Below are 106,661 nucleotides of genomic sequence, written 5' to 3'. Positions count from 1 at the left end.
CGCCTTCTGGGTCTTCAGATTCCGGGACAGTTCGGTGGTGAAGGCGCAGGGCTCACGCAGATCGCCGAGCTCTGCAGCACGCTCGGCCAAGCCTGCAGCGCGGCCGCGATGGTCTTCGCCATGCACCACATCAAGGTGTCGAGCCTCGTCACCCACGGGCTCGACAGCGCCTGGCATTGCCGCCTGATGGAGCGGATCGCGCGCGAGCAGCTGCTCGTCGCCTCCTCGACCACCGAGGCCGGCATCGGCGGTGACCTGCGCAACAGCCTCTGTGCGGTCGAGACGACCGGCGAGGTGTTCGCGCTCGGCAAGGATGCCTCGGTCATCTCCTACGGGGCCCAGGCCGACCTGATCCTCGCCACGGCCCGGCGCAGCCCGGACGCGGCGACGTCGGATCAGGTGCTCGTGGCGCTTTTCGCCGACCAGATCGCGCTGACGCGCACCGGGGGGTGGGACACGCTCGGCATGCGCGGGACCTGCAGCGAGGGCTTCCGCCTGGAGGCCCGGGACATTCCCGTCGAGCAGATCCTGCCGAAGCCGTTCGCGGAGATCGCCGCCCAGTCGATGCTGGCCTCGTCGCACCTGCTCTGGAGCAGCGTCTGGTACGGGATCGCGACCTACGCCCTCGACCGGGCACGCGTGTCCGTGCAGGCGGAGGCGCGGCGCCGGCCCGGCCAGGTCCCGCCGGCGGCCCTGCGCCTCGCGGAAGTGTCCAACGCCCATCAGGCGATGCGCGGCACCATCGTCTCGGCCCTGCGCCAATTCGAGGACGCGCACGGGGATGCCGACACGATCGGCTCTCTCGGCTTCTGCGTCATGCTCAACAATCTGAAGGTCACCGTCTCCGACATGGCCGTCGACATCGTGCGCTGCGCGCTCGCGATCGTCGGGCTCGCCGGGTACCGGAACGATACGCCCTTCAGTCTCGGCCGCCCGTTGCGGGACGTCCTGTCCGCTCCGCTGATGATCGGCAACGACCGCATCCTCGCCAACACCGCCAAGCTCCTGCTCGTGCAGAAGGGCAGCGGCCAGCTCATGAGCGCGTGATGGAATCGTTCTCCTCTCCCCACAGCGAAGTCCTGCTCGAGGACGCGCCGGCCGGCGGCCCGACCTTCCTCGACCGCCTGTTCGATCACGGCCTGCTGATCCGCACCGGGGTCGACGGGCTCTACGGCCGCAGCGGCGCCTTCGAGAGCGTCGTCGAGGCGCTGGACCGGCTGATCACCCGGATCGGCGCCGCGGACGGCGCCGAGGTGATGCGCTTTCCGCCGGGCATGAGCCGGCCAGCCTTCGAGCGGAGCGGCTATCTCAAAGGTTTCCCGAACCTCGCGGGCACCGTCCACAGCTTCTGCGGCGACTCCGCGGGCCATGCCGAGATCCTCGCCTGCGTCGAGGCCGGTCAGGACTGGACGGGCCAGCAGGAGGCCACCGACGTCGTGCTGACGCCGGCCGCCTGCTACCCCCTGTACCCCGTCGCCGCCGCCCGGGGACCGCTCCCGGCTGAGGGGCGCCTGTTCGACCTGCAATCCTACTGCTTCCGGCGCGAGCCCTCGCTGGAGCCGACCCGGATGCAGCTGTTCCGGATGCGCGAATACGTGCGCATGGGCAGCCCCGAGCAGGTTCTGGCCTTCCGCGAATCCTGGCTGGAGCGCGGCACCGCGATGATGCGCGACCTCGGTCTGCCGCTGGCCATCGACGCCGCCAACGATCCGTTCTTCGGCCGGGCCGGCCGGATGCTCGCCAACAACCAGCGGGCGCAAGGTCTGAAGTTCGAGCTGAACGTCCCGGTCAACAGCGTCGAGAAGCCGACCGCCTGCCTCAGCTTCAACTACCACCAGGACCATTTCGGCAGCACCTGGGAGCTGCGCCAGGCCGATGGCGGCGTCGCCCACACGGCCTGCGTCGGCTTCGGCCTGGAGCGGATCACCCTGGCGCTGCTGCGTCACCACGGCCTCGACCTCGCCGCCTGGCCCGAGCCGGTGCGCACCGCGCTGTGGGGCTGACGGCGTGACCGCCGCCCTTCGCCTGCCGTCAGGGCTCGCGCCGGCGGCGCCCTACGTGCCGCACCCGCTGCACGATTCCGGCCGGGACTGGCCCGAGACGAACTGTTACGTCGACCTCTGGATCGAGCTGCTGCACGGCCGCGGACTCGCGCCGGAGGCGATGCTGGGCTTCACCCTGCGGCAGGATTTCGAGGGCGACCAGTTCACTTTCTTCAAGCCGCCGCCCGGCGACATCGAGCGCCTGTACGGGCTCGAGGTCTTGGAACTCGCGGTCTACCGGGACCTCGAGGCCCACGCGCTGATGCAGGTGGGCGCGGGCCGGCCGGTCCTGGTCGAGGTCGACGCGATCTACTTGCCCGATACGCACGGGACGACCTACGGTCGGGACCACGGCAAGACGACGATCGGCATCCTGGCGCTCGATCCGGCCGCCGGAAAGCTGGATTACCTCCACAATGCCGGCCGTTTCCGGCTCTCGGGCGCGGATTACGCCGGGATCTTCGGCCCCGCCACGCTGCCGCCCTACGCCGAGTTCGTGAAGGTGGTCGCCGAACCCCTCAGGGCCGCCGAGCTGCCGGCCGCGGCCCTCGACCTTCTCGTCCGGCACCGCGCCCGCGCACCCCGGCAGAACCCGGTCCTGGCATTCCGCGACGCCCTCGCCGCCACGGCCGAAGGGCTGGTCTGCCGGCCGCTCAGCGTGTTCCACGCCTACGCGTTCAACACGACCCGCCAGCTCGGCGCGAATTTCGAGATGCTCGCGAGCCACCTCGCGTGGCTCGGCGAAAGCGGCGCCGGCGACTTTGCACCCGCCGCGGAGGCCGCCGCCGACCTGAGCCGCGAGGCCAAGGCGTTCCAGTTCCAGCTTGCGCGGGCCTTCCACCGCCGCAGCGCCGCAGGGCTGGCGCCGCGCCTCGATCGCCCCGCCGAGACCTACGCCCGCGTGTTCGCGCTGCTCGACCGGGCGCTCGGCCGCTAGGGACGCCGATGGCCCGCATCCGCAGCGTCGACGGCCGCGTGCCCCAGGTTCCGAACGGACCCTGGCAGCTCGCCGTGACGCCGCCCGGCGCCTACACGGACACCCGCGACCTTGGCGGCCTCACTGACTGGATCGCGGCCGAAATCCCCGGCACCGCGGCATCGGCTCTGCGCGCGGCCGGGCGCTGGACCGAGACGGCGCCGGAGCCGATCCACGACCGCGACCTCTGGTACCGGACCCGCCTTCAGGGTGTCGGCCGGTTCCGCCTCGCCTTCGAGGGTCTGGCGACGCTGGCCGAAATCTGGCTCGACGGCGTGCCGATCCTGTGCAGCCGCTCGATGTTCGAGGCGCATTCCGTCGCGATCGACCTCGACGGCGCGGCCGAGCTCGCGATCTGCTTCCGGTCGCTCCGCGCGGAGCTCGACCGCCCGGCCAAGCGCGGACGCTGGCGACCGCGGATGATCACGCCCGGATCGCTCCGCCACGTGCGCACCAGCGCGCTCGGGTTCATGCCGGGCTGGTGCCCGGAGATCGACCTCGTCGGACCCTATCGGCCGATCACCCTGGAGCCTGTCCGCCCCGGTCTCGCGGAGGCCGATCTCCGTGCCGACCTCCAGGACGGGACCGGCCGCCTCGTCGCGCGCCTGCGGATCGACGGTGGCGGCGCCTCCGCAAGCCTCCTGTGCGACGGTCGCGAAGTGACGCTCGTCGAGACCGAGCCGGGCTTGTTCACCGGCGAGCTGGAGCTGCCCGGCGTCGCGCCGTGGTGGCCGCACACGCATGGCACGCCGCATCTGCATCCGGTCGCGGCGCGCGTCGACGACGCGCTGTTCGATCTCGGGCGGGTCGGGTTCCGATCGCTGTCGCTGACCCGGCCTTTCGAGCAGGGCCTGTCGCTCGCGGTAAACGGCGTACCGGTATTCTGCCGCGGCGCCACCTGGACGCCGCCGGACCTCGTCGGTCTCGGCACGGACGGAACCCGGACGCTGCTCGGGCTGGCCCGCGAGGCCGGCATGAACATGCTGCGTGTCCCCGGCACGACGCTCTATCCGTCGACCGACTTCTACGATCTCTGCGACGAGGCCGGCATCCTGGTCTGGCAGGATCTGATGCTGGCCAATTTCGACTATCCGCACGATGATCCGGACTTCGCCGCCCGTCTGACCCGGGAGGTAACGGGCTTCCTCGACCGGACCCAGACTGCGCCGTCGCTCTGCGTGCTCTGCGGCGGCAGCGAGGTCTGGCAGCAGGCCGCGATGCTCGGCGCGCCGCGTGCCGTCTGGGCCGACGCGTTCTGCGAGACCACCCTGCCGGCGCTGGCGGCGGCGACACGGCCAGACCTCGTGATCGTGCCCAATTCGCCGTCCGGCGGTGCGTTGCCGTTCCTGCCGCGCGCGGGCTGCACTCACTATTTCGGCGTCGGCGCCTATCGCCGGCCCCTGGAGGATGCCCGTCGCGCGGAGGTGGGCTTCGCCAGCGAGTGCTTGGCCTTCTCGAACCCCTCCGATCCCGAGACCCCGGGTCCGGTCGGGCCGGCCGATCCGCGATGGGCGGCCGGCATCCCCCGCGACCGCGGCGCCGACTGGGATTTCGAGACCGTGCGCGACCACTACGTCGACCGCCTCTTCGGCGTCGATCCGGCCGGGCTGCGCACGGGCGATCCGGACCGCTACCTCGAGCTCGGCCAAGCGGCCGTCGCCGAGGTGATGGAGGCGACCTTCGCGGAGTGGCGCCGGCCACGCGCGCCGACGGCGGGCGGCCTCGTCCTGTCCTTGAGCGATCTCGGACCGGGCGCGGGCTGGGGCGTCATCGATTGGGCGCGGCGCCCGAAATCGGTGTGGTACGCCCTGAAGCGCGCCTTCCGGCCCGTGCAGGTCTCCCTCACCGACGAGGGGCTGGACGGCCTCCACCTCCACGTCGTCAACGAGACGCCCACGGCGCGTGCGCTGACCCTGGTGCTGACCTTCTGCGACGTCGGCGGCCGCGTCGCGGCCCGGGCCGAGCGCGACCTTGCGCTGGACGGCCATGCGGCGCTGACGCTGTCGTCCGCGGACCTTCTCGGCCGCTTCTTCGACGCGACGGACAGTTATCGATTTGGACAGCGGATCCACGACCTGGCCCACGCACGGCTCAGCGAGCCTGACGGGACAATCGTGGCGGAAGGCTTCCACTTCCTCGGCCCGCGCCCGAGTACCCGCGAGGATATCGGTCTCACGGCCGAGCCCGCGATCACAGCGGACGGTCCGGCGCTGCGCATCGCGACGGCGCGTCTGGCCTTCGCGGTGCAGATCCGCGCACCCGGCGCGCGCGCCGCCGACAACGGCTTTCATCTCGCGCCGGGCACGACGCGGACCATCGCGTTCCCCGGCGTCGACCGGCTGCCGCGCGGCAGCGTCCGGGCTCTCAACAGCAACGAGATCGTGGAATTCGGCCATGACGCCTGAGATCACGACCCCTGAGTTTCGAGACGTGACCGCGCCATCCGGCCCGCGCGCGCCGCAGCCGGTGACATTCGACGGCCTCTTCGGCTGGCTTCATCCGGCGGCCGGTCGGCGCGGCGTCGTGCTCTGCGGCGCCTACGGGTTCGAGCAGATGGCTGCCCACCGGCCCTGGCGGGTGCTTGCCGACGCGCTCGCGAGCGCGGGCTGCCCGACGCTGCGGTTCGACTACCCCGGCGAGGGCAACTCGGCCGATCAAGACGAGGCGCGTGTCGCCTCCTGCGTCGCGGCGATCCGCCAGGGCATCCGGTTTCTGCGCCATACGACCGGGGTCACGGAGGTCGCGCTGGTCGGCCTTCGCTTCGGCGCGACCCTCGCGGCACTGGCGGCAGAAACGGAATCGGTTGAGCGGCTCGTTCTGCTGGCGCCCGTGACGACCGGGCGCGCTTACCTGCGGGAGATGCGTCTGCGCGCCCAGACGATCGGCCGCCTGCCGGACGGATCGAACCCGCCCGTGGAAGCCGACACGCTGACGATCGGCGGCTTCCGCATGGAGGCCGCGTTCCTGGCCGACCTCGCCGACCTGAATCTCGCCCGGATCGACCATCCGCCGGCGCCGCGAGTGCTCCTGCTCGCTGCCGAGACGAAGGCGCTTGCCACCCGCCTCGGCGCCCTAGGTTGCGACGTCGTGACGGGTCCGTTTCCGGGGCTGGCCCAATTGGTCGGCGATCCGATCTTCGCCACCGTCCCGGCTACCGATTTCGCGCGCGTTACAAGCTTCGCGACCGACGGGATGGCCATGGCGGCGGCCGCCGCGCCATCCCCTCCCCCGGCGCGCCTCGCGGGCTCCGCCTGGGACGAGGAGCCCATCCGGTTCGGACCGGGCCTGTTCGGCATCCGGTGCAGGCCGCGCGTGCGCGAGACGGGTGCGCCGGCGGTCCTGTTCGTCTCGACCGGCATGAGCGTCCATTCCGGTTGGGGGCGCCAGACCACGACGCTCGCCCGGAGCCTGGCCGCCGAGGGCGTCGCCTCGCTCCGCTTCGATTTGAGTGGGATCGGCGACAGCGCGGATCGTCCGGATGGACGCAATCCGCTTTTCGCCCCGGACGGGTTCGCCGACATCGCCGCGGCCGTCGACCAGATCGCCGATACCGGCGCCCCCATCGCGCTCATGGGCGGGTGCAGCGGTGCCTACGCGGTGTTCCAGGCCCTCTGCAGGGACCCGCGGATCGACGGCGCCCTCCTCATCAACCTCTACTGCTTCGACTGGGACCCGGAGCAGGATCTCGACCGCGTGATCCGCCAGACGTTCGGAAGCGCCTCCACCTATGCGGGGCTTCTGACCCAGGGCTCGACCTGGCGGCGCCTGCTCCGGGGCGAGATCCATGTCCGGCCGATCGCCGAGGCTCTGGCGCGGCGCGGGTTCGACGCGGCGCTCCGGCGGGTTCGCCGCGCCTGGCACCCGATCAATCCGGGCGGCTCCGTCGCCCGGCGCGTCGCCGCGATCCGGCGCCGGGGCGCCGAAATCCGCCTGCTCTACAGCGCGGGCGATCCCGGTCTGATCGCCGCGCGCCGCCACCTGGGACGCTTTCCCGGTCGGGCCGACCGGCGTCTCGGCGCGCCGGTGACGGTCGTGGCGGGTGCGGACCACAATCTCGGCTCGCCCGAGGCGCAGGCCCTGCTTGCGGCGCAGCTGCGCGAGTTGCTGCATGCCGTGCGGCGTGTCCCGGCGGCACGGCCGGCCACCGCCGTCTCCGAAATTCGACTCGACGCGTTGGCCCGGACATGAGCCCCGTCCTGATCGGAAGCGGGAGATCCGGCTTTGCCGCGTGACGTGCAGCAGCGGATGATCGGCCGATGTTGAGCCTCGTGTCGGAGACGGCCGTCAGCCTGACGCTGCTGATTCTGAACCTGCTCGCGCCCCTCGAGGTGCAGGTGGACAAGGGGCGCGCCTACGCGGCGGGGGCGTCCCATCAGGCCGACATCTACCGGCCGAGCGGGCCTGGCCCGCACCCGGTCGTGGTGTTCCTCTACGGAGGCGGCTGGCGGAGCGGGTCCAAGGAGGATGTCGCCTATGTCGGCGCCGCCTTCGCGCGACGCGGTTTCGTCACGGTCATTCCGGAATACCGGCATGTCCCGGCGGCGAGCCTGCCGGATATCCTGAACGACAACGCCGCCGCCGTCGCCTGGACGCTCGCGCACGCGGCGGAGTTCGCGGGTGATCCCCACCGTGTCGTCATCGTCGGTCATTCCTCCGGCGCCTGGGCCGCCGCGATGCTGGGATTGGATGCGGCGTGGCTGGAGCGGGCCGGCACCAGCCCGGAGGCCCTCGCGGGCATCGTCGGGCTGTCCGGACCCTACGCGGTGGCCGCGCTGACCGACCCACAGGACAGGCAGGTCTTCGCGGGCAGCGATCAGGCCTTGCAGCCGGTCAACCACGCCGCCGGCCCGCACCCGGCCATGTTGCTGCTCACGGGAGCCGCCGATCGCGACGTGAAGCCCTCCGGAACGGTCGCGCTCGCGGAGAAGCTCCAGCGATCCGCGGGGACTCAGCAGGTGCGCATCTACCCGGGCCTCGGTCACGGCGACATGGTCGAGGCTCTCAGCCTCCCGTTCAGCCTGCACGCCTCGGTCGCGAAGGATATCTGCCGCTTCGTCGATGCCGCGCGGGCCGGGCATTAGGAGCGTCGGTCGATCCGAGCGGCCGCTTCACGCGACGGTAAGCGCATCCTGCCACTTTGCCGGGGCGTCCAGGATCCTCGCATGACCAGCCTCGTCGAAACTCTCTCGGTCCGCCGCGCGGAGGCGGGGCGCTCGCCGTTCGAGAGCCGGCTGCTGATCGGGATGCTCGTCCTCGTCGCGCTCTTCGGCCTGTACGATCCGCGCAATCTCATTCCCGTCTTCGACGGGCTGCGCCTGCCCGATACCGACGACATGATGCGCCTCGTCGGCGTGCGCGACCTTCTGGCCGGCCAGGGCTGGTTCGATCCCGTGCAGCACCGCATGCTGCCGCCGGCCGGCATCGCCTCGCACTGGTCCCGCCTGATCGATCTGCCGCTCGCCGCGCTCATCCTGGCGCTCACGCCCCTGCTCGGGCGCGAACTCGCCGAGCCGGCCGTCGCCGCACTCTGGCCGCTGATGCTCTTCGCGCTCTACGGCGCGCTGGCCTATCTCGGCATGCACCGGCTGTTCGGGTGGCGCCCGGCCCTGCTGACCCTGTTCATCGCGCCGCAGACCGGCGTCTTCCTGAACACCTTCCGCTTCGGGCGGATCGATCACCACAACGCGCAGCTCTGCGCCGTGCTGGCTGTCGCCCTCGCCCTGGCGCGTTCGGACCGGCCCGTCAGGCACGGCCTCGCCGCCGGTCTCGTGGCCGGCCTGTCGCTCGCGATCGGGCTCGAGACCCTGCCGGTCATCGCCGCTGCAGGGCTGTTCGTCGTCGCCGATTGGGTGCTCCACGGCGCCGGTGCGTCCGGCAGGCTTGCGGGCTTCGGGACCGGGCTCCTCGCGTCGAGCGTCCTGCTGTTCGGCGTGCAGACGGCGCCGGCATCATGGACCGTCCCGGCCTGCGATGCGCTCTCGCCACCCTGGCTCCTGCTGGCGGCCGGAGGCGCCTTCACCGGCGTCGCCGCCCTCGCGGCGGAAAGGCTCGGCCTGAACCGGAACGGGCGTCTGATCGTCGCGGCTGTCGTGGGGGCCGCCGTGGCGGCCGGTTTCGTTCTGGTCGCGCCGGCCTGCCTCGCCGGGCCGTTTGCCGGCATGGACGCGCTCGTGCGCACGTCCTGGCTGCAGCAAGTCGACGAGATGCGTTCGTTCCTGCAGGTCCTGCGCGGCGAGCCGGACGTGGCGTTGGCCAACATCGTGCCGCTGATCGCGGCCGCGCTCTACGCAACCGTCATGGCTATCCGCGTGCCGGAGCCCGAACGGCGCCGGTTCTTCCTCGCGGTCGCGACGGTGATGTGGCCGGGCACGCTGGTCGCGCTGATCCAGGTGCGCGGCATGTATGTCGCGGGTGCCTTCGTGCCGCTGATGGCCGCGCTCGCGCTCGACCGCGCCATGCGCATCGTCCGGGAACCCGCGACCGTTCTGCGGCGGCTGATGGTCCTGGCGCTTCCCTTGACCATGATGGGCAAGGTCTGGGCGATCGGTGTCGAACTGCCGACGCGCATCGCGGCGCCTGGCGCGCAACCGGCGATCACGGGAAGTTGGACGACCTGCACCGATCCGACCGCGCTCGCCGCCCTCGGCCGGCTGCCGTCGGGGCTGGTGCTGAGCCAGATCGACCTGGGGCCGGCCATCCTCCTCAGGACCGGGCATTCGATCGTCGCCGCGCCCTACCATCGCAACCTCGTCGGGCTGCGCGCTGCGATTGAGGCATCCGAGGGCTCGGAGGCGGTCTTGAGGACAGTCGCCCGGGACCGTGGCGCCGACTACCTCGTGTTGTGCACGCTCGCGCTCGAGTCGAGAGGTCCGGACAAGCCCGAACCTTTCGCCACGGGCCTCGCCCGCGGCAGCCAGGCAACCCCGAATTGGCTCGATCCAATCAACGATATGCCGGGCGGGTCGGCGCTGAAGGTCTGGCGCATCCGACGCGGGTGAGCGTGCGGCGGGCCACGCGCGCTCCGCTTCGCACCATCAAGGCGCGTCCAGCCTGCCGAGCGGGCGATCCGATCGTCCGGTGAGCCTCAGGCGACGTGCGGTCGGCTCCACCCGAGGGTTTGTAGCGCTGGGATCGCGCGATCAGCTGGCCTGCCTGGCCGTATTCACTTGCTCTTGCCGCCCTTCTTCCCGAGCTCGGCCTGCGCCGATGAAGATGTACGCGGGTTGGACTTGCCTTCCTTTTTGGCCTTCGCGTTTGCCTTCTTGGCCGTCGCGCTGCCGTGGCCCTTCTTCTCAGTCATCGTCGCCTCCGTGATCGGAGGTCGAATGCCAAGGAAGCATCCCACGTTCCGGCGAACGCGAAGTTCCCTGTGAACAGGTGGCGCCTTCCGTCGTCTTGGCCATCGGTGAGGACCTGATTGAGTCTCCCGCTGTCCTGAACCGCATCCTGACAGATCATCACATGTCAGTCGGGGTCACGCCGACGCTTCCAGGAGCCAAGCGGGATTCATCAGACGATGGAGCGCGCAGATCCGCTCTGCGGTGGCTGGTTGCCGCGTCGTGAGGCTGGGACGGCAGCGCTTCGCTGCAAGAGTTCCGGCGGCCGTTCGAGTGCCCAACGCGGGATCGACATCGGAGAAATTTGCGCCCCGGCCGAACCCCCGCCGCCAGACATGAGAAAGGCAGCCCGAGGGCTGCCCTGTCTAGCTCATTGCCGCTGCGGAAAAATGGTCGGAGTGGCGGGATTCGAACCCACGACCCCTAGTCCCCCAGAACAAGATCCGCCGAGAATAATGCTATTTAGATCAGAGGTTTACTCTACTTCCGCGCGCGCCGTGGGTGGGAAACGTGGTTGTTCTTTGCGATCTGGGCCTCTTCCATGGCCTCGACGCCGGCACGGATATCCTCGACCAGAACGTGGGCGTAACGCATCGTCGTCTCGATGCGGGAATGCCCGAGCTGCTTCTGGGCGAGCTTCAGGTTCCCGGTCGCCCGGACGAGCCGCGTGCCCATGGTGTGCCGGGTGTCGTGGCGGCGGAAGCCCTCGGCGATGCCAGCCTCCCGGACGTGGCGTCGCCAGTGCGACTTGAACCCGTTGTCGGTGATCGGGTGCCGCTTCGGTTCAAGCGGCTTTCCGTCAGGCCCCCTGCCCGGCCGCGCCTCGGTGTACGTGAACACGTGGGTGGGGTGGTGGCCGACGGCCTCGTCGACGATCGCCAGCTGCCGTGGGGTGAGCGGCATCGTGTAGAACCGGGCCTGCCCGTCCTTGCCCTTGTTCTTCACGCGCAGCAGCATGCTGAGCCGGTCGACCTGTGCCCAGGTCAGGAGCGCGCCCTGCGCCCGGCAGCCGGTGGCGATCATGAACCGGAACAGCCGGCCGTAATCGGGGCCGAGCGCCTCGATGATCCGCGCCTCCTCGTCGAGACCGGCCTCGCGCACGCGCTCCTCGGGCTCGCGGAGCCGGAAATCGCCCCACTTCGGAGACATGACCGGGTAGCCCCAGACGTCCCGGGCGCGCAGGAAGAGCTTGCGGAGCGGATCGACCGCGTACCGGTTCACCGTCGCGTTCTGGACCGTGTCGGACGGGATCTCGCGCAGGCGCCGAGTGTCCTTGTCCCGCACCACGCGGATCCCGCGGCGGCGCGCGACCATCTGGGCGATCTTCTGGCCGGTGATCTCGGTGAGCAGCGTATCCTCGCCGAAGTGGTCCATGATCCACTCCAGGGACCGCCACGTCGTCGCCGGTACCGCGTGGTGCATGCCGACCTCTTCCCAGTAGAGCGCCACCACCACCGCCATGCTGGGCGGTTCCTTGCCACCCCATTCCTGGCGCTGCTTCTTGACCGCCGCCCGGTTTGCCTTGGCCTCGGCCTTCAGCTGCTTTTCAGTGAGCTGCGCGGCACGCCGCTCAGTCTGGCCCGTAGAGAGGCGATATCGGTCACCTTCGATCCAAAACTCGCACCAGTAGGCCGACGCGTCGGGACGCTTGTAGACGGACATTCCGATCGCCTCTGATCGTGAAGGTAATCGAGCAGGTCGCTGAGCAGAAATCGGCGGAGCTTCCGCTTCTCCCCGGACCCTCGCAAGACGTATTTGATCCGGCCGCGATCGACCTCGCGGCGGAGGGTCTTCTGGTCCATCTCTAGGGCGCGTGCGGTCTCCTGGAGGGTGAGGGTCGTGCGGCCGTCGAAGGCCGCGGCGAGGCGGCTCGGCACCGGCAGGCGTTCGGTCATGACTGGCCCCCTCCCTGCTCCTTCAGCCCTCGGGCGAGCTGCTCGGCGTTCCGGGGCGACAGACGCACGACGTCTCCACCCCGGTAGAAGATTTGGAACGACGAGATCGGCAGCGGTCCGGCATAGGCCGCCGGCTCATTGGGCTGGCGCAGGCCGAACCAGCCGTTGGGCATAGCCCGGTCGACTTCGATCCGAATGCCGGACCCTCCGCCAACCCAGCGAGGGCGCGGCTTGGACATCAGCTTCTTGCAAGCCTCAAGGATCTCGGCGCCCGTAGGCGGTGGCCTGCTGGGCGCCATGCTCGTGTTGAGGATCAACGGCCGATCCATCGCGACCGGCAGCGTCGTGCCGAGCAGCCGACGTCGATAGACCGCGCTCATGCCGCCCCCGCGATGTCGAGCGCGTCGGCCGGGGTGAGCGGCTGCCAGCGGATCAGGGCGCCCTCGAAGGTGAGGATGTTGCCGCCCTCGGGCGGATGCTCGGCCCACCAGAACCGGGCCATGGCCTCAAGGTCCGCGAACCCGTCCGCCTGGGCGAAAGCGTCCATCTGGCCGCTGGTGATGAGGTAGCGTTCGCCGACCTGCATCAGCTCGGCGGCGGCGCGCTTGGAGAACACCAATCGCACCGGCAGTACCTCGACGCACTGGCTCTCGCCGAGACGTCGGCACTGCCGCGTCCGCATGCCGGTGAAGAGCTGCACCATCTCGCCCGGCCGGGCGTGGCGCTTCCGGTCGGCCCGGATCGTCTGAGCCTTCGTGCCGGCCAGGATCGGCGGACCGAACTGCTTCTTGAAGCTGTAGGCGACCATGATCAGGCCTCCTTCCAGAGGCCGCGCGACCGCAGCTCGTCCTCGGTCAAGATGCTGGCGGAAACGATTGGCCAATCGCCCATCGAAAGCGTGTACCGCGCCTCTCCCCGGCCGTGCCCTTGCTCGCGGCGAAGCAGGAAGCGCTCCGTCCTCCTCTTGCTTCTGCGAGCTACCGTTGCTGAAACGATCTCCTCGGCGGAGAGACCGTATCTGCAGACAAGCCGTTGCAGCAGCCGGGCGACAGCCTTCTCGGTGAGGTGTCCGCACGAAACGACATCGTGGAAGACCAACTCCTGGCCGTCTTCGACCGTGATGAGCCAATAGGATCTCGCAGTCATCTCGCCACCTCCGGCATGCCGTTGTGCTCGACGCCGTCGAGGAGGCGTCCGGCGGCCTTCTTGCCGATGAGCTGCATCCACACAGGCTCGTTGCCGGCCCCGAACCGCGAGTCGTCCTCGCCGAGGTCGGTGAGCTTGATGCAGGGCGCCGCGTAAGCATCCGGGAAGACGATGCTCTTCGCGCCACGGGGTGCCCATTCACCGTTCTGCTTGTGGTGGTAGACGCGGCCGAATGCAGCGCTCTGGTCGCGCAAGCCTCGAAACCAGTTCGGGTGGCTCGGCCGGGCGCGATGCTGGCCCTGATGCGTCTCGCCGCCGGTGATGATCCAGTCGGGCGCGTGCTTGTCGAGGATCACCAAGCCGAGCAGCGGCTCGAAACTGCCGAAGGTGAAGAGCGGATTGCGGTCCTGCTTCACCGCCCACAGCTTCATCCGGTCTCGGTCGTATTCCTCCTGGTTCGCCATCGTGGCGCCGACCGCGGCATTGGCCGGAAGGACCGGATTGCCGCGCCCCGGATCGGTCATTCGCAGCACGTTGCCGATGCGCTTCGTCAGCAGCAGCCAGACGAGATGCGGCGTCGCCTCGATCAGAGCGAACAGGTCCCGGCGCCATGCCGGATCCACCTCATTGTCGAACACGTCGGCCAACGAGGCGCAGAAGACGAAGGGTCGGGTCCCGGTTTCGGCCGCCTGCCGATTCCAGCGCAGGGGCTGCCGCCAGTTCGCGGCCGACGTGCGCACGCGGTCCTCACCCGCGCCCCAGGACACCTTGCCGTAGCGGGTGTCCATCAGCGCCTCGGCGTAGCACCCCGCACAAGCGATCGAGACCTTCGTGCAGCCCATCCAGGGGTTGAAGGTGTGCGTCGTCCAGGAGATCGCGCTGTTCTCAGCCACGGGCGCCTCCCGCTGCGAGGGCAGGACGCCCTCCTGCCAGCGACGGAAATACTGTCGAAAACTGCACATGTCCGCTGAATATCTGTGCACGATCAGTACTCACATGTCGTTTCACACGAGAGTACGCAGTTTGAAATGTTGCGCGCAGGACGACACCTGCGACGCTGCGGAAGGCCAGGTAGATGCGGGTCAGGAAGAGATGGCAAACGATTTGCCGGACGACCCTTCTCCCGAGGATGGATTGTCTTCTGCCGCAGCACAGGAGGCAAACGGGATTGCTTTTCTCCTCGCAAGCGCGGCGTACCTGATGCTTGCAGATGCTTACCTGGGCTGTGAGGGGGCGAGAGGGCTTGCCGTGATGGATCAGATTGAGGTTCGGATTGCAGAAGCGACGCAGAGCTTCTTGGCCGAACACTCCGACGATGTCGCCCGACCGGACATCATCTTGCACGCGACACAGAAGATCCGCGAGTTGCTCGACGCAGGGCGCAAGCTGCTTCCAGGGACAAGCTTCCGGCACTGACAGGACCTCCATGTGAGGACGGCATGCTGCGCCGGCCTCGATCATCTCGCGCGTGATGGTGCTGGACTCGGCCATGGGGCTACTCCGCGGTCGTATTGTTGAGGTTGTGCCTTGCCGGCTGGCAGCTCCGCGCGCGATTAGGGCGCGGGGAGTGCACCTGATGACAAAGTCTTGGCCGCTGCTGGCGCTGGCAGTGCTCGGCGCAGTAGCCGTGGTTTTCTGCTTGGCAGCGTTCGACTGGATCACGTGGGCCTGCCGCTTGCCCGTTGGCGAAGAAGGAAAGGTGCTCACACCCGGGTTCGGTGGATGCATCGAATTTTGGCTCAATCGCTACCAAACATCGATCGGCGCCGTTGCTGCGCTCATTGCTGGATTTGCTGCTTGGCAAGGCGCTATGAAGCAGGTTGCGAGAGCCGACGCGCAGATAGTTTTGATCAATAAGCAGACAGCTATAGATAGAATTCAGTATATAAATGAGCGGCTTAAGCCGGTCGAAGATCTTATCTATAACATCAACGGTATCAAGACTTGGCTCAATTCGGCTATCGACGCGATGCCGGTTCTGCGGGAGGCCGCATTCGATATCAGCAAAGCTGCCGAGGCAGAGGATTGGAGCCACATTCAAATTCACGCGAACCAGTACGAGCCCATACTGAAAGACGCTGACGACAAAATTGCTGTCGCGAAAAGAATGATCGATGCAATGCACGCGATTGCACGGGACGCTACACTTCCTGAGAGCATCAGAGACGATCTGCGAAAAACAATATTTAATATTGTGGAAACATACAACATGACAGTGCGAGTTATTCCCGTTTTCAAATCCAATCTTGGTATAAATTCGTCTTTCGACTCCGTGCGGAGAGAATATAGCCGAATCCATGATCGCGCTATAACAAGCCCAAGGCGCATTGAACTGGAAGATTACCCGTTGCATATGGCGATAGTTGCAGAGCAAAAGAAATTGCTCACACTCAGAGTAGCAGCCGAAGCGATTGCGGATACTTGACCGAGATTGAACATTCATCCCGCCGCTCCCTCGCCGCTCGCCGGGGCGGAGGCGCGCCGCTTCCGACCGGCGCCTGGCTTCCGACCCTCGCCGTACTTCGCCCAGTCGCGGATATCGGGGTACGATACGCCCTTCAGCGCGGTCCAAGCCTCGCGGCACTGCTCCAGCGTAAACATCGCCGTGTGGCAGGTCTCGCGGGTCAGCCCCATGCGAGCGGCGAGGAAGCCGTAGACGCGGCCGCGGGCGGCGCGCTGCACGGTCTTGATGCCGTCCGTGTCGAGGTGGCCGTAGCCGCCCGACATAGGCGCGTTCTCCCAGAGCGGATCGATCTTGCGCTGGTGCAGGAGGATTCGGGCCTCGCGCAGCGCCGCGTCGGCCGGGAAGCCCAGCGGATCCTCGGTACCGGGATGGCAGCCGACATACGTGTCCTGGCAGAACGTGCAGGCCCAGATCGGCTTGTCCGCGAGATCGGGCCGGTGCGGGTAAATCTCGCGGCCGTCGGTGAGACGGGCGGCGGTCTCGCACGTGGGGCAGATGGGGGCCGCCATGGTCAGGCAGCCTCCTCGGCGGTCGGCGCGAAGCCAGGGAAGTCATCGTCGTCGGCGACGTCAGCGCCGGACGCGATCCGCTCCAGCTCGTCGGAGATCTCGTCGAGGGCGCGATCGGCACGCTCGGGAAGGCCCTGGCGGAAGGCGCGCAGCGCGTCGCTGCCCTTGGCAGCCTCGGCCCGAGCGTCGGCGTAGAGGCGATCGCGCCCGTTCGGCTGGCGCCGGCCTTCTGACCCGTCACCGTCTGACGGTGGAGCGAGCCTCTGCTGCTCCGGAGCCGGCCTGCGCTCCTCGGCCAGCGGCTTGACCGTGAATGCTCGGCGGACCGCCTTCGTGACCGTGAGCGGCATCGTCACGGCGCTCGTGATGCCGGACATGTGGCTGATCCGGATGCCGCCGACGGCCACGCCGCCGAACTGCACGGCGTCGTCCCGGTAGAGCGTCATGCGCCGGCCGACGTAGGCCACGCCATCGGCGCCCCAGATCCGCAGGAGCACGCGGCGCATCGACTTGCCCGGCTTGTACGGCTTGCCGTTGTCGCCCTCGAAGTAGACCGCGATCGGCTGGTCCGGCTCCTTCATGGCGGAGACGCGGGTGATCTTGATGGTGCGCGGGCCGCCGATCAGGTCGTCGGCGTTGAGCTGATCGCTTTTCGGAGCGACGGTCTGCGAGATGTCGATCACGCCGCGATCTCCCTGGGAATGCGCTTCGTGGGGACGGCGCGGGCGGAGGCGATCACCTCGCGGTAGCGGTCCATCGCCTCACGGATGCGGCGCTCGAAGTCGCCGGCGGCGTCGACGATCGCCTGCTGAACCTTCTCGTCTGGGTAGGCGCGGATCACGGCCAGCGGCAATCCGCCGGAATACGAGACGAGGTCACACCAGAGCCGCTCGGAAACGAGGAGGCCTGTCTGGACCTGGAGCAGGAAGTCGCTCGGGATCGCGCGATCGGGCACGTGCTCAAGGAAGGTCTGGACCTGGTACTTCTGCCGGCGCGACTTGCACTCCACGAGGCCGTCGCTGCCGACCAGCGCGTCCGGCGAGTAGCCGAGGGTGAAGCCCCAGCGGTCGTTGGTGATGAAACCGACGGTCTCGGTTTCGGCGTAGTGCTTCGCGTAGAGGGTGAGCGCCTCGATCTCGTCGTCACGACCGCGGAGCATGTCGTCGCTGACGTAGCGGGGCTCGACGAAGCCGGTGATCCGCTGGGCGAGCAGCTCGTACAGGTGCGAGCGCTCCTTCTCGTTCTTGGCCGTCTTGAGGGTCGGCGTCAGGATCAGCGACATCTCGCTGGCGGTGAGCATGCCGCAGCGGGCCGCGATCCACTCGTCCGTGCCTTGGTAGAGGTCGGCGTGGATGCGTACCGTGGACGGGCGCTCGATGGTGTCGGGGGCGAGCAGGGCCATGGTGGTCAGGCCTCCACCGGCGCGGGCTGCCCGGCGACGCCGAGCCCGGCGTTGATGGCGGCGGCGAGCATCTCGGCCCGCTCGCGGTCCAGGCTCGGGGAGCCGGCCGGGAGCAGCAGCGCGAACACGGTGCCGTCGGCATCCGCGAGGCCGCGCAGGGTGCTCTCGCAAGCCCGGACCGGCGGACGGATCCCTAGGAAGGTCGCGCGCTGGGCGGGCGTGACGGCGCGAGGCTCGCGCATCTCGAAGGGGAGAACGGAGCGGGTCATCACGGCCTCGGTTTGAGTGAAGGGCGGAAGGGTCACTGCGGCCTCCCCTGGTTGGGGTGGCGGAAGAGGTGAGCGCGACGCGCGACCATCTCCGGCAGTCCTTCGACGGCGAGTGCGGTGATCGTCGAAGAGGCGACAGGGTCGCCCCTCGTCAGGGCAGCGATCGTCGTCGCAAGGGCGGCCGTCATGACGTGCGTCAGCGTCGCGCTCTCGCTGACGCCGTGCGTGCGCTCGGCCTCGTCGATGCAGAGCGCGTAGAGCTTGGATTCGAAGTCGCTCACAGACGCCTCTCGGCAGCCCGGAGCCGCGTGCGCGCGTCGGCGAGCACGGTGACGTCGTCGCGCCCATCGAGGTCCACGCGGGTCTCGGCCGTGAACAGCGCGATGTCGGAGACCATCTTGGCCGCGGTGATCCGCTCCAGCGCGTCTGTGAGCAGGCGGTCGAGGGCCTCCGTCGGCTGCTCCAGCCCGGTGCGGGCGACGAGTAGCTGAGCCTCGCCGACGTGCTTGGAGACCTCGTGCAAGGCTCCGTAGAGCTCGGCCGCGCGGTGATCCTGATCATGGATTGCGCGGACGAGTTCGCTGTAGGTCGGCACGCCGAACGCGGCGGCGTACCGGTCGATCGTGGCGATGAACGCCTGCGTGTCAGGGGCGGAGCGGACGGCGCAGCTCATCGCGCACCTGCCAGCTTGTCGGAGACGCGAGAGCGGGCAGCCTCGGCGCGACGGGCGACTGCCTGCAGCTTCGCGGCGACGTCCTCCAGGCGGAGGTAATCGGCACGCTGTCCGGCGCCGGCGATCGTGGCCCGCTCGAGGTGATGAACCGCAGAGAGCCCTGCCTCGGCGATCGCGTCGAGGATCGCGAGGGAGGATTCGAGGCGTCCGAGAGCCTCAGAAGCGCTGGGCAGCGGCTCGGCCGGCGCCAATGCGTCGAGGCTCGGCGCGACGCCGACGAGATGCCCGTGCAGGGCGCGGATCGGGTGCGGCGCGTTCATGCTGCCTCGCGGAACTGGTCGGCCTGGAAGTCGGTGATGGCGGCCAGCTCGTCGGCGGCCTCCAGCGCGAGGGAATCGGCGTGGTCCTGGCAGGCGAAGATCGCCTCGGCCTCGCAGTCGCAGTCGTCGCGGATCAGTCCGTAGGGGCTGTGCGCGGCGTAGCCTGCGAAGGACCACTTCACCCGGTAGCCGGCGGGGATCTCGAGGAGCGCCATGGTCAGGCTGCCTCCGCGTTGGAGACTTCGTCGAAGAAGGCCGCGATCGGCGTGCCGGTCAGATCGGCGACGATGTTCAGCGCGATGGCGCTGATGCGGTTCGTGCCCTTCTCGTACTTCTGGAGCTGAGCGGCCGAGACGCCGATCGCGGCGCCTATGGCGCGCTGGGTCAGTCCCGCCCGTGTCCGGGCAGCCCAGATGCGTTCGCCGATGCGGACATCGACTTCGGTGGCGGGAAGGCCGGCCATCAGCGTGCGGCCCGGTAGGCGCGGACGTGGTCGACGACGAGGCCCGGCACGAAGGGGCCGAGGCCGAGAGCCATGAAGCTCAGGACGCAGGTGACGACCTGTGCGGCGGCGGAGGCATGCTGGAGATTGTCGAAGTAGGCGGTGAGCATCTGCGGCTCCATCGGCTCGTGAGGAGGCGATGGGCTGATACTACGCATCGTGCGTAACGCTTGTCAACGCATATTGCGTAGCGTCCGGTCGGCGCAGTGATCTAGCTGCGCAAAAAGCGTTGTCCACAGCCGCTCACAACCCAACTCACGGTAGAGTCACGCGATTTCAGATTGTACCGGACCAGCGTGGATTTGTTCTTGTTCCGTTCTAATTTCGGGATCAGGTTCTGATCGTCAGAATTGGAACAAGGTATAGTGATGGCTCACATGCAGTATCACGCTGTACAACCGTTCATTCGCAAAGGCAGAGGCGCGCTTTCAGCAGGTACTCCGAGGCAGTGCCCAAGCGCGGAGGCGGCAAAGCGCTTGGCTGAACGCCTCGTTAGCGAGCACCAAGCGGATGGTGCTCTGGCATACTCTCGCCCGGGACCAAGCAGTGCGGACGAGTTCTCGGAGCCTACATTTCTCGCGCGGATCGGCGACGTGCCGGAAACGGACGACTATTAGCGCGGCTTGATCCAGGCTACCTTGGCGGACCACTCGATTTCGTCGATTTCGATCGGCGGTAATCCGCCGGTCGAGACCAGAAGGTACGGCCCCCCGTCGCGACCTCGGAAGACCTTCTTCACGTAGACCTCGTCCTCCGAGATCCACACGACGCAGAGCTGGCCTATCCACTCATCGGGTAGGCCGCGCACGCGATCGTCGTAGTAGATGAGCCAGTCGTCCTCGGCGAGGCCGGGCATGGAATCGCCCCTCACGCGGGCGGCGACTGTATCTGGGCTTGAGCCTGGTGGTCGCGGCGCTCGATCATAGCCGCCTTGGGGCTCTCCGTTGAACACAATACGAGCGCCGGCACCCACGTCGCCGACGATCGGCACGGTGTCATCTTTCGGCGCGTCCAGCCGGGGGCCGCCTTCTAAGATCCACTCCCACCGGGTTTTGTAGGCGGTGGCATAGCGCTTTGCCGTCTCGCGGCTCGGGTTTCGATCGCCGTTCTCGTGGCCAAGATACGTGGGCACGGCCCATCCGAATGCACGTGCCGCCTCGGTGGCCGTACTGAAGCCGGCCTTCTTGCGGAGATACTGCAGGCGCTCGGCAATCGAATCCATGTTCGGCGCATCGCATAACGCTTTACGCATTGTGCGTTGACAGTAGCTACGCAACAGGCGTAGCGTGCCGGTCGCCATGGAATCCGTCCCTGACATCATCGCCGCACTCGGTGGTCCGACCGCCTTCGGTGCGATCTGCGGGTTCTCGAAGAACCAAGGTGCTCGCGGCAGCGACATGCGCCAGCGCGAGTCCATCCCGGTCGTCTATTGGCCTCGGATCGTCGAAGCGGCGCAGGCCAGGGGGCTTCCGATCGACAACGATGTGCTCGTGCGAGTGCATCAGCCACGAACGGCGGCCGCGTGATGGGCGCCGATCGCATCAGTGGTGCCCTCCGCCGCGTCCGAGCGGCGAAGGTGCACGGCGGTTTCACCCGAGAGCTTTGCGAACGGCTTGAACGAGCTGTTCCGCGTGACGAGGCGCAGCTGCAGCAACCGCTTCATGGAACGCCGTCGCCTGAGGTGTCGCCAGTGAGAGGTCTGGCGGCAAATCGCCCGTCGAGCGGACGATCTCTGCAAGCATCTCCTCGCGATCGGAAGGGGGGATCTTCTGCATGACCCCTACCGTCAACGCGATCACTGTCGTGCGCAGCACCTCGATCATCGCCGTCGTCTCGACAGCGAAGGCACGCGTCTGCTCTGCGTTCATTCTCAGCTCCATCGGGTCTCAGCCCCTCGATGGTAGGCCGCGCGGGTCGGTCATCCAAGCGATGCTCCGGCCCGCGCTGGTGGCCCTGCTGCCCTTGTCGCTCGCTGCCTGCGAGGCCGATGAGGTCGCCGCCCGCGCGACCCTGACCGAGCTCGGCTTTCACGCCATTGCGCTGCGCCAGGCGCCTGCGTTCGGCCGGCCGTGCGCCTGGGGCGAGCCCTTCGCCGTCCGGTTCCGCGCCGTGCGCGAGGACGGAACGGTCATTTCCGGCACGATGTGCTCGGCCGACGAGACCACCACCGATGCGCGTCTGCTCGCTGATGCGGAGGGCGCGCGCTGATGGTCGCCCCTCACCTTTCACCGCGTGCCCCTGCCGTCGCCAGTGTCGAGGCTGCGGCCTCGGTGGCGGTCTCCTGCCTGGAGCCCACCGTGACCGACGCCAAGCGCCTCATGCTTCTCGGCTGCGCGTGCCGCCGTGCCGCCGCTGCGTTCGCGATCCATGCGAGCCGCCTTGCGGCTGAGATCGTGCGCGGCGAGCGCCTCGACAGCAGCGAACCGGATGAAAGCGCCCACCGCGCGCTGGAACTTGAGGCCGCCGCGCAGGTCCTTCAGGACCTCTCCCAGGACGCCGAGCTGCTGGCTCTGCTTCCGCACCGTGCCCGGTTCACGGACCTTGCGAGGATGGCCGAGGCTATGGGGCGCGGCGCCGTCTTCGTGCCGACCTATCCTGCGGAAGTTGTCGTTGCTGTTGAGCAGGACGCCGCCCCGGGGTCGATGTCGCTGGTTCAGCGCCTCAGCCGTGCTGCACACCGCCTCCCCGTATTCCGGCGGGCGGCCTGACATGCTGACCAACGTGCACATTGCCGGTTCTGCCATCCTCGTTCGCGAGAACAGTAACGCGGGAACTGTGTCAGCGTTGTTAGCTGTAAAATCAAAGCTGTGCATTGCGTTTTCTCATCGCAGCGGTCGCAGGCTCACGCCTCCCGCCGGCGAGCGACCCGGCCGAGACCATCGCAATCTCGGACCCTCGGCCGGGTCGTCCTTCTCCCTGCGCGCTCGGCTGCAGCTCCCCAGCCCCGCCGTGCGCGCTCGTGTGTGTGCGTACCTCGTCAACCTCCCGCATCCGAACCGCTCCTTTGCAGTGATCTCAAGATCACGCGGAGGACTGGCGACGTGGGGACAAAGTTTGACCGGAAACGAGCAATGCTGACCGCATCTCAAGTTCGCGACGAAAGCTTGCCGAAACTCTCGGCGCTTGTCCGTCTCGCCCAATCGAGCATGGGCTCGAAGATGGCCGCCTACGACGCGGTCGGACGCCGGATTGGGACCTCGGGCTCCTGGGTCCGCAAGTTCATCGGGCGCCAGGACACCGGTCTCGACGGGCACGTCCTGCACAACATCCGGACCGCCTACGAGCGGCTCTGCTCAAGCATCGAGGCCGCGGCCGACGCCGCAGAAGCCAGCAACGCTCTGCTCCGGGAGGATCTTCATGCGGCTCTTCAGGGAGATCGGTCGGCTGCTGCGAGAACACCGGGAGGCGCGCCGGCTGCGGGCGCAGCTGCGCGCCGTCCAGGACGGTCGCCCGCACCCGCACTGGTCCGTGCGGATGCTCGCGCGCGTGTGCCGAGCCTGCCGGGTTCGGCGGATCTGACGGACCTGCCGCTGTGGCGGGCCGCGAGCGGAGAGGAGTGACCATGAAGCCCTTCAAGCCGACGCACGTCTCGCACAAGCAGGTCGAGGCGTATCCACTCGTCCGCCTGATGTTGGACGAGGAGAACGACCGCGGCTTGATCGCCATCGTCGACGATTGTGGCCAGCAGCGGGAGATCTCGGTGCCGGCGAGCATCACGGCACGCGGCTCGCCGGAGCCTGGCTCGATGCTGATGCGATACGAGCCGAACGAGCGCGAGCCGGACGGCTATCTCTCGTTCTCGCCGCGAGCTCCCTTCAACGCCGGGTACGCGCCGATCCGCGGGAAGGATGTGGTCTCGGATGCCGGGCCGCACTTCGTCACCGCCGCTGCCTGGGTCTGCCACGAGGTGAACCGCGCGATCTGCGCGACCTTCGGCCATGACGTGCAGCCCGACTGGATCGAGGCGCCAGACTGGCAGCGGGACAGCGCCATGAAGGGCGTCGAGTTCGCGTTGGCGAACCCCGACGCGCCCCCATCCGCGCAGCATGAAGCTTGGATGGCCGACAAGCTCGCGCAGGGCTGGCGCTACGGCGAGACGAAGGATGCCGACGCGCGCACCCACCCGTGCCTCGTCCCCTACGATGCTCTGCCGGCCGATCAGCGGGTGAAGGATCACACCTTCCACGCCGTCGTGACCGCGATGCGCACGCTCCAGGTCTCGCATCTCGCGCCCGGCGTCGAGCCGACTGCCTACGCCGACCCCGGCGCGGCCGACGCCGCCTGACTTCCACTCCCGCCGCACAGAAGGAGCCGACCATGTCGGACCAGAAGCACCAGGGTCTGCCCGTCGCCGGCTACCGCCCGCAGTCGCCCGAGAACGTCGCGCTGAGCAACGTGAACAAGGCGCTCGAGGAGCGCTGCATCCGCCAGGCCGAAGCCATCCGCGACATGCCCGGCATGGATGGACGGATGGCTGCGCTGGCGATCACGCAGATCCAGCAGGGCTTCATGTGGCTCAACCGGGCCGTGTTCCAGCCGGGGCGCGTCGCGCTCCCGGAGGACGAGCAGACGCCGGCCGCCTGACCATGTCCGACGGCGCCTTCGTCACCACTCTGCCGAAGCACTTCAGCGCCCTGAGCAAGGGCGTCGAGGCGCACGTGCCCGAGACGCCGGTGAACCGCCTGGCTCGGGGCGGCCTGCTGATCCTGCTCGGCTGGGCGGAGAGCATGGCGCTCACCCTGGTGGCGACGACGCCGGCCCCGCCTGCGCAGCAGCAGTTCCACGCGCCGCTCGGCGATCGCTCTGCCGTCGTCGAGGAGCCGTGCGTCCCGCGCCGCCTCGGCCACGACCCTCGTCTACCGGGCCGGCGTCCTCACCCCTGACCTTCAGCCCTCCGGAGCGACCATGTCCCTACTCACGCCCGCCCTGCACTTCCTCTCGTCTAACCGCGGTGTCTCACTCGCCCGGGCGAGTGCCGCGCTCAGCGCCATCGAGGCGCACGTCGACGTCGAGATCGAGGCCGCCGTCCAGCCGGTCCGCGAGGAGCTGGTGGAGTTGCGCGCCGAGCGCGACGCGATCCGGGCCGAGCTCGCCACCATCCGAACCGCGCTGAGGATCCCCGATCCAGCGCTCACCGGCACGGGGTCGTCCGACCCTTTGCAGTCCGGCTCTCCGGCGCCTTCCGCCGCCTGAGAGCCGACCTCGTCACCCTGCTGAAGGATCCGAGCATGACCCCGAACGACGTGACCCTGATCACCCGCATGGCGACCGACCTCGCCACCATCGCCGCGGCTACGAAGGCGCAGAACGGCGCGATCGCCGCCCTCGGCAACCGCGTAAAGGGGCTGGAGGACGCCCACGGCACGACCCAGGGCGACACGGCCCCCGTCGAGCAGATCCTCGCGACGCTGGAGGCCTCGTCCGCCGCGGTGGCGCAGGCGGCCGACAGCGCGGCGCAGACGGCCCAGGCCGTGGGCGTGGCCGCAGCGGAGGCCGGCACCTCCGATCAGGCGCCGGCGGAGCAGCAGAGCGCCGCCTGACCCCGAAACGAGAACCGCCCGGCCTGCTGTGGGAGCGGGTGCCGGGCGGTCTGAAGAGAATGGGCGCGGTGCCCATCCATGGAGAAAACAATGGAAGCCACAACAGACGCCGTTGCGCAAGCCGAAGCCGCAGTACAGCTCGGCATCGAGACCTTGCGCGGCGATATCCGCGACCGGATCCTCGACAATATCTGCCGTCAGATGCCGTGCTGGACCAAGATGTCCGAGCACGAGCAGCGCACCGTGATCGGTCGCGCTGACGAGGTTGCTGGGAAGACGGTGCGCGAGGCCATCAAGGTCGTGGCGCATCAGGGCTTCGACCACCTGGTGGTCTCGACCGGCAAGTGGACGGTGAAGGACGGCCTCAAGCTCGAGGTCGGCGCTTCTGGCTCGGTCGATGACATCACGAAGCTGGCCGAGCATGGCGCGAAGCCTGCGGTCCTCGTTCTGGCCGAGCCGAGCGTGTTCTTCGGCCAGCGTGCCGATGCGCTCGCGGACAAGGATCAACCCGAACTGCCGATCGACGAAGAGTCTGAGGCCGAGGAGGCTGCTGAAGACGAGGCTGATCGCTCGCCCCTGCCGGAGCCGCCGGTGCGCGAGACCCGGTCGCGCCGCACCCGCGAACCCGCAGACGCTTGAGCCTGGAGGCGCGCGGTGTCCGAGACCGTCATCATCCGCTTGCCCGGCGCCCCTCGCGGGAAGGGCCGACACCGCGCGCAACTCGTCCATCGGGGAGGAGTGGCGCGCATCCACTCCCATCCCGATCAGAAGACCGAAGCCTACGAGAGCGCCCTGCGCCTCGCGGCCGGCGCCGTCATGCGCGGACGCACCCTCCTGACCGGACCGCTTGAGGTCCGGATCTTCGCCACCATGCCGATTCCGGCGAGTTGGTCGAAGCGGAAGCGGCTGGACGCAATCGAGCGTCGCCTGCGGCCCACGACCAAGCCCGACTGGGACAACATCGCCAAGGTCATCGACGCCCTGAACCATGTCGTCTGGGCTGACGACGCATCGGTGGTCGATGGCCTCGTCCGCAAGTTCTACGGCGAGACGCCCGAGCTGGTGATCCAGGTCACGGCGCTGGAGCCGCAAGCCGCGAGGGCGGCGGCATGACATGGGTGCTCATTTTCTCGGGCCGCGAGCTGTTCCGCGGCACCTATGGCGGCGCACTCGACGCGGCCGAATCCATGCGCCTCTGCGAGCGGGCCTTTCACCCGGACGGGACCGAGTTGGCGCCCCGCCTGGACCGCGGAGTGATGCTGGTGCTCGCGCGGATGGTCCCGGCCTTTCGACGGAGGGCCGCAGCGTGAGCCACCGCGAGAACAAGGCGCACGCGCTCTCGGAGCGCGGGAACGACCTCTACGAGACGCCGGCGGCCGCCGTGCGGGCTCTGATAGGGACCGAATGGCTGCCGCAACGGATCTGGGAGCCAGCCTGCGGGCCCGGCGCCATCGTGCGCGAGCTTTATGCGGCCGGGCACGACGTACTGGCCACGGATCTCGTCGACTACGGCTGGAAGGGCCAGGTCTCGGGTGTCGACTTCCTGAAGGTCGAACTCGCGCCCGAGGGCATCGACTGCATCATCACGAATCCGCCCTACAAGGACGCCCGCGCCTTCGTAGAGCAGGCCGTGCGGATCTGCCCGCGCGTGATGATGCTGCTGCGGTTCTCGTTCTACGAGAGCATCTCGCGCGGCTCCATCCTCGACACCGGTACGCTGGCCCGAGTGCATTGCTTCCGCAAGCGCTTGCCGATGATGCACCGGGACGGCTGGGAGGGCCCGAAGGCGTCCTCGAACATGGCCTTCGCGTGGTTCGTCTGGGACGTCTCCCACCGCGGCCCGACGCAGCTCAGCCGCATGTCGTGGGAGGATTTCACCGAGGCCGACCACGCGCCCGGCCCCATGCCTATGGCGGCGGAGTAGGCCGATGAGTGATCCCAGCCTCATCGCTGATCTGGCCCGTGCCGGCCTAGACCCGGAGCTGCTCCAGCGCGTCGCGATGGAACTCGCCCGCGCGCAGGTCGCCGTCGAGGCGATCGAGAAGCGCCGGACCTCCGACCGGGTCCGCCAGGGGCGCACGCGTCACGTGAAGTCACGTGACACCGCAGATGGCACGTTACCCCCCGGCCCCTCCCCGGATGGTCCGCCCCCTCCTCCTGCACCTCCACCCCCACCCCTTAACCCCTCCCCAACCCCCGGTTCCGACCCTGACGGGTCGGCCGACGATGTCGGGCAGGCTGGCGGCGCAGGCGCGGCCGAGGGTGACGAGGGCCTGAGTGTCCGCCGGCAGCTGATGTCCAGAGGCATCGCGCTAATCTGCGCCAACACCGGCCGGTCCCAACACTCGGCCCGCGCCCTGATCGGCCACTGGCTGGCGATCGCCCACGACGAGGCGGTGGTGGTGCTCGGCCTGATCGAGGAGGCCGATGGGCGCGAGCTCGCCGACTTCTCGAGCTGGGTCGACCGGCGCCTTCAGGCCCGGCGCGAGTCGATCGGCCGGCGTCCTGACCGCGGGCGCCCTGCCCAGCCAGCGCCTACGGGCCTCGCCGCCCGCCTCATTCGCCAACACGCCGAATCCCTGACGGGGGCCCTTGATGTCGAACCGCCTGCCATCGACGCGAACGACCCAGACGCCGGCCCTCATCGAGGCAAGGATCTCGGAACTGCATGGCAGGCTGGAGGCGCATCCCGTCCTTCCGACGCGGTACTGCGTGCGGCGGGACAGGGCGGTCTCGATCTCCGAGCGGCAGCAGCTCTCCGCCGTCGCCGAGCGGCTTAGCGCCGAGTTGGCCGCGTCCTCGAACCCCGCCCACGTCGACACGGTGGTGACCCGAGTGCTGCTGGGATTTGAGCAGGGGCGCGGGCGGGGCGACGACGAGAACGAGGTGCTGATCGCGGAGTACGTGTCGGCGCTGAAGGCTCTGCCGCTGGCGGCAATTCACGCTGCGGCTGAGCGCTTCCGGTCCGGCGAGACGCTGCTGCCCTGGTCGAAGCGATGGCGCCCTTCACCGGCCGAGTTCTCGGCCGAGGTGCGCGAAGGACTGATCCCGCTCCGGATGCGGCTCCTGCAGATCCGGCGCGTGCTCGAGGCGGAAGTTTACGACGTGCCGACGGAGGCTCAGCGCGAGGAGGTCGCCAAAGCGGCCGAAGCGCATCTGCGGCGCATGCGGCAGGCCGAGCAGTCCAGGCACCGGCCCGAGACGCCGGCGGAGATTGCCCGAGCGCAGCGGGCGAAGCTGGACGAGGACCTCGCCCGGCTCCGGGAGACCGGTCACGGGCCGGACATCGGCCGGCTGATCGCACGCCTCGACCAGCGGCAGGGCTCGATGGGAGGCGCGTCGTGAGGCCGGACCTCTGGAAGGTTGAACTCCAGCGCCGCAAAGCCGCGACGCAGGCGGCCGAGGAAGAAGCGATCGAGAGGGCCAAGCGCCTGGCAGAGCGCAGTTGCGCATCCTGCGGGGTATTCGGTGCCTCGTTCGGCTTCGGCGTCTTCCGCAATCTCGGTGACGGCATGTGGTCGTGCGCCGATCCGGAGTGCCGCGCGATCGTCGAGGCTCGCGTCGCGGTGCCGCCTATGCCGGCCGAGCCCGCCCGGGCTGATCCGCCGACGGCTGACCTGTTCAGCCGCTCGGCAGCGTGAGGAGAGCGCATACCCGGTGCTGATGGCGAACCCGTTGAGGATTGAGGGCCCGGACCCGCCGGCCATGACGTGTCACGATATCGAGCGCTGGCTGGTGGCGGCGTTCATGGCCTTCACGGGCGCGGGCATCTTCAGCGTCCGCGCGAACCGGCTGCAACCCGTCGATCCGGGCGAGATGGCCGCCACCTTCGACTGGATCGTGTTCTCGGCCGAGATCCTGGGGCGCGACAGCCCGGAGCGCATGGCCCTGCTGACCTGGTCGCGGGCGAAGGCGCGGCGGAGGATCAAGCGCCACCGTCGGCTCCGGCTGCTGAAGGACGTGCCCGGCGGCACGATCACGGATTACTGTCGCGAGTTCGGGATCTGGCGGCGGACCTTTGACCGGCGCCGGAAGCGGGCTTGCGAGCGCCTCGCGGAGGCTTGGAACGAACGCAATATCCAATCTTTAGATCAGACTGTGTCCTAAGCTGTCCGGCAGCCTTGCTTAATGTTGAGAGGAACGTAGAAATTCAAATGGATGTATCCGGAGAGAAAATATTAGCCTGATCCTATTTGTTTAACCGGATTTGTCGAGGGTATGGTTACAACAGTGGCATTGGGATGTATGACCACAAAATTTTCAACGGCCGCCCTTAGAACGTTTTCGCCAAAATTATTCTGGAGTACCGTGCCTAAATTTATAAGCTTGACATTGGGCGCGGACTTTTCGGAAATTATTTTCTTAATCTCATCCTCAAGGGTTTTTACTTCTTCGGAAGACATGTTGCTTATAACTCTCGAGCAAATCCCGGGCAGTTCTCGAAGGGCTGCGTCGGCATCAAGGCCAAGCATGAGTTCTTTAGAAACTGACAGCTTGTGAGATGCCCGCGCACGAGCGACCTCCCGATCCGCGGCGGTAAGAAGCGGCTGCAGGAGATTGGCGAGACTGACATTTACGGCCTTGCCAGATACTTGGAGCGAAATGCCGATGCGTAAAATTGCCATCGCGCCAACGCCAGCGATCAGGATCTGCAATGCGCTTTGCGTGCCGGTTCCAGCTCCGGGGATACTGACCAAATTGGTTTCGCGGATGATCGCAAGCGTTGCGATTGATGCGGCTGCGTTGGTTATCACCAGCAGCAATGTTGCCCAGTTCCGAAGCACGGAAAACGGGGCATCTCTATACCGATTGATAAGTTCGCTCAGCCCGGCCAGCCCACCAAGCAGCGCAACGGCAATGTAGGGCAGTATCATAGGATTTTGCCGTTCGACGCGTCAAAATATGTTGAGGGCGGATGTCTGATAAATGCCAATCAACTTGCTAATCTTCGATTTCGGGTTTATTCTTCTGTGTCGACGAACCTGCTGCCGTAACAATATTGAAAAGCAATAGTATGACTCCGCTTCCCACAAGAAGCGCGATTGTCGACTGGCTAGTTGATTGGACTGATAGCAGAACAACAGACGCGACGATTAATATCACGCCCGAAACCGATCCGGCAATCATCGATATAAGTTTGACGCGGAGTTCGAGCTTTACGCGATACTCCCGTTCATCGAATTTTATACGCATCAAAGCATGTTTCTGCGTCAACGTAGCCGGATAAACGTCTCTATCATTATTAGTTTCTGAGGACATATGTCCCTCTAGAGTTGGTTCGAGGGTTGGGTGCGGATCGCGCCGCCCTAAGGTGGCAGCGTACACGCTTGCCTGCCGCCGGTCACGGGCATTGCTAGACGATCTCTCATCGGAGAATGGGGCGGACTTTTCGATCGCTGACCAGTTGCGTGTGTCCAAAAACGGGACGCAGATGAGGTGCCACGGATCGGCGGAAGGCCGGCCAGCACAGGGGCTCACCGTGGCAGCGTCCAGGACCAAGAGCATCAGCCTCGCCGGCTCGCCGGCCAACCACAGTCACGTACGCGTTGCCCGGCCAGATCGGGCTCGGGACCCACGTGGCGATCGCTACGACCACGCGGCCGCGTTCGACCCGCGCACCAGCCTGTCGAAGCCCGTCCGCGGCAAGCGCGGCCCGGTCGAGACGGCAGCCGTGGCCGTCGACGATCCGTGGGCGTCCGGCAAGCGCACCATGGCTTCCGTCAACCGCCGCGTCGACGTGCTGGAGATGGAGCGCTCGCACGGGCGGCTTACCGTCTCGCAGTACGAGGTCGGGCGCCAGGTGCAGGCGATCTTCGAGCGGGCTTCAGGTGCGCGGCTCGGCTCCATGGACTTCGGGGTCCGTGGCTCGAAGGACATGACCATCGCGCACGAGCTGTCGGTCATCTACGCGATCGACGATGCCCGGCTGGTGGCAAAGCTGAAGGACAAGGTCGTCCGCGCCGTCGGCGTGCCCGGCGCCCGATTCCTCCACGAGGTGCTCACTGGCCGGCAGACCTTCGCGCAGTTCGCCGAGGCGCGCGGCAAGGGCGGCGACCGCGGCACGGCCTACATCGCCGAGCACTTCCGGATCCTGATGGAGAACCTCGACGAGGATTTTGCGGCCGAGGGCGTCGCCAACGTGCAGGAGCGGTTCTTCCAGGGGCAGAAGACCGGCGAGGAGACCGACGCGCGCGGACGGGCTGTCCCGGCCGGTCAGGGGCAGTACTGGGGCGCCGAGGAGGCGCGCTACGCCCCACAGGCCAAGCCCGAGGTCCAGCGGGCCGTCGCCGGCCGCGGCCGGGTGCGGGACATTGTGGCGGCGCGGTGCCGGGTCGGCGGGGAGGCCTGACAGCGTGTGCAGCGGCCACCTCGCGATCTATCCGCCGCTGGGGATGCGGCGGGTCGAGCGGCCACGCGTCAGGTACGAGCGCCTCAACCGGTTCGCGGCCGACCGGATGCTGACCGCGAGGTCGCCGGCGGCGCATCGCTTCTGGAAACGCGTCTCCGACTCCACGGTGACGGTCGAGGCGACCTGGGTGTCCGACGAAGCGTTCTATGCCTCGTGGCGTCGTGCGAACGGGATGGACCCGTGACACCGGCGGCACCGTAGACGGGTCGCACGAAAGTCGATATAGGGCTATATCGACTTTCAAATGAGGCTGCGATGGCAGACCGCGAACCACGGCTATCAGGGCCAACGCTCAAGGTTCTGAGACTGTACCTCATGACGCCGCGTGCCGATCGCTCGGGCGCCGAAATCTCCAAAGCCACCGGTGTCGGGGCCGGCACGCTCTACCCCATGCTGGCTCGGCTCGAAGATGCCGGCTGGTTCGAGAGCGAATGGGAGAACATCAACGCGAGCGAGGCCGGGCGGCCGCGTCGCCGGTTCTACCGAATGACTGGCTTGGGCCAGACCAGGGCACGCGCCGCCCTTGCCGAGTTCCAGATCCCTTCGATTGATGGAGAGGCGGCATGGGCACCGCGCTGATAATCCTCTCAGCCGCCGCCGGTATTTTCTGCACGGTCGGTGTCGGGCTAATCAAAGACGAAGTGGTCGCTTGGTTACCGCGCTTGACTTCGGCACTGCTCGCAAAAGTCGTAAGGAGACTACCGGAACATATGAGAGATAGGTACTCCGAGGAGTGGACGGCCCACTTGGAAGAGTACCCAGGCAAGCTCTCCCAGCTCTACCAGATATTTCTTTTCTGGATTGCTAGCTATCGGTTTTCTCCTCTTAGTCGCCAGCTTAAGCTTTTCATAAAGCTCTCTTTCTATTTGAATGTAATTGTGATGGCCGGGCTCTGGGCAGATGCTTTGGTGGGAACGAGTTTTATCATGCCTCCGCAGACCATCCGCGATATCTCTCTAATTGGTATCTTAGGAAATCTTGAGACGATTTTAATCGGAACGACCGCTATGATTGCTGGTTGCCTTCTCGGACGATTTACGACGATCCAAGCTGTTGCTCTATTCGAAAGGATGAAGCGTCCTTGACCCGTCGGGCGAAACCCGGCAAAACCCAACCGTCGCGAGACGCACGCCCGGGGCTGAGAAGCCGCCGGGCGTTTGCATGTCCGCGTTGGAATGTAGCTCAGTCGGTAGAGCGCCCCGCTGTTAACGGGGTTGTCGCAGGTTCGAGCCCTGCCGTTCCAGCCATCGCGCCCCATCTTCGAACCCGCTCAACAGCTTAGGCGTTGCTCCGGCAGACGCGGGCGGTGTTCCATGTCATGATCGGTCCCCGATGAGCGCCCACGCTATCGTCACCGCGATCGAGGAGGAGGCCCGCGCCTTCTGTCGCTCGCGCATGACCGGTCGGGCCGATCAGGATCTCGACGCCAAGGACGCGCACTGCAAGCGCATCGCCGCGCTGGTGCGGCAGCTTCGGCCCCAGCTCGGCACCGTCGAGAAGCGCACGTTCGGGCAGAACGGCACGAGCACGAAGGGCGTACCTTTCACGGTCGCCCGGCGGCGTCGGACGGCCCGGCCGGCGGCCTGATTTGTAGGCTGATGCGGAATTACCAAGACATTTCCGCAAGAACCGTCCCGACAGCGTAAATAGATCAATGGAATGAGTGACTTACCCGCGATTTCAGGGTCGCGGCGAACCGCTCGCGCCCGGGGCAGAATAAAAACCCAAGAGGCCGCGAAGGCGGTTCTGGCCACTCGGGCGGTCGCCTACCTCCGGGTTTCCACCGATGAGCAGGCCGCTCACGGTTTCGGGCTTGAGACACAGGAGCGAGCCCTTCGCGCCTTTGCCGAGAGCCAGACCTACGAGCTCGTCGCGGTGATCACCGATGCCGGCGTATCCGGGGCGACCCGGCCCGCCGACCGCGCCGGCTTCGGCGAGGTCCTGCAGCTCGCGGCCGACGGGAAGTTCTCGGTGCTCCTGGTCTACCGGTTCGACCGGCTGGCCCGCGAGATCCGGTACGCCGTGACCACGGTGGCCGATCTCGCCGAGACGCACGAGGTCGGGATCCGTTCCGTCACCGAGCCGATCGACACAGCGACGCCGATGGGGCGCACCGTGTTCGCGATCCTCGCCGGCATGGCGGAATCGGAGCGGTTCACGATCCGGGACCGGACCGCGGGCGGGAAGCTGGCCAAGGCCGGTCGCGGCGGCTTCGCAGGCGGGCGGGTCCCCTACGGATATGCCACGGACCGGGCCGGCGGTCTGGTCATCGTGCCGGAGCAGGCGGCGGTCGTCCGGCGCATCTTCCGGGAGCGAGGCCGCGGCAAGCGCCCGCGGGCGACCCTCCAGGCGATCGCCGAGAGTCTGAACCGCGACGGCATCCCCTCCCCGACCGGCCGCCGGTGGCGGCACGACACGGTCGGTTACGTCCTCGACAACCCGAAATACCGCGGGGCGGTCGAATACCTGTTCACCTGGACCGGCGCCGAGCAGCACGTGCTCCAGCCGGGCGCCCACGAGGCGATCATCTCTTGACCGCACGCCCCGATTTCACCGCGGCCGACGCCGAGCGGGCGCTTCGCCATGCGCAGCGCCTCCAGCGCGACCCGGCGGCCCAGGCCTACGGTGATAGCCTGCGCCGGCAGGGCCTGCTCTGCCAGCCGACGCCGCTCCCGGCCGAGAGCCCGTACGACGAAGCCCGGGCCGGCGAGTTCGAGGTGCGCCGCTCCATGGCGATGGGGAACGCCCGGCCATGATCAAGCGCCTTGTGCTGAAGTGGCTGTTCGGCACCCAGCCGGCGGCTCCCCCGTCGATCGTCCATCGCGGCGAGCGCGAGCTGTGCGCCGGTCCCGACCTTGGTGCGCCGGCTGGCTTGGTTCCGAAGCTGTCCTACGACGAGGCGCTCGCGTGCTTCGGCGTCCGACAGGGAGGCCGCCTCTGATGCTGCTGCGCATCGCCCCACTCTACCTCGCGACGTCGCTGCTCCTCTGGATGCTGGCGGTCGCGACTGGCCACGCCGAGACGCGCGGCTTCCTGGCCGGCGCCCTCGCCTGCCCGGCCGGTGTCGAGGGTCCGGACTGCACCCGCGAGACCGCGCTCGACGTGCTCACCCAGCCGGTGGCGCTGGTCACCGAGTGCCCGATGATCGGCACGCTGCTGGCCACGCATCTGAGCCTTCCTGCGGGCGGCACGCACAAGACGTTCTGCGAGCGGCGACGCTCCTGAGATCAGGCACGAAACAGGCCCCATGAGCCAGTTCCAGCCAGGCCAGTCCGGCAATCCCGGCGGCCGCCCCAAAGCTTCGGCCAAGGTCCGCGAGCTCGCCCGCGAATACACCGAGCAGGCCCTGCAGGTGCTCGTGCAGATCGCGACCGAGGGCGAGAGCGAGGCGGCGCGCGTCGCCGCAGCCAACGCCATCCTGGATCGCGCCTACGGCAAGCCGACCCAGCCCATCGACGGTGACGGTGAGGGCGGCGCGATCCCGACCGGCATGACGGTGACCTTCATCCGGCCCGGGCAGACGCCCGATGAAGGTTGAGTTTCCGGAGAAGCTCGCCTTCCTGTTCGAGCCGGCGCGCTACAAGGTTGCGTATGGTGGCCGCGGCGGGGCCAAATCCTGGGGGTTCGGCCGAGCGCTCCTGATCATGGGGGCTCAGCGCCCGCTCCGCGTCCTGTGCGCCCGCGAGTTTCAGAACAGCATCGCGGAATCCGCGCACGCGCTGTTCGCGCAGCAGATAGACCTCCTCGGCCTGTCCGGCTTTTACGCGGTCCAGGAGAAGCGGATCCTTGGCGCGAACGGCACCGAGTTCATCTTCAAAGGCCTCCGGCATAACGTCGCCTCGGTGAAGTCGACCGAGGGCGTCGACATCTGCTGGTGCGAAGAAGCCCGCACCATCTCGAAGACCAGCTGGGACGTGCTGGTGCCGACCATCCGCAAGGAAGGCTCGGAGATCTGGATCAGCTTCAACACGGAGCTGGAGGAGGACGAGACCTACCAGCGCTTCGTGAAGAAGCCGCCGACCGGCGCGCGCGTCGTGAAGATCGGGTGGGAGGACAATCCCTGGTTCCCGGAGGTCCTGCGGCAGGAGGCGCTCGACCTGAAGGCGCGTGACCCGGTCGCCTACGAGACGGTCTGGGGCGGCAACTGCAAGCAGGTCCTCGACGGCGCGATCTACACCCACGAGATCCTGGCCGCGACGCGCTCGGGTCGGTTCGGGAAGGTGCCGTTCGATCCGTCCAAGCCCGTGCACACGTTCTGGGATCTGGGCCGGGCGGACAAGACGAGCATCTGGTTCGCGCAGCTTGTCGGCTTCGAGTTCCGGCTGATCGACTTCTACGAGAACCGCGGGCACGCGCTCTCGCACTACCTCGACCTGCTGAAAGCCCGGACCGTCGAGCGCGGCTACGCCTACGGCGAGCACTGGCTCCCGCACGACGCGCAGAACGAACTCCTCGCCTCCGAGCGGACGATCGAGCAGCAGATGTGGGCGGCCGGGCACCATGTCCGGATCACGCCGAAGCTCACGATCGCGGCCGGCATCGACGCGGCCCGCCAGCTGTTCGGCCGGTGCTGGTTCGACGAGGAGCTGTGCGCGGACGGGATCCAGGCGCTGCGGAACTACCGCTACGACGTCGACCCGAACACGCAGGCCTTCTCGAAGAACCCGCTGCACGATTGGGCGAGCCACGCGGCCGACGCCTTCCGCTACTTCGCCGTCGCGATCGCCGAGCCCAGGCCAGACGACCCGCCGGTGAACACCCCGAACGATCGCTACGACCGGCGGCGCCGTCGCGAGCGCACCGAAACTCACGAAGGTACCGGATGGGCGTGACGGACACCGACGCGCCGGCCGAAGAGGCCGTGTCGCCGGAGGAGCAGGAGCACCTCGACCGCGAGGCGCTGATGCGCAAGCTGCGGGCGTGGTTCCGTGCAGACCGGGACGCCTCGTCGGAGTGGCGGAAGGAGGCCACGACCGACTTCGACTTCGTGGCCAGCCGCCAATGGGACGAGCGCGATCTCGCCGTCCTGAAGGAGCAGGGCCGGCCTCCGATCACGTTCAACCGCGTGCTGCCGGTGATCAAGGCGGTTGCCGGCTCCGAGGTCTCGACCCGGCAGGACATCCAGTACCTGCCGCGTGAGGTCGGCGACGCCGCGCTGAACGAGGTGCTCACGGAGGCCTCCCGCTACCTCGCGGACGAGGCCGACGCGGAGGACGAGGAATCGGACGCCTTCGTGGATGCCGTGATCTGCGGCATCGGCGTGATCGAGATGCGCCTGGACTACGAGACCAACCCGGACGGCGCCTACGTTGAGGACCGGGTCAACCCGCTGGAGATGTTCTGGGACCACACCGCGACCAAACGCGGGCTGTCCGACGCCCGCCGGGTGTTCCGGGCCAAGACGATGGATCGGGCCGAGGCCGAGGGCCTGTTCCAGGATGCCGACCCGGCCGACCTCGATGCGGCCTGGGCGGAGGACCGCGACGGCGCCGAGCCGCACCACCAGCTTCAGCCGGGCGAGCACCGGATGGATCGCCGTGAGGCGGCCGACGCCGGCACGGACCGCGTCACCATCGTCGAGGTGCAGTGGTGGGAGCGGAAGAAGGTCGCGGTCGTCATCGACCCGCAGACCGGCGAGCCGATGGACATGGATCCGGCCCAGGCAAAGGTGCTGGTCCAGCGCGCCGCCGCGATGGGCATGCCGCCCGTCCGCGTGTTCCACCAGATGAAGCGTGTCTACCGACGCGCGTTCCTCGGCGCGACCGTGCTGGAGGAGGGCCCGGCCCCGGCCGGCGACCGGTTCTCGTACGCCTTCCTCACGGGTGACCGGGATCAGAACAAGGGCTCGTGGTTCGGGATCGTGCGCCCGATGCGCGACCCGCAGCGCTTCGCCAACAAGTGGCTGAGCCAGACCATGGACATGCTCAACCGGCAGTCCAAGGGCGGCCACTTCGCCGAGACCTCGGCGGTGAAGGACGTCCGGCAGTTTGAGACCTCGGCCGCCAAGCCCGGCGCCACGACCTGGGTGAACCCGGGCGCGCTGCGCTCCGGCGCGATCAAGGAAAAGCCCCTGCCAGTCCTACCCGCCGGGCACTGGCAGATGATGGAGTTCGCCATCGGCTCCATCCGCGATTCCTCGGGCGTGAACCTGGAGCTGCTCGGCCAGCAGCAGAACGACCAGGCCGGGATCCTGGAGTACCACCGCAAGCAGGCGGCGATGAACATCCTCGCCACCGCGTTCAACGCGCTGCGGCGGGCTCGCAAGCACATCGGCCGGGTCCGGCTCTACTTCATCCAGCGCTACCTCTCGGACGGCCGCCTCGTGCGGATCACCGGGCCGGCCGGCCAGAAGGTTATCCCGCTCCTGCGCGACCAGACCGCGGGCGACTTCGATGTGATCATCGACGAGGCGCCCTCGTCGCCGAACCAGCAGCAGGTCGTGTGGCAGACCTTCGTGTCGGTGCTGCCGATCATCCGGGACATGATCACCCCGCAGGTGCTCCTCGAGGTGCTGCCCTACTCGCCGTTCCCGGACAGCTTCGTCGCCAAGATGCGCGAGCTGCTCGCCAGCCAGCAGAACGACCCGCAGGCGCAGCAGCAGAAGCAGATGGCGGTGCAGCAGGCGCTCACGGCGATCGAGGAGAAGGCGGCCGGCGCCGACCTGAAGCGCGCCCAGGCCGAGCACCAGCGCTCGCTTAGCACGTACGACAAGGTCGACACGGTCGGGCGCACCCTGGAGATCGCGCACGGACACCAGCAGGTGACGCAGGACGCCGCCCCCTCACCCGTGCAGCATCGGCACGCCGCTCCGGCCCCGACGCCGCTCCCCGTGGATCGGGCGCCCTTCGCGATGCTGCCGCCGCCCGCCGCCGGGCCCGAGCAGTACCCGGGCCAGCCCAGCTTCTAACCTGCGGTGCCGCCGATGAAGCTCGTCCAGCTCCGGATCTACTCCGGCGATCCCGACACGCCCGGCGAGGCGGTCTACGTCGCCCCGGACAACGTCGGCATGGTCGAGAACGGCATGGCCGAGCCGCCTGCCTCTCAGGTGTGGCTCAAGGTCGGCGTGCCGATGCTGCTGGTCGAGGGCTCGCCGCAGCGCGTCGCCGCGATGGTGGACGCGGCGTTGATGGGCCGGACCCACGACGACTTCCGCGACCGCGCGCACACCGCGCTGGGCGAGCGCATGGCCGACGGCCGCCCGCTTCGCCCGGGCGAGGCGATCCCCGTCCGCTGACCCCTTCCGCCCGCCGGCGGCGCACGTCGGCTTTCGTACCCTTCACGTCACGAGGACAGCATGTTCGACAACGATCTTGCCACCACCAGCGACAGCGCCGAGGGCTTCTCGCCCGAGGAGCAGGCCGCTATGGACGCCTACGAGCGCGGTGATGATGCGCCCTCCAGCGCCGCTGCGGCTCCGGCCGCCGGCGAAGGTGGGCCGGCTGGTGGTGATGTTGCCGCCCCCGCCGCTGCCGCCCCTGAGGCCGCCCCGGGCGAGGTCGTCGATCCCGAGACCGACGCGGCCACGCCCGACGAGAACAAGGGCAAGTTCGTCCGCCACGGCGCGTTCCACCAAGAGCGTGAGAAGCGCAAGGCTGCCGAGAAGGAGCTGACCGAGCTGCGCGAGCGCTTCGCTCGAGGCGACGAGCGCCTGCGCGTCATCACCGAGGCGATGCAGGCTCGCCCCGCCCCTGCCGCTACCCAGCCCGAGACCCCGGCCGCCCCGCCGAACCCGGACGAGGACATCTTCGGCTACGCCAAGCACCTCGAGAAGCAGATCGAGGAGCTGAAGAACGGCTTCACGCAGGAGACGACCCGCCAGCGCCAGGAGCGCGAGGTTGGCGAGGTGATCCGGGACTATCAGACCGATCTCAACCGCTTCGCCTCGTCCGAGCCGACCTTCGCCGACGCGTTCCGCTACGTCATGCAGAGCCGCTCCGCCGAGTATGCCGCTCTCGGCGTGCCCGAGGCGCAGATCCAGCAGGCGCTCCAGCAGGACGAGTTCCAGGTGGCGCTCCAGGCCCGGCAGGCCGGCGTCTCCCCGGCCGAGCGCATCTTTCAGATCGCGAAGGCCCGCGGGTTCGCCCCGAAGGCTGCGGAGCCGGCGCCCGCCCCCGCACCCGCCGAGACCCCGGCGCAGAAGGTCGAGCGTGTCGCCGCAGGCCAAGCCGGCCCGGGCAAGTCGCTCTCGGCCGCTGGTGGCGCGCCGGCCGGCGAGGTCACCTTCGAGATGCTGGCCGCGATGAGCGAGAAGGACTTCGAGGCCTTCGCCATGAAGAACCCGGACAAGCTCGCCCGCCTGATGGGCGCGGAGGCTTAAAGAAAGCCAATTCGCTTGAAATGTGGCGCTCGCTAGCTGTCAGTGATGAGTGCCTTTCGATCGTGTTATATTGATCAAACCGATTAGTATCGATAGTTGTCGTTCTCATTGTTTAACTGATATGTTAGATTAATTGCGTAATTAATTGTAAAAGCGCACAGTGAGCTATGCAACGTAAACGTGATATCCTTATTTAATCATAGAATTTATGATCTAATCTGTCATTAATAAAATGCGAATGCGTCCTGGCGCTGCTGCAAGACATGCGCGCTTAACCTAGAGTTAAACTTGTATGTGGCAGGGTTCCCTTAGCATCCGAGACCCTTCCATGCCAGAAGAGAAAAACGTTTGGGCGTCCGCGCTGAGAAACCACGTACGTGGCAATCCGATTGCCATTTTACGATTGACTAAAGAGGAATGGAAAGCCCTTGAGACGTCGCGAAGGGGAACTGAAGAATTTACGATCGCAGTTCCCCATACTGATTTGACTCGACTAAGAAGCCCGACGATGTGTTTGATCGTTGCGGATAGTGACGACAGCCCTTCGATGCTGGTTGGTGTGATCGGCCGACCGAGTGCTGTAACTACGCTTCAGTCCCGCATTAAGCTCAAGAGAGTATTTCGGCTCGCGCCTTCGTCTCCAGCCGAACTTATAAGATTGCTGGATTCGCCCAGCCAAGTTAAAATTTTGGGGGAAAAATTTACCGAGCCTGATCAGGTTATTGTGTTAGGTGCGCAATTAAGTCGCGACATTGTGGACAAGTTAGTTGCGCTCGAGTCTAACAAGGTTGGCCTCCGCGCAATTTCTGCCTCGTTGAGCGCTCCACGATACGTAAAGAGTAACGCCGCTCTTCAAGAGCAAGGTTTACGCACTGCTCTTCGCGCATTTGGTATCGCAATCGATGCGCCGGCAAATACTGTCGAATTGTTGAGCGAGGACGAAACGGCGATATCTCGGGTAGATACCACAGCGGACGCAGCAGAGATCGATTTTGGTGATGCAGTTCCTCGTCGTGCCGTGGTCCACGCTATCGAGGATGGCTTCATCGAGCACGATGCGCGAAGCGTTCACGGCATGGATCTCATAGATAGCGACGCGACTGGGCGCGCAGTTTACACTTATCGAGGGGAGCGCCTCGAAGTAATTACGGCTAACAGAAGGCCGCTTGAGGAGGCTCTCGGAGTTGATCTTATATATGTAAATACAATCCAGAAAAACGTGGTTATGGTTCAATACAAGATGCTAGACAATGCCGGAAGCAGATGGATATACAGACCGGACCGGCAGCTCCAGATTGAAATCCAAAGAATGGAGCGTTTTTCGGCCAGCGTACAAAGGACAAATGATCAATATCGAATGCATCCTGGCATTTTCTACATGAAATTCGTCAAACGGAATGCGGCAATAAGGCAGGGAGGAATCCTTTTGCCGCTTGATCATTATCAAGCATTCATCAGCTCAGCTCGTGCACGTGGACCGAATGGCGGATTGAGGATTGATTATGAATCATTGAGCGGCTGCTATATGCGCGAACAGCCATTTGTGGATCTTGTTCGCGCAGGATATATTGGATCTTACCCGGAACACACGGCAGATTTGAAGGTTATCATTGATGCTATTTTAGCTGACGGTAAGGCTGTGGTTGCTGCGATCCAATCCGCAGCAGAATGAATACTCAGCGCTGTGGTCTTTTGTCAGCATAACCTGTTTGTTCGGTTTTTATCCACAATCGGCAGTGTTCGGTATGAAACGCTTGACCCGACGGGTGAAACACCGGATATCGCCAGGGTCGCGTGACGTGCGGGCCTGAGGCCCCGTCCCGCATCCCACCAGTTTCCGACCGGCCCGCGCGCCGCACCCTGCTGATCCCAGCGGGGCGCTTTCGCATGTCCGCTCGTCCGATTGGCCCCCGTCACAGGGCTCGCCTGGCCGCGTCACAGCCTCCGTCCGCGCCACGTACGGCGCCCGTCCGATCACCGTCCCCAACGGTCACCTGGGGCCCGGCTTCCGTCCGCGCGGCGACGAACAGCCCGCACGCACCCCTCCCCCACGGAATCCAGCCTTCAGAGGCACTCCATGTTCACGAACTTCGGCATCGGCGATCCGATGGCCCAGAAGCTGTGGAGCAAGAAGCTCGCAGTGGAGGCCAACAAGTCCATCGACATCGACCCGCTGGTCGGCCCCTCCGATGGCTCCATCATCCAGGAGAAGACCGAGACCAAGAAGGGCAACGGCGACCAGGTCACCTTCGGCCTGCGCATGCAGCTCAAGGGCGACGGCTTCACCTCCGACGACGTCGCCGAAGGCAACGGCGAGCAACTCGGTACCAACTCGGACAAGGTGACAATCGACGAGCTCGGCCACGTGGTCGGCGTGAAGTCGGACAACACCATCGACGCGCAGCGCGTGCCGTTCAACATGCGCGAGCAGGCCCGCTCCGGCATCGCCGACTGGTTCCAGACCCGCCGCGCGAAGATCTTCTTCGCCCACGTCTGCGGGTACACCCCGGTGAACGCGCTGCCGGGCAAGAACGCCCGGAAGTACAACGGCAACAACCTCGTCACTGCCCCGTCCGCCGGTCGCATCCTGCGCCCGAACGGCCGCGCCAACGACGCGGCCCTCGTCGCCGGTGACATCTTCACCCTCAGCCTGATCGACCAGGCGGTGGAGCTGGCAAAGACCGGTGGCGCCGCGGGCAAGGTCATGATCCGCCCCGTCGTGGTCGACGGCCAGAAGGTCTACGTGATGTACCTGCACTCCACGCAGGTCACCTCGCTCCGGACCAACACGGGTGCCGGCCAGTGGCTGGACATCCAGAAGGCCGCGATGGCCGGCATGCAGTCGAGCAAGAGCCCGATCTTCTCGGGTGCGCTCGGCATGTACAACGGCGTCGTGCTCCGCGAGGCGCAGGACGTCACGCAGGGCGTCTCGGTCGACGGCAACTCGGCCGTGGCCAACACCCGCCGCGCCGTCCTCCTCGGCGCCCAGGCCGCGACCGTGGCCTACGGCAAGGCCGGCGGCGATGAGCGGTACCGCTGGAACGAGGAGCTCTACGATCACAAGCGGAACCTCGAGGTCTCCGCCTGGGCGATCTGGGGCCTGAAGAAGACGACCTTCAACGGCGACGACTTCGGGGTGATCACCGTCCCGACCTACGCCGCGCCGGCCGCCTGATCCGCCTCGACTGATCCAGCCTGACGGCTGACCCGGGCCGGGGCCTCGTGCTCCGGCTCGCCCTCGTCTTCCCCGCCCTTCCCCCGATCCGTCTGAACAGGAGGTCCTCGTGGCCACCAACGTCCCCCCTGTGTCTCCGTCGGTTCGCGAGTATCGCGAGCAGGAGTCGCACTACATCCGCGTGACCGTCACCTTCGCCAACGGCGCCTTCGTCATGCCGGCCTCGCTGCCGGCCGGCGCCCTGATCACCTCCACCCTGGTGCTCGTCGAGACCGCGTTCTCGGCCGGTGCGTCGCTGACCCTCGGCTCGGCCGCGGGCGGCAACGATCTCGCCGCCGCCGCCGATACCGCCGTCACTGCGGCCGGCGTGAAGCGCCCCGACACCGCGACCCTGAAGGGTCGGCTTGCCGCCGACACCACGGTCTACGGCACGATTGCGGGTGCTCCGGCTGCGGGCGTCGCCACCATCGTGATGCATTACGTCCCGAACAACGACGGCTGATGCACGTCGCGCTCTGGGTGCTGCACGCGGGCGCTCACGCGCTCGCCGAGGCGCCCGCCCCGGCCCCGGCCCTCGCGCCGGAGCCGGCTCCTCTTCCGCCAGCTGTCCGCCAGCCCGACCCCGCGCCCGCCGCGCCTCGGAAGCCTGCGCGTCGACCGAAGGGCCGCCGATGATCCTGCACCGGCTCGGGCGCCTCCTCGGCGCCGCGCTCCTGCTCGCGCCGTCGCTGGCGCTGGGACAGACCGCACTCCAGCAGCCGAACGTCGCGCCGAGCCCGGGCGTGACTGTCGATCCGCTGCCCGTGGCGTTCGCGAAGCTCTACCAGAACGACCTCTTCCTCCAGAACCTGGTCGCGAGCCGCTTCACCGCGCTTGGCGGCGCCGCGCTGCTGAACGTCGGCACGATCACCGGCACGGTCGCGGATGGCGGTTCGCTCACTGCGGAGATCGCCCGCGCCAAGGCCGCGGAAGGTGCCAACGCCGGCGCCATCGCGACCCTGGCGCAGATCAACTCGCCAGCCTTCACAGGCGTCCCGACGGCACCGACCGCGGCTCCCGGCACGAACAGCACCCAGATCGCCAACATGGCGGCCGTGACCGCCGCAGTCGCGACGGGCGGCCAGAGCAGCGTCCTCTTCACGTCGCAGACCCTGACGGGCGCGCAGCAGTCCCAGGCGCGCGGGAACATCGGTGCGGCGGCGTCCGGCGCCAACTCGGACATCACCAGCCTGAATGCGCCGGCCCTCGGCGCCGCGACCGCTGCCACGGCCCCGGTGGGCGCAGCCACGTCGCAGGTCGCCAACACCGCCTTCACCGCAGCGGCGGTCGCCACGGAGACGACCCGCGCGACGACCGCGGAGGGCACCAAGGCGGCCAAGGGCGCGAACGCGGACATCACCTCGCTCGCGAACCTCTCCGGGATCCTCGACGCCGGTATCAGCTCGTCGCGCGCGACCATCGCGGTGCGCGGCGCCTCGACCTGGGGCGGTCTCACGCCCTCGACGTCGGGCTGCACGTTCCAGTTCAACGGCTCGGACACCGTGTGCGCCGCTGCCTCTCCCGGCACCGGGGCGGTCCGGTACGACGCCGCCCAGGGGCTCACGTCGGGCCAGCAGGCCCAGGCGCGCGGCAACATCGCGGGCGCGGCGTCGGGGGCAAATTCCGACGTCACGAGCCTGTCGGGGCTCACCACCCCGCTCAGCGTCGCGCAGGGTGGTACGGGCGGCTCCTCGGCCTCGGCGGCGCGCTCTGGGCTCGGCCTCAACGCGATGGGGGCCATCGCCTTCCGCAACCGGCTGATCAACGGCAATCTCGCGATCAACCAGCGCGGCGCGGCCTCCGCCTCGACGGCCTACGCTGCCGGCGCATACGTCATGGACCGCTGGAAGGCCGGTTCTGGTGGCGTCACGCTGTCGTTCGCGGCTGCGGCCAATGGCGATGTGACGGCCACGATCACGGCTGGCACCCTCGTCCAGGTCATCGAAGGATCGCTGTATCTGCCGGAAGGCGGGGCCTACGTCCTATCCTGGACCGGAACCGCGACTGCCCGCATAGCCCAAGGTGCCGGGGTTACGAGCTATGGGCCCTCACCGGTCTCGACCTCCAGCCTGACCGCAGGCACGAACGCCACGGTTGAGTTCGCGACCGGCACGTTCACCCTCGCGCAGTTCGAGCCCGGTAGCGTTCCGACCCTTTTCGAGCGCCGCGACGACGAGATCCGGCGCGCCCAGCGTTACTTCGAGACCGGGACTCTCGCCGCGCTCGGCTACGCGAGTGGCGCCGGTGGCCCGGTGGGTCAGTACATCGTGTTCCACGTGCCCAAGCGTGCGACGGGAGCGACGGTCACTTCCGGTACCGCATCCATCTCGGCGAACGCCGCCAGCGGGACCATCGACAACGTCACGATCGATGGCTTCCGCTACTTCGCGGGCGCCACCGCGGCGGGCTCGGTGGCGGTGGTCGCCCCCTACAGTGCGGCGAGCGAGCTGTGATCTCGCCCCTGCCCCGCCCATCCCTGATCTGAGCGCGGAGAGCACCATGTCCTCCGGACTGTTCCCCGATTCCACCGCGCAGGTGAAGTCGGCCTTCGCCGCGACGGTCGACAACCCGCTGATCATGGCGGACGGCACCTCGACGGACGACGGTTCGCCGACGCTGCTGCGCATGGTGAACCAGATCGTCGACGAGCTCGACCGGCCCGACTTGGAAGGCCCGGTCCGCAACGCGATCCGGCACGCGATCGGGTTCTGGCAGCGGGAGCGGTTCGCGTTCAACGATGGGATCCTGGAGTTCCAGACCGTGCCGGGGAAGGCCGGCTACGGCGGCGCCGATCTCGCCGGGCAGAACGTCATGCTGGCGATCGACAGCGCCGTGCTGCTCGACGACGACGGCAACTCGTGGGTGCTGCGGAACGTGCCGATCGCCGACCTGGAGGCAGTCAGCGATCAAACCCAACCCGGCTTGCCCACATTCTACGCGAAGTTCTCGGAGGGCTACCGGCTCTTCCCGGTGCCGGATCAGGTCTACACGGTTCGCTTCACCGGCCACGTCCGGCTCGGTGCGCCGGCGACCGACGCGGATACCAACGCCTGGGTCGATGAGGCGTACGACCTGATCGCCGCGTACGCGAAGCGCTACCTCGCCCTGCACCGCCTGAAGGACGCCAGCCTGAAGCAGGCGATGGACACGGCGGTGCAGGAGGCCTCGACCTCGCTGAAGGGGCTCGCCACGACGATGGCCAGCACCGGCGTCGTGCAGAGCTACGACCTGTGAAGATTCCCTTCGGCGCCTGGGCGCCCGACGTCGCCTCGAACGATGCGACGGTCTCGGCGGTCGCGCGCAACGTGTTCCCGCGCCCCGACGGCTACGGCCCCGTACCTTCGCCGAACCCGGTGACACAGCCTCTGCCGGAGGCCTGCCGCGGGTCGACCTCGGTGCAGGCCCCGAACGGCGCCTGGGTAGTCTACGCGGGGACGGCGACGAAACTCTACCGGCTGAACGCGGAGACGAACGTCTGGGACGACGTCTCGGGCCCGTCCTCCTACCTGCTGCCGGAAGGCGATTACTGGTCCTTCGCGCTCTACGGCACCCGCCTGTTCGCCGTGCATCTCGGCGCCGTGCCGCAGGTGATCGACATCGTCACCGGGACCGCGTTCGCGGACCTCACTGCGGCCGACCCGGCCAACCCGCCGCCGAAGGCTCGCTTTGCCGCGGTGATGGGTGAGTTCCTCGTGCTCGGTGCCCTGATCTCCGACCCGACCGAGATCCAGTGGTCGGGGCTGGGCGACCCGACCTTCTGGACGCCGGGCGTGCAGGACTCGGACGTGCAGATCTTCCCCGACGGCGGCCACGTCACGGGCCTCGTCGGCACGGACAACAGCCTGATCGTGTTCCAGGATCGCGCCATCCAGCAGATGGTGTTCTCCCCGGGCAGCGCGGTCATCTTTCAGCGCTCGAAGCTCGAGGACGACCGCGGCGCGGTGGCGCCCTGGGCCGTGCAGAAGATCGGCCCGACCATTTTCTTCCTCGACCGGGACGGCGCCTACGCGTTCGCGGCCGGCACCACGGTCCCGATCGGCAAGAACCGGGTGAACGGCTGGATCCAGAGCCTGCGGGATCCGACCTACGCGCACACCGCCGTCGCGGTCGGCGATCCGACGGGAAGCCGCGTGCTGTTCGCGATGAAGAGCACCCGGGTGTCGGATCCGACGCTCCTCGACCTCGTGCTGGTCTACGACTCCGTGCAGGACCGCTGGACGCAGCTCGACCTCGCGCTGCGCTACTTCCTGCGCGCTGAGACGGCGCCGGTGAGCATCGACTCCATCGACGAGGATATCGACGCCGGAAAGGCGCCCTACGACTTCGCCGACGGGCTCTCGCTGGATTCCGCCTTGTTCTCGGGCGGCAATCCTCTGATCGGGGTGTGGGGCACGGACAACCGGCTCGCGCTCCTCGAGGGGCCGAGCATGGCGGCCACGATCTGCACGCCGGACGCACAGCTGTCGCGCCCGAACCGGACCTACGCGCGCGGCGTGCGGGTCGATGCCGACGCAGATGCCTGGACGGCGCAGGTCGGCACCCGCGAGAACCTCGGCGTGTCGACGCCGGTTCGGTGGCGGCAGCCGAGTGGCCCGAACCGCGAGCGCTTCGCCCCCTGCCACGCCTCGGGTCGATATCATCGCGTGCAGGTCGTCATCCCGGCCGGCGATCCCTGGACCTACGCCACGGGCGTCGAGCCCGACGCGGCACCGGAGGGCCGGGCATGAATATCCCGCCCCGGGGCAACGCCCTCAGCCAGGAGAACCTCGACCGGCACGGCGACGCGATCCGCGACCTCGCCACCGGTGGGACGAACGCTGGCGGCACGGTGACGCTCGCAGCGGGCGCCACAAGCACCCTCGTCTCGAACAAGCTCTGCACGGCCGACACGATGGTGATGTTGTCGGCCCGCAGCGCCTCTGCGGCCGCCGCCCCGGTCTTCGTTCAGTCGACCACGAACGGGGGCTTCACCCTCGGCCACGACGCCTCGGCCGCGACCGACCGCACCTTCCACTACGAGCTCCGACGCCGGTGATCCTCACACCCGTGCCTATCGACCAGGTCGATGCGATCTGGCCGGTGGCGGAGCCGTGGCTCGCGCGCGTCTGTGCGCGACGGGAATCCGATCTGACGCTCGACGGCCTGCGCGCGCTCTGCCGGGCCGGCCAGGGCCAGCTCGTCCTCATCGGGCCCGCCGACGGGCCGCCCGTGGCGGCGGGCGTGACCCAGGTCCGCCAGCACGCCGACCGGACCCGGTCGTGTTGGGTGCTCGCCGTCGGCGGGGCCGGCGCTCGGGCGTGGCGGGACACGCTCGCCTTGATCGAGGCCGGTGCGCGCCGCCTCGGCTGCGCCTCCGTCGAGTTCGCCGGCCGTGCCGGCTGGGCCGGACTGCTGCCGGACTACGCCGCGTACACTCATTTCTCGAAGAGGCTCTGACCGATGGGCGGATCCACCCAGACCTCCACGTCACAGCAGCACTCGGAGACCCAGCCGTGGGCGCCCGCGATTCCAGGCCTTCAGCAGGTCCTCGGCGACGCGACGACGCTCTATAACAGTGGCGCCGGCACCGGGATCTACTCCGGGCCGCGCGTGGCGCAGCTGGGCGACGACACGCTCGGCGGGCTCCAGTCGATCCGCGACCAGTTCTCCTCTGACAACGCCGCGCCGCAGGGCATCTCGTTCGCGCAGAGCCTGCTCGGGTCGCGCGGGATGAGCCCGACGACCCAGCAGGGTCTCGGCATGCTGGCCGATGTGTCGGGCGTCACGCCGCAGAGCGTGCTCGGGCAGTCGGGGCTCGACAAGAACGGCCTCTCGGCCGGCTCGGTCGGCGCGCTGAGCCAACTCGGGAACGTGCCGGGCGTCGACCTCTCGCGGCTGGGCTCGCTCGCCGACAGCCTCGGCTCGGCCTCGAACCCGGTCAACCAGACCGCCACGAGCTTCATGAACGGCTCGCGGGATCTCACGACCATCCCGCAGCTGCAGGACCTCTACGCCAAGTCCCAGGCGCCCTCATCGGCAGAGATGAACCTATCCGGGGTGGCGCGCGGCGACTTCCTCGACCCGACGAAGAACGCGATCTTCCAGAACCTGGTGAAGACCTCGTCCGACAACGCGCTCCAGGCGCAGAAGGAGGCCTTCGCGGCCTCCGGTCGGTACGGGACCGGCGCGTTCGCGGGCGCAGCCACCAAGGCGGTCAACGATACCCAATCCCAGCTCTACGCCGGCCAGTACAATCAGGAGCGCGCCAACCAGGTCTCGGCCAACTCGCAGATCGACTCCGCGCGGCAGGCCGCTTCGCAGCTCGGCTCCGGCATCCTCGGCCAGATCGGCAGCGTCGAGGGCACGAACAACCAGCAGCGGCTCTCGGGCGCGGGTTTGGCGCAGTCCCAGACCGCCCAGCAGGCCGGCGTCCTCGGGCAGATGCTCTCGGGCGGCGAGTTCAATTCCAGCCTCGGCATGCAGCAGGCCCAGAGCGCCCTCGGCGCCTATGCGCAGGGCACGCAGAACCGCCTCGGTGTCCTCACGACCGATGTCGGCAACGACCTCAACAGCCAGCAGTTCAACTCGAACCTCGACGTCACGAAGGCGAACGGCTTCATCAACGCCGGTCAGACCGGGCAGGCGCAGGCGCTTCAGGCGGCCACCGCTCTGCCGGCGCTTGACGCGGCCCGCTACGCCCCCGCTCAGCAACTGATCGGCGTCGGCTCGCTGCTCCAGGGCCAGGATCAGGCCAACATCGGCGCGTCGCAGCAGCTCTTCGACGAGACCAACAACATGCCGTGGCAGAACCTGGACCGCTACGCCGGCCTCATGGGCGGCATGGCGGGTCTTGGCGGCACGACCGACAGCTACGGCAAGCAGACGACGAAGACGCAGCAGTCGCTCGGCTCGTCGCTGCTCGGCGGCGCGCTCGGCATCGGTGGCTTGGTGTCCAAGCTGGCCGGCTCCGGCCTGTTCTAGCGGGAGCACGCCATGGCGTTCGGCTTCAGCATCCCTCCGATGGGATCGCAGGACGATGCATTCGGGCTCACCCCCGACATGCTGGCGTCGATCCGGCAGATGGCGTCCGGGGCTCAGCCCGGTAGCGGTGCTGCCGCTCAGCAGCCCGTGTCTGCCCCGCTCGGGTTGGCCGCCCCGGCTCCCCAGGCTCCCGCGGCTGGTGGTGGTGGTGCTGCGGATGTACCGGCCTCGGGCGCTTCCGTGTCCCTGCCGATGATCTCGGTGGATGCGCCGCGGCAGCAGGCCGGGGCCGGTTCTGCTCAAGCGAGCGCACCTGCTCCGGCGGGTGCCGGTCCGATGACGGACCAGCAGGCGCTCATCGCCTCCGCACAACGCCTCGGCCTTTCGCCGGTCGAATGGGGCGGCATCATCCACTACGAGTCGGGCGGCGACCCGTCGCGATGGGGCGGTACGGGCGGGCGCCATGTCGGCCTGATCCAGTTCGGGCCGAGCGAGCAGAAGCAGTTCGGCGTCACCGGCCGGGAAAGCTTTCAGGAGCAGCTCCTGAAGGCCGAGCAGTTCATGACCGCTCGCGGCTACACGCCGGGCATGGGCGTGATGAACGCCTATTCGACCATCAACGCGGGCTCGCCCGGGCGCTTCAACGCATCAGACGCCGGCAACGGTGGCATGCCGGGCACGGTCGCCGATAAGGTCAACACGCAGTTCGCCCCGCACTATGCCTGGGCGAACAAGTTCCTCGGCGGCGGTATGCAGCTGCCCGCCTCGGCCGGTGGGTCGAGCGCGCCGGCCGCGTTCGGTCTCTCCGGTGTGACCCAGGCGCGTGGAACAGGCACGCTCCTGCCGGGTGGTGGTGGCACAATGGGACTGCCGTCAGCAGGCGGATCGAGCGACGGCGGCGCGCCCGCAGGTTCGGTCGCTGCGAACGGTACCATCAGCACCACCGATGGTGCTGGCCAGGGCGCAGACGGCGGCAAGGGCGGCCAGAAGCAAGGCGGCTCCTCCCCGATGCAGTTCCGTCCCGTGAAGCCACGCCCGTTCGGCTTCTTCCATCCGATGCAGTTCGCCGGCCAGACCAAGGGGCAGTAGGATGAGCGACGGTATTCCCTTCGGCGCCAACACGGCCTCGCTGCTGGACGGCCTGTCGCCGGACCTGATCGCGCGGCTCCTCCAGGCACAGCCGCCGCAGCAGGCCGCCCCCTCACCGGTCGACAGCCTCTTGTTCGACCGCGCCGGCATGGGTGCGCCTGACAATGGCTTCTCGGGCTCGTCCGGCACGATCGTCAGTCCGCAGCCTCCGCAGGTTGCCCAGGCTGCGCCGGCTCCGGGCCCGCAGGCGACGGGTGCCATCCCGCAGGCTACCCAGGCCCGGGTGCCTGCCGAGGCACCTGCACCGGCTCCGACGCTGGCCCCCGCCGGCCCTGGACCGACGCCGCCCGCTCGGCCCTCCGAGTTGTCCGCGCTCGATGCCGGCATGTCGCCGGTCAACAGCTTCGACCCGCTGACCGGGCAGACCGTGTCCGGCTCGCCGAAGCCCGTTGCGGCACCTGTCCCGTCGCAGACGCCGCAGAGCTCTGGTGGCTTCGACCTCGGCGGTGCGCTGCGGCGCATGAACCAGTCCGGTCTCGCGGATCAGCTGATCGCGATGGGCGCCGGCATCCTGCAGGGTGGGAACTTCGGAGAGGGGCTGGGTCGCGGCCTCCAGAACGCGTTGTCCGTGAGTCAGAGCGGCGCGAAGGCCGACCTGGAGCGTGCGAAGCTGGCGCGGGAGCAGGCCGCACTCACCGGCAACGCCCAGATCCTGAAGCGTGCCTACCCGAACCTGTCGGACGCCGAGCTCGCCGCGATGGCGACGAACAGCGGGAATGTGACCACCGCTCTCCAGATCCTGCGCGATCCGACGCACGGCATGCCGAAGACGCCGGAGCAGATGCAAGCCGAGGCGCGCGCGACCGCCGCCGGTTCGATGGAGGGCGGTGCCAAGCCGCTCGACCGGATCAAGGGCGAGGCGCAGGCGCAGGCCGAGGGTTCCGCCGCCGGAACGAAAGACGATGTGCAGATCATCACCCGTCCGGATGGATCGATCGTCGGGGTGAACAAGTCCCGTATCGGCGAGCCCGATGGTCCGGCTGCGCTGACCCATGTCGCCCCCGCGACGGGCGGCGCGCGGGTCTGGGGTACGACCGGGGCAGACGGCCGCGTGATCGAACCGCCGCCCGGGACGCCGCCGGGCACACCGGGTGCCTACGATGAGAAGGGGATGCCCCACGTCGCCCTGACGCAGGGCACGAACCAGCTGCCGCAGAAGGCCAACGCCGAGCTGGATCAGGCGGCCGTGAAGGCGATCACGGAGAGCCGTGCGAAGGCCGAGGGCGCGATCGGTACGATTGCTGCCATCAACCGCCAGAAGGAAGCGATCGACAAGGGTATCGTCTCGGGCGCTGGAGCGGACTGGCGAACGCAGGCTCGCGCCGTCGCGGCGCAGGTTCTGGGCATCCCGGACAGCTACGTGACGCAGTCGCAGCTCTTCGACCAGGCCGCTACCCAGAAGAGCGCCGAATTGGCCAAGGCGATCTCGCAGTCCGGGCACACGACCAACATGGATCTGCAGCTCGGCAAGACGATCTCCTCGGGCGATCGATCCAGCGTCGAGGCGGCCCTGCGCGCCGGCATCGAGGCGCAGGAGATCCTCGCCAAGAACACGATCGCCCACCACAACGCGAGCGTGGACCGGTTCGCGACCCCTGAGACCGCGCAGCGTGCCGGATTCTTTAAGGTCGAGCAGCCGGAGATCTACCAGTACCGTCCGGCCGCGCCCGACAGGTCCGCGGTCGAGGCTGAGATGCGCCGCCGCGGGATGATGCGCTGATGGATCTCTCGAAGCTCTCCGACGACGAGCTGCAGCAGCTCTACGCCGGCACGCCCGCGCCGAAGCCGGAGCCGGGTTCGGCCCCAAAGGTCGACCTGTCGAAGGTCTCGGACGCTGACCTCGCGGCCATGCACCGCGGGTTCACCGACGCACCCACCGCCGGCCAGCCGGGCGACGAGGCGGCCGCGATCGGGCGCGGCATCATTGATGGCGTGCCTGTCGCCGGCCCGTACATGCTGGCCGGCGTGAACCGCGCCGTCGCCGGCATCCGGGCCCTGAAGAACGACAGCCGGTACAGCGACGAGCTGAAGGCCGTCGAGGATTTCGGCAGGCGCACCGCCGAGGAGCATCCCATCGCGGACATCGCCGGGCATGTCGGCGGTGGCGTTGTCGGCACGGCTCCGCTCGTCATGGCGGCTCCCGCCGCGTTCGGGGCGTCAGGCGCGGCGCTGCCCGTGCGGATGGCGGCCTCCGGCGTCACGGGTGCCGCCCTGGGCGCTGCGGATTCCGCGGTGCGCTCGGGCGGTGATCTCGGGGAAATCGAGAAGGGCGCCGCGATCGGCGGTGGTCTCGGTCTCGCCGGGCCCGCCGTGGGGGCCGGTGTCGGGAAGGCGTGGCGCGCGATCACCGGCGGCGAGCCGGGGATGCATCTGCTGCGCGAGGCGGCACACGGCCTGTCGGAGTCCGAGCTGGCATCGGCCCAGGCGATCCGCGACGCCGCGGCGAACGCGCCCGGGGGACCGGTCGGTATCTCGGTCGACGAGGCGCTGAACGCAGCCACGGGCGGCAAGGCCACGCGCGCCTCTCAGCTCGCCCGCGTGGCGGCAAACTCCGGGGGCGAGGGCGGACAGATCGCGGGCGAGTTCTACGCGGCCCGGCCCGCGCAGGTCGACAATGCGGGGCGCGCCCTGTTCGACCGGATCGGCCCGGAGCCGACCAGCCCGACCGATCTCGGCTTCGATGTGCGGCGGGCGGCCCAGCAGGGTGTCGCGCAGACGCCGCAGGGCATGGCGCTCTCGAACGCCCGCGCCGCGACCGGCCCCCGGATCACGCCGGAGCAGGCAGGACAGACGATCCAGAACGAGTTGCGCGGGGTCGCCGACGGCTTGGAGGCCCGGCGCGCCGCGCAGGCCGACGTCGACTATCGCGCCGCCCGGGCAGCCCCTGAGACTGTCGGTATCGAGCGCACGGCCACGGTCGAGCGTCCCGGCGAGCCGATCGTGACGCAGCAGCAGTACAGCCGTCCGCAGTTCGGGGATGGCGCGCCCGGTCCGCTCGGGCCGCCGCCCGGACGCTCCGATGGCGCTGTCCAGGAAGCCGGCCCGATGAGCCTCGGGCGGTTCGTTGCCCAGAACGGCGGCTTGCCGCTCGAAGGCGACGTGCTCGCCACCGACCTGCACAAGTTCAACATCCCCGGTCTCGGGAACGTCGCCCGCCAAGGTGGCAAGTCAATCGACAACTTCTGGCGCGAGCGGCTGATCGAGGAGGGTTACTTCCGGCCCGACGCCGACGGCGGCATGGCTCGGGATATTTCGTCCGAGCTGCTCCGGAAGCTCCAGAACGAGCAGCGCGGTTTCCCTTCGTTCCCGATCGGCTCGAACCGCTCGATGGGCGCCGGGCCGAGCGCTGGGCAACTCGGCGACGAATATGCCGCTGCCCTCTCGCACGCCGAGACCAGGTTGAACGGGGATCTCCGCGCGGCCGGTATCGACCCGAACAGCGTGCATCCGGACATCCGGTCCCGGACGCTCGGCGCCTTGATGCGCGGTGAGACTGCCGAACCGCTCGACGCCTTCGAGCGCACGATCGGCGCGATGCGGGAGCAGCCCGCACCGTTCGTGAAGACGCCGACCATCACGGAAGAGATACCGGACGTGCGGTTCGGGCAGGTCGATCCCCGTCCGGCGCTGGCGGCGGTGGCTGAGCAGGGTCGAACCGCGAAGGGAGATGTGCGAGGTGCCCTAACGGCCGCCGGGCGAGATCTCCGCGAACCCGGCGGCGACCTCGACATGAGCGTCGCCGGACTGCTGCACGCCCGCGAGCGCCTCGACTTCAGCATCCGCGCCGCGCAGGACATCGGCGACGCCACGAAGGTCCGCGACCTCCAGGCCACGCGCGCCGCGCTCGATGCGCAGTTGAAGACCGTGCCGGAGGTGGCGACGGCCGATGCGAACTTCGCGGCCAACTCCGCACCCCTGGAGCCGTTCACCGGCAATAACCCGCTTGGCCGTGTGGTCCGCCGTGACGACCTGACCGGCCGCATGGCCACGCCAGCCGAGCAGGTGCCGGGCATCGTCAGCGGTCCGACCGCAGCGCGTGAGATGCTCGCCCAGCCCGCGCCCGCATCGCGCGGCGCCCTCGGCCGCCATGTCGAGACGCAGATCCTCGACCGGGCGGTGGGCCAAGACGGCATCCGGACAGCCGACGCTCTCCGCGGTGCGATGCGCGAGCATGCCGATGTGCTCGACCAGCTGCCGGAGGTGCGTGACCGTCTTTCGAACCTCGTGTTCGCGCACGACGGGATGGAGCGCGTCGCGGCTTCGCCTCTCGGTCAGATCGCTCAGCGCCCGGACGTGAAGCACGCCACCAGCGTGTTGTTCTCGGCCGAGCCATCCAGCCACGGTGAGATCGCGAGCGCCATGCAGGCGCTGGTTCGCAACGACCCGCGGTCGGCTCAGATGCTGGCGCGGCACTACCTCGAGAGTACGTTCAACGCGGCGACCGCCGAGAAGCGCGGCCTGCCCGCGCAATACGGCGGCTCGATCTTCGCCTCCGCGGTGAGCGAGCACCCGCAGCGCTACCGGAACCTCCAGGAGGTGATGAAGGCGCTTCCCGAGGGCGAGACTCGCTGGAAGGCGCTCGACGGGTTGTTGACGACCCTGAAGGCGACCGCCTATCGGCCGCAGAAGGGCTCGGACACCGCGTTCAATCACGCGATCCAGAAGGAGTTCGCGTCGGGCAAGACGCATGTCGGGCAGGTCGTGTCCGACGCGCTGACGGGTGCGGCTGCCGGGACGATCGCGGGCGGCGTGAAGGGCGGCATCGCGGGCGCTGCCGTCGGCCTCAAGCATGGCGTTGGCGACGCGATGATGCGGACCCGGATGCTGAACTCGGGCGAGGCCGTAGCTCGGCTGATGTTCGATCCGAAGGCGCTTCCGGACCTGCGGGCGCTCGCGAAGTCCCCGCCCGGCAGCAAGAACGCCGAGCTGTTCACGAACCGCCTGTTAGCGTTGGCGAACGGAGGTGCCGCGCCGGCGCGCCAGCCAGCTGCGCAGTAGGGGGCGGTAGGCGTAGACTGCCAGCCCAAGCCAGCCGATCAGCATCAGGACGCCGAGGGTGCGGACCCCAATAGCGTTCTGCAGGCTGGTCATCACCGGCGGCACGATGGCGTGCAGCAAGATGGACAGCAGCGCCATGGCGCCGGTGAAGGCAAACCAACAGACGACGATCTGGGTGCGGGTCGGCATCAGTTCAGACCCTGACAGGTGGCGCGAGGGGGCTGTTGCTCACCTTGGGCCGGCAGAACGGTGCATGCCTGGATGTGTCCCGTCCAACGGTCCAGCAGGTAGAAGCTGTCCCATCCCAGGCTGGCGCTCTTCTCGAAGTGCGTCATCTCCCACCGGTTGGCGGATGCCACAATGAGGGCGCTCACGGGTAGAGCAGCGACGAGCAAGATCTGGAGCCAGCGGGGCATATCTGTCACCGGCACCGCATGTACTGCATCGAGGCCCGCGCACCAGTCACCGTCTCGAACAGGATGTCCCCTCGGCGCAGCTCGAAATCGATAGTGATCGTCGAGAGCTTGTCGTCCGTCGTCTGCGCGGCGCGTGGACCAAGCACCCTGAGAAAACGGCCGCTCGTCGTTCCGCTGACGGTTTCGGGGCTGATCCGCACCCACGAACGGTCAGATGGGGCATTTGCCGGCGATCGCTTCAGTAGGTCGCACGTGATCGGCGACTCTGCCCAGAGACCGATGAGCGGCTGCGGAAAGCCGCCACGCTGCGCAGTCGCTGGAGAAGCGATGGAGAGCAGAGCGGACGCCAAGATGAGCGTGGTCTGGTTTCGGCGCATGCCACAACCTATGCGATCGGCCAAGCTTCCGTCGATGGCGCTGCGGCCACACCCCGCAGTTGTGCGGCCAGCTATCGCCCGGTGCGCTTAAGGGTCCCTTGGAACTCGCACGAGGCGCCGTGCCAGAGCGTGCAGCCGTCCTCCTCAAGGGCTACGGACCGGAAGCCGTCGGCGTAGCGGGCGGTGATACGGCAGACCTGCCCTTCCTCGGTCTTGCTGAACACGACGGTGGATGGGCCGGTGGCGCGGCCCTTCATCTTCACCCCGCCGCCGCATCCGCGGTTCGAGGCGGTGGAGAAGTCGCCGATGAAACCGCCGCCCGCGGCCTTCACCTCGACGCCCTGCTCGTAGCCGTCTTCCTTGTGCTCGAAGGTGCCGGTGAGACCGGCCGCCACCGCTCCTGTCGGGATGAGGAAAACGACGAGGGCGAGGCGAGCGAGAGGCATACCGCAACGTAGCATGCGGCCGAGCTTTCGTCAGCGCTCCAATACTTGACCCGACGGGCCAAACCGTCGAAACCGTCACCGTCGCGAGCGCTGTGCGCCCGACCCGAGAAGGCCCGCCATCGCGCGGGCCTTTTGCGTTTCAGGACGCTCCCGCACATGCCGATGTCCCCAGAGGTCGCCGCCGCGATACAGGCGGCGGCAGAGCGCAGCGGCTTGAATTGGTCGCGGCCGGATTACCTGCCGCGCGTCGCACAGATCGAGTCCACCGGCGACCCGAACGCCCGCAACGGCAGCGCGGCGGGGCTCTTTCAGTTCATGCCGCGCACGGCCAAGGCGTTCGGGCTTGGCAACCCGTTCGATCCTGTCGCCTCGTCCAACGCGGCCGCGCAGCTGACGCAGACGAACGAGAAGTCGCTGACCAACGCCCTCGGCCGGACCCCGACCGACGGTGAGATGTATCTGGCCCATCAGCAGGGCGCGGTCGGCGCTGGGAAGATCCTGGCGAATCCGGACGCCACCATGGGCAGCCTCGGGCTCGGGAGGGCGGCGGCTGGCAACGGCGGTACGCCCGACACGCTCGCCAGGGACTTCGCGTCGAAGTGGGTCGGTCAGGTCGACGGCATTCCGAAGGCACCGGCTCCCACCGCGCCGAGCGGCTCGCCGATGACGCTGCCTGGGGCTGCCTCCGCGCCTGCCGGCTTCGGCTTGTCGGGCCCGATGCAGCTCAGCGCGGCGCCGGCCGACGGCAGCGCCCAGGTGCTGGGTGCCGGCGCCCCGTCACTCGCGAACCCCGCATCGCTTCTCGCCTTCGGGCTCGCACCGCTTCAGCCGATGAGGACCGACTCATGAGTGGACCGCACCACTGGTCCGAAACGGCCGCCGACAACGGCTCGTCGGATCCGAACGCGGACCTGCGGCCCGGCCGTCCCGCAAACACGGTGCTGGGCGCGATCCGCGGCCTGATGGCGACCGTGGCGCGTGCCCGCGACGACGATCTCGCGACCCTGCTGGCGATGCCGGGGGCGAACAACGTCTACGCGGTGTCGACGAACGAGGGGCTGATCGACCTCGCGACCGGCGTGAACGGCATCCCGGCGGCGATCACGAAGCCCTTCTCGGTGCGCGTGATTTTTGGCGCCACGCCGCTCGGGATGGCGGCGGCCCCGTTGAAGCTCGCGATCGACGGCGCAGCTCCTGCGCCTGTCACGCGTGCGGACGGCTTTCCGATCGTCGACAACGACGTCGTCGTCGGCCGCCCGTACCTCCTTCTCGGGCACTCCTTCACGGGCGCGGGCGGGGCGCTCTCGCAGATCTGCATCCTCGACATTTTGCCGAGCGAGGTGACCGCCCTGGCGCAGGGTCAGATCATCGCAAGCACGCCCAGCATCATCTCAGCGGTGCTCGGAGCCGCCGTGCCGAGGAATGGCGGCACGATGACCGGCGATCTGACCCTCCAGGAAGCCATCCCCACGCTCATCTTCCTGTCGCAGGGCGTCCTGCATGCCGGCTGGCAGCTCCAGCCTGACAAGCGGCTGCACTGGGTCAACCTCGACAACGGCGCGGATTACTTTTCCATCGGCCCGGACGGGTCGATCGCGACCGCGCAGTTCGGGGATCTGAATACCCGTATTGAAACCCGCGCCTTGGCGAACGCGCAGCAGCAGGCCTTCAATTATACGAACAACTGCGTGCAGAGCATGCGGTATGTCTACGCCGGAGACATGAACACCAACTATATGCCTGGGACCGGAACGTTCATCGGTGCGTTCGGCGGCTACGCGATGATGTGCGACCACTGGACGTACGATCTCGGGCTCGGCACCGGCGCCTGCGCAGACTTCTCGCACCGCTACCGATACTTGCAGATGTACATCCCCAGCCAGGGTTGGGTGACTGTCGGCGCGGCCTCCTGATCGTCCGGAGCGACAATGACCTACATCGTGAAGGATCACGGCACCTGGAAGCCGTACAAGCCCGATCCCCTGCCGGAATGGGCCCAGGACCTGGTCACGATCGGCGGGACGGTCGTGTTCCTGAAGCGTGAGACCGACGGCCTCGACTTCTACGATTTCCGGAAGGAAGAGCCCTTCGCGGAGAACGCCGTCGTGGCCGCAGCGCTGCCCGATCCCGCAACCGGCCTGGAGATCGTGAAGTCGGTGTTCCGGGACACCAGCATGATGTTCCCGACCAACCAGCGGCTGATCGAAATCGACGGCGTCGACCCGAGCATCACCGACCCGCACAACCTGTTCACAGAGCAGCTGTTCGATCCGGCCGCGCTGACGTTCTCGCCCCCACCCCCGCCCCAGGTGCTGTCCGTGAAGGACTACCAGTTCGCGGGCGAGGCGGCGACGCGCGGCATCATCTCCAACGACGACGCGATGGCGTGGGTCGGCCAGGGCAAGATCCCGCAGTCGCTGATCGCGGCGGTTCAGCAGTCCGTCACGGATCCGGAGCGGAAGACGCGCGTGCTCCTGTTCCTGGCCGGGACGACGATCTTCCCGCGCAACCACGAGCTGACCCCGATCCTGGCGGCCTCCTTCGGGATCACCACGCCGGACGCGCTCGACGCCTTCTTCGCGTCCGCCAACCTGCGCTGACCGCCTAAGGTCCCCTCCTAAGCTCACCTCTCAGAGGTCCTGATGCCCCTGCGCTCCCCGGCGCGGGCCGCCCTCGCGTGCCTCGTGCTCGCGGGATCGGTCCCGTGCGCCCAGGCCGAGACCGCCTCCTGGTACGGCTCCGGCCGTCGCACCGCGAACGGCGAGCACTTCGTGCCCGACGGCCTGACCGCGGCGCATCGGACGCTCCCGTTCGGGACCCTCGTGCGGGTGACCTACGGCGGCCGCTCGGTGGTCGTGCGGATCAACGACCGCGGCCCCTTCATCGCCGGACGGGCGATCGACCTCTCGCGCGGCGCGGCCCGGGCCATCGGCCTGTCGGGCGTCGGCCGCGTCCACCTCGCCATCCTCGGCTGATCAGGAGCCCATCATGGACGTGTCGCCCATCGGACGCGCCGCCCTGGAGGGGCGCGAAGGCAACGTGCTGACCGCCTACAAGGACAGCGTCGGCACCTGGACGATCGGCACCGGGATCACGACCGCCTCCGGTCTGATCAAGGTGGTGCCCGGCCTGAAGATTACCCCGGCTCAGTCCGACGCGCTCTTCGCTGCCGCGGTGGAGAAGTATGCCGCTCCGGTCCGCGCCGCGCTGAGCCGGCCGGTGCCGCAGCCGTTCTTCGATGCTTGCGTGAGCCTCGCCTACAACATCGGCCCGGTCGGCTTCGCGCACTCGAGCGTGGTCCGGCTCGCCAATGCCGGCAACCTGCCGGCGGCGATCGAGGCGTTCCTGATGTGGAACAAGCCGGCCGCGATCATCTCGCGCAGGCAGGGCGAGCGGGACCAAGCCGCCCTCGCCTCCTACGACGGCGCCAAGGTCTACGCGCGCCGCGGCGACCGTACGCTCGTGAAGGCGCTTGCTGGGCCCGCGCCTGTCCCGGCCAAGCAGCCCGACCCGCTCGCGCCGATGACGGGCGCGAAGCCGGCGGCCGTCACACCCGCCAAGCCCGGGCTGCTCACCCGCCTGAAAGACCTGTTCCTCGGACGAAAGGCCGCCTGATGTCGCCCGCTCGCTTCCATCGTGCCCGCGTGCTGTGGCGCCGCCTTCGAGGCTGGCGCACCTTCATCTTCTTCACGCCGGCCTTCCTGCTGACGCTGCTCGACGCGCTGCACGCCGTCGACTTCCGCCAGCTGCTGCTCGACCTCGGGCTTCCGGACGGGGCGACGAAGGCCATCGTCGCCGGGTGCTTCCTGGTCGGCATCGTCCTGCGCGCCTACACCACGACCCCGCCAATGCAGGGCCACGACCACGACGCCGTCGGAGGGTCGCGCTGATGCTCGGGATCCTCGGCACCATCTTCGGCTGGGTGGGCGGCGGCCTGATCAAGGTCCTCGGCTCGAACGTCATCGGGCCGCTCGTCCAGACCATCCAGAACGGTCAGAACGCCAACCGCGACGTGGCGGTGCAGACGCTCCAGGCCGAGATCGCAGCCAACCAGGCGCGGGTCGCGATCGCGCCAGCCTTCAAGGGCCTGATCTACTGCATCGGCCTACCGGCGGCGGCACATTTCGGAGCGATCTGCGCCGACAGCATGCCGTGGTGGCTGCCGTTCTACGGCTGGCACGAAGTCGGGGCATGGAAGGTCGCCGGCCTGCCCGGTGACTACGCGACGATCGAGGCGACGATCCTGACCGCCTTCTTCGTGTCCTCGCCGCTCACCACGCTGGCCCGTGCCGGCGCCGCCCGCCTGCTGAAGGCCTGACCCTCCCTCTCCCGGGGAGGGAGAGGGGCATCCCGGGACGCCCGACCATGTCCGATGAGAAGCCACGCCGCGTCCGTCGACCAGCCGTACCGCGCAAGGCCCTCGATCTGATCGCGGAGGGCGTCGCCGAGCGCGTCCCGCCGCCCATCCCGCCCGGCCTCGGTGAAGGCCTGCTCTGTCGCGCTCGAACCTCCAGGAACCCCCTTGCCATGTCCGCCGGTCACGAAGGGGGCGCCGACGCCAACCCCGAAATGCGCATCCTGATCGCCCTCGCGCGCATCGAGGAGCGGCAGACCTCTCTCGTCGAGGCGAATAAGGCGGCGCAAACCGCGGCCGAGGCGCGGCACACCAACGTGATGCAGGCGATCGCGACCTTCGTCCCGCGCTCGGAGATCGAGAAGGATAACCGGGCGATCCACGAGCGCATCGATGGCGTCGAGAAGCGCATGGACACGATGGATAAGCGGGTCTGGGGCGCTGTGGTCGGCGCCGTCGGCACCTTCGGCATGGTGATCCTCACCAAGGTCGGCCTGATGCACTGACCGCCCGCTTCACACTCTACTTCACAGTGCCCTGGGCGCCCTGGCTTCGGCTGGGGCGCCTTTCGCCGTTACAGCCCTGGCATCGCCGCGCGCGGCCTTTTGCGTTCTGCGGTGGTGACTCGACATTGATCCGCCATGCGTGGTTTTGTGCTCTTCAAGGGAGACAAAGCATGCCCGGCCTTCCAGCCCAGTGTGAGAGATGCGGTCATATTTTTCTGTCAGATGTTCAATTTGAGCATATCACTATAAATAACGCTCGAGGATTTATATTCAGGTGTCCAGAATGTGGAGGAGATGCTCCCGGGCTGGACGGCTCATTCTCTTTCTCAGAAGATAATACGACTATAAAATATGCGACTTCGGACACGCAGACAAAGCTGAAAGCATTAAGGCAAGCACTTAAAGCCGCTCAAGAAAACAAGAGCATTGAGGAGGTTATCGCCCCTCTCCAAGAAGCATCTCCACAACTTGCGGAGCTAACTGCATCTGCGGCAAGACGAGGAGGTATGGCGACGGTCGCTGCGTTGCTTCTTTATTTGGTCGCCAGCTGCTCACAGAACACAAAAGGCACTATGAACTGGAACCAGCTGGTCGATCAGGGTCACGTCTATATGACTAATGCTGCGCCCTATCCGGGCCTGGGCACTGCATCGGAGCCACAATCAACCGGAACGGTTGAAGAGGGCCAACAGTCGCGACCTGAAGAACGATCAGGCCCGAGCAGACAGCAGCGACGCCAGCAAGAACGCCAAGCCAAAAAGCAGCAGCAGCGGATCGGGCGGCAAACCGCACCGACACGGCACCGCTCAAAAACGCCGAAGGGCTAACATTCTTCACTTTATACCTTTGCCAGTGAACTTGGCGTTCGCCACCCTAACATTCGACGCAGCGATCGAGGACAGATCCGCCTCGCATGTGATCGACTCAACCGCGAGCGGTGCTAGCTGAGCCGGTGCCAATCGCTAGGCCAGCGGCAGCCCGGTCCGCGCACCCGGCTTGCTCGCATCAATTTCTGCGAGATGGTCGCGCCCTTCCTGCGTGATGAACCATGCCGGGATCCTCCGCCCGGGCCCGTGCGCCTGGCGGGAGACGACCAGCCCGCGATCGGCAGCTTGGACGGCCGCCCCGCACCTTCAGCCCCGCCGGCACCGCCGCGCAAGGCTTTCTCGTTCCAATTGCGAAAAAAGTACAGTCGATGTAAGACGCGCTAAGATACTTTCGGTGTGGTCAGGCAATTAATATGGCTTTGTTTAGCGGCGCTTGTGGCTTCTGGGAGTACGTTACGCGAGTCGAAATTGTCGGTTCCATGATACAGGCTGCTGGGCCAGCGCTGCTTGCATGGTGGGCGTTCCGTCTTGAGAAACGCAATCGGCGTCGCTCAACTCTGATCGCAATTGTGCAGGAATGGAGCACTTATGAGATGGTAGCGGCGCGAGACTTAGTTTGGCGTCGCACTGAGAAAAAGGTTCGGTGGGCTGATATTCTTGAGAACCCTGACGACGGTCATAAGGCCTATCGCGTTGTAGAGCTTCTCGGCCGCTTGGCGGTAATGATTGAGCAAGGCGAGATCAACGGCAGGGATGCGCGGACCTTCCTCCATCTATCGATGGCCGGAGTTCCAGAGCGTATCGAGTCGGTCTGGGGCGATAATAGGGATGCGACCTTCGAGGCCGCGATCCGCCTGAAGCGCTACATCCATTGGTAAGATTGGACGCTCCCCCGCCCCGTGAGCAGATCGGGGCGGGGCCGAGCGAAAGATTAGTGGGACGGCAACCATTCGGCCGTAGCCCGCCGGCATGTCTGACCTCCCGTCCGCCGTCGCCACCTGGCGCGACCAGATCGAGCGTTTGTCCGAGCACGCCTCGCCGTGCCGGTATCTCCTGCCGGCGAAGTGGAAGGCGATGCGCGAGAACGCGCTGGCTTTCCTCGACCAGCATGGCGCCGAGGCGCACCGGCTCGGCTGGACCGCGGAACAGCTGTTCGGTGTCCATCCGGAGCACGGCTTCCTGCGCGTGGAATATGCCGGCGCGCTGATGGTCAACGAGCGGCCGGTCGTGGGCGTCGAGCCCGACCGGATCGTGTTCGACCGCTTTAGCGGCTACCGGACGAAGCCTGGGCAGACCTGGGGGCCGCCGGTCTGGGACTTCGCGGCGCGGGTTCGCTGATGATCCTGCGATCAGTGATCCGCGCCCGGTGAAAACTGGAAGACTAACCTATGTAAGATTAGACATACAGGCTTGCATAGGCCTACGTTCGTTCGTCTTGGAGCCGGTATGGAGGCGCGGGTGCCGCGTTATTTCTTCAACGTCCACGACGGCCGCAGCGAGCTCGACGCTGAAGGAACTGAGCTGACCAGCTATGACGCTGCACGACTTGCCGCGGTACAGCTGGCAGGTGAACTCCTGCGGGACGAGGCGCATCGGCGGAAGCTCGGCGACGCTTGGCGCCTTGAGGTTCTGAACGAGTCCGGCACGAACGTCTGCAGCGTCGATGTGCGCGTCAGTCCCCCCGTCGCAGACGCTTGAGCGAAGCGTCCGCAACCCCCTGGTCCGTGCCTGCCCGTTGCCGCTCCACCTCATCCTCGGCCGCGTGCTGCGTCTTCGTGGCGATCAGTAGGTCGAAGTAGGCGATGGCCTGCTCGTGAACCAGCGCGGCTCGCACGTCGCTGAGTGCCTGAGCGATCTGCCGACGGTGCCAGGAGCGGACGTCGGCCAGCGCCTGCAGGTAGCCCTTCTGCTCGTCGGTCACTCGGCGCTCGCTGGGATGCCGAGCACGATCAGCAGCTCTCGCCCGGCCCTCGTGAGGTGCCACGCACGCCGGCCGGTTCGACCCCGGGTCGCGCGCTCCTCGACGTAGCCGAGCTCCTGCAGGATCGGCATGACGGTTGGGTAGGCCTCCTGCCGCAGCCCGCCCGGGTTCTCGGCGACCGCGCGCAGTGCTTCGAGGTGACGGCCGCGAATCGGGGCCTTCGGTTCGGAGGGCATGCCGGTCGGCTATTGCAGGCCTCCGGGCGAGTCCATCAGCCCTAGCCGGATAGCCAAAGCCAAAAGGTCGCTGTCTGTCAGCATCTCACCATCGACCAGCCACAGCGGATAGCTCTTGCTCCACGGCTCGACTTTGAGGCCATGAGCCCGCGCATCCACGGCCTCGAAGATCGGATCGTGGCTTTCGCTCATCCCGTCACCGGATGCGCCAGCAGGATCGCGATGCGCACCAACCAAGAACAGACCGTGGGGGATTCCGTGGGTGGTTTTGGCGACCCCAGGTCCCCACGTGCACCCTCCGTTCCGCATCGGCTTACTGGCTGATGTGATGCTCTCGGCGGTAAAACCCTTGTAGATCAAGGGCCTTAATGGTCGGAGTGGCGGGATTCGAACCCACGACCCCTAGTCCCCCAGACTAGTGCGCTAACCGGGCTGCGCTACACTCCGACGCCGCGAAGGCCCGGCGCTCTTAGCCTTCACACTCGCGCGGTGCAACCCCTTCTCGGATGTCCCGCGTGCCGGAAGCTCTGGCCCTCGCCGCCCTGGGCCGGTAGGGGTTCGCCATTCCCCCTTTCCGCTCGAGGATCATGACGGACCGACCGATCGCCTTCGATCTCACGCGCCTCGTCACGCGCCTGCGTCATGCGAGCCCCTCCGGGATCGATCGCGTCGACCTTGCTTACGCACGCGCCTTTCTCGATCGGTCGGGCCCCGGTTTCGGCGTCGTTTCGACGGGACTGGGACCGCGCGTCCTCGACCGTGACCAGGCGCGCGCCATCGTCGAGACCGTAGCCGCCGGCTGGGTCGAGGACCGGGATGCGGCCTCGGACCCGGTCTATCGACGGCTGGCCGCGCGATGCGGCGATCCGGACGTGGCCTCCGGTGCGACTGCGCGGGTGTCCGGCACGCGGATCGGTGCCTCCGACCGGCGCCGCATCCAGGCGCGGACGACCGCCGACATCGCGTTGCGCAGCCGCCCGATCGCGGCCCTGCCGCGCGACACGCTCTATCTGCACACCTCCCACCTGCGCCTCGACAACCCGCGCCGGTTCGACTGGCTCTATACGCGCCCGGATATCCGGGCGGCGTTCTTCGTCCACGACCTGATCCCGATCACCCACCCGGAATACGGTCGGGCCGGCGAGGCCGACCGCCACCGGGCGCGGATGCGCACGATCGGTCGCCACGCCGCCGCGATCCTGGTGAACTCGGTGGACACCGGCGAACGCACCCTCGATTTCCTCGCGGCCGAGGGGTTCGGGCGGCCGCCCCTGGCTGTCGGCCATCTCGGGGTCGAGGCCGCCTTCGGTCGGACCGGACCGCGATTTCGGACCGATCGCCCCACCTTCGTGGTCTGCGGCACGATCGAATCGCGCAAGAACCACCTGCTCCTGTTCCAGATCTGGCGGCAGCTGGCCGAACGCCTCGGCGCCGCCACGCCCCGCCTCGTCGTGGTCGGGCGACGCGGCTGGGAGGCCGAGAGCGCCATCGACATGCTGGAGCGGTGCCCCGGCGTGCAGGCGCACACGATCGAGGTCACGGGGCTCTCGACGCACGGCCTCGCCGCGCTGATGCGCAGCTGCACCGCGCTGCTGATGCCCTCGTTCACCGAAGGCTACGGTATTCCGGTGGTCGAGGCTGCGGCCTCCGGCCTGCCGGTGATCGCGTCCGACATCCGCGTTCATCGCGAGATCGCCGAGGGCTTCGCGCTGTTTCGCGATCCGCTGGACGGTCCCGGCTGGCTGGCGTCCATCGAGGCTCTCGCGCGCCCGGGCTCGGAGCTGCGGACGGAGCTGGCCGGGCGTCTCGAGGGCTACGTGCCGCCGGATTGGGCGGCCCATTTCGACGCCGTCGGACCGACCCTCAACGCCCTGTGACCGCCGCCTCGCCGCGACAGACCTCCGAGTTGCACCATCCTACCCTGACGAATAAGGAAAAGCGTCAGTCCGCAGATCACGCGGCGACCGGGCGTAACGGAGATCCTGCCGATGCAGGTGGTCGACCTCGATCGTGAAACGATCAAGCGTGGGTTGAGCGATGGCTCGATGTTGGTGATCGATGTGCGCGAGCCGCATGAATACGAGGCCGGACACATCCCGGGCGCCGTCTCGCATCCGCTCTCCAGCTTCGATCCGCAGGCCGTGGCCGCACTGATCGCCGATGATGGGCGGCGGCCCGTCTTCTCCTGCGCGTCCGGGGTACGTTCGGTTCACGCGCTCATGGCGGCGCAGAATGCCGGCGTCGCCATCACCGAACACTACAAGGGCGGCTTCAAGGACTGGTACGGCGCCGGCGAAACGATCGAATAGATCGCTGGAACAATCCGGCTCACGGCCCCGTGATGTGCGCTCGCGCACAAGCAACATCGTTTCGTGCGGGTTAGGGCGCCCCAGCGGCGGAACAATCGTCACGCTCGGCGCGACCGATGGGTCGGCCAACCGACAGCAGGACCCGATGCGCAGCCGGCTTCCCAGCCTTCTCACCGTATTGTCAGGACTGACCGCCGGATTGGCGGCAGGTCCCATCGCGACGCCTGCGCACGCACAGGCCCCGGGCGGTCCGCCGCCCAAGGTGACCGTGGCAAAGCCGGTCGTGCGGCAGATCGTCGAGCAGGATCAGTATACCGGCCGTTTCGACCCGATCGACTACGTCGAGGTTCGCGCCCGCGTCACCGGGTACCTGGAGAAGATCAACTTCACGGATGGCCAGACCGTAAAGAAGGGTGACCTGCTGTTCGTCATCGACCGGCGCCCCTACAAGGCGGCGCTGGAGCAGGCGCAGGCGGCGCTGGCCTCCGCGAAGGCCCGGCAATCCTTCTCGCAGACCGACCTGGAGCGCGCGCAGACCCTGTCGCGCAGCGGCAACATCTCCGAGCAGGTCACCGACCAGCGCCGACAGGCCTCGCAGACCGCCCAGGCCGACGTCGACAGCGCGCAGGCCGCCCTCAACAACGCGCAGCTGAACTACGACTTCAGCGAGGTGAAGGCGCCGATCAACGGCCGGATCAGCCGCCGTCTCGTCACCGAGGGCAACATCGTCAGTGCCGACCAAACGATGCTGACCACGATCGTGTCGCTCGATCCGATCTATTTCAGCTTCACCGTCGACGAGAAATCGTTCCTCAAGTACCAGAACAGCCTCGGCATCGGCATGGGCCAGACCCAGCAGGGCAAGGGCGTGCCGATCCTGATCGCTCTCTCCGGCGAGGCGAAGCCGAGCCGCAAGGGCACCCTCGACTTCGTCGACAACCGCGTCGACACTGCCACCGGCACGATCCTGCTGCGCGCGACCGTCCCGAACGCCGACCTGTTCATCAAGCCGGGCCTGTTCGGCATCGTCTCGATGCCAGCCACCAAGCCGTCCCAGGGGATCATGCTTCCCGACGAAGCGGTGGCGGCGAACCAGGACAAGCGGATCGTCTACATCGTCGGGCCCGACAACGTGATCCAGCAGAAGGACGTGGTGCTGGGGCCGAAGGTCGATGGCTACCGGGTGATCCAGTCCGGGCTGAAGGGCGACGAGACCGTGGTGGTCAACGGCCTTTCGCGGGTCCGCGCGGGCGCGAAGGTGGCGCCCGACACCATCGAGCTGCCCCCGAGCAAGACGTGAGCCTGAACGGCTCACGACGACTGCCTTCGAGCGCGCCGCACGGCGCGCCCCGCACCGACGACGCAGGGCCCCGGCCGGGAGACCGGCGGGCCTCAGAGGTTTGACCGATGCGTTTCGCCCATTTCTTCGTCGACAGGCCGATCTTCGCGTCCGTCACGTCGATCGTGTTCCTAATCCTCGGCTTCGTGGCCTACGAGAGCCTGCCGGTCTCGCAGTATCCCGAGATCGTGCCGCCGACCGTGACCGTGCGCGCCTCCTATCCGGGCGCCAACGCCGAGACCGTTGCCGCCACGATCGCGACCCCGATCGAGCAGGAGGTCAACGGCGTCGACAACATGCTCTACATGACGTCGTTGTCGACCAACGACGGCAACATGCTGCTGACCGTGACCTTCAAGGTCGGCACCAACCTCGATATCGCCAACGTGCTGGTGCAGAACCGTCTCTCGGTGGCCCAGCCCCGCCTGCCGCCGGACGTGCGCAACCTCGGCGTCACCGTGCGCAAGGCCTCCCCCGACCTGATGCTGGTCGTGCACCTGCTCTCGCCGAACAAGACCTACGACCAGAATTACCTCGCCAACTACATCTACCTGAACATCCGCGACGAGCTGCTGCGCCTCGACGGCGTCGGCGACATCACGATCTTCGGCGGTAACGAGTACGCCGAGCGGATCTGGGTCGATCCCAACAAGCTCGCCGCCTACGGCCTCTCGGTCACCGACGTCACTACGGCGCTGCAGGAGCAGAACGTGCAGGTGGCGGCCGGCCAGCTGAACGGCCCGCCCGCGGCCAAGAGCGAGGCGTTCCAGCTCGTCGTGCAATCGCAGGCGCGGTTCAAGACGCCCGAGCAGTTCGCCGAGGTGATCATCAAGGCCCAGGACGGCCGCCTTGTCCGGGTCAAGGACATCGCCCGCGTCGAGATGGGCCAGAAGGACTACACGACCAACTCCTACCTCAACGACACGCCGGCGGTGGGCATCGGCGCCTTCCAGCGCCCCGGCACCAACGCGCTGGACGCGGCGGCGTCGGTCAAGAAGGTGATGGAGGAGGTCAAGAAGCGATTCCCGCCCGACGTCGAGTACCGCATCGCCTACAACCCGACGGAGTTCATCGAGGAATCGATCCACGAGGTCTATAAGACCCTGTTCGAGGCGGTCGGCCTCGTCGTCATCGTGGTGCTGGTCTTCCTCCAGAGCTGGCGGACCGCGCTGATCCCGGTGATCGCGATCCCGGTCTCACTGATCGGCACCTTCGCGGCGATGGCGGCCTTCGGCTTCTCGCTGAACAACCTGACCCTGTTCGGGCTGGTGCTCGCCATCGGCATCGTGGTCGACGACGCCATCGTGGTGGTAGAGAACGTCGAGCGCAATATGGCCGAGGGCCTGTCGCCGGGCGACGCTGCGCACAAGACCATGGACGAGGTCGGCGGCGCGGTCATCGCGATCGCGCTGGTGCTCGCCGCGGTGTTCGTGCCGACGGCGTTCATCCCAGGCATCTCGGGCCAGTTCTACAAGCAGTTCGCGCTGACCATCGCGGCCTCGACCCTGATCTCGGCCTTCAACTCGCTGACCCTGTCGCCGGCGCTGTGTAAGCTGCTGCTGGTGCCGCATCACGCCCGGAAGGAGCCGAAGTTCTTCCTGACGCGGTTCATCAATTGGCTGGCGAACGGCTTCAACCGCGCCTTCGACGCGACCTCGAACGCCTACGGCCGGACGATCCGTGTCCTGACCGGCGGCATCGTGGGTCTCGGCGTGATGCTGCTGATCTACGCGGCGGTGATCGCCGGAACGCTGCACCTCGCGCAGACGACGCCCACGGGCTTCATCCCGGACCAGGACCAGGGCTACCTGATCGGCGTGGTCCAGCTGCCCTCGGGCGCATCCCTCGACCGCACGACGGACGTGATCCTGCGCGCCGCCAAGCAGGCCCGCACGGTCGACGGCGTGGCCAACGCGGTGATCATCGCGGGCTTCGACGGCGCGACCTTCACCAACACGACCAATGCCGGCGTGATGTTCCTGACCCTGAAGGGAGCGAAGGAACGGGCGGAAGTGGGTCGGAGCGCAGCCGTGATTACCGGCGACGTGCTGAAGGCCACCTCGGACATCCAGGAAGCCCGGGTGATCGTGATCCCGCCGCCGCCGGTCCGTGGCCTCGGCAACGGCGGCGGCTTCAAGATGCAGATCGAGAGCCGGCAATCGTCGGAGATCGGCCCGCTCATGGCCGCGGCCGGTGAGGTGATCGCTCAGGCCAACCAGAGCGCGGACGTGCAGCGCGTCTTCACGACCTTCGACAACTCGACGCCGCAGCTCTTCCTCGACATCGACCGCACCATCGCGCGGATGCTGAACGTGCCGCTCGCCAACGTGTTCTCGTCGGTCCAGGCGGATCTCGGCGGCACCTACGTGAACGACTTCAACACGCTGGGCCGCATCTACCAGGTGCGCCTGCAGGGCGACGCCGCCTTCCGGACGTCGATCCAGGATATTTCGCAGATCAAGGTGCGCTCCTCCACCGGCGCGCTGGTGCCGATGGGAACGCTCGCCTCGGTGCGGGACGTGACCGGGCCGCAGATCGTGCAGCGCTTCAACCTGTACTACTCGGTCCCGGTGCAGGGCGTGGCCAAGCCCGGCGTCTCGACCGGTCAGGCGCTGGACGCCATGGAGCAGATCGCCAAGAAGGCCCTGCCCGACGGCTACTCGTACGACTGGACCGAGATCGCCTACCAGCAGAAGGCCGCGAGCGGGACCGCCGGCGCCGTCTTCGCCCTGGGCGTGCTGCTGGTCTTCCTCGTGCTCGCCGCGCAGTACGAATCGTGGGCGCTCCCGCTCGCGATCCTGCTCGTGGTGCCGACCGGGGTGCTCGCCGCGCTCGCGGGCGTGCAGTTCCGCGGCCAGGACAACAACATCCTGACGCAGATCGGCCTGATCGTGCTCATCGGCCTGGCTGCCAAGAACGCGATCCTGATCGTCGAGTTCGCGCACGACATCGAGCAGCGGGAGCACCGCGGCCCGGTTGAGGCGGCGGTCGAAGCCTGCCGCCTGCGCTTGCGCCCGATCCTGATGACCGCCTTCGCGTTCATCCTCGGCACCCTGCCGCTGGTCATCGCCACCGGCCCCGGCGCCGAGATGCGCCAGGCGCTCGGCACCGCGGTGTTCTTCGGGATGATCGGTGCGACCTTCTTCGGCCTGTTCCTGACGCCGGTCTTCTACGTGGTGATCCGGCACTTCTCGATCTGGCTCGGCCGGTTCCGGAAGAAGCACAGCCACGGCGACCACGGCGACGCTGCACCCGCCCACGGCTGACGCGCCGCGCCGTTTCGGAAAGCCCGTCTGATCCTGCGCCGATCGGGCGGGCTTTCGCGCGACGGGAGGGTGCACCCGGTGTAGAGGCTGTCCGGCATGCACCTCCTCGGCCGCCTGATCCTCGGGGCCTTCGCCCTCCTTCTCGCCGTCCCGGCGGGCTTCGCCGTGCTGGTCCTGGCGGTGCTGGTCGATCCGGCCGCGCAGGCCTGGCTGACCGGCGGGGCGCTGGCCGGCCTCGACATGGCCCTGTCGGACCTGTCGGCCGGGCTCCCGCCGGAAGGGGTGGTGCTGTTCGTCGCCGGTCTCGCCAAGGCGCTGTTCGTCCTGCTGTTCGTACCGCCGGCCCTGGTCGGTCTCGGCGGCGAAGTGCTCGGGCGACGCGGCCTCGTGTGGTACGGCGCCGGTTGCGGCCTGCTGACCGCCGCCCTCCCCTGGCTGACCCGCGGCGCCGTCCGGGCGGGGGGCGGGACGCGCGATGCCGGCCTCCTGGCCGCTGAGGCGCGCCTGACCCTGATCCTGTTCGTCGTCGGCGCGAGCGCCGGGTTGGTCTACTGGCTCGTGGCCGGCCGGCGCGCCGGCTTCACCCGCGGCCGCCGCTGGGCCGAGGACGCCTGACCGGTCCCGGCGACACCGCCCTTGGCCGCGGACGGGCGGGCGCGCTACAGGGAGTCGCCACGATACGGTTCCCGATGCTCGCCCTGCGCTCCCTCGTCTTCAACATCTGCTTTTATGCCGTCACCACGGTCCTGGCCTTTATCGGCCTGCCCATGCTGGTCTCCGGCCGGTCGGTTCTGCGGCTCGCCCGCGCCTGGGGGCGGATCACACTCTGGCTGCTGCGCGTCGTCGCCGGCACGCGGGTCGAGTTCCGCGGGCTGAACAACATCCCGCCGGGGCCGCTGCTGGTGGCGGCCAAGCACCAGTCGGCCCTGGAGACGCTGGCGCTCTGCACCGTGCTGCCGGACTTCGCTTACATCCTGAAGAAGGAGCTGCTGCTCATCCCGCTGATCGGCTGGTACCTGTCCCGCAGCGGCATGGTGGCGATCGATCGGTCCAAGGGCACCCGGGCGATGAGCCTGATGAACGCCGCCGCCGGCGAGGCGATTCGGCAGGGACGCCGGCTCATCATCTTCCCCGAGGGAACCCGCCGCCCAGTCGGGGCGCCGCCGGCCTACAAGCAAGGCCTGTCGCACCTCTACACGGCCCTGCAGGTCCCCTGCGTACCCGTGGCGCTGAACACCGGCCTGTTCTGGTCCCGTAACAGCCTCCTGCGCCGTCCAGGAACGGCTGTGATCGAGTTCCTGCCGCCGATCCCGCCGGGTCTGCCCCGGCAGGAGTTCCAGGCATTGGCGCAGGAGCGGCTCGAGACCGCGTCGAACGCCCTCGTCGACGGTGGGATCCACGGGCTCGCCGCCGCAGGTCACGCGGAACCGGCATCCGAGGCCCCTGCGGCGGCCGCACCGCGCCGCTGATCGGCTTGCCACCCCCTGCATCGAACCGGCCGACCCGGCTTGTGGATAGCGGGTGTAAGTCCCACATCTATTCCTAGGAACGTCGCGCTTGACGCCTGTGGATAGCGCGCGCTAGGTTGGAACAAATGGCGAACAGAAGAGCCCTGTCCTGGTCGGCCGCGCTTCGCGACCTGAAGGACGATCGCACGCGGAGGCAGGATGTGCGTGAAGAACGCCTCAAGACCACGGCGGGCCTGCGCGGCTCGCCCGCCCTTCCCCTCTCGGCCTGGCGCGGCCGCTCCGGCCGTCGCTACGTCGTGGGCGTCCATCCCGCCGGGGGCTTCGACCTCGACGAGATGGCGCAGGCCGTGGTGATCGCGGTGCGCCGCGACAATGCCGGCATCGCCGAGATGGTCTCGGTCGCCAGCTCCAGCGAGAGCCCGCGCGAGCACCTGCGGCGGACCTGGCTCGACCGGGTGCGCCGTCGGGGAGCCACCGAGATGCACGTGCACCGGCTGGCCGAGAACGAAGCCGAGCGGGTGGCGATCGTCGAGGATCTTCAGGTCGACAGCGTCGAGCCGGCGCAGGTCTGACCGTAAAAACCGGCGCGCGGAGGCCGATCGCCGCCTGCTGCGGTCGACCGGGCCCGGCACTGCCCCAGTTTCGCCCCTTGCGTGGCCTCAAGCCGAGGCCGCGATGACCCTGCGGGGATCGGGTCGGGGAGCGGAACGCATGGTGCAGGATCGGACGCGGCCGGACGATATAGCTTCGACGCCGCCGGCGCAGGGCAAGCGGCGCTCCCGCCTCGGGCTGTTTCTCCCCTACATCCTGCTGGCCCTTGTGGCGGTCGGATGGTCTGCCGGCTGGTTCTGGATCCGCGGGCGCGCCGCCGGCGAGATCGATGCCTGGATGGCCCGCGAGGCGGCCGCCGGCCGCACCTGGACCTGTGCTGACCGCACCCTCGGCGGCTACCCGTTCCGCATCGAGCTGCGCTGCAGCGCCGTGACCCTGGAGCGCACCGACGGGCGGTTCCGGCTCGGCCCGAGCACCGCGGTCGCGCAGATCTACCAGCCCCGCTTGGTCTTGTTCGAGAGCGCCGGCCCGTTCCACGTCGAGCAGGGCGACCTGATCGGCGACGCCGTCTGGAAGGGCCTGCAGGGCAGCTTCCACGGCGCCGCGGAGGGCTTCACCCGCGCTTCGCTGGTCGTGGACAACCCCGACATCACCGTGAAGGGCGCCGAACCCGGCCCGATCGCAGTCACGGGCCGGCACCTGGAGCTGCATGCCAGACCGACACCCGGCCGCTACGAGTCCGAGGGCGCCGTTGATGTGAGCCTGCGTCTGACCCAGGCGGCCGTGCCGCAACTCGATGCCCTCACTGGCAACCGCGACCCGGCCGATCTCGCTCTGGACGCGATCCTGACGCAAGCCACGGTGCTGCGGACCGGAACGGTGGCGCGCGAGCTTGAGCGCTGGCGGCAGGCCGGGGGTACCCTGGATCTCACCGCGCTCTCGCTCGCCAAGGGTGATCAGCGCGTGCAGGCCAAGGGAACTCTCGCTCTCGACGCCGCCCATCGGCCGGCGGGCCAGATCGACCTGCGGGCGGCCGGCGTCGACGCTCTGGTCGGCAGCATCGTCGGCCAGCGCTTCGGCTCCGACAGGGGTGCGCTGGTCGGCCAGCTGGTCGGCGGCCTTCTGGGCCTCGGCCGGCGGCCCGACGCGGAGGCGCCGAGCGGCAGCGCACCTCTGAAGGCGCTGCCGCCGCTCCGGCTGGTGGATGGTCGGCTCGTCTTCAGCGGCTTCCAGATTCCAAACGTCTTCGTGCCGGCGCTGTATTAGAGCGGTCCTCGATCAGCCTCAGAGCTCTGACGCGCAGCCCTGCGTGCGGCGCGTCATCGTCCGGGCCGAAATCGGACCCGATTCGGTCAATAGAGCCGCAGCCCGGGCCTGATCGGCGACGCGGGATCCGCTATAGGAGGCACATGGCCTCCGAGACCGCCGTCCCGACCCGCGTGAAGATCTGCGGGCTCAGCACCGAAGTGACCCTGACCGCCGCCCTTGAGGCCGGTGCGGATTGGATCGGGCTGGTCCACTTCGCGCGCAGTCCGCGGCACGTCACCCTCGCGCAGGCTGCCGCCCTCTCCGCTCTCGCCCGTGGGCGGGCGGAGCGCGTGCTCCTGCTCGTCGATCCGGACGACGCGCTGGTGGCTTCGGCTGTGGCGGCGGCCGATCCGGATCTGATCCAACTCCACGGGCGCGAGAGCCCCGAGCGCGTCGCGGCGATCCGGGCCGCCACCGGCCGGCCGGTGATGAAGGCGCTCGGCATCGCGACACGCGCGGACCTCGCGGTCCTGCCCGCCTACGCGGCCGTGGCAGACCGGATCCTGCTCGACGCGAAGGCGCCCGCGGACGCGACCCTACCGGGCGGGAACGGCCGGCGTTTCGACTGGGAGCTTCTCCGCGGCGCCGATCTTCCGCAGGGCACGATGCTGTCGGGCGGGCTCGACGCGGCCAATGTTGCCGAGGCGCTGATGCGAACCGGACTCCGCGCCGTCGATGTCTCGTCGGGTGTCGAGTCGGCGCCCGGGACCAAGGATCCGAGCAGGATCGCGGCCTTCGTGGCGGCCGCGCGGGCCGCGCGCTAAATCCTCGGAAGATGCAGGCCGTCCAAGAAAGGGCCCGTTCCCCCCCGCCGCCTCGCGACGGGGCTGCCGCCCTATCGCGGCGCCGGCAGGGCGGTGCGGCCCGTATTCGGGACCGTGTAGGGGCCGACGGTCTCGCTCTCCGGCGCGTAGGTCCGCAGCCGCGTTGCCTCGCGCTCGTACCGGACCGCCTCGCGGCGATGGTAGCGCGCCCGGGCGCGGGTCTTGCCCTGGCCGAGCCACGTGAAGATGCCGCCCACCACGATCCCGAGCGCCACCGCGCCGAACAGGATCGCGTAGAGCGGCAGGGCGACGCTGAAGACCGGCGCGTCGGCGTTGAACGGATCGAAGGAGAGCTGCACCGGCGCGCGGTTGGCGACCGCTAGCAGGATCACCAAGGCGGCGATCGGCAGCAGCACGAGGCTCTTCAGGAAACGGATCATCGCGCGTACAGGTCCTTCCTACTCGGCGGCCGAGGCGCTCTCGCCGATGCCCGCGGCGTTGAGGCGCTGGCGCATCTCCTTGCCGGTCTTGAACACCGGGATCGCCTTCTCGGACACGGCAACGGCGGCGCCCGTGCGCGGGTTGCGTCCCCGGCGCGCCTCGCGGCGTTTCACCGAGAAGGCACCGAAGCCGCGCAGCTCCACCCGGTCGCCGCGGGCCAGCGCGTCGGAAATGGTGTCGAGGATTGCGTTGACCAGGATCTCCACGTCGCGCTGATAGAGATGCGGGTTCTGCTCGGCGATCTTGAGAACGAGCTCCGACTTGATCATGGCGTCTTGTCTTCTCGCGGGATCGGGGCGGGCTGCGTGAGGGCAGGCAATCAGGGGGCCGGGCGCCAGAGCGCGAGCAGCCCGCCCTGGGAGGCCTGGGCCTCGGCGCCGACGGTCCGCAGCCGCGCCGCGAGGCCGTCGAGCCCGAGGAGATCGGCGCCGATGCCGGCCGCGGACCACAGGGAGAAATTGCTCTCGGTCGAGGGCTTCCAATCCTTGATCGGCAGGTCCTTCTGGACGCCGCGGGCGCTCTCCAGCCACGCCGCGGCCTGGCGCTCGCTGCCGAGCTCGTCCACCAGCTTCAGCGGCAGGCTCTGGCGGCCGCTGAAGACACGGCCGTCCGAGACGGTGGCGAGCTGGCCCGGATCCATGCCCCGCCGTTCGGCCACGAGGCCCTTGAACCACGCGTAGGTGTCGCCGACGACCGCGGCGAGCGCCGCGCGCGCTTCCGGCGAAGTCGGGGTGAAGCCCGACGGCTCGGCCTTGAGCGGCGACGACTTCACCGACTCGACCTTGACGCCGACCTTGTCGAGCAGGCCGGACACGTCCGGATACTGGAACAGCACGCCAATCGAGCCGACGAGGCTCGTCTCGCGCGCCACGATGTGGTCGGCCGCGATGGCGGTGATGTAGGCCCCGGAGGCGGCGGTGCCGTCCACGAAGGCGACGATCGGCTTCTTGGCGGCCAGCGCCCGCAGGTTGCGGAAGATCTCCTCGGAGCCCGTGGTCGTGCCGCCCGGCGAGTTGATCGAGACGATCACGCCCTTCACGGCATCCGCGTCGCCGACCCGCTTCATCAGCTTGGCGGTGGCCTCGCTGCCCGCGATGAAGCCCGAGACCGAGATGCGGGCGATCTGCGGCCGCACGGCGAAGCCGCCCTCCGCGCCGGTGCGCACGCGGTAGCCGAGCGCGCCGACCGCCACGATCAGGCCGCCGATGCCCAGCACGCGCCAGAGAGACAGCCTGCGGCGCAGGCGCCGCCGGTCGATCAGCAGTTCGGCGTCGGCTGCCATGCTGTGCCTTCCCCTGAAGCCCCCGGTTGCTCCCCTCGACGGGATGCGGGAGCCACGCCCCCGCGCCGGGCAAGTCCTTGGTTTCCTTCGGCTCGCTCGGTCCGAGCCGTGCGAGGCCGGTGTTCTAGAGCATTTACCGCGGGCGTGGATATGGGGCGGATGAAGAAAATGACGGGGTGGCCGGCCGCTGTCGCGTCGCACCGGCCCATCCGACCTGCGATCCGCCTTCGGCAACCTTGAATTGTTGAGCCAAAAAAGAACCCGCGCAGGACGTCGGTCCTGCGCGGGTTTCAGTATCGCGGATCCGCCGCCCGGACAGGCCGGGCGGCAGAGAGCAGCGGCTTACTCGTCGTCGGAGCGCTTCTTGTTGAAGGCCGCGCCCAGGATATCGCCGAGCGAGGCACCCGAATCGGCGGAGCCGAACTGGGCCATGGCCTCCTTCTCCTCGGCGACCTCGAGGGCCTTGATCGAGACCTGCACGCGGCGGGCCTTCCGGTCGAACTGCACGACGCGGGCGTCGAACTTCTCGCCGGTGGCGAAGCGCTCGGGACGCTGGTCGCCGCGGTCGCGGGCCAGCTCGGCGCGACGGATGAAGGTCTGCATGTCGGTGTCGACGATCTTCACCTCGACGCCGGCATCCTTGACCTCGACCACCTCACAGGTGACGATCTGGCCCTTCTTGATCTCGCCCGCCTCGGCGAAGGGGTCACCGCCGAGCTGCTTCACGCCCAGCGAGATCCGCTCCTTCTCGACATCGACGTCGAGAACCTGGGCGCGGACCATGTCGCCCTTCTTGAACTCCTCGATGACCTGCTCGCCGGGACGGTTCCAGTCGAGATCCGACAGGTGAACCATGCCGTCGACATCGCCCTCGAGGCCGATGAACAGGCCGAACTCGGTCTTGTTCTTGACCTCGCCCTCGACCTCGGAGCCGACCGGGTGCTTCTCGGCGAAGGCCTCCCAGGGGTTCTGCAGGGTCTGCTTGAGGCCCAGCGAGATGCGACGCTTGACCGGATCGACCTCCAGGATCTGAACCTCAACCTCCTGGGAGGTGGAAACGATCTTGCCCGGATGGACGTTCTTCTTGGTCCAGCTCATCTCGGAGACGTGGATCAGGCCCTCGATCCCCGGCTCCAGCTCCACGAAGGCGCCGTAATCGGTGATGTTGGTCACGCGGCCCTTGAGCTTGGCGCCCTCCGGGTAGCGGGCGGCGATGCCCTCCCACGGATCGGCGAGAAGCTGCTTGATGCCGAGCGAGATGCGGTGCGTCTCGTGGTTGATCTTGATGATCTTGACCTTCACGGTCTGACCGATCGTGACCACCTCGGACGGGTGGTTCACGCGGCGCCACGCCATGTCGGTGACGTGCAGCAGGCCGTCGATCCCGCCGAGGTCGACGAACGCGCCGTACTCGGTGATGTTCTTGACGACGCCGTCGATGACCTGACCTTCCTCAAGGTTGGCCACCAGCTCCGAGCGCTGCTCGGCGCGGCTCTCCTCGAGGACGGTGCGGCGCGACACGACGATGTTGCCGCGGCGGCGATCCATCTTGAGGATCTGGAACGGCTGCGGGGTGCCCAGCAGCGGGGTGACGTCGCGGACCGGGCGGATGTCGACCTGCGAGCGCGGCAGGAACGCCACGGCGCCGTCGAGGTCGACGGTGTAGCCGCCCTTGACCTGGTTGAAGATCGTGCCGGTGACGCGGTCGTTGTTCTCGAACGACTTCTCGAGCTTGACCCAGCTCTCCTCGCGACGCGCCTTGTCGCGCGAGATGACGGCCTCACCGAGCGCGTTCTCGATCCGGTCGACGTAGACCTCGACCTCGTCGCCGACCCTCAGCTCGCCCTCGCGGCCGGGACCGGTGAACTCCTTGAGCGCGACACGGCCTTCCGTCTTGGCGCCGATGTCGATGACGGCCACGTCCTTCTCGATCGCGACGACGCGACCCTTGACGACGGAGCCTTCGGTGATCTCGTGTTCGAGGAAGCTCTCCTCGAGGAGTGCGGCGAAATCGTCGCGGCTCGGGCTACGCCCCAGAGCGGTACCTGCGGTCATTCTGTCTCCTGAACGGCCTCCGGCGGAGGCCCGTTGCGTCGGCGGCTCGCGTTGCAGGCACCCTCGCTCGCCGCGGCCTCCCCGGACTCTTTCGGGAGAGGCGACCGGTCCCGTGGGACCCGGCTTGCCGACGCGTCGATACGGATGACGAGGGCGGTCCAGCCGGCGGCCCGGCGGGCGCAAGAGTGACGAGCGCGCGAGATCGGATCCGGGAGGACGCGCGTGCCATACAGCATCGGCCCTCTGACTTCAACCGAACGGGGGTGTCCGCGGCGCGGCGGATGGCACATCCGCGGCCTGGTGACGCTTTCGCTTGCCGCTCTTGCCCGCCGCCGTGCAGGCGCGATACCTCTGGCGGCGACACGAAGGCTTCCGGCAGCGGCGACGTGATCCTGCTCGTCTCGCAGGACCATCGCTTCGCCGATCGCGTCTGGCACCGGGTTCGAGGCCGGTGCCAGCAGGAGGGCGCCGATCGATGTCCGGTCTGGAGGAATGAACGTGCTGCGCTCTTGTCTCCACCGTCCGGCTGAAGCGGGTCAGCCGCGGTGGTCCCACCTGGTCGGGCAGCCCAAGGCCTAAACGCGGATGCCGACCGGACGACACTCACCGCTGGAGATGCTGACGCGCAAGCTCGACAGCATAACGGTGCTGGCCGAAGAGGATCGGACCGCGATCCTCGATCTGCCGCACACGGTTCGAAACCTGCCGGGCCGCCACGATATCGCCCGGTTCGGCGAACGGCCGAGCCAGTGCTGCCTCGTCCTCCAGGGCTGGGTCTCGCGCTATGCCGCGCTGTCCGAGGGCGGCCGGCAGATCCTGTCGTTCTACATCGCCGGTGACATGCCGGACCTGCAGAGCCTGCACCTGCACCGGATGGACCACAATCTCGCCACCCTGACGGCCTGCACCATCGCCTTCATCCCGCACGACGCGCTGCACCGGGTGCTCCGGCGGCACCCGGACCTTGCGAATGCCCTGTGGCGGGATACCCTGATCGACGGGGCCCATTATCGCGAGCGGATCACCAGCCTGGGCCGGCGTCAGGCGCTCGGACGCGTGGCGCACCTGTTCTGCGAATTGTATCTCCGGCAGCGCGCGGTCGGACTGACGAACGGCCTCAGCTTCTCCCTGGCCCCGAAGCAGGCGGAGCTGGCCGATGCGCTCGGCCTGACAAGCGTGCATCTGAACCGGGTTTTGCGCACCTTGCGGGCGCGCAAGCTGGTCACCCTCAGCGGCGGTGTCCTGACCATCGAGGATTGGGACGCCCTGGTCGCGGTGGCCGAGTTCGATCCGACCTTCCTCCACCAGGGCAACAACGCGCCGGCCGTCCGCGAAACGGCCGAAACCGTCTAGCAGCACCCCCCTGCCCTCAGGCTGCGCGGGCCAGAGGCGTGGCTGCGCCCGGCACTTCGTCGGTGTGGACGTCGAACCGCGCGAGGTACGCGGAGCCGAAGCTCGTCGTCAGGGCGCAGTCGGTCGCGTCACGTCCGCGGGCCATGACGATGCGGCCGATCCGCGGCCGGTTGTGGCGCGCGTCGAACGTGTACCAGCGCGGGCCCTCCGGACCGTCGAGATAGACCTCGAACCACGCCGAGAAGTCCATCGGAGCGGGGTCTTTCGGCACGCCGATATCGCCGAGGTAGCCGGTGGCGTAGCGCGCCGGGATGTTCATGCAGCGGCACAGAGTGATCGCGAGATGCGCGAAGTCGCGGCACACCCCGACCCGCTGGGTGTAGCCGTCGAAGGCGGTGCGGGTCGCGTCGGCCTGCTGGTAGTCGAAGCGCAGATGCGCGTGGGCGAAGTCGACGATCGCCTGGACCCGGGCCCAGCCTTCCGGTGTGCCGCCGAACAGCGACCACGCGACACCCGAGAGCTTGTCGGTATCGCAGTAGCGCGAGCCGAGCAGGTACATCAGGACATCGTCCGGCAGGTCCTGCACGGCGCGCTGACGCGCGCCGGGTACCCGATCGTCCGGAAGGCCGCTGTCGGCGATCGTGAAATCGGCCGCCATGGTGATCCGGCCGCCCGGCGCCACGATGCGCGTGCAGACATTGCCGAAAGCATCGACGTGCTGGCGGGCGGGGATCGGCGGATCGAAGGTGATCGTCTCCGGGGTGACGAGATCGGTCCTGCGCTCCGGACGCACGTTCAGGAGCAGGTTCATCGGCGTCGGGCCGACGGTGTCGAAGGCGATCGAGAAACCGGTGCGAATATGCATCGTCGGGAACCATGTCGGAAACCGCCACTCGGCTGGACGAGAGGCAGGTTGTGTCAGTCCAGGGCCCTAAAAAGCGATGAGCCGAAGCAGAGTTCCGCCCGGAAGCTCGGTTCTTGCGCTATCGCCTGCTCTAATATTCAGCAGCGGGGGCACGCGCCTCGTCCGATGTCTTTACGCGACTGACCGGACGGCCAGTCTCGGCGGCGCACATCTGCCCGGCGCCGCGCCATGTTGCATCGCACAGGGCACGCTCGTATCCCTACCGCCTCGGGGCTCGGAGCGACCGAATCCCGCCGAGACTTCCTGCCAGACGATCGATGCCGATGACGCCCGACAAGCTCTCCCTGCCCAAGGACAAGATCCGGGTCCTGCTGCTCGAAGGCATCAACGACAGTGCCGTCGCGCTGATGCGGGCGGCCGGTTACACCAACTTGACGCGGCTGCCGAAGGCGCTCGACCGGGAGGCCCTGCACGAGGCGCTGCAGGGGGTGCACATGGTGGGCATCCGGTCCCGGACGCAGCTCGACGCGGCCGCCTTCGAGGCTGCGGATCGGCTGCTGGCGGTGGGCTGCTTCTCGGTGGGGACGAATCAGGTCGATCTCGAAGCGGCGCGCCACCGCGGCATCCCGGTCTTCAACGCGCCCTTCTCGAATACACGCTCGGTGGCCGAGCTGACGATCGGCGAAATCGTGATGCTGCTGCGCCGGATTGTGCCGCGCTCGGTCGGCGCCCATGCCGGCCGTTGGGACAAGTCGGCGGTCGGGTCGCTCGAGGTCCGCGGCAAGACGCTGGGCATCGTGGGCTACGGCAATATCGGAACGCAGCTCTCCACCTTGGCGGAAGCCATGGGCATGCGTGTCCTGTTCTACGATCACACCGACAAGCTGCGACACGGCAATACCGAGCCCACCGAGACGCTGCACGAGCTGCTCGCCCAGAGCGATGTGGTCTCGCTCCACGTGCCGGAGACCGACTCCACGGCCAACATGATCGGCGAAGCCGAGATCCGGGCCATGAAACCCGGCGCGTTCCTGATCAACAACGCCCGGGGCACCGTGGTCGATCTGGACGCTCTCGCTTCGGCCCTGCGCGACGGCCACCTCAAGGGCGCCGCCGTCGACGTCTTCCCCGTGGAGCCGGGATCCAACGCCGAGACCTTCGTGAGCCCGCTCCAGGGGATCGAAAACGTCATCCTCACGCCGCATGTCGGCGGTTCCACGGAAGAGGCGCAGGAGCGCATCGGCGCCGAAGTGGCCCGCAAGCTCGTCGATTATTCCGATATCGGCTCGACCGTCGGCGCGGTGAATTTCCCGCAGGTGCAACTGCCCGCCCGGCCGACCGGAACGCGCTTCATCCATGTCCAGCGTAACCTGCCGGGCATGCTGGGGCGCCTCAACGACGTGTTCTCCCGGGGCCACGTCAACATCGCGGCGCAGTTCTACCAGACCGACGGCGAGGTCGGTTACGTGGTGCTGGAGACGGACGCCACCGACGCGGATGCGGAGGGGCTCCTCGACGAGATCCGCGCCATACCGGGCACCATCCGCGCCCGCCTGCTTTACGAGCGGCGTTGAGCGCTCGGCTACGCAATCCGCGACGGGCATTTACGCTGAGCGCGTGAACGCGCCCGCGCCTGCCGCGTTCGACTTGCGTGGCCAAGCCGGCCGCTGTTCAAGTGGCGTGCGACCGGTCCCGGTGGATCGGATCGGCGGCGGAGGATTGACGGTGACGAAACGTGTTGCGCGCGCCTGGGTCGGCCTGGTGCTCGGCATCGCCGGGACGGTTCCGGCCGCCTCCGATGCCTCGGCGGATTGCCTCCGCCGCGTCTACAACCGCTCGAACTTCGTGCTCGTCGTGCGGAACGAGGCCGGCCCTCCGGTGACGCTGCCGCCCGGGCGGTCCGTGCCGGTGCGACTGTCGCGACCGGGCCAGATCGACGTGTCGGCCTATTGCGGCATCCCCGGCGGCGAGCCGGTGCTGCACCGGACCTTCGACTACGAAGCCGTGCTCGACCGCTGCTTCGTGCGGTTCGGCGACGATCTGTTCGTTCCCCAACTCGGGCGCGGGTTTTTCGGAACGCAGGAGACCGCGCCGTTCACGGTCAACAATCCACGGCAGGGTGACATCGTCCTCGGGCCGGCAGCCCAGCCGGCCTGCGCGGTGCCGAGCGCTGTCCTGAGCCGCCGCGGCTGATCGCTCAGAGATAATGCCGGAAGACGACGCCCCCGTCCTCGGCCGTGTCGGGCTGACAGGGGGCGGCCGGCCCGATCAGCGGGCTGGCCAGACGCAGGGCGATCAGGCCGAGGGCTGCGAGCGTCGGGGCGACGAACCGGAACGGGCGAGCGAGCATGGGCGCCTCCGTCGCGCGATCGCCGATACAGGAACGGTCCTGTGTGCAGCCCTGGCGCGCTTGTGAAGCATCGCACCCGACGACCGAACCCGAGGTGCCCCAGCGCACATGGGTAACGTTAAGCTGGCGACGCTGCTGTCTGGTCCGGTCGGGGCATGCCGGCGTTACGGTCGGTCGATTGCGTCGACCGCGTCGCTGGCATGTATCCCGACGCGCTCCTATGCTGCCCGCGGCGGGAATTTGCCGGCTGTCGCGTCTCACGGCGTGCGGCCGCGCCGTCCCTGCAAGACCAATTGCGTGAACGAGGACGCGCGTATGCTCACTCAGACTGGCAGCTCGATCGTGCGGGGGGATCTCGGTGTCGAGGAGACCATCGAGTCTGACAACATCGTCCGCTGGGACGGCGAGCGGCTCTATGTCGAGCAGGACGTCTACCACAACGGCCAACTCGTCCACCGCAAGTATCGGCGCACCGTCACCGAGCCCGTGGCCCGCGTGCTGTGGACGATCATCAACCGCGCCAAGCAGTAAGCGGCGCTGCGGGATCACGCGGTGGCCTTCTTGGGTCGCCGCGCCCGATCCAGGCAATGGCGTCTCGGCGGCGCAGTTCCGACCGGTGATGCGCCGCGGTGTAAGCACCATTCCATAGCTCAGGCGGGACCTCGACGCGGGCCTGTCTTCGCCACGTCGAGGCGTGCGGACCCTAGCCGGCCTCAGGCGGCTACGGCGTCGGGCGTCTCGACCAGTGTGAGATGCACCGGGCGGAGCGCGTCCAGGCGCTCATGCGCGGCGTCGAAGGCAGCGCGAATCGTCGTGCTTGCATCCTCGACGGCGACCAGCACCGCCAGCCTCTGCGTGCTCGCCCGCTCGGCAATGCTGCGGGCGGCGCTGACCAGGGATTGCTCCAGGTCCAGGAACTCGGTTTCGGTGTCCGTCCCGGCCTCCTGCGTGGCCGTCGCGAGACGTGCAAGCACAGCTTCCAGTGCGTGACGCAGGACAAGCGTCCGCACGCGCTCCTGAAGGAGCGCCCTCTCGTCGATCTTCATCGGAATCAGTCCGGGTTCGGGAACACGGCTAAGTTCTCATACTTCGCCGGACTGTGCAGCCACCTTTTTGCAACAGCGTAATACAGTCTCACAGCGGCGGCCGCGACGCGCTGAGCATCGTTCTGGTCAATATTCCTGGAAACATCCGAGCAATATTCGAATTTTTCTTGGATCGGGCCCGGATCAGCCGCTGACGGATAGAGGCCGAGACGATGAAGAGGCGGAAGAGTAATCTGTATTCGTGACCTTAGGATCCCGCGCGTAAACGTCGACCACGGGTATGGCTGACGGCCGCCGTCTCGACGGTATGAACCGGACAGTGAGGCGCCGCATTTGTCCCGACAGGGAGCCGCGGCAGAAATCAGTATGGGGTGCCCTGGGCGCGCCGGGTGCGCAGGGCCTCGGCATACCATTCCAATTCATCCATGAACCGGTTCGCGGACCGTTCGAGCCACGGCTCTGCGGGCGTTCCGTCGTCGCCGATAGCTTTCTGAAGACGGGGGATCGGCAGGAGCGAGGGAATGCTGGGCATGCCCATCTCTGAGAGCATCGCGCGCAGCGGCATGGCCGCCCGGACACCGCCGAACTGTCCTGCCGAGTAGCAGCAGATCGCCGATGGCCGCCAATAATACTCCTCGAGAAAGTGATCGAGGGTGTTCGAGAGCGCGGGCGGGACCCCGTGGTTATATTCGGCCGAGACGATCAGGAACGCGTCGGATCCACGATACAGCGCGGCGAGCCGCTCGAGCGGTTCCGGTGCCGTGCCGGCCGGATATTCCTTGTACATCCGGTCGAGCAACGGAAGCTTCAGCTCGGCAGGATCGACGAGCGGCGCGGCGTGGCCTCGTGCCTCCAGCTTCGACGTCAGGAAGCGGGCGGCCCGAATGCCGATCCGGTCGGATCGGACGCTGCCGAGGATGACGGGCACGGTCAGGGTCATGGTGGCCTCCCAGACGCGCGATCATGCCAGAGCCGCGCGCGCCGCTCCAGGCGCGCCGCACAACCCGTCCGGTCAGGCCTTCGCGGTGCTCGTCAATGCCGCCGCCGCGACGCCGACGGGGCCGCCGCTCGCGTAGGCGGCGATCGCCTTCGTCATCTGCTGCAGCAAGGCGTCCAGACCACTCCCGATGCTGGCCGTCGAGGACGCGTCGCCGCTCGAGGATGCACCCGTGACCGACGACGTGTCCGAGGCGCCGCTCGCCTGCCCGGCCTGCGTGCCGTCCGCAGCGTCCGACGCGAGCGGATGGTGATGATGCCCGCGATGACGCTGGACCGGGGTCGCATCGCTCGCGGCCTGGCTCGCATCCGTCACACTGGAAGTCGCGGCGGTCCCGGAGGCATCGGCCGCGTCGGTCGGCGATGTGACGCCGTTCTGCAGGCCCATCTGGCTGAAGTCGGATTGCAGTTGCAGGAGCGAGGCCATCAGGTCGTTCGACATCGCCGGCGCGGAGGCCGTGCTGCCTGACTGAGCGGCGCTGCCCGCGCTCTGGGCCGATCCGGCATCCTGCGACGCGGGCGTGAACGTGTCGGCGTCCACCGGCCGTGCATTAGCGGCGCGCGCCTGACGCAGCGCGCTGACGAGATCCTTCTGAAGGGATGCCCCTGAGACCGTGTTCACCGACATAGCCGAATCCTCTGCCGCCTTTCAGATCCGGCAGGCACGGCGCGTTCCAGAAATTCGCTTGTGATTTCAAGCACCCGTTCTGGCAAAGCACCGGCAGGTTCGACCGCGCGGCAATTTCTGCCGCGCATTACCAGGCCGACATCGCGCGGATCGCGGCCGGGCCGGGCGTGTGCGTGCCGGCGAGGAAAGCCAGGAGGGCAATCGCGTTCAGCAGGGCGCAGAGCAGGAACAAGACGCCGAGGCCCTCGGTGACGGCCTCGGCGCGCGTGCCGGCTTTCTGGATGAGGATGCAGCCGAGCGTGAACAGCGAGGCCATCGCGAGGGGCAGGCCGAGGATGGACGGCATCGCCGCTCAGGCGCTCGCGACGGCGCCGGCAGCCGCCGCTTCACAGCGAGCGCGGCCGCGTCTGACTGCCCGGGTCGCCGCCATCATCGATTCCCCTCGCCCGCGGAAGCATGGCGGTCGCGGCAGAGCGGCTGCGACCGGTTCGGCATCGACGCCGAGCCTTTGATCGGGATCAGCGCCCCTGTTCAGCGCCCCTGCGCGCCGGCCGGGACGTCCCGGTCGCTCACTGCAATGAGCGCGAGTTCGCTGAGGCCGAGGGCCGCGAGCAGAAGGCGATCTTCCGCCGGCTCGTCCTGCAGGAGCGCGGCCGCGCCGACGAAGCTGAGGGCGCCGACCGCGTCGCAGGCGAGATGGGCTCGCATGGACAGCGCCGGCACCAGACCGCCCTCGTAGCGCGTCAGGAGCGAGTAGGCGTAATGCCACACGGGGCCGATCCGCATGATTCGGCGCGTGGCAGGGCCACGCCCTTGCGAGAGCGCGGCGATCATTGCGGGGAAGACGTAATCGGTGACGGCGTGCACGCGGCTCGGGATCATCCCTGACGTTCCTCGGGCCGACGGTCAGGACGATTTCGACGTGGTGCTGGCATCGCCGAGATGGCGCAGGTTCTCGGGCGGAGTCTCTGCCTCGGTTGCCTCGACGGAGGCGGTGCTGCCGCCGGCCACGGAATCCAGACGCTGGTGACCCGAGGCGATCCGTGCCGTCTCCGCCTGCCAGCTCGGAGCGGATTCGAGTTCGCGCTGCAGCTGCGCCGGGCGTCCGACGTCCCGGGCCTCATCCTGGCCGAAATCCTGCCCGTTGCGATCGGTGTAGGCATCGAACTCCCGAAGGTTCGGGCGCTTCGAACGCTGCGTGTCGTCGGTCTCGTGTGCCAAGGGATGCTCCCGTTTTGCTGCGGAGGATGGATCAGATGATCGGTTTGCCGCCGGTGACCGCGACGGTCGCGCCGGAGACGTAGCTGGATTCCGGGCTCGCCAGCATGACGTAGACCGGTGCGAGTTCACAGGGCTGGCCGGGGCGCTTCATCGGGACTTGGGAGCCGAAGCTGCGCACCTTCTCTTCCGGCATGGTGGAGGGGATGAGCGGCGTCCAGATCGGGCCGGGCGCCACGCAATTCACGCGGATGTCGCGCTCGGCCAGCATCTGCGCCAGGCCGCCGGTGAAGTTCTGGATCGCGCCCTTGGTGGTCGCGTAGGCGAGCAGCTGCGGGCTGGGCGTATCGGCGTTCACCGAGGTCGTGTTGATGATGGCGCTGCCGCCCTTCATGTGCGGGAGCGCGGCCTTGACCAGGTAAAACATCGCGTGGATGTTGGTCGCGAATGTGACCTCCCACTCCTCGTCCGAGATCTCCTCCGGGTTGGCGAAGGTCTTCTGATGCGCGGCGTTGTTGACCAGCACGTCGACTTGCCCGAACTCGGCGACGGCTTTGTCGACGATGGCCCGGCAATGCTTCGGATCCTTGATGTCGCCGGGGAGCGGGACTGCCTTGCGCCCGGCGGACTCGACGAGGCGGCAGGTTTCCCGGGCGTCGTCGTGCTCGTCGTAATAGCTCACCAGAACGTCTGCGCCCTCGCGGGCGAAAGCCAGGGCGACCGCGCGGCCGATGCCGCTATCCGCGCCGGTGATGATCGTCTTCCGGCCGGACAGGCGCCCCGACCCCTTGTAGTGCGCCTCGCCGTAATCCGGGCGCGGGTCCATGTCGGCGTCCCGCGCCGGCGGGGTGAGCTGGCGTTGCCGGTCGAAGGGCGGCTTCGGGAAGTCGGTCATTGTGGCGCTCCTTCCAGCGCGGCGGCTGGTCACGACGTCTCATCGAGGGCCGCGACGCAGAGCGCCGCGACGATGGGAGGCAGGCTGTGCCCGAAGATCGCGTGTGGCCGCTGTCGAAGAGCGCCCCGGTTTCATGCCCCTGTGAGGCCCGCCGGATCGAAGCGAGCATCGGTTCTGTCCCGATAACCCGGCCTCCCGGCCATTGTTTCGTCGGTCGCGTAGTTCCGCCGATGCGCTCATCTGCATCGTTGTTCCCCCCAGACGCGCAGTAGATGTCGCTGCGGTTGCCCGGTCCGGGGCGCGTCAGCCGGTCCCCAAAGTGTATCTTTGTATTCCGTCATGGACACGGCGCGCGGTCTGTTCGGAAAGCTTGGCCGGATACACATCATCCGGAACGATGCGTGCGCCCCCGGGTTTGCACCACATTCGGCAACGACGGGGTACACATGACGACCAAGCCACCACCCGTTCCTCCGGCGAACCGCTCCGACAAGGGTCCCGGCAGCGCGACGGAAGCGCCGCTTTCGCAAGGCCGCGCCGGTTCTCAGACGAAGGATCCCGACAAGGTCGGGCAGGCTGGGAATTCGAAGGTGAACACCACCAATCAGGGCTACCAGCAGGACCGCTGACAGCCGCCAGCGCGGCGGTCGCGTCCGCCGTGCCGAACACAGCTTAGGTTCCGCATCGGAGAATCAACATGGCGAATGCAAGTCGGCATAAGGTCGGTCCGGGCGCCCAGGGCAAGGGTGATGGGACCGGCGCGATGTCGGAATTGCCGGATGGTGTGCTGCCGGAGAACATGGTTCTCAGCAATCGCGACAAGTCTCGTCACAGCGACGAACGCGGCCTCGACAGCAAGAACGTTCAGACTGAGCAGTATCAGGACCACGCCGGGAACCGTCAGGTCTCCCTCGACGAGGCGGCGGATGCCAGCGGGAATACCAGCGGGCTTGCCAACCCGATGACGGACGAATCCGGTGCGCAGAGCAGCCTCAGGAAGCAGCAGCATTCGTAAAAGTCGGCGACCCGTTACCGGAGTCGCGATCCGGTCGGGAGTCGCGGCCCTCGCCGCGCCTCCCGGGCGTTCCGCAGCAGGCAGGCCTGGCTGTTCGATGCCGGGCGTCCGATCAGCCGGCCATTCTGATAATGGATGATGGCCGCCTGAATTGTCTGGAATGCAGAACCAGGATCAGGACAGGTGCGATGTCGAGATCGGTAATCCTCGCCCCATTCCTCGCGAGCGTCACGCTCAGCTCGGCTCTCGCCCAGGCTGTCAATCCGACGCCAGGGACCGAGGCTGCGCAATCCAATGCGCTCCTCAGCACCCCGGTTTGGCTGATCCTGGGGGTTATCGTCGCCTTTGCGATATTATACGCGCTCCGCGCACGCCGCCGCAGGTAGGTCAAAGCTCAGAACCGTGGTGTTTTGCCTGACGTGTTAACACACGTGAGTGTCACGTCGCCCCGATCACGCACACTACAGTCCCGTCCGGGTCCGGAGATCTGAAACAGCTGCGGCGATCTTCGGTTTTGCGCGGGCGCCCATGAAGCCGGGCCGCGGCTGCGGGCGCGGATCCGGCGCGGACCTGCCAGGATCCAGAGTACCGCTTGATGGCGGCTGACCGGTCGGACGAGGCGAGTCAGGTGACGCGTGTCTGAAGCTCGCCTATCGCGGTTCAACCGCCTTCTCGACCGCCTGGACGCGGTCGTCCCGCAACCGCAAGCTTGGTTCTTCGCGCTCCGCATCTGGATCGCGATGATGCTCGCGCTCTACGTCGCGTTCTGGCTTCAGCTGGAGAGCGCCTCCTCTGCGGCCGTGAGCGTCGCGATCCTGGCGCAACCGAAGCGCGGACAGGCGATCTCCAAGGCGATCTACCGGTTCCTCGGGACGCTCCTCGGTGGCGTGATCTCCATCGTGTTCGCGGCGGCATTCGGCCAGGACCGGGTGCTGATGCTGGTCTGCTTCACGGCCTGGCTGAGCCTCTGCGTGTTCGTCGCACAGTACCTCCAGGACACGCGCGCCTACGGGGCGATGCTGTCGGGCTACACGGTGGCGATCATCGCGATCAGCAACATCGACACGCCGCAAAACGTCTTCGACGCGGCGGTGTCGCGCGTGGCGGCGATCGCCGTCGCCATCACGGCCATCACCTTCATCAACGACGCGCTCGCCTCACCCAGCACGTGGCGCGGCCTGCTGCCGTCGATCGCGACCGCGCTGCGGTCAGCGAAGGTCTTCGCCCGCCAAGCGCTCCGCGACGGCGATCCCGGCCCCGAGAAGGCCCTCCATCTGATTCGCATGACGGCGCCGCTGAGGGCGGATGCGAGCGCGATCGCGGGCGAACTCGACGACGGCCCCCAACGGGCCGCGGGGGCCCGCAGCGCCATCGCGGCTCTCTACGCGACGATGGCGGCGAGCCGGAACTTCGCCATCGCCGCACGGGATGCCGGCCCGGACCGTCCGGCCATCGCGGAGGCCCGCTCGATCTGCGCCCGGCTGATGGCCGACGACAGCGCATCGGTGGACAATTCGGCCTTCGCCGAAGCCCGCGGGCGGTTACGGGCGCTGATCGAAGCTGCGGTCCGTGACGGTCGTCGCAGCCTCGACGAGGTTCTCGCCCTTCAACGCGCCCGCGACCTCGCGACCGCGTTGATGTTTGCGCAGGACGGACTGAATGCTCTCAGGAACGGTTTTCAGCCGTTGCGCGACGTCCGACTGCCGACCCACCGCGATTTCCCTGTGGCGTTCCGCGGTGCCGCACGCGTCGCCCTCGCCTTCGCGCTGACGGCGGCCCTGTTCGTCGGGCTCGGCTGGCCGGCGACGACCTATGCCCTCGTGCAGGTCGCCGCGATGGGCGCGATGTCGTCGGTCAATCCCGATCCGCTGAAATACGCCAACGGCGTCGTCATCGGCATCCCGCTCGCGGGCTTGGCGGCCGGCCTGATCCTGCTCCTGACGTTGCCGACGGTGAACGGCTTTCCGATCCTGGCGCTCGCGGTCGCGCCCGTCGTCTTCGCCGCCTGCTTCCTGATCCTGAATCCGCCGACCGCGTCCATCGGCTTCATCCTGCTGGTCTACTTCCCGGTGCTGCTGTCGCCGGGAAACCCGCAGGGCTTCGATGCGCAGACGTTCTTCGCCAATTTCGCTCAGATGATGATCGTCGCCGTCATCCTCGCGACGACCGTGCGGGTGGTCCTGCCGATCCGGCCCGATCAGGCCCGAGCGTATGCCTTCGACTCCGCGATCCGGGATGTCCGGAGCGCCCTCGTCGGCGCAGGCGGCGACGTGGTCGACCGGACCAGCCTGAACTCCGATCGGATCTTTCAGTACGCCCAGATCAATGCCGGACCGGATATCGTGCGTGCGCGGCGCCTGAAGCTCGCTTTCGCCATCGCCCATCTGGAGGCGTCCGCTGCACGGGCGCATGACCAACTGCGCGCCTTCCACCGGGATGCCATCCTTCAAACAGCGAGCGCGCAGGCGCGCGCGGCCCTGGCGGGCGGAACCGTGGGTGACATCGAGGCCGCCGCGCAGGCGCTACTCAGGGCCGGCCGCGACGCCGACGCCTCTCAGAGCCTTCCGGTTGCCAGGGCCGTGAGCGACCTCGTGGCGGTCGCGCGCGTCATGGCGCGCCACGAACGCTTCCTTCAGACGATCGCGCATCCGGCGACGTGACGGCCGCTTCGTGTGAGCGTCAATGGTCCTCGCTGCGCCACGAAGAGACGCACGATTTTGCGCTCGTGTGGCGGCCGGAGCCGAAGAATTCGGGAGGGTTGGATGGTGGCTCCCCGAGCAATTGAGCCACAACGCAATGGCGCCAGCGGCTCGGCTCCCGCACCCGCGCGTACCGACCCTACTGATAGGCAAGTGAAATCTTCGACGCCTCCGGCACCCGTCAGCGGTCCGACGGCTGCTCAAACGCCCTCCCCTGCCCTCGCAATCAGCGACGCCGAGCGAGTCCAATTAGGCGGAGGAAAGATCCGCCTTTTGCCTTGATGTGCGTCCGAGAAGGTCGGGGAACGGACTCTTCCTTTTGCCCAAAAGCGAACGTTCCGCTCCCGACCCATGTCGTGCGTCCCGAAGCCGTTCAGAGCTACCTGAAAGCGGCCATACGTCGGCCGTCCGGCAGCTTCGGCCCTGGACGGAGAACAGCCTGTCATCGCGTTGCGCAGAACACGATCGCGCGTATCCGGCCCTCAATCGGGCCCTTCCCGAAGCGCGCTGCCAGCGCCGCTGCAACGCGCTGCGTCGCCTCCTCAAGACGGGCAGCGTCCCGCGCCGCGATCTCACTTCGCAAGGGTGTGCCCTGACAGAAGGCCAAGGCTGGCTCATGAGGCGTTTCGCTCCTGCTGACGCGCTCCACTGTCTTAGAGGTGACATCGGCAAAGCCGGCGGCCTTCAGGTCCTCGATGATGCGAGCGGTGTCGCAGTAGCCGTGCGGCGTTCGCGCGAGAAAGCGAGGCGGATCGTCAGGAAAGATTTCGGCGAGAGCTCGCGTCACGGCGTCGGGGAATTCGTTCGCACCAATCTCGTCCCATACGCTGAGCAGATAGCAGCCGGAGGGTTTTAGGACGCGCCAAGCCTCCCTGAACCCTTGATGCTTATCGGTGAAAAACATGGCCCCGAACTGGCAAATCACCGCGTTGAACGTCTCGTCGGCGAAAGGCAGCGCCAAGGCGTCGGCCTGTCGCCATTCGACGGGGCTGTCGCGAGGGACGTGAGTACGCGCGACGTCGAGCATGGCCGCGTTGAGATCGGTGGCCACCAAGCGGGTCGCGGCGGGCAGCATTGTCGCGAGTGCTCGGGTGACGACGCCCGTGCCGGCGGCGGTCTCCAAGACGCTGCCGGGCTTCAACCGGCGTACCTCCTCGGCCAAGTCTTGGGCGTAAGGCTCGAAGATCAGCGGAACGAGGTGACGTTCGTACAGCTGGGGGATCGATCCCGTGAAAGCTTTGTCCGCCTCCGCCATTGGAACTCTCCCAATTATCAGGGAGAGCATGAAATGCGACTATCGTCGAAGCCTTGCAAGCAGACGTTGCAGAAGACGCTTAAACGGTGGTGATCGGCAAGCCCTCAGGGCCGATCCCGTCCGGTGCCATGCCGGTCCCTTTTCGGGTCGTTTATGGCGCCGGCTTCTTGCCCAATGCTCTCCGCGAGTTCCGGGATGTCCAGCAACTCGTTGTGTATCTGCCGATAGATTATCCCGCCTTCCACAATCACGATGACCGTTCCAGCAATGACGAGCAGCATGCCGATCAGTGCGGTTCCAGCGCTTAGGAACTTGAAGATTGACAGATCCGGGAAGGTCAATGCCAAACCGCCGGCTATGAGTGTGCAGATCAACAGAATTGCAGATACCAGGCCGAAGCCTGTGGCCCTGCTCATCAGTTCGCATCGGCGCTTGTAGTGAACAATCTGATCCACCATGTTGGCTTTTCTGCTGCCGGAAAGATCGGACGTCCTATATTTCTCAATGATATCGCGGTAACGCTCGACCGCAGCATCGTATCGCGTTTGAAGAAAGCCTACGAAAATCCAGGCCGCGAAGATTAGGGAAGCTGCCGGCCCGATCACCTTCAGCACGTTTGCGAGATCTAAATTCATTGGGCTTCAGCGACTCCGGAATCGTGGGCGACGGCTGGTTGCCGTGAGAAGCGTTGAGCGCTTTTCAGAGCGGCGGACCTCAGTCCTCGACGCATCCCATCTTGTGCGGCAGGTAGCAGGGAAAATCTGGTCAACCCGCCTGCGGTTCACGACGGTCGGTTCACGATTGAGGTGAGACGCCTCGGCTCGGTTCAGCACGAACACACGCTTTCGTGCTCACGCGCGATACTCCAGGGTGCCTTGTCGGCTATCGCTGCTCGACCCTGGGTAGAACTGGTTCGGCGGCGACGCGTAGAGCCTGCGGGCTCGTAGAGGGGGGCGCCTCAGCCTTTCCCTCGTCGCTCGCCAGAGAGGGACACCTTCAAGCGCCGAGTGATTCCTCGTTGATCAGCGCCCGCGATGACGAACGGCGAACCGATCAGGCGCGCGAAAACTAACCCGCGTTTGCGCGACAGGTTTGGATGGGCCGTAAGCTCACATCTCAAACCTCTCGCAACATGACGCTTAGCTATGAGAGCACCCCCGCCGTGGGAAGACAGCCCGCATCTCCGCGAGATGTTGAAGCTTTTAAGCGAACCTCCCGAAGTGCCTGGGCTTCGAGAGGAAGAAGCCTTCTTCCAAAAGCTCATGGCTCTTGAGACTGCGGCAACGCTCGCGAGCGCACCGGAGTCCACGCTCGAGATGATCAGGCGGTTACGGCGTATCGCCGGTCGCGCCGCGTTGTCGCTCGCGCCACCTGCGACGACGGAAGTTCGAGGGCACTGACGCCCACCGCTTGATGTGCCTCTGGAAGTCGCAAGAGCAGCTATCGAACTGCTGTCGGTGCAGAAGATTGCCGTTCGCACACAGGCTGCGCGAGGTCTTCGACAGCATTCGGGATCAGCGAGACATGGATCGCCGCCGCACGTGGGACAGCGCCCACATTCGTGAGTGCGTCCGGATGATCCACGAGGATACGAGGAAGCGGAGCAAGTTGCTGCAGGAGATCGCCGAGGACCAGCGTCTCAAGCACGGCAGCGCGTGGCCTGCTTCGCGCAAGTGGGAGGGACTGGGGGTCGCGGAGAATTGGCCTTCGCCATCTGACGCACATCCGCTTTTCCGGCTTCTCGGCCGAAAGCGGACCGGCGGAAATCCACTCAATCCAGCCACTCAGACCGCCTCTACCGGTTCCAACAAACGGGCGTTCGTCAGCTATCCAGCAACTTCAGCACTGGGCGGTTTTCGGACGATCCGCGTCAGTTCGATATCTCGATCAAAGAAGATATCTCTATAATAAGCGATCTGAAGCTTAGTATGAGATCTAATCATATCGCCGAGGTTAGCCGCAGCGCCCATTTATCGTCCCGCTGATATCTCCTTCCTGAAAACCGCGCGGCAATTCATGCCCGGCAGGCATGAATGCGACATCATCGTGAGTGCGATGGTAATCTCTTAGGCCAAAATATCCTACGTAACTCAGTCTATCGATAATCTCTTTTTCAACAAAACAAACATTATTGATGGAATTGTTTTTCGGATTGATCTTGTAAACCCCGAAGTTTAGAGCGAGATAATATACGTCAACCGATGTATCGAGAAATAGCGGACCTCCCGCGTAATAAGGACGTTTGAAGACTTCCTCTTCAGCTTTGGCGACCGTAGATTTATCCATCAAAAGACTGACACGTTGGTACATATCCAACCCCCAATACACAGTAAAATTTATTTTATGCTTACTATCGACGAGCAATTCCGCAGTCTTTTCTTTTCGAGTTATGATGTAAACTGTAACTACAACTGCCGGTAGTGCTATTACTATAGCAAATATTATAGCCAATGGCTTTGCGACCAACGAAACAAAATCGCGTTTACTCATGTCTGGCAGGTTGTCTGAACCATCTGACGGGCCTGATGGAAGTTGTGTCTCACATCGAGCTTACGTCAACGGCCACCATGCGACCGTTTTTGGAAAAGCCAAACACTCTCTGTAATGCTCGTGTTGGTTCTGGAGCGGGTGGGACCGCAACGTCCGATCTGATGCCCCTGCCGCCTGAAAGCGGACCGGCGGAGATCCACTCATAACGGACCTTGCAGCTAGCGACCGCATGCGAGGTAAGGCGGTCATGCATAGGCGACCGGCAGCTCGCTCACCTGCGTCGTGTAGCGGGGCGTGCGCATCTCGAACTTGGTGTTCCAGTCGCGCCGGCTCACCAGACCCGCGCGGGCCGGCACCACGGCGCCGCGGCCCCACCGGGCGTTGCAGGCATCCATCGCCGCCATCAGCGGCCCCGATCGCTCGCGATCCAGCGCGCCGATCAGCGCCCGCGGGCTGTGCGACAGCGGCACGAGATCGTTGGTGACGATCCCCGCCTTCGCGTAGCGCCACGGCCGCTCGCCCGGCTCCCGCCAGGTCTTGGCCACCCCGTGCCGCGCCGCCTTGATCAGCGCCAGCGTGTCCGACGTGTGCTCCGGCAACTGCACCGTGGTCGAGACCGAGCGCATCGGATCATCCCGGTCGTGCTCGCTCGTGTGATAGAAGACCGTGACGTGGTTGGTCCCGAGACCCTCCCGTCGCAGCTTCTCGCCGAGTCGCGTCGCGTGCGTGGACACCGCCTCCTCCAGCACCACCCGCTCGGTGATCCGGCTGGAGAACGAGCGGGTCACCGCGCAGCCCTTCCGGCGCGCCGGCACCATCTCCAGCGGCAGGCAGGCCAGCCCGCGCAGCTCGTGAATGATGCGCTCGCCTACCACCGTCAGGCCCTTGCGCACCGGTCGCGGGTCGAGGTCGCGCAGGTCCGCCACGCTCTCGACGCCCATCGCCTGGAGCTTCGCCAGCGAGGCCCGGCCGATGCCCCAGACCTCGGCGACGTCGATCCGGCACAGCCAGTGCGCGTAGGCCATTGGGTCGGTCAGGTCGCACACGCCAGCGAGCTCCGGCACCGTCTTGGCGATGTGGTTGGCGAGCTTGGCGAGCGTCTTCGTCGGACCGATGCCGACGCAGGTCGGGATCCCCGTCCAGGCGCGGACGGTCGCGCGCAGGTCGCGGGCGAGTTCGACCCGGAGCGCCGGCGCCACGTCCGACAGGTTCAGGAAGCTCTCGTCGATCGAGTAGATCTCCACCTGCGGGCTGAACTGCCGGTAGACCGTGTTGGTGCGCCCGCTCATGTCGCCGTAGAGCGTGTAGTTCGACGAGAACACCCGCACGCCCTGGACCCGGCACAGGTCGCGGATCTTGAAGTACGGGTCGCCCATCCGGATGCCGAGCGCCTTGGCCTCAGCGGTGCGGGCGATGGCGCAGCCGTCGTTGTTCGAGAGCACGATGACCGGCACCGCGGCGAGCCTGGGGTCGAACACGCGCTCGCACGAGCAGTAGAAGCTGTTGCCGTCGATCAGCGCCACGGCCCGGCCGCCGCCGATCCGGTCGCGCAGGCGCGCCTCGGGCCCGCTCACGACAGCTGCCCGCGCGCGACGTGCCAGCGGATCGAGAAGCGCACCACGCCCCAGATCGCGCCCTCGCCGAACTCATCGACCGCGAAGGCCGGCAGGTCCGGGTTGCAGAAGGCCAGCCGCGCGACGTTGCCGTCGAGCACCAGGCGCTTGCAGCTCATCTGGCCGTCGATCGCCGCGACCACGACGCTGCCGTGGCCGGCCTTGAGGCTGCGGTCGACGCAGGCGAGGTCGCGGTCGTAGATGCCGGCGCCCTCCATGGACGAGCCACTGATCCGCCACAGGAAGGTGGCGGGCGGGTTCGGCACGAGCCAGCGCGGCAGCTCGAGCGCGCCTTCGAGGAAGTCGTCGGCCGGCGACGGGAAGCCGGCGCACAGGGCCTGCCCGATCACCGGCACGCGGACCGCGTCGGGGCTCTGGACCAGCAGTTCGTCGATCCGGTTGAGGTGCACCCTGCGCTCCGTCATGCTAGAACCAAGACAGAACAAATCGGAGATGCAGGGTCGGTTCAATGCGTTCGTCGCCGACGCGAAAACGCGCCGTGGACGGGTGTGGACAGGGTCGAGAAAAGCGAACGGCGGCAGCGCGTTGCGCCGACCGTCAGCGAGGACGGGCGGACATCGCGATGAAGACGGCGTTCGTAGTGTAGCCGGTCAAGCCGCTGCGGAAGCGGTTGCGGCCCGCCCGGCAGGAGCAGACGCATACCGACAGCTTGGCGGTGAAGAAAGCCGAGAACCTGGCCGAGCGGATGCCCGGCGCTGTGGCGCTGAAGGTGGTGGCCGACGACGAGACGGGCGAGCTGGAAGGCGTCACGATCCTTGACCAGTGGGGCGAGATCCCGGACGACGTCGCCGAGAGCCTGCAGGGCGGCTGACGATCAGCGACGCGCGTCCAGCAGGCTCATGAAATAGCAACCGCCTCCTTCGACCTGCTGATCGCTACGAAGAAGCAGCATGCGGCCGAGGATGAGGCAGAGTTCCATCGCGTCGACCAAGCTGAAGATGACTGGTCGGCCGGTGGGAGGCATGCCCAAGGACGCGATTCAACAGCGTTCGACCGAGGCTCGCGAGCGCGCAATCGTCACGGCACATGGGCGGCCGAGCCGAGGGTGTCGGGCGATCGTCCCGCTCCAAAGCAGCCAAGCAGCGTCATTATTCCCGTTTCGGCGGTGCAAAATCATTATAACCGGCCGACAGCGTAACTCAAATTTTGAGTTGCCTTCCGTTAGCGATAGTCATAGCTTGCGAGCCAGAATTCGGCGGGGTGAAGCAAAGTGACTACGGGAACACCAGACCGCACGTCGGACTTGATCGAAATAGCCGGCGGGATCGTTTCCGCATACGTCTCGCGGAACCCGGTCCCGGCGGCTGAGCTTCCGAAGCTAATTCACAGCGTTCATACCGCGATTGCGGGACTAGCCTCTGGCGGCATATCTGACGCGCCTGCCTCGACTTACGAGATCCAGAAGCCAAGCGCACTCCAGATTCGCAAGTCGGTCCGGGATGACGGCATCACGAGCTTCATCGACGGCAGGACCTATAAGACGCTCAAGCGCCATCTCTCAGCCAAGGGGCTCGACCCGCACAGCTACCGTGAACGGTTCGGACTACCCAGCGATTACCCGATGGTGGCCCCGAGCTACGCCGAGAAGCGCTCGGCCCTGGCTAGGGCGATCGGGCTTGGCGTGCCGGGTGCGCGCCGGTCAGCTTAGAAGCGCCGCGAGATCGCCGGCCCAACACAGGCGGGCCGCCGAGCCGCTGACTTCAGATCGTCACTCGTATCACCACGACTCCAGCGTCTCGGACGAGGCGTTGGAGCGACGCGCATCGGACGGCCGAAGGTATCGGCCCAACTCAGCGGAATGATCTCGGCGCAGGGCATTTCGATAGCGGCTGCTGCGGCGGCCTTTGAGCGGCGAAGATTAGCAGCGCCGATCCAGCGGGCCACCCAGTGTTCAGGTCCGCGGCGCAAGGCCGGCGATCGTTCAGGCTTGGACCAGCGCTGTGCAGAGCGGACGTAGTCGCGCTTACCTGAAGACATGAGCGAGGCCCCCTATCGGGCTGTCGAAGACTGTTTTTAACAATGTGACCAGCTGAATCGCATCCTCCTTTTGGGTGAGATGCCGAAGGGTGCCGGGTTTGGCTGGCCAAGACGCCAGCGTCGTCCTCTGTAGCGTGATGCCTGAGAGCGAGCCTGTGCTGCCGAGGATGGCGGCCGGCGATTACCGGGTCGAAACCGAGCATGCTACGCCGGCGGCATGCCCCGCTGGCTGCACTTCGTTCTTGGCTTCCTCACGCTGATCGCGCTCGTTGTGGCCGTCGTCCGCGTAGCACTCCGCAACATGCCGAGCGGGGCTAGTGCGTGGTTCTGGCGCTGGAGCTACGAAGCCTTGGTCCTGATGCTGGCCGCCGCTTTCGTGACCTTCGTCGTTCTGCTCACCCGGAAGGGGAAGGCTGCTCGGACCGACGAGGAGCCTTGATGCCACCGAGACCCCGGCAGCGCCCGCGAAAGCCCGCGCCGGCGGACTTGGAAGCTCCGAGTACCAAGACCGCCAGAACAAGCGTGACTCAATGACGGATCCGCCTTGGACCGGCCGCAGTGCTAAATTTAATCTACCTTCATATAAAACTTGCAGAAAATCTGGATATCATTGACTTTAGTCACGCCCTGAAACTACACGCAGGGGTACTTGGTGCCCAAGGGGCCACCCGGCGGCGCGAATTATCAATGTATAGAAGGCGTTATCCACTCTCGATAACCAGTCGAAGTCTTGATTAAGGCTTCGTCGTAAAATTGTGGCGGAGATGCCAGTACAATAGGTATACTTGCATTTATTGCCGGGGCTGACACGATGAGAATTTTACATGTTCCGACAAATTTGAGAATAAAGTCTGGCACTCGTCCTCCGCTCCCGGTTGTCGTTGCATCCGTTGTAGCTGCGGTTGCAATTTGGGTGCCGATTTACTGGCGTGCGGGGCGCATGATCTGGTTCTGGTGAATTGCGCATCTTCGTCAATCTTTGTCTTGATAGCCTAAATAAGCGCCGACTAGGTACCCGGATTGATGCGCAAGCAGGTAAGCGAATGTCAATAGAAGCTCCACTATATCGAATTGAGACATAGTTGCAAAAAATATTATTGATGAAAAAAATATAAGCGAGGACGATAGGAGCAGAGCAAATACATTGTGCCCGAGGCCGAGAAAAACTCCAGCACCGAATAGTAAAGCTGCAACTATCATCTCGCTCGCCCATCCGCACCTGGATAGATAGCATTTTACGCTTCGGCACTTTGATCCATTGCCGGGTTGTCAGCCCTATCCGCGGTCTTCGTTCCTTTGATTTTTTTGGGCAAGAAGTTACGTTGTGGAAACCATAGGCGGGGTTATCGAGCAGTTAAATTATTCCGCGCGATTTAAAGCGACGTCTTGTTTTTGCGGCTGAGCCGTGGCCGGAGGGTCCCGTCGGATCGATTGGCCCGGCTCGCCGCGCCGCCAATCCGACCTTCGCCAGCACGATCCCCTCGAAGGCCAGCAGCGCCGCCGAGGCCAATCCCCAACCGATCTTGCGCAGGTCGCGCACCTGCCCGGCGAACTCGGCGAGTCCCTTCGCGGCCTCCGCCTTCGCCCCGTCCACCGCTTTGTCGATCCGCCGCTCGATCTCGTCGCGCGCCACGAACAGCTCGATGTCGCGCCGGTAGGCCACGCCCTCCAGCTTCTCGTCCATCCGGTCGAGCTTGCCGCCGAGCACGTCCATCTGCCGGCCCGTGGCCTCGACCCGCTCGATCAGGCGCCCGATCCATTCGGGCAGATGGTCGGCCATGGATCCGCTCCTCCGCCCGCCGCCGGCGGCCCGCATCGCGCGGGCTCGGGCCGGGATCTCGTCCGTCACGGCGCAGGTGCCGCCGGGATCTCACCCTTTCGGCCCAACCACCTGCGGCACGATCTTGTCGACCGAGCGGGCCAGCATGTAGGCGCCGATGCCCACGGTGAGCAGCGACCACAGCTCGGTCGGCACGCCCTTGAGCGCGGCCACCACCTCGACCTGAAGCCCGATCATCGGTGAGATCACGCCGACCCAGGTGATCATCGCCAGCGCCCACAGCACCGTGATCGGCCGGGCGTTGCGGGCGAGCGGGCTCTCCGAGCCGGCATCGGCCTTCATCACCTCGGCCATGGCCCGGCCGGGGTCGCCCTGCTGCTCGATCAGGGCCTTCTGCAGCTCCAGCTGCACCTGCAGGCGCTGGCCTTCGTCCGGCAGCACACGCGCGAGGATCGGACCGACGGCGCCGAGCAGCGCGGGCAGGATGGCGAGGAACCCCATGTCAGGCACCCTTCTGCATGTTGAGGCGGATCGCGTCGCGCAGGCGCAGCCACCAGGATTCCGGTTCGACGTGTGCCGCGCCCGTCATCGGCGCGAGTGGGTCGGGCCGCGGCGGCGCGGTCGGCGCCGGGTCGGCCGCCGCTTGCACCGGCGCGGGATCGCCCCGGCGGGCGTAGACCGCGCCGTAGGCAGCCAACGCCGCCTGGTCGCGCTCGGCCTGCCGACGCGTGAGGATCGCGGCCGGCCGGTCCCACAGCAGGAACGCCTCGACGGCGCGGGCGAGGTCGCCGGCATTGGCCAGGCGCACCACGCTGCTGTGCGAAAAGTTCGCCGGGCCGATGTTGAAGCAGAGCGAGCAGCACACGTCGAAGAACGGCTGCGGCACCGGCCTGGCGAGCGCGGCGCGCACGGACGCGACGTAGGGACCGAGATCGGCGGCGAACAGCGCGTCGGCCTCGGCCTGGCTCAGGCACAGGCCCTCACGGACGGCGGGCGGCCCGGCCGCGCTCGTGCGGCCCCCGATGGTCCAGACGCCGACGCTGTCCCGATAGGCGCGCGGCCGGCAGCCTTCGCGCGCGGCCAGCGCCGCCCGCCCGAGAGGTGAGAGATCCATGGCCGGGCCTCAGGTGGCAGGGGAACGGGATCGGTCTACGGGAACAGCCGGACCGGGCCGCGCACCAGCGGCTTGAACGCGTCCGGCACTGCGACGCGGCGAAGCTGCCGCGAACGTCGACCCAGCGCGTGTCGGCGATCCAGCCGCTCGACCCATCCGCGTTCTGGCCGAGGACGGGAATGCCCGCCCATCCGATCAGGGTGAGCCTCTGGAAGTAGCGCGACTGGCCGTTGACCGTGTGGTTCATGCGGTAGGCGGCGCGGTCGGCCGTGACGTCGTCGGCGAGCGGCTGGCTCCAGCCGCCGATGATGGTGGTGATATCCGTCTCGATCCGCAGGTCGCCGTTGCAGCGTACGAAGCGCGGGCGCTCGAGGTGCAGGCTCGTGGAAGCGGCCTCGACGGCGTCCACCGCGTAATCGGCGGTGTCGGCGAACGCGCAGCCCAAGATGTCGAGCAGGCCGTCGTCGATGTTCGGGTTGCCGACGCATGGGCCGTGCAGGCCGCCCTGGAAGTTGAGATCGCGCAGCCGCAGCCGCAGCCGCGTGAAGCCGAACTTCCCCGGATCATTGGCAGGGCGCCCGTCGAGGATCGCGATGGTCGGCTGAACCACCTCGATCGGCGCGCGCAGGCTGTAGGGTGCACGTCCGCCGGCGTGCCGGGCCGGGCGCACGGCCTGCGCGCGCCGGGCGGCCGGGAGCGGCGCGACGGAGGCTGAGTTGAACGCTTGGTGCGGATTGGCCGAGGAAAGCCGCGAGCGCGCGACTTACGTCCGCGGCGCCAATCGAACGAAGCTCGCGGAGTGTATTGCCGATCGATGGACCGGCAACGCTATTGCTGCACCTCAGCACCCGGTGGGGGAGTGGGCACAGAAAAGCTTGAACGTTCAGGACGTTGCTGGAGTGATGGCTCCCCGAGCAGGACTCGAACCTGCGACAAGGCGATTAACAGTCGCGGAAATAATGCAAGTATTTCAATCGCTTAGCTTCTGCAAAAATGTCTAACCTATCACTGTTATCGTTGATCTTTTTTCCAGATTGTCTAACCTAATCTCACGCTGAATTCCAGGATACATATTATTTGAGATTGTGAAGCTTGCAACGGATTAGGCGCTCGTCGGGAACTACCGAGATGCGTGTGCAGGGCTCTTACTTAGCATTGGGCTCGCGGCGGCTTTCGACCCGTTGCAGAAGCTGGGAAGGTCCGCTTCAGGGCACTTGGCAAAACACAGTCGTAGGACCGGGTCAGGCGAGTTCGAAAGAGCCCGCTCTACGGCCGCAAAGCCGCAAAGCTGCCGTTCACATACCCCGCTGGAACGGCGCAGATCGCGCTCAGTCCCAGTCACTCTCCGACACGGTGTCGCTGAACGGGACCGTGAGCACAGGCTGACCGTCCTCGTCCGTGATCTCGAACGAGCACACCATCCAGTCGCGGATGAACGTGAGACGCTCCCGCGCGATCATCGCCCGCGCCTGGAACAGGGCCTGCTCACGCGCGGCGTTCACGTCCGCCAGCTCTTCGCCTTCCGGATCGACGGCAAGACCCGCGGGTCCGGGACGATGGCGGACGTTAAAGTAGAAGCGCGGCATCAGGCCCCCCCCCCGATCAGGCGGGCGTACTCGGCCTCGGGCAGGCCGTAGCCGTCGTCGGCCACCTGCTCCATGGTCTTGCGGTCCAGGATCGTGATCTTCCCGCGCCGCGCCTTGATCAGCCGGTTCCCCTCCAGCGCCTGGATGGCCAGGGTCGTACTGGAGCGCTGCGCACCCAGCATGAGTGACAGGAACTCGTGGGTGATCCGGAGATCATCGCCGTCCACCCGGTCGTGGCACATCAGCAGCCAGCGCGCGAGGCGCACATCGATGGTCTGGGTCGCGTTCGCGTAGGCGGTTTGAGACGTCTGCGTGATCTGCACCTGGATCGAGCGCAGGAGCATCTTGTGCAGGCTCGCGCTCTGCTCGACGGCCGCGCACAGCGCTTCCGTGGTGATGCACAGCATCTCGCCCGCGCTCTGGACGAAGTGGTCGTGCGGGGTGCGATCTGAGCCCAGCAGGATGGGCCAAGCACCCACAAGCCCTTCGCGACCAATAAGGCCAGTCTCAACCCGGCCATCCGAACCCTGGGTGGTGATGGAGCTGAAGCCGACCTCGGGAAAGAACAGCTGCTTGACCGGAATGTTTGGCACGATCAGCGACTGACGCAGTTCGGTCGTGATCGGCTCCAGGTTCTGTCGGAGCAGCGCGAAATCGTCAGGTGAGAGCGCCTTCAGCAGGCGATTGTGGACACTGGATTGTTGAGGCGGAGACACGGCTCTGCTCCCTGTTGGGGCAAGAGCACACGCGGTCTCCCAAGCGCCTGCGCCCGGATCACCGGCAGGCGATAACCTCAATAATGACGCGCCTCCGGTGATTGCAATACGGGAATACACTTTGTGGGGTATCGAACATTTCGGACCGTGGGGTACCACACCGAAGGTCAGCGACCCCTTCAAAAGCATTTCAAGCTGTGTTTATGGCCTATGTTATTGAGCCATGCACGATTGGATGGGTAAACGGCTCAGCTTGCTGGAGCCTTGAATGTCATCGATAGCTCGCCAGCCTGTAATCCTGCTCGCGGAGAGCGATGCCGTCATCGGCATGGACCTGAGCGACGCCCTGGAGCGGGCCGGCTACCGCGTGATCGGGCCGGCGGACACGGAAGCTGAGGCGCTGCGCCTGCTCGGGCACGAGAAGCCGACCCTGGCAGTCATCGACGTCGTCCTGAAGGACGGCCGCTGCACCGGATTGGCCCGGGCGCTACGGCAGCACGGCGTGCCGTTCCTCGTTCACTCAGGGTGCCGGCAGGATCAGCGCACGGCCGGCGACTTCCAAGGTGCCCCGTGGCTCAACAAGCCGGCCCTATCCGCCGACGTGCTGATCAGCGCGAACGAACTCGCCGCCTCGACCCCCGCACCAGCGACCGCGGTACGGCGCCCCAAGTTGGACGCAACGGACAATCCCCTGATCCGGAAGCTGGAGGGCTTCACGACCCTATCGGACGCAGACCGGGCCACGCTGGCCCGCATCAGCGCGGAGCCGCGCCTCGTCGCGCCGGGCACCGATCTCGTGCGCGAGGGCGACAAGCCCGAAGGCGTGTTCCTGGTGATGGCGGGCTTGGCCTGCCGCCACAAGCTGCGGGCCAACGGCGCGCGCCAGATCATGGCCTACTTGGTGCCAGGCGACCTGTGCGACCTCGACGTCGCCCTGCTGAGCCGGATGGACCACACCATCAGCACGCTCTCCAGCTGCCGTGTGGTGCGCCTC

Annotated in this window: 134 protein-coding genes and 3 tRNA genes (2 of these 137 only partly in view); 84 read left to right on the top strand and 53 right to left on the bottom strand. The window is 67.4% G+C overall.

The genetic code is table 11. The features are described 5' to 3' along the window. From ABIE45_RS14030 to ABIE45_RS14000, 7 genes are all read left to right on the top strand, one after another. Positions 1-1,047, top strand: partial view of an acyl-CoA dehydrogenase family protein gene (locus ABIE45_RS14030; protein ID WP_192707273.1) — the 3' portion only. The gene continues 117 nt to the left of window position 1, outside the view; 1,047 of the gene's 1,164 nt are visible here — the last part of the coding sequence; the start codon falls outside the window, past its left edge; the stop codon is at positions 1,045-1,047. Further along, complete coding sequence (locus ABIE45_RS14025) at positions 1,047-2,003, top strand: amino acid--[acyl-carrier-protein] ligase (RefSeq protein ID WP_373622344.1); 957 nt, start codon at positions 1,047-1,049, stop codon at positions 2,001-2,003. Before ABIE45_RS14030 ends, ABIE45_RS14025 begins: the two co-directional genes overlap by 1 nt. A gap of 4 nt (positions 2,004-2,007) precedes the next feature. After that, positions 2,008-2,979 (top strand): DUF1839 family protein, encoded by a 972-nt coding sequence (locus tag ABIE45_RS14020; RefSeq protein ID WP_192707272.1) that lies wholly within the window; start codon positions 2,008-2,010, stop codon positions 2,977-2,979. A gap of 8 nt (positions 2,980-2,987) precedes the next feature. Next, positions 2,988-5,423 carry a glycoside hydrolase family 2 protein gene (locus tag ABIE45_RS14015; RefSeq protein WP_192707271.1) on the top strand — a complete coding sequence of 812 codons (2,436 nt, stop codon included), beginning with the start codon at positions 2,988-2,990 and terminating at the stop codon, positions 5,421-5,423. Further along, the gene (locus tag ABIE45_RS14010; protein WP_192707270.1) at positions 5,413-7,206 is read left to right on the top strand and encodes an alpha/beta hydrolase; all 1,794 of its coding nucleotides are present in this window, start codon (positions 5,413-5,415) and stop codon (positions 7,204-7,206) included. Before ABIE45_RS14015 ends, ABIE45_RS14010 begins: the two co-directional genes overlap by 11 nt. Positions 7,207-7,274: 68 nt before the next feature. Then, complete coding sequence (locus ABIE45_RS14005) at positions 7,275-8,099, top strand: alpha/beta hydrolase (RefSeq protein WP_192707269.1); 825 nt, start codon at positions 7,275-7,277, stop codon at positions 8,097-8,099. 81 nt (positions 8,100-8,180) lie between these two features. After that, positions 8,181-10,016 (top strand): hypothetical protein, encoded by a 1,836-nt coding sequence (locus ABIE45_RS14000; protein ID WP_192707268.1) that lies wholly within the window; start codon positions 8,181-8,183, stop codon positions 10,014-10,016. Positions 10,017-10,180: 164 nt separating this feature from the next. Here ABIE45_RS14000 and ABIE45_RS13995 read toward each other — a convergent pair whose 3' ends face one another. The 7 genes from ABIE45_RS13995 to ABIE45_RS13965 form a co-directional block, all read right to left on the bottom strand. Next, positions 10,181-10,318, bottom strand: coding sequence for a hypothetical protein (locus ABIE45_RS13995; protein ID WP_192707267.1), 138 nt, complete (start codon positions 10,316-10,318; stop codon positions 10,181-10,183). Between the two features lie 517 nt (positions 10,319-10,835). Further along, positions 10,836-11,777: a tyrosine-type recombinase/integrase gene (locus tag ABIE45_RS13990; protein ID WP_373622877.1), complete on the bottom strand. Its 942-nt coding sequence runs from the start codon at positions 11,775-11,777 to the stop codon at positions 10,836-10,838. A 113-nt stretch (positions 11,778-11,890) separates the two neighbouring features. Next, the gene (locus ABIE45_RS13985; protein WP_373622343.1) at positions 11,891-12,250 is read right to left on the bottom strand and encodes a helix-turn-helix domain-containing protein; all 360 of its coding nucleotides are present in this window, start codon (positions 12,248-12,250) and stop codon (positions 11,891-11,893) included. Next, the gene (locus ABIE45_RS13980; protein WP_192707266.1) at positions 12,247-12,630 is read right to left on the bottom strand and encodes a hypothetical protein; all 384 of its coding nucleotides are present in this window, start codon (positions 12,628-12,630) and stop codon (positions 12,247-12,249) included. The genes ABIE45_RS13985 and ABIE45_RS13980 overlap by 4 nt, the downstream gene beginning before the upstream one ends. Continuing rightward, positions 12,627-13,058, bottom strand: coding sequence for a hypothetical protein (locus ABIE45_RS13975; RefSeq protein ID WP_192707265.1), 432 nt, complete (start codon positions 13,056-13,058; stop codon positions 12,627-12,629). The genes ABIE45_RS13980 and ABIE45_RS13975 overlap by 4 nt, the downstream gene beginning before the upstream one ends. 2 nt (positions 13,059-13,060) lie before the next feature. Then, complete coding sequence (locus ABIE45_RS13970; protein ID WP_192707264.1) at positions 13,061-13,396, bottom strand: hypothetical protein; 336 nt, start codon at positions 13,394-13,396, stop codon at positions 13,061-13,063. Then, a complete protein-coding gene (locus ABIE45_RS13965; RefSeq protein ID WP_192707263.1) occupies positions 13,393-14,289 on the bottom strand; it encodes a DUF5131 family protein in 897 nt (298 codons plus the stop codon). Before ABIE45_RS13965 ends, ABIE45_RS13970 begins: the two co-directional genes overlap by 4 nt. A gap of 67 nt (positions 14,290-14,356) precedes the next feature. On the opposite strand from ABIE45_RS13965, the gene ABIE45_RS13960 reads away from it, so the two are divergent. Together ABIE45_RS13960 and ABIE45_RS13955 are read left to right on the top strand one after the other, a co-directional pair. Further along, positions 14,357-14,812 (top strand): hypothetical protein, encoded by a 456-nt coding sequence (locus tag ABIE45_RS13960; RefSeq protein WP_373622342.1) that lies wholly within the window; start codon positions 14,357-14,359, stop codon positions 14,810-14,812. A gap of 160 nt (positions 14,813-14,972) precedes the next feature. Continuing rightward, positions 14,973-15,821, top strand: coding sequence for a hypothetical protein (locus ABIE45_RS13955; protein WP_192707262.1), 849 nt, complete (start codon positions 14,973-14,975; stop codon positions 15,819-15,821). A 14-nt stretch (positions 15,822-15,835) separates the two neighbouring features. Here ABIE45_RS13955 and ABIE45_RS13950 read toward each other — a convergent pair whose 3' ends face one another. The 11 genes from ABIE45_RS13950 to ABIE45_RS13900 form a co-directional block, all read right to left on the bottom strand. After that, on the bottom strand, positions 15,836-16,369 hold the full coding sequence (locus ABIE45_RS13950; RefSeq protein ID WP_192707261.1) for a zinc-finger-containing protein: 534 nt from the start codon (positions 16,367-16,369) through the stop codon (positions 15,836-15,838). A gap of 2 nt (positions 16,370-16,371) precedes the next feature. Beyond that, entirely contained in the window at positions 16,372-17,052 is a 681-nt protein-coding gene (locus ABIE45_RS13945) for a hypothetical protein (protein ID WP_192707260.1), read from the bottom strand. Then, complete coding sequence (locus ABIE45_RS13940; protein WP_192707259.1) at positions 17,049-17,771, bottom strand: YqaJ viral recombinase family protein; 723 nt, start codon at positions 17,769-17,771, stop codon at positions 17,049-17,051. The genes ABIE45_RS13945 and ABIE45_RS13940 overlap by 4 nt, the downstream gene beginning before the upstream one ends. A gap of 5 nt (positions 17,772-17,776) precedes the next feature. Further along, on the bottom strand, positions 17,777-18,040 hold the full coding sequence (locus tag ABIE45_RS13935) for a hypothetical protein (protein WP_210331533.1): 264 nt from the start codon (positions 18,038-18,040) through the stop codon (positions 17,777-17,779). 32 nt (positions 18,041-18,072) lie between these two features. Further along, positions 18,073-18,321: a hypothetical protein gene (locus tag ABIE45_RS13930; protein ID WP_192707257.1), complete on the bottom strand. Its 249-nt coding sequence runs from the start codon at positions 18,319-18,321 to the stop codon at positions 18,073-18,075. Further along, positions 18,318-18,713, bottom strand: coding sequence for a hypothetical protein (locus ABIE45_RS13925; RefSeq protein WP_192707256.1), 396 nt, complete (start codon positions 18,711-18,713; stop codon positions 18,318-18,320). Before ABIE45_RS13925 ends, ABIE45_RS13930 begins: the two co-directional genes overlap by 4 nt. Then, positions 18,710-19,033: a hypothetical protein gene (locus ABIE45_RS13920; RefSeq protein ID WP_192707255.1), complete on the bottom strand. Its 324-nt coding sequence runs from the start codon at positions 19,031-19,033 to the stop codon at positions 18,710-18,712. The genes ABIE45_RS13925 and ABIE45_RS13920 overlap by 4 nt, the downstream gene beginning before the upstream one ends. Then, positions 19,030-19,248 (bottom strand): hypothetical protein, encoded by a 219-nt coding sequence (locus ABIE45_RS13915; RefSeq protein ID WP_192707254.1) that lies wholly within the window; start codon positions 19,246-19,248, stop codon positions 19,030-19,032. Before ABIE45_RS13915 ends, ABIE45_RS13920 begins: the two co-directional genes overlap by 4 nt. 2 nt (positions 19,249-19,250) lie before the next feature. Then, complete coding sequence (locus ABIE45_RS13910) at positions 19,251-19,496, bottom strand: helix-turn-helix transcriptional regulator (protein WP_192707253.1); 246 nt, start codon at positions 19,494-19,496, stop codon at positions 19,251-19,253. Beyond that, positions 19,496-19,645, bottom strand: a complete 150-nt coding sequence (locus tag ABIE45_RS13905) for a hypothetical protein (protein WP_192707252.1) — start codon at positions 19,643-19,645, stop codon at positions 19,496-19,498. Before ABIE45_RS13905 ends, ABIE45_RS13910 begins: the two co-directional genes overlap by 1 nt. Before the next feature lie 503 nt (positions 19,646-20,148). Next, positions 20,149-20,757 carry a S24 family peptidase gene (locus ABIE45_RS13900; protein ID WP_192707251.1) on the bottom strand — a complete coding sequence of 203 codons (609 nt, stop codon included), beginning with the start codon at positions 20,755-20,757 and terminating at the stop codon, positions 20,149-20,151. 64 nt (positions 20,758-20,821) lie between these two features. On the opposite strand from ABIE45_RS13900, the gene ABIE45_RS13895 reads away from it, so the two are divergent. Then, positions 20,822-21,061 carry a hypothetical protein gene (locus tag ABIE45_RS13895; RefSeq protein WP_373622341.1) on the top strand — a complete coding sequence of 80 codons (240 nt, stop codon included), beginning with the start codon at positions 20,822-20,824 and terminating at the stop codon, positions 21,059-21,061. 63 nt (positions 21,062-21,124) lie between these two features. Here ABIE45_RS13895 and ABIE45_RS13890 read toward each other — a convergent pair whose 3' ends face one another. Next, complete coding sequence (locus ABIE45_RS13890) at positions 21,125-21,403, bottom strand: hypothetical protein (RefSeq protein WP_192707250.1); 279 nt, start codon at positions 21,401-21,403, stop codon at positions 21,125-21,127. Positions 21,404-21,464: 61 nt separating this feature from the next. Here ABIE45_RS13890 and ABIE45_RS13885 point away from each other — a divergent pair, with 61 nt between their 5' ends. The 12 genes from ABIE45_RS13885 (at position 21,465) to ABIE45_RS13830 (ending at position 26,999) form a co-directional block, all read left to right on the top strand. After that, a complete protein-coding gene (locus ABIE45_RS13885; protein WP_192707249.1) occupies positions 21,465-21,743 on the top strand; it encodes a hypothetical protein in 279 nt (92 codons plus the stop codon). Between the two features lie 89 nt (positions 21,744-21,832). Further along, the gene (locus ABIE45_RS13880) at positions 21,833-22,243 is read left to right on the top strand and encodes a hypothetical protein (RefSeq protein ID WP_192707248.1); all 411 of its coding nucleotides are present in this window, start codon (positions 21,833-21,835) and stop codon (positions 22,241-22,243) included. 363 nt (positions 22,244-22,606) lie between these two features. Then, a complete protein-coding gene (locus ABIE45_RS13875) occupies positions 22,607-23,095 on the top strand; it encodes a hypothetical protein (RefSeq protein ID WP_192707247.1) in 489 nt (162 codons plus the stop codon). 2 nt (positions 23,096-23,097) lie between these two features. Then, the gene (locus tag ABIE45_RS13870) at positions 23,098-23,820 is read left to right on the top strand and encodes a RyR domain-containing protein (protein WP_209578307.1); all 723 of its coding nucleotides are present in this window, start codon (positions 23,098-23,100) and stop codon (positions 23,818-23,820) included. Between the two features lie 32 nt (positions 23,821-23,852). Next, entirely contained in the window at positions 23,853-24,119 is a 267-nt protein-coding gene (locus ABIE45_RS13865; RefSeq protein WP_192707246.1) for a cyclic nucleotide-binding protein, read from the top strand. Between the two features lie 2 nt (positions 24,120-24,121). After that, on the top strand, positions 24,122-24,418 hold the full coding sequence (locus tag ABIE45_RS13860) for a hypothetical protein (protein ID WP_192707245.1): 297 nt from the start codon (positions 24,122-24,124) through the stop codon (positions 24,416-24,418). Positions 24,419-24,440: 22 nt separating this feature from the next. After that, positions 24,441-24,728 carry a hypothetical protein gene (locus ABIE45_RS13855; RefSeq protein ID WP_192707244.1) on the top strand — a complete coding sequence of 96 codons (288 nt, stop codon included), beginning with the start codon at positions 24,441-24,443 and terminating at the stop codon, positions 24,726-24,728. Positions 24,729-24,763: 35 nt separating this feature from the next. Then, positions 24,764-25,075, top strand: a complete 312-nt coding sequence (locus ABIE45_RS13850) for a hypothetical protein (RefSeq protein ID WP_192707243.1) — start codon at positions 24,764-24,766, stop codon at positions 25,073-25,075. Positions 25,076-25,165: 90 nt separating this feature from the next. Then, on the top strand, positions 25,166-25,714 hold the full coding sequence (locus ABIE45_RS13845) for a hypothetical protein (RefSeq protein WP_192707242.1): 549 nt from the start codon (positions 25,166-25,168) through the stop codon (positions 25,712-25,714). 15 nt (positions 25,715-25,729) lie between these two features. Continuing rightward, positions 25,730-26,188 carry a RusA family crossover junction endodeoxyribonuclease gene (locus tag ABIE45_RS13840; RefSeq protein WP_192707241.1) on the top strand — a complete coding sequence of 153 codons (459 nt, stop codon included), beginning with the start codon at positions 25,730-25,732 and terminating at the stop codon, positions 26,186-26,188. After that, positions 26,185-26,385, top strand: a complete 201-nt coding sequence (locus ABIE45_RS13835; RefSeq protein ID WP_192707240.1) for a hypothetical protein — start codon at positions 26,185-26,187, stop codon at positions 26,383-26,385. Before ABIE45_RS13840 ends, ABIE45_RS13835 begins: the two co-directional genes overlap by 4 nt. Further along, entirely contained in the window at positions 26,382-26,999 is a 618-nt protein-coding gene (locus ABIE45_RS13830; RefSeq protein ID WP_192707239.1) for a class I SAM-dependent methyltransferase, read from the top strand. Before ABIE45_RS13835 ends, ABIE45_RS13830 begins: the two co-directional genes overlap by 4 nt. 388 nt (positions 27,000-27,387) lie before the next feature. On the opposite strand, the gene ABIE45_RS13825 is transcribed toward ABIE45_RS13830, so the two are convergent. Further along, complete coding sequence (locus ABIE45_RS13825; protein WP_192707399.1) at positions 27,388-27,720, bottom strand: hypothetical protein; 333 nt, start codon at positions 27,718-27,720, stop codon at positions 27,388-27,390. A 67-nt stretch (positions 27,721-27,787) separates the two neighbouring features. On the opposite strand from ABIE45_RS13825, the gene ABIE45_RS13820 reads away from it, so the two are divergent. The 3 genes from ABIE45_RS13820 (at position 27,788) to ABIE45_RS13810 (ending at position 29,182) form a co-directional block, all read left to right on the top strand. Further along, positions 27,788-28,420 carry a hypothetical protein gene (locus ABIE45_RS13820; RefSeq protein ID WP_373622340.1) on the top strand — a complete coding sequence of 211 codons (633 nt, stop codon included), beginning with the start codon at positions 27,788-27,790 and terminating at the stop codon, positions 28,418-28,420. Beyond that, positions 28,417-28,716, top strand: a complete 300-nt coding sequence (locus ABIE45_RS13815) for a hypothetical protein (RefSeq protein WP_192707237.1) — start codon at positions 28,417-28,419, stop codon at positions 28,714-28,716. The genes ABIE45_RS13820 and ABIE45_RS13815 overlap by 4 nt, the downstream gene beginning before the upstream one ends. 64 nt (positions 28,717-28,780) lie before the next feature. Next, positions 28,781-29,182, top strand: coding sequence for a hypothetical protein (locus ABIE45_RS13810; protein ID WP_373622339.1), 402 nt, complete (start codon positions 28,781-28,783; stop codon positions 29,180-29,182). A gap of 71 nt (positions 29,183-29,253) precedes the next feature. Here ABIE45_RS13810 and ABIE45_RS13805 read toward each other — a convergent pair whose 3' ends face one another. Beyond that, positions 29,254-29,949, bottom strand: a complete 696-nt coding sequence (locus ABIE45_RS13805) for a hypothetical protein (protein ID WP_192707236.1) — start codon at positions 29,947-29,949, stop codon at positions 29,254-29,256. Between the two features lie 605 nt (positions 29,950-30,554). On the opposite strand from ABIE45_RS13805, the gene ABIE45_RS13800 reads away from it, so the two are divergent. The 27 genes from ABIE45_RS13800 (at position 30,555) to ABIE45_RS13670 (ending at position 56,122) form a co-directional block, all read left to right on the top strand. Beyond that, a complete protein-coding gene (locus ABIE45_RS13800) occupies positions 30,555-31,424 on the top strand; it encodes a hypothetical protein (protein ID WP_192707235.1) in 870 nt (289 codons plus the stop codon). Positions 31,425-31,428: 4 nt separating this feature from the next. Then, the gene (locus tag ABIE45_RS13795) at positions 31,429-31,668 is read left to right on the top strand and encodes a hypothetical protein (RefSeq protein ID WP_192707234.1); all 240 of its coding nucleotides are present in this window, start codon (positions 31,429-31,431) and stop codon (positions 31,666-31,668) included. Positions 31,669-31,799: 131 nt separating this feature from the next. Beyond that, entirely contained in the window at positions 31,800-32,063 is a 264-nt protein-coding gene (locus tag ABIE45_RS13790; protein WP_192707233.1) for a helix-turn-helix transcriptional regulator, read from the top strand. After that, positions 32,048-32,569: a hypothetical protein gene (locus tag ABIE45_RS13785; protein WP_192707232.1), complete on the top strand. Its 522-nt coding sequence runs from the start codon at positions 32,048-32,050 to the stop codon at positions 32,567-32,569. The genes ABIE45_RS13790 and ABIE45_RS13785 overlap by 16 nt, the downstream gene beginning before the upstream one ends. Before the next feature lie 86 nt (positions 32,570-32,655). Beyond that, a tRNA-Asn gene (locus ABIE45_RS13780) sits at positions 32,656-32,731 on the top strand. Between the two features lie 85 nt (positions 32,732-32,816). Further along, complete coding sequence (locus ABIE45_RS13775; RefSeq protein ID WP_192707231.1) at positions 32,817-33,071, top strand: hypothetical protein; 255 nt, start codon at positions 32,817-32,819, stop codon at positions 33,069-33,071. 72 nt (positions 33,072-33,143) lie between these two features. Beyond that, the gene (locus tag ABIE45_RS13770) at positions 33,144-34,019 is read left to right on the top strand and encodes a recombinase family protein (protein WP_192707230.1); all 876 of its coding nucleotides are present in this window, start codon (positions 33,144-33,146) and stop codon (positions 34,017-34,019) included. Continuing rightward, positions 34,016-34,240: a hypothetical protein gene (locus ABIE45_RS13765; RefSeq protein WP_192707229.1), complete on the top strand. Its 225-nt coding sequence runs from the start codon at positions 34,016-34,018 to the stop codon at positions 34,238-34,240. The genes ABIE45_RS13770 and ABIE45_RS13765 overlap by 4 nt, the downstream gene beginning before the upstream one ends. Further along, the gene (locus tag ABIE45_RS13760) at positions 34,237-34,425 is read left to right on the top strand and encodes a hypothetical protein (protein ID WP_192707228.1); all 189 of its coding nucleotides are present in this window, start codon (positions 34,237-34,239) and stop codon (positions 34,423-34,425) included. The genes ABIE45_RS13765 and ABIE45_RS13760 overlap by 4 nt, the downstream gene beginning before the upstream one ends. Beyond that, complete coding sequence (locus tag ABIE45_RS13755; RefSeq protein WP_373622338.1) at positions 34,425-34,709, top strand: hypothetical protein; 285 nt, start codon at positions 34,425-34,427, stop codon at positions 34,707-34,709. The genes ABIE45_RS13760 and ABIE45_RS13755 overlap by 1 nt, the downstream gene beginning before the upstream one ends. A gap of 22 nt (positions 34,710-34,731) precedes the next feature. After that, positions 34,732-35,022: a DUF5681 domain-containing protein gene (locus ABIE45_RS13750; protein ID WP_192707227.1), complete on the top strand. Its 291-nt coding sequence runs from the start codon at positions 34,732-34,734 to the stop codon at positions 35,020-35,022. Further along, positions 35,012-36,316, top strand: a complete 1,305-nt coding sequence (locus ABIE45_RS13745) for a PBSX family phage terminase large subunit (RefSeq protein WP_192707226.1) — start codon at positions 35,012-35,014, stop codon at positions 36,314-36,316. The genes ABIE45_RS13750 and ABIE45_RS13745 overlap by 11 nt, the downstream gene beginning before the upstream one ends. Next, the gene (locus ABIE45_RS13740) at positions 36,307-38,391 is read left to right on the top strand and encodes a portal protein (RefSeq protein WP_210331532.1); all 2,085 of its coding nucleotides are present in this window, start codon (positions 36,307-36,309) and stop codon (positions 38,389-38,391) included. The genes ABIE45_RS13745 and ABIE45_RS13740 overlap by 10 nt, the downstream gene beginning before the upstream one ends. A gap of 15 nt (positions 38,392-38,406) precedes the next feature. Continuing rightward, entirely contained in the window at positions 38,407-38,718 is a 312-nt protein-coding gene (locus ABIE45_RS13735; RefSeq protein ID WP_192707224.1) for a hypothetical protein, read from the top strand. Positions 38,719-38,778: 60 nt separating this feature from the next. Then, entirely contained in the window at positions 38,779-39,801 is a 1,023-nt protein-coding gene (locus tag ABIE45_RS13730; RefSeq protein WP_192707223.1) for a hypothetical protein, read from the top strand. A 328-nt stretch (positions 39,802-40,129) separates the two neighbouring features. Then, positions 40,130-41,473: a hypothetical protein gene (locus ABIE45_RS13725; RefSeq protein ID WP_192707222.1), complete on the top strand. Its 1,344-nt coding sequence runs from the start codon at positions 40,130-40,132 to the stop codon at positions 41,471-41,473. A 405-nt stretch (positions 41,474-41,878) separates the two neighbouring features. Beyond that, complete coding sequence (locus ABIE45_RS13720) at positions 41,879-42,976, top strand: N4-gp56 family major capsid protein (protein ID WP_192707221.1); 1,098 nt, start codon at positions 41,879-41,881, stop codon at positions 42,974-42,976. Positions 42,977-43,085: 109 nt separating this feature from the next. Next, positions 43,086-43,478 (top strand): hypothetical protein, encoded by a 393-nt coding sequence (locus ABIE45_RS13715; protein ID WP_192707220.1) that lies wholly within the window; start codon positions 43,086-43,088, stop codon positions 43,476-43,478. Between the two features lie 169 nt (positions 43,479-43,647). Next, on the top strand, positions 43,648-45,468 hold the full coding sequence (locus ABIE45_RS13710) for a hypothetical protein (RefSeq protein WP_192707219.1): 1,821 nt from the start codon (positions 43,648-43,650) through the stop codon (positions 45,466-45,468). Between the two features lie 46 nt (positions 45,469-45,514). After that, entirely contained in the window at positions 45,515-46,249 is a 735-nt protein-coding gene (locus ABIE45_RS13705) for a hypothetical protein (RefSeq protein ID WP_192707218.1), read from the top strand. Next, a complete protein-coding gene (locus ABIE45_RS13700; protein WP_192707217.1) occupies positions 46,246-47,742 on the top strand; it encodes a hypothetical protein in 1,497 nt (498 codons plus the stop codon). The genes ABIE45_RS13705 and ABIE45_RS13700 overlap by 4 nt, the downstream gene beginning before the upstream one ends. Continuing rightward, a complete protein-coding gene (locus ABIE45_RS13695; RefSeq protein WP_192707216.1) occupies positions 47,739-48,050 on the top strand; it encodes a hypothetical protein in 312 nt (103 codons plus the stop codon). Before ABIE45_RS13700 ends, ABIE45_RS13695 begins: the two co-directional genes overlap by 4 nt. Beyond that, positions 48,047-48,451, top strand: a complete 405-nt coding sequence (locus ABIE45_RS13690) for a hypothetical protein (protein ID WP_192707215.1) — start codon at positions 48,047-48,049, stop codon at positions 48,449-48,451. The genes ABIE45_RS13695 and ABIE45_RS13690 overlap by 4 nt, the downstream gene beginning before the upstream one ends. Positions 48,452-48,454: 3 nt before the next feature. Beyond that, positions 48,455-49,975, top strand: a complete 1,521-nt coding sequence (locus ABIE45_RS13685; RefSeq protein WP_192707214.1) for a hypothetical protein — start codon at positions 48,455-48,457, stop codon at positions 49,973-49,975. Between the two features lie 12 nt (positions 49,976-49,987). Continuing rightward, positions 49,988-51,064, top strand: a complete 1,077-nt coding sequence (locus tag ABIE45_RS13680) for a hypothetical protein (protein WP_192707213.1) — start codon at positions 49,988-49,990, stop codon at positions 51,062-51,064. A 1-nt stretch (position 51,065) separates the two neighbouring features. Then, positions 51,066-52,844, top strand: coding sequence for a hypothetical protein (locus ABIE45_RS13675; protein ID WP_192707212.1), 1,779 nt, complete (start codon positions 51,066-51,068; stop codon positions 52,842-52,844). Next, positions 52,844-56,122 (top strand): hypothetical protein, encoded by a 3,279-nt coding sequence (locus ABIE45_RS13670; RefSeq protein ID WP_192707211.1) that lies wholly within the window; start codon positions 52,844-52,846, stop codon positions 56,120-56,122. The genes ABIE45_RS13675 and ABIE45_RS13670 overlap by 1 nt, the downstream gene beginning before the upstream one ends. Here the strand turns inward: ABIE45_RS13670 and ABIE45_RS13665 are convergent. The 3 genes from ABIE45_RS13665 to ABIE45_RS13655 form a co-directional block, all read right to left on the bottom strand. Beyond that, positions 56,069-56,311 (bottom strand): hypothetical protein, encoded by a 243-nt coding sequence (locus ABIE45_RS13665; protein ID WP_192707210.1) that lies wholly within the window; start codon positions 56,309-56,311, stop codon positions 56,069-56,071. The genes ABIE45_RS13670 and ABIE45_RS13665 overlap by 54 nt on opposite strands. 232 nt (positions 56,312-56,543) lie before the next feature. Next, complete coding sequence (locus tag ABIE45_RS13660) at positions 56,544-56,915, bottom strand: hypothetical protein (RefSeq protein ID WP_192707209.1); 372 nt, start codon at positions 56,913-56,915, stop codon at positions 56,544-56,546. A gap of 71 nt (positions 56,916-56,986) precedes the next feature. Next, on the bottom strand, positions 56,987-57,361 hold the full coding sequence (locus ABIE45_RS13655) for a hypothetical protein (RefSeq protein WP_192707208.1): 375 nt from the start codon (positions 57,359-57,361) through the stop codon (positions 56,987-56,989). 156 nt (positions 57,362-57,517) lie between these two features. Between ABIE45_RS13655 and ABIE45_RS13650 the strand changes: the two genes are divergently transcribed. The 12 genes from ABIE45_RS13650 to ABIE45_RS13595 all read left to right on the top strand — a co-directional run bounded on the left by ABIE45_RS13650 (position 57,518) and on the right by ABIE45_RS13595 (position 64,746). Further along, a complete protein-coding gene (locus tag ABIE45_RS13650; RefSeq protein ID WP_192707207.1) occupies positions 57,518-58,210 on the top strand; it encodes a transglycosylase SLT domain-containing protein in 693 nt (230 codons plus the stop codon). A gap of 89 nt (positions 58,211-58,299) precedes the next feature. Next, positions 58,300-59,274, top strand: coding sequence for a hypothetical protein (locus tag ABIE45_RS13645; protein WP_192707206.1), 975 nt, complete (start codon positions 58,300-58,302; stop codon positions 59,272-59,274). Positions 59,275-59,289: 15 nt separating this feature from the next. Then, the gene (locus ABIE45_RS13640; RefSeq protein ID WP_192707205.1) at positions 59,290-59,961 is read left to right on the top strand and encodes a hypothetical protein; all 672 of its coding nucleotides are present in this window, start codon (positions 59,290-59,292) and stop codon (positions 59,959-59,961) included. Between the two features lie 42 nt (positions 59,962-60,003). After that, entirely contained in the window at positions 60,004-60,336 is a 333-nt protein-coding gene (locus tag ABIE45_RS13635; protein ID WP_192707204.1) for a septal ring lytic transglycosylase RlpA family protein, read from the top strand. A gap of 13 nt (positions 60,337-60,349) precedes the next feature. Beyond that, positions 60,350-60,976 carry a glycoside hydrolase family protein gene (locus ABIE45_RS13630; protein WP_192707203.1) on the top strand — a complete coding sequence of 209 codons (627 nt, stop codon included), beginning with the start codon at positions 60,350-60,352 and terminating at the stop codon, positions 60,974-60,976. Further along, complete coding sequence (locus ABIE45_RS13625) at positions 60,976-61,251, top strand: hypothetical protein (RefSeq protein ID WP_192707202.1); 276 nt, start codon at positions 60,976-60,978, stop codon at positions 61,249-61,251. Before ABIE45_RS13630 ends, ABIE45_RS13625 begins: the two co-directional genes overlap by 1 nt. After that, positions 61,251-61,679 (top strand): hypothetical protein, encoded by a 429-nt coding sequence (locus tag ABIE45_RS13620; RefSeq protein ID WP_192707201.1) that lies wholly within the window; start codon positions 61,251-61,253, stop codon positions 61,677-61,679. The genes ABIE45_RS13625 and ABIE45_RS13620 overlap by 1 nt, the downstream gene beginning before the upstream one ends. Positions 61,680-61,888: 209 nt before the next feature. Then, positions 61,889-62,221, top strand: a complete 333-nt coding sequence (locus ABIE45_RS13615) for a hypothetical protein (protein ID WP_192707200.1) — start codon at positions 61,889-61,891, stop codon at positions 62,219-62,221. 170 nt (positions 62,222-62,391) lie between these two features. Beyond that, entirely contained in the window at positions 62,392-63,048 is a 657-nt protein-coding gene (locus tag ABIE45_RS13610) for a hypothetical protein (protein WP_192707199.1), read from the top strand. Between the two features lie 479 nt (positions 63,049-63,527). Beyond that, positions 63,528-63,926: a hypothetical protein gene (locus tag ABIE45_RS13605; protein ID WP_192707198.1), complete on the top strand. Its 399-nt coding sequence runs from the start codon at positions 63,528-63,530 to the stop codon at positions 63,924-63,926. 91 nt (positions 63,927-64,017) lie between these two features. After that, positions 64,018-64,386, top strand: coding sequence for a hypothetical protein (locus ABIE45_RS13600; RefSeq protein WP_192707197.1), 369 nt, complete (start codon positions 64,018-64,020; stop codon positions 64,384-64,386). 120 nt (positions 64,387-64,506) lie between these two features. Continuing rightward, positions 64,507-64,746: a hypothetical protein gene (locus ABIE45_RS13595; protein WP_192707196.1), complete on the top strand. Its 240-nt coding sequence runs from the start codon at positions 64,507-64,509 to the stop codon at positions 64,744-64,746. Here ABIE45_RS13595 and ABIE45_RS13590 read toward each other — a convergent pair. The 4 genes from ABIE45_RS13590 to ABIE45_RS13575 form a co-directional block, all read right to left on the bottom strand. Then, the gene (locus ABIE45_RS13590; protein ID WP_192707195.1) at positions 64,721-64,969 is read right to left on the bottom strand and encodes a hypothetical protein; all 249 of its coding nucleotides are present in this window, start codon (positions 64,967-64,969) and stop codon (positions 64,721-64,723) included. The two genes, ABIE45_RS13595 and ABIE45_RS13590, sit on opposite strands and share 26 nt — an antisense overlap. Beyond that, the gene (locus ABIE45_RS13585) at positions 64,966-65,205 is read right to left on the bottom strand and encodes a hypothetical protein (protein ID WP_192707194.1); all 240 of its coding nucleotides are present in this window, start codon (positions 65,203-65,205) and stop codon (positions 64,966-64,968) included. Before ABIE45_RS13585 ends, ABIE45_RS13590 begins: the two co-directional genes overlap by 4 nt. 9 nt (positions 65,206-65,214) lie before the next feature. Further along, positions 65,215-65,397, bottom strand: coding sequence for a hypothetical protein (locus ABIE45_RS13580; RefSeq protein ID WP_192707193.1), 183 nt, complete (start codon positions 65,395-65,397; stop codon positions 65,215-65,217). A gap of 177 nt (positions 65,398-65,574) precedes the next feature. Beyond that, positions 65,575-65,652, bottom strand: a tRNA-Pro gene (locus ABIE45_RS13575). A gap of 140 nt (positions 65,653-65,792) precedes the next feature. On the opposite strand from ABIE45_RS13575, the gene ABIE45_RS13570 reads away from it, so the two are divergent. The 9 genes from ABIE45_RS13570 to ABIE45_RS13530 all read left to right on the top strand — a co-directional run bounded on the left by ABIE45_RS13570 (position 65,793) and on the right by ABIE45_RS13530 (position 76,212). Beyond that, a complete protein-coding gene (locus tag ABIE45_RS13570) occupies positions 65,793-67,082 on the top strand; it encodes a glycosyltransferase family 1 protein (protein WP_192707192.1) in 1,290 nt (429 codons plus the stop codon). Positions 67,083-67,193: 111 nt separating this feature from the next. Beyond that, a complete protein-coding gene (locus ABIE45_RS13565; RefSeq protein ID WP_192707191.1) occupies positions 67,194-67,514 on the top strand; it encodes a rhodanese-like domain-containing protein in 321 nt (106 codons plus the stop codon). 145 nt (positions 67,515-67,659) lie between these two features. Then, positions 67,660-68,814, top strand: a complete 1,155-nt coding sequence (locus tag ABIE45_RS13560) for an efflux RND transporter periplasmic adaptor subunit (protein ID WP_192707190.1) — start codon at positions 67,660-67,662, stop codon at positions 68,812-68,814. A gap of 107 nt (positions 68,815-68,921) precedes the next feature. After that, positions 68,922-72,119 (top strand): multidrug efflux RND transporter permease subunit, encoded by a 3,198-nt coding sequence (locus ABIE45_RS13555; RefSeq protein WP_192707189.1) that lies wholly within the window; start codon positions 68,922-68,924, stop codon positions 72,117-72,119. A 96-nt stretch (positions 72,120-72,215) separates the two neighbouring features. Further along, positions 72,216-72,734: a hypothetical protein gene (locus tag ABIE45_RS13550; protein ID WP_192707188.1), complete on the top strand. Its 519-nt coding sequence runs from the start codon at positions 72,216-72,218 to the stop codon at positions 72,732-72,734. 74 nt (positions 72,735-72,808) lie between these two features. Next, the gene (locus tag ABIE45_RS13545; protein ID WP_192707187.1) at positions 72,809-73,588 is read left to right on the top strand and encodes a lysophospholipid acyltransferase family protein; all 780 of its coding nucleotides are present in this window, start codon (positions 72,809-72,811) and stop codon (positions 73,586-73,588) included. Between the two features lie 125 nt (positions 73,589-73,713). Beyond that, positions 73,714-74,160, top strand: coding sequence for a hypothetical protein (locus ABIE45_RS13540; RefSeq protein ID WP_192707186.1), 447 nt, complete (start codon positions 73,714-73,716; stop codon positions 74,158-74,160). 139 nt (positions 74,161-74,299) lie between these two features. Then, on the top strand, positions 74,300-75,406 hold the full coding sequence (locus ABIE45_RS13535; protein ID WP_192707185.1) for a DUF2125 domain-containing protein: 1,107 nt from the start codon (positions 74,300-74,302) through the stop codon (positions 75,404-75,406). A 143-nt stretch (positions 75,407-75,549) separates the two neighbouring features. Next, positions 75,550-76,212: a phosphoribosylanthranilate isomerase gene (locus ABIE45_RS13530; RefSeq protein ID WP_192707184.1), complete on the top strand. Its 663-nt coding sequence runs from the start codon at positions 75,550-75,552 to the stop codon at positions 76,210-76,212. Between the two features lie 71 nt (positions 76,213-76,283). On the opposite strand, the gene ABIE45_RS13525 is transcribed toward ABIE45_RS13530, so the two are convergent. The 4 genes from ABIE45_RS13525 to rpsA all read right to left on the bottom strand — a co-directional run bounded on the left by ABIE45_RS13525 (position 76,284) and on the right by rpsA (position 80,050). Beyond that, a complete protein-coding gene (locus ABIE45_RS13525; RefSeq protein WP_192707183.1) occupies positions 76,284-76,652 on the bottom strand; it encodes a LapA family protein in 369 nt (122 codons plus the stop codon). Positions 76,653-76,670: 18 nt separating this feature from the next. Then, entirely contained in the window at positions 76,671-76,982 is a 312-nt protein-coding gene (locus tag ABIE45_RS13520) for an integration host factor subunit beta (RefSeq protein ID WP_091785957.1), read from the bottom strand. A gap of 50 nt (positions 76,983-77,032) precedes the next feature. Then, positions 77,033-77,995 (bottom strand): signal peptide peptidase SppA, encoded by a 963-nt coding sequence (gene sppA / locus ABIE45_RS13515; RefSeq protein ID WP_192707182.1) that lies wholly within the window; start codon positions 77,993-77,995, stop codon positions 77,033-77,035. Positions 77,996-78,337: 342 nt separating this feature from the next. Further along, positions 78,338-80,050 carry a 30S ribosomal protein S1 gene (gene rpsA, locus ABIE45_RS13510; protein ID WP_192707181.1) on the bottom strand — a complete coding sequence of 571 codons (1,713 nt, stop codon included), beginning with the start codon at positions 80,048-80,050 and terminating at the stop codon, positions 78,338-78,340. Between the two features lie 615 nt (positions 80,051-80,665). Here rpsA and ABIE45_RS13505 point away from each other — a divergent pair. Further along, entirely contained in the window at positions 80,666-81,403 is a 738-nt protein-coding gene (locus ABIE45_RS13505; protein WP_373622337.1) for a Crp/Fnr family transcriptional regulator, read from the top strand. Positions 81,404-81,419: 16 nt separating this feature from the next. On the opposite strand, the gene ABIE45_RS13500 is transcribed toward ABIE45_RS13505, so the two are convergent. Further along, complete coding sequence (locus ABIE45_RS13500; protein WP_192707179.1) at positions 81,420-82,268, bottom strand: transglutaminase family protein; 849 nt, start codon at positions 82,266-82,268, stop codon at positions 81,420-81,422. A 323-nt stretch (positions 82,269-82,591) separates the two neighbouring features. On the opposite strand from ABIE45_RS13500, the gene serA reads away from it, so the two are divergent. Then, positions 82,592-83,842 carry a phosphoglycerate dehydrogenase gene (gene serA, locus ABIE45_RS13495; RefSeq protein ID WP_192707178.1) on the top strand — a complete coding sequence of 417 codons (1,251 nt, stop codon included), beginning with the start codon at positions 82,592-82,594 and terminating at the stop codon, positions 83,840-83,842. A gap of 151 nt (positions 83,843-83,993) precedes the next feature. Next, positions 83,994-84,461: a hypothetical protein gene (locus tag ABIE45_RS13490; protein WP_192707177.1), complete on the top strand. Its 468-nt coding sequence runs from the start codon at positions 83,994-83,996 to the stop codon at positions 84,459-84,461. Positions 84,462-84,465: 4 nt separating this feature from the next. Here the strand turns inward: ABIE45_RS13490 and ABIE45_RS13485 are convergent, their stop codons facing one another. Next, positions 84,466-84,618 carry a hypothetical protein gene (locus ABIE45_RS13485; RefSeq protein WP_192707176.1) on the bottom strand — a complete coding sequence of 51 codons (153 nt, stop codon included), beginning with the start codon at positions 84,616-84,618 and terminating at the stop codon, positions 84,466-84,468. 315 nt (positions 84,619-84,933) lie between these two features. Here ABIE45_RS13485 and ABIE45_RS13480 point away from each other — a divergent pair, with 315 nt between their 5' ends. Next, positions 84,934-85,149: a hypothetical protein gene (locus ABIE45_RS13480; RefSeq protein ID WP_192707175.1), complete on the top strand. Its 216-nt coding sequence runs from the start codon at positions 84,934-84,936 to the stop codon at positions 85,147-85,149. 182 nt (positions 85,150-85,331) lie between these two features. Here ABIE45_RS13480 and ABIE45_RS13475 read toward each other — a convergent pair whose 3' ends face one another. The 7 genes from ABIE45_RS13475 to ABIE45_RS13445 all read right to left on the bottom strand — a co-directional run bounded on the left by ABIE45_RS13475 (position 85,332) and on the right by ABIE45_RS13445 (position 89,401). Next, complete coding sequence (locus ABIE45_RS13475; RefSeq protein ID WP_192707174.1) at positions 85,332-85,664, bottom strand: hypothetical protein; 333 nt, start codon at positions 85,662-85,664, stop codon at positions 85,332-85,334. A 361-nt stretch (positions 85,665-86,025) separates the two neighbouring features. Further along, positions 86,026-86,604, bottom strand: coding sequence for an NADPH-dependent FMN reductase (locus ABIE45_RS13470; protein ID WP_192707173.1), 579 nt, complete (start codon positions 86,602-86,604; stop codon positions 86,026-86,028). Positions 86,605-86,676: 72 nt separating this feature from the next. Beyond that, positions 86,677-87,288: a cell wall anchor protein gene (locus ABIE45_RS13465; RefSeq protein WP_192707172.1), complete on the bottom strand. Its 612-nt coding sequence runs from the start codon at positions 87,286-87,288 to the stop codon at positions 86,677-86,679. 127 nt (positions 87,289-87,415) lie between these two features. After that, entirely contained in the window at positions 87,416-87,634 is a 219-nt protein-coding gene (locus ABIE45_RS13460; RefSeq protein ID WP_192707171.1) for a hypothetical protein, read from the bottom strand. Positions 87,635-87,819: 185 nt separating this feature from the next. After that, positions 87,820-88,170: a hypothetical protein gene (locus ABIE45_RS13455; protein WP_192707170.1), complete on the bottom strand. Its 351-nt coding sequence runs from the start codon at positions 88,168-88,170 to the stop codon at positions 87,820-87,822. 24 nt (positions 88,171-88,194) lie between these two features. After that, positions 88,195-88,509: a hypothetical protein gene (locus ABIE45_RS13450; protein ID WP_192707169.1), complete on the bottom strand. Its 315-nt coding sequence runs from the start codon at positions 88,507-88,509 to the stop codon at positions 88,195-88,197. 31 nt (positions 88,510-88,540) lie between these two features. Then, the gene (locus ABIE45_RS13445; RefSeq protein WP_192707168.1) at positions 88,541-89,401 is read right to left on the bottom strand and encodes an SDR family oxidoreductase; all 861 of its coding nucleotides are present in this window, start codon (positions 89,399-89,401) and stop codon (positions 88,541-88,543) included. Between the two features lie 446 nt (positions 89,402-89,847). On the opposite strand from ABIE45_RS13445, the gene ABIE45_RS13440 reads away from it, so the two are divergent. The 3 genes from ABIE45_RS13440 to ABIE45_RS13430 all read left to right on the top strand — a co-directional run bounded on the left by ABIE45_RS13440 (position 89,848) and on the right by ABIE45_RS13430 (position 93,076). Beyond that, entirely contained in the window at positions 89,848-90,030 is a 183-nt protein-coding gene (locus ABIE45_RS13440; RefSeq protein WP_091720706.1) for a hypothetical protein, read from the top strand. Between the two features lie 68 nt (positions 90,031-90,098). Further along, entirely contained in the window at positions 90,099-90,416 is a 318-nt protein-coding gene (locus ABIE45_RS13435) for a hypothetical protein (protein ID WP_192707167.1), read from the top strand. Positions 90,417-91,051: 635 nt separating this feature from the next. Then, the gene (locus ABIE45_RS13430) at positions 91,052-93,076 is read left to right on the top strand and encodes an FUSC family protein (protein WP_373622336.1); all 2,025 of its coding nucleotides are present in this window, start codon (positions 91,052-91,054) and stop codon (positions 93,074-93,076) included. 481 nt (positions 93,077-93,557) lie between these two features. Here ABIE45_RS13430 and ABIE45_RS13425 read toward each other — a convergent pair whose 3' ends face one another. The 5 genes from ABIE45_RS13425 to ABIE45_RS13405 form a co-directional block, all read right to left on the bottom strand. Beyond that, positions 93,558-94,370, bottom strand: coding sequence for a methyltransferase domain-containing protein (locus tag ABIE45_RS13425; protein WP_192707166.1), 813 nt, complete (start codon positions 94,368-94,370; stop codon positions 93,558-93,560). Positions 94,371-94,474: 104 nt separating this feature from the next. Further along, complete coding sequence (locus ABIE45_RS13420) at positions 94,475-94,984, bottom strand: DUF2721 domain-containing protein (protein WP_192707165.1); 510 nt, start codon at positions 94,982-94,984, stop codon at positions 94,475-94,477. A gap of 1,339 nt (positions 94,985-96,323) precedes the next feature. Then, positions 96,324-96,860 carry a hypothetical protein gene (locus tag ABIE45_RS13415; protein WP_192707164.1) on the bottom strand — a complete coding sequence of 179 codons (537 nt, stop codon included), beginning with the start codon at positions 96,858-96,860 and terminating at the stop codon, positions 96,324-96,326. A gap of 245 nt (positions 96,861-97,105) precedes the next feature. Beyond that, the gene (locus ABIE45_RS13410) at positions 97,106-98,434 is read right to left on the bottom strand and encodes a Y-family DNA polymerase (RefSeq protein WP_192707163.1); all 1,329 of its coding nucleotides are present in this window, start codon (positions 98,432-98,434) and stop codon (positions 97,106-97,108) included. Beyond that, positions 98,431-98,883, bottom strand: a complete 453-nt coding sequence (locus ABIE45_RS13405; RefSeq protein WP_192707388.1) for a translesion error-prone DNA polymerase V autoproteolytic subunit — start codon at positions 98,881-98,883, stop codon at positions 98,431-98,433. The genes ABIE45_RS13410 and ABIE45_RS13405 overlap by 4 nt, the downstream gene beginning before the upstream one ends. A gap of 209 nt (positions 98,884-99,092) precedes the next feature. Between ABIE45_RS13405 and ABIE45_RS13400 the strand changes: the two genes are divergently transcribed. From ABIE45_RS13400 to ABIE45_RS13390, 3 genes are all read left to right on the top strand, one after another. After that, on the top strand, positions 99,093-99,305 hold the full coding sequence (locus ABIE45_RS13400; RefSeq protein WP_373622876.1) for a hypothetical protein: 213 nt from the start codon (positions 99,093-99,095) through the stop codon (positions 99,303-99,305). A 441-nt stretch (positions 99,306-99,746) separates the two neighbouring features. Continuing rightward, positions 99,747-100,142 carry a MucR family transcriptional regulator gene (locus ABIE45_RS13395; protein WP_192707387.1) on the top strand — a complete coding sequence of 132 codons (396 nt, stop codon included), beginning with the start codon at positions 99,747-99,749 and terminating at the stop codon, positions 100,140-100,142. A 546-nt stretch (positions 100,143-100,688) separates the two neighbouring features. Further along, the gene (locus tag ABIE45_RS13390) at positions 100,689-100,910 is read left to right on the top strand and encodes a hypothetical protein (RefSeq protein ID WP_192707162.1); all 222 of its coding nucleotides are present in this window, start codon (positions 100,689-100,691) and stop codon (positions 100,908-100,910) included. A 915-nt stretch (positions 100,911-101,825) separates the two neighbouring features. On the opposite strand, the gene ABIE45_RS13385 is transcribed toward ABIE45_RS13390, so the two are convergent. The 7 genes from ABIE45_RS13385 to ABIE45_RS13355 form a co-directional block, all read right to left on the bottom strand. Next, positions 101,826-102,251, bottom strand: coding sequence for a hypothetical protein (locus ABIE45_RS13385; protein ID WP_192707161.1), 426 nt, complete (start codon positions 102,249-102,251; stop codon positions 101,826-101,828). A gap of 90 nt (positions 102,252-102,341) precedes the next feature. After that, a complete protein-coding gene (locus ABIE45_RS13380) occupies positions 102,342-102,752 on the bottom strand; it encodes a 3TM-type holin (RefSeq protein WP_192707160.1) in 411 nt (136 codons plus the stop codon). 1 nt (position 102,753) lies between these two features. After that, a complete protein-coding gene (locus ABIE45_RS13375; protein WP_373622874.1) occupies positions 102,754-103,335 on the bottom strand; it encodes a lysozyme in 582 nt (193 codons plus the stop codon). Continuing rightward, positions 103,232-104,035, bottom strand: coding sequence for a hypothetical protein (locus ABIE45_RS13370; RefSeq protein WP_373622335.1), 804 nt, complete (start codon positions 104,033-104,035; stop codon positions 103,232-103,234). Before ABIE45_RS13370 ends, ABIE45_RS13375 begins: the two co-directional genes overlap by 104 nt. A gap of 233 nt (positions 104,036-104,268) precedes the next feature. Continuing rightward, positions 104,269-104,342 (bottom strand) — tRNA-Asn (locus tag ABIE45_RS13365). A 351-nt stretch (positions 104,343-104,693) separates the two neighbouring features. Beyond that, on the bottom strand, positions 104,694-104,951 hold the full coding sequence (locus ABIE45_RS13360; RefSeq protein WP_192707158.1) for a hypothetical protein: 258 nt from the start codon (positions 104,949-104,951) through the stop codon (positions 104,694-104,696). Beyond that, positions 104,951-105,667 carry a Crp/Fnr family transcriptional regulator gene (locus tag ABIE45_RS13355; RefSeq protein WP_192707157.1) on the bottom strand — a complete coding sequence of 239 codons (717 nt, stop codon included), beginning with the start codon at positions 105,665-105,667 and terminating at the stop codon, positions 104,951-104,953. Before ABIE45_RS13355 ends, ABIE45_RS13360 begins: the two co-directional genes overlap by 1 nt. A gap of 268 nt (positions 105,668-105,935) precedes the next feature. Here ABIE45_RS13355 and ABIE45_RS13350 point away from each other — a divergent pair, with 268 nt between their 5' ends. After that, positions 105,936-106,661: the 5' portion of a helix-turn-helix domain-containing protein gene (locus ABIE45_RS13350; protein ID WP_192707156.1), read on the top strand. 408 nt of this gene lie beyond the right edge of the window; only the first 726 of its 1,134 coding nucleotides appear in the window; it begins with the start codon at positions 105,936-105,938; its stop codon lies off the right edge, out of view.

The organism is Methylobacterium sp. OAE515 (assembly GCF_041806315.1).
GTDB lineage: Bacteria > Pseudomonadota > Alphaproteobacteria > Rhizobiales > Beijerinckiaceae > Methylobacterium > Methylobacterium tardum.
The sequence above is the reverse complement of the archived record's forward strand: the minus strand, read 5'-3'. Positions and strand labels throughout refer to the sequence as shown.

Coding starts and splice junctions, on each gene's coding strand:
- ABIE45_RS14025 (WP_373622344.1), top strand. CDS start 1,047: ATGGAATCGTTCTCCTCTCCCCACAGCGAAGTCCTGCTCGAGGACGCG.
- ABIE45_RS14015 (WP_192707271.1), top strand. CDS start 2,988: ATGGCCCGCATCCGCAGCGTCGACGGCCGCGTGCCCCAGGTTCCGAAC.
- ABIE45_RS14010 (WP_192707270.1), top strand. CDS start 5,413: ATGACGCCTGAGATCACGACCCCTGAGTTTCGAGACGTGACCGCGCCA.
- ABIE45_RS14005 (WP_192707269.1), top strand. CDS start 7,275: ATGTTGAGCCTCGTGTCGGAGACGGCCGTCAGCCTGACGCTGCTGATT.
- ABIE45_RS14000 (WP_192707268.1), top strand. CDS start 8,181: ATGACCAGCCTCGTCGAAACTCTCTCGGTCCGCCGCGCGGAGGCGGGG.
- ABIE45_RS13995 (WP_192707267.1), bottom strand. CDS start 10,318: ATGACTGAGAAGAAGGGCCACGGCAGCGCGACGGCCAAGAAGGCAAAC.
- ABIE45_RS13990 (WP_373622877.1), bottom strand. CDS start 11,777: ATGCACCACGCGGTACCGGCGACGACGTGGCGGTCCCTGGAGTGGATC.
- ABIE45_RS13985 (WP_373622343.1), bottom strand. CDS start 12,250: ATGACCGAACGCCTGCCGGTGCCGAGCCGCCTCGCCGCGGCCTTCGAC.
- ABIE45_RS13980 (WP_192707266.1), bottom strand. CDS start 12,630: ATGAGCGCGGTCTATCGACGTCGGCTGCTCGGCACGACGCTGCCGGTC.
- ABIE45_RS13975 (WP_192707265.1), bottom strand. CDS start 13,058: ATGGTCGCCTACAGCTTCAAGAAGCAGTTCGGTCCGCCGATCCTGGCC.
- ABIE45_RS13970 (WP_192707264.1), bottom strand. CDS start 13,396: ATGACTGCGAGATCCTATTGGCTCATCACGGTCGAAGACGGCCAGGAG.
- ABIE45_RS13960 (WP_373622342.1), top strand. CDS start 14,357: ATGTCCGCTGAATATCTGTGCACGATCAGTACTCACATGTCGTTTCAC.
- ABIE45_RS13955 (WP_192707262.1), top strand. CDS start 14,973: ATGACAAAGTCTTGGCCGCTGCTGGCGCTGGCAGTGCTCGGCGCAGTA.
- ABIE45_RS13950 (WP_192707261.1), bottom strand. CDS start 16,369: ATGGCGGCCCCCATCTGCCCCACGTGCGAGACCGCCGCCCGTCTCACC.
- ABIE45_RS13940 (WP_192707259.1), bottom strand. CDS start 17,771: ATGGCCCTGCTCGCCCCCGACACCATCGAGCGCCCGTCCACGGTACGC.
- ABIE45_RS13935 (WP_210331533.1), bottom strand. CDS start 18,040: ATGACCCGCTCCGTTCTCCCCTTCGAGATGCGCGAGCCTCGCGCCGTC.
- ABIE45_RS13925 (WP_192707256.1), bottom strand. CDS start 18,713: ATGAGCTGCGCCGTCCGCTCCGCCCCTGACACGCAGGCGTTCATCGCC.
- ABIE45_RS13920 (WP_192707255.1), bottom strand. CDS start 19,033: ATGAACGCGCCGCACCCGATCCGCGCCCTGCACGGGCATCTCGTCGGC.
- ABIE45_RS13915 (WP_192707254.1), bottom strand. CDS start 19,248: ATGGCGCTCCTCGAGATCCCCGCCGGCTACCGGGTGAAGTGGTCCTTC.
- ABIE45_RS13910 (WP_192707253.1), bottom strand. CDS start 19,496: ATGGCCGGCCTTCCCGCCACCGAAGTCGATGTCCGCATCGGCGAACGC.
- ABIE45_RS13905 (WP_192707252.1), bottom strand. CDS start 19,645: ATGCTCACCGCCTACTTCGACAATCTCCAGCATGCCTCCGCCGCCGCA.
- ABIE45_RS13900 (WP_192707251.1), bottom strand. CDS start 20,757: ATGGATTCGATTGCCGAGCGCCTGCAGTATCTCCGCAAGAAGGCCGGC.
- ABIE45_RS13890 (WP_192707250.1), bottom strand. CDS start 21,403: ATGAACGCAGAGCAGACGCGTGCCTTCGCTGTCGAGACGACGGCGATG.
- ABIE45_RS13885 (WP_192707249.1), top strand. CDS start 21,465: ATGCTCCGGCCCGCGCTGGTGGCCCTGCTGCCCTTGTCGCTCGCTGCC.
- ABIE45_RS13875 (WP_192707247.1), top strand. CDS start 22,607: ATGCTGACCGCATCTCAAGTTCGCGACGAAAGCTTGCCGAAACTCTCG.
- ABIE45_RS13870 (WP_209578307.1), top strand. CDS start 23,098: ATGAAGCCCTTCAAGCCGACGCACGTCTCGCACAAGCAGGTCGAGGCG.
- ABIE45_RS13865 (WP_192707246.1), top strand. CDS start 23,853: ATGTCGGACCAGAAGCACCAGGGTCTGCCCGTCGCCGGCTACCGCCCG.
- ABIE45_RS13860 (WP_192707245.1), top strand. CDS start 24,122: ATGTCCGACGGCGCCTTCGTCACCACTCTGCCGAAGCACTTCAGCGCC.
- ABIE45_RS13855 (WP_192707244.1), top strand. CDS start 24,441: ATGTCCCTACTCACGCCCGCCCTGCACTTCCTCTCGTCTAACCGCGGT.
- ABIE45_RS13850 (WP_192707243.1), top strand. CDS start 24,764: ATGACCCCGAACGACGTGACCCTGATCACCCGCATGGCGACCGACCTC.
- ABIE45_RS13845 (WP_192707242.1), top strand. CDS start 25,166: ATGGAAGCCACAACAGACGCCGTTGCGCAAGCCGAAGCCGCAGTACAG.
- ABIE45_RS13835 (WP_192707240.1), top strand. CDS start 26,185: ATGACATGGGTGCTCATTTTCTCGGGCCGCGAGCTGTTCCGCGGCACC.
- ABIE45_RS13825 (WP_192707399.1), bottom strand. CDS start 27,720: ATGAGGGCCGGCGTCTGGGTCGTTCGCGTCGATGGCAGGCGGTTCGAC.
- ABIE45_RS13810 (WP_373622339.1), top strand. CDS start 28,781: ATGACGTGTCACGATATCGAGCGCTGGCTGGTGGCGGCGTTCATGGCC.
- ABIE45_RS13805 (WP_192707236.1), bottom strand. CDS start 29,949: ATGATACTGCCCTACATTGCCGTTGCGCTGCTTGGTGGGCTGGCCGGG.
- ABIE45_RS13790 (WP_192707233.1), top strand. CDS start 31,800: ATGACGCCGCGTGCCGATCGCTCGGGCGCCGAAATCTCCAAAGCCACC.
- ABIE45_RS13785 (WP_192707232.1), top strand. CDS start 32,048: ATGGGCACCGCGCTGATAATCCTCTCAGCCGCCGCCGGTATTTTCTGC.
- ABIE45_RS13775 (WP_192707231.1), top strand. CDS start 32,817: ATGAGCGCCCACGCTATCGTCACCGCGATCGAGGAGGAGGCCCGCGCC.
- ABIE45_RS13770 (WP_192707230.1), top strand. CDS start 33,144: ATGAGTGACTTACCCGCGATTTCAGGGTCGCGGCGAACCGCTCGCGCC.
- ABIE45_RS13760 (WP_192707228.1), top strand. CDS start 34,237: ATGATCAAGCGCCTTGTGCTGAAGTGGCTGTTCGGCACCCAGCCGGCG.
- ABIE45_RS13755 (WP_373622338.1), top strand. CDS start 34,425: ATGCTGCTGCGCATCGCCCCACTCTACCTCGCGACGTCGCTGCTCCTC.
- ABIE45_RS13750 (WP_192707227.1), top strand. CDS start 34,732: ATGAGCCAGTTCCAGCCAGGCCAGTCCGGCAATCCCGGCGGCCGCCCC.
- ABIE45_RS13745 (WP_192707226.1), top strand. CDS start 35,012: ATGAAGGTTGAGTTTCCGGAGAAGCTCGCCTTCCTGTTCGAGCCGGCG.
- ABIE45_RS13740 (WP_210331532.1), top strand. CDS start 36,307: ATGGGCGTGACGGACACCGACGCGCCGGCCGAAGAGGCCGTGTCGCCG.
- ABIE45_RS13735 (WP_192707224.1), top strand. CDS start 38,407: ATGAAGCTCGTCCAGCTCCGGATCTACTCCGGCGATCCCGACACGCCC.
- ABIE45_RS13730 (WP_192707223.1), top strand. CDS start 38,779: ATGTTCGACAACGATCTTGCCACCACCAGCGACAGCGCCGAGGGCTTC.
- ABIE45_RS13725 (WP_192707222.1), top strand. CDS start 40,130: ATGCCAGAAGAGAAAAACGTTTGGGCGTCCGCGCTGAGAAACCACGTA.
- ABIE45_RS13720 (WP_192707221.1), top strand. CDS start 41,879: ATGTTCACGAACTTCGGCATCGGCGATCCGATGGCCCAGAAGCTGTGG.
- ABIE45_RS13710 (WP_192707219.1), top strand. CDS start 43,648: ATGATCCTGCACCGGCTCGGGCGCCTCCTCGGCGCCGCGCTCCTGCTC.
- ABIE45_RS13705 (WP_192707218.1), top strand. CDS start 45,515: ATGTCCTCCGGACTGTTCCCCGATTCCACCGCGCAGGTGAAGTCGGCC.
- ABIE45_RS13695 (WP_192707216.1), top strand. CDS start 47,739: ATGAATATCCCGCCCCGGGGCAACGCCCTCAGCCAGGAGAACCTCGAC.
- ABIE45_RS13685 (WP_192707214.1), top strand. CDS start 48,455: ATGGGCGGATCCACCCAGACCTCCACGTCACAGCAGCACTCGGAGACC.
- ABIE45_RS13680 (WP_192707213.1), top strand. CDS start 49,988: ATGGCGTTCGGCTTCAGCATCCCTCCGATGGGATCGCAGGACGATGCA.
- ABIE45_RS13675 (WP_192707212.1), top strand. CDS start 51,066: ATGAGCGACGGTATTCCCTTCGGCGCCAACACGGCCTCGCTGCTGGAC.
- ABIE45_RS13670 (WP_192707211.1), top strand. CDS start 52,844: ATGGATCTCTCGAAGCTCTCCGACGACGAGCTGCAGCAGCTCTACGCC.
- ABIE45_RS13665 (WP_192707210.1), bottom strand. CDS start 56,311: ATGCCGACCCGCACCCAGATCGTCGTCTGTTGGTTTGCCTTCACCGGC.
- ABIE45_RS13660 (WP_192707209.1), bottom strand. CDS start 56,915: ATGCGCCGAAACCAGACCACGCTCATCTTGGCGTCCGCTCTGCTCTCC.
- ABIE45_RS13655 (WP_192707208.1), bottom strand. CDS start 57,361: ATGCCTCTCGCTCGCCTCGCCCTCGTCGTTTTCCTCATCCCGACAGGA.
- ABIE45_RS13650 (WP_192707207.1), top strand. CDS start 57,518: ATGCCGATGTCCCCAGAGGTCGCCGCCGCGATACAGGCGGCGGCAGAG.
- ABIE45_RS13640 (WP_192707205.1), top strand. CDS start 59,290: ATGACCTACATCGTGAAGGATCACGGCACCTGGAAGCCGTACAAGCCC.
- ABIE45_RS13635 (WP_192707204.1), top strand. CDS start 60,004: ATGCCCCTGCGCTCCCCGGCGCGGGCCGCCCTCGCGTGCCTCGTGCTC.
- ABIE45_RS13630 (WP_192707203.1), top strand. CDS start 60,350: ATGGACGTGTCGCCCATCGGACGCGCCGCCCTGGAGGGGCGCGAAGGC.
- ABIE45_RS13625 (WP_192707202.1), top strand. CDS start 60,976: ATGTCGCCCGCTCGCTTCCATCGTGCCCGCGTGCTGTGGCGCCGCCTT.
- ABIE45_RS13620 (WP_192707201.1), top strand. CDS start 61,251: ATGCTCGGGATCCTCGGCACCATCTTCGGCTGGGTGGGCGGCGGCCTG.
- ABIE45_RS13615 (WP_192707200.1), top strand. CDS start 61,889: ATGTCCGCCGGTCACGAAGGGGGCGCCGACGCCAACCCCGAAATGCGC.
- ABIE45_RS13610 (WP_192707199.1), top strand. CDS start 62,392: ATGCCCGGCCTTCCAGCCCAGTGTGAGAGATGCGGTCATATTTTTCTG.
- ABIE45_RS13605 (WP_192707198.1), top strand. CDS start 63,528: ATGATACAGGCTGCTGGGCCAGCGCTGCTTGCATGGTGGGCGTTCCGT.
- ABIE45_RS13600 (WP_192707197.1), top strand. CDS start 64,018: ATGTCTGACCTCCCGTCCGCCGTCGCCACCTGGCGCGACCAGATCGAG.
- ABIE45_RS13585 (WP_192707194.1), bottom strand. CDS start 65,205: ATGCCCTCCGAACCGAAGGCCCCGATTCGCGGCCGTCACCTCGAAGCA.
- ABIE45_RS13580 (WP_192707193.1), bottom strand. CDS start 65,397: ATGAGCGAAAGCCACGATCCGATCTTCGAGGCCGTGGATGCGCGGGCT.
- ABIE45_RS13570 (WP_192707192.1), top strand. CDS start 65,793: ATGACGGACCGACCGATCGCCTTCGATCTCACGCGCCTCGTCACGCGC.
- ABIE45_RS13565 (WP_192707191.1), top strand. CDS start 67,194: ATGCAGGTGGTCGACCTCGATCGTGAAACGATCAAGCGTGGGTTGAGC.
- ABIE45_RS13560 (WP_192707190.1), top strand. CDS start 67,660: ATGCGCAGCCGGCTTCCCAGCCTTCTCACCGTATTGTCAGGACTGACC.
- ABIE45_RS13555 (WP_192707189.1), top strand. CDS start 68,922: ATGCGTTTCGCCCATTTCTTCGTCGACAGGCCGATCTTCGCGTCCGTC.
- ABIE45_RS13550 (WP_192707188.1), top strand. CDS start 72,216: ATGCACCTCCTCGGCCGCCTGATCCTCGGGGCCTTCGCCCTCCTTCTC.
- ABIE45_RS13545 (WP_192707187.1), top strand. CDS start 72,809: ATGCTCGCCCTGCGCTCCCTCGTCTTCAACATCTGCTTTTATGCCGTC.
- ABIE45_RS13540 (WP_192707186.1), top strand. CDS start 73,714: ATGGCGAACAGAAGAGCCCTGTCCTGGTCGGCCGCGCTTCGCGACCTG.
- ABIE45_RS13535 (WP_192707185.1), top strand. CDS start 74,300: ATGGTGCAGGATCGGACGCGGCCGGACGATATAGCTTCGACGCCGCCG.
- ABIE45_RS13530 (WP_192707184.1), top strand. CDS start 75,550: ATGGCCTCCGAGACCGCCGTCCCGACCCGCGTGAAGATCTGCGGGCTC.
- ABIE45_RS13525 (WP_192707183.1), bottom strand. CDS start 76,652: ATGATCCGTTTCCTGAAGAGCCTCGTGCTGCTGCCGATCGCCGCCTTG.
- ABIE45_RS13520 (WP_091785957.1), bottom strand. CDS start 76,982: ATGATCAAGTCGGAGCTCGTTCTCAAGATCGCCGAGCAGAACCCGCAT.
- sppA (WP_192707182.1), bottom strand. CDS start 77,995: ATGGCAGCCGACGCCGAACTGCTGATCGACCGGCGGCGCCTGCGCCGC.
- rpsA (WP_192707181.1), bottom strand. CDS start 80,050: ATGACCGCAGGTACCGCTCTGGGGCGTAGCCCGAGCCGCGACGATTTC.
- ABIE45_RS13505 (WP_373622337.1), top strand. CDS start 80,666: ATGCTGACGCGCAAGCTCGACAGCATAACGGTGCTGGCCGAAGAGGAT.
- ABIE45_RS13500 (WP_192707179.1), bottom strand. CDS start 82,268: ATGCATATTCGCACCGGTTTCTCGATCGCCTTCGACACCGTCGGCCCG.
- serA (WP_192707178.1), top strand. CDS start 82,592: ATGACGCCCGACAAGCTCTCCCTGCCCAAGGACAAGATCCGGGTCCTG.
- ABIE45_RS13485 (WP_192707176.1), bottom strand. CDS start 84,618: ATGCTCGCTCGCCCGTTCCGGTTCGTCGCCCCGACGCTCGCAGCCCTC.
- ABIE45_RS13480 (WP_192707175.1), top strand. CDS start 84,934: ATGCTCACTCAGACTGGCAGCTCGATCGTGCGGGGGGATCTCGGTGTC.
- ABIE45_RS13475 (WP_192707174.1), bottom strand. CDS start 85,664: ATGAAGATCGACGAGAGGGCGCTCCTTCAGGAGCGCGTGCGGACGCTT.
- ABIE45_RS13470 (WP_192707173.1), bottom strand. CDS start 86,604: ATGACCCTGACCGTGCCCGTCATCCTCGGCAGCGTCCGATCCGACCGG.
- ABIE45_RS13465 (WP_192707172.1), bottom strand. CDS start 87,288: ATGTCGGTGAACACGGTCTCAGGGGCATCCCTTCAGAAGGATCTCGTC.
- ABIE45_RS13460 (WP_192707171.1), bottom strand. CDS start 87,634: ATGCCGTCCATCCTCGGCCTGCCCCTCGCGATGGCCTCGCTGTTCACG.
- ABIE45_RS13455 (WP_192707170.1), bottom strand. CDS start 88,170: ATGATCCCGAGCCGCGTGCACGCCGTCACCGATTACGTCTTCCCCGCA.
- ABIE45_RS13445 (WP_192707168.1), bottom strand. CDS start 89,401: ATGACCGACTTCCCGAAGCCGCCCTTCGACCGGCAACGCCAGCTCACC.
- ABIE45_RS13440 (WP_091720706.1), top strand. CDS start 89,848: ATGACGACCAAGCCACCACCCGTTCCTCCGGCGAACCGCTCCGACAAG.
- ABIE45_RS13435 (WP_192707167.1), top strand. CDS start 90,099: ATGGCGAATGCAAGTCGGCATAAGGTCGGTCCGGGCGCCCAGGGCAAG.
- ABIE45_RS13425 (WP_192707166.1), bottom strand. CDS start 94,370: ATGGCGGAGGCGGACAAAGCTTTCACGGGATCGATCCCCCAGCTGTAC.
- ABIE45_RS13415 (WP_192707164.1), bottom strand. CDS start 96,860: ATGAGTAAACGCGATTTTGTTTCGTTGGTCGCAAAGCCATTGGCTATA.
- ABIE45_RS13390 (WP_192707162.1), top strand. CDS start 100,689: ATGCCCCGCTGGCTGCACTTCGTTCTTGGCTTCCTCACGCTGATCGCG.
- ABIE45_RS13385 (WP_192707161.1), bottom strand. CDS start 102,251: ATGGCCGACCATCTGCCCGAATGGATCGGGCGCCTGATCGAGCGGGTC.
- ABIE45_RS13380 (WP_192707160.1), bottom strand. CDS start 102,752: ATGGGGTTCCTCGCCATCCTGCCCGCGCTGCTCGGCGCCGTCGGTCCG.
- ABIE45_RS13360 (WP_192707158.1), bottom strand. CDS start 104,951: ATGCCGCGCTTCTACTTTAACGTCCGCCATCGTCCCGGACCCGCGGGT.